The organism is Micromonospora sp. NPDC127501 (genome assembly GCF_040302185.1).
Classification (GTDB): Bacteria; Actinomycetota; Actinomycetes; order Mycobacteriales; family Micromonosporaceae; genus Micromonospora.
Genome location: NZ_JBEORJ010000003.1, coordinates 1 through 113,365 on the forward strand (window position 1 = coordinate 1; position 113,365 = coordinate 113,365).

108 protein-coding genes and 1 riboswitch (1 of these 109 cut by a window edge) are annotated in these 113,365 nt (G+C 72.3%); of the genes, 16 read left to right on the forward strand and 92 right to left on the reverse strand.

Annotated elements, in window-relative coordinates; genetic code table 11:
- Window positions 1-547: 547 nt before the first annotated feature.
- The gene (gene tyrS, locus ABTW72_RS07370) at window positions 548-1,840 is read right to left on the reverse strand and encodes a tyrosine--tRNA ligase (RefSeq protein WP_350856687.1); all 1,293 of its coding nucleotides are present in this window, start codon (window positions 1,838-1,840) and stop codon (window positions 548-550) included.
- 100 nt (window positions 1,841-1,940) lie between these two features.
- Here tyrS and ABTW72_RS07375 point away from each other — a divergent pair, with 100 nt between their 5' ends.
- Entirely contained in the window at window positions 1,941-2,330 is a 390-nt protein-coding gene (locus tag ABTW72_RS07375; RefSeq protein WP_350855489.1) for a PaaI family thioesterase, read from the forward strand.
- Window positions 2,331-2,352: 22 nt separating this feature from the next.
- Here the strand turns inward: ABTW72_RS07375 and ABTW72_RS07380 are convergent, their stop codons facing one another.
- The 5 genes from ABTW72_RS07380 to ABTW72_RS07400 form a co-directional block, all read right to left on the reverse strand.
- Window positions 2,353-3,690, reverse strand: coding sequence for a hemolysin family protein (locus ABTW72_RS07380; protein WP_350855492.1), 1,338 nt, complete (start codon window positions 3,688-3,690; stop codon window positions 2,353-2,355).
- A gap of 228 nt (window positions 3,691-3,918) precedes the next feature.
- The gene (locus tag ABTW72_RS07385) at window positions 3,919-4,560 is read right to left on the reverse strand and encodes a hypothetical protein (protein ID WP_350855495.1); all 642 of its coding nucleotides are present in this window, start codon (window positions 4,558-4,560) and stop codon (window positions 3,919-3,921) included.
- A gap of 9 nt (window positions 4,561-4,569) precedes the next feature.
- Window positions 4,570-5,070 (reverse strand): GNAT family N-acetyltransferase, encoded by a 501-nt coding sequence (locus tag ABTW72_RS07390; RefSeq protein WP_350855498.1) that lies wholly within the window; start codon window positions 5,068-5,070, stop codon window positions 4,570-4,572.
- 46 nt (window positions 5,071-5,116) lie between these two features.
- Window positions 5,117-6,592: a serine hydrolase domain-containing protein gene (locus tag ABTW72_RS07395; protein WP_350855501.1), complete on the reverse strand. Its 1,476-nt coding sequence runs from the start codon at window positions 6,590-6,592 to the stop codon at window positions 5,117-5,119.
- 48 nt (window positions 6,593-6,640) lie between these two features.
- Window positions 6,641-7,144 (reverse strand): ArsR/SmtB family transcription factor, encoded by a 504-nt coding sequence (locus ABTW72_RS07400; RefSeq protein WP_350855504.1) that lies wholly within the window; start codon window positions 7,142-7,144, stop codon window positions 6,641-6,643.
- A 121-nt stretch (window positions 7,145-7,265) separates the two neighbouring features.
- Between ABTW72_RS07400 and ABTW72_RS07405 the strand changes: the two genes are divergently transcribed.
- The gene (locus tag ABTW72_RS07405) at window positions 7,266-8,144 is read left to right on the forward strand and encodes a universal stress protein (protein ID WP_350855507.1); all 879 of its coding nucleotides are present in this window, start codon (window positions 7,266-7,268) and stop codon (window positions 8,142-8,144) included.
- Here ABTW72_RS07405 and ABTW72_RS07410 read toward each other — a convergent pair.
- The 5 genes from ABTW72_RS07410 to ABTW72_RS07430 all read right to left on the reverse strand — a co-directional run bounded on the left by ABTW72_RS07410 (window position 8,137) and on the right by ABTW72_RS07430 (window position 12,167).
- Window positions 8,137-8,772 (reverse strand): FMN reductase, encoded by a 636-nt coding sequence (locus tag ABTW72_RS07410; RefSeq protein ID WP_350855510.1) that lies wholly within the window; start codon window positions 8,770-8,772, stop codon window positions 8,137-8,139. The genes ABTW72_RS07405 and ABTW72_RS07410 overlap by 8 nt on opposite strands.
- A complete protein-coding gene (locus ABTW72_RS07415) occupies window positions 8,769-9,911 on the reverse strand; it encodes an LLM class flavin-dependent oxidoreductase (RefSeq protein ID WP_350855513.1) in 1,143 nt (380 codons plus the stop codon). The genes ABTW72_RS07410 and ABTW72_RS07415 overlap by 4 nt, the downstream gene beginning before the upstream one ends.
- Window positions 9,912-10,073: 162 nt before the next feature.
- Window positions 10,074-10,349: a ubiquitin-like small modifier protein 1 gene (locus ABTW72_RS07420; protein ID WP_350855516.1), complete on the reverse strand. Its 276-nt coding sequence runs from the start codon at window positions 10,347-10,349 to the stop codon at window positions 10,074-10,076.
- A gap of 2 nt (window positions 10,350-10,351) precedes the next feature.
- A complete protein-coding gene (locus ABTW72_RS07425; protein ID WP_350855519.1) occupies window positions 10,352-11,437 on the reverse strand; it encodes a WD40/YVTN/BNR-like repeat-containing protein in 1,086 nt (361 codons plus the stop codon).
- Between the two features lie 88 nt (window positions 11,438-11,525).
- Window positions 11,526-12,167: a DNA-3-methyladenine glycosylase gene (locus ABTW72_RS07430; protein WP_350855521.1), complete on the reverse strand. Its 642-nt coding sequence runs from the start codon at window positions 12,165-12,167 to the stop codon at window positions 11,526-11,528.
- Window positions 12,168-12,268: 101 nt separating this feature from the next.
- Here ABTW72_RS07430 and ABTW72_RS07435 point away from each other — a divergent pair, with 101 nt between their 5' ends.
- Together ABTW72_RS07435 and ABTW72_RS07440 are read left to right on the forward strand one after the other, a co-directional pair.
- Window positions 12,269-12,694, forward strand: a complete 426-nt coding sequence (locus ABTW72_RS07435) for a DNA-binding protein (RefSeq protein WP_091402016.1) — start codon at window positions 12,269-12,271, stop codon at window positions 12,692-12,694.
- Window positions 12,695-12,898: 204 nt separating this feature from the next.
- Window positions 12,899-13,252 (forward strand): MmcQ/YjbR family DNA-binding protein, encoded by a 354-nt coding sequence (locus tag ABTW72_RS07440; RefSeq protein WP_350855524.1) that lies wholly within the window; start codon window positions 12,899-12,901, stop codon window positions 13,250-13,252.
- Window positions 13,253-13,295: 43 nt separating this feature from the next.
- Here the strand turns inward: ABTW72_RS07440 and argH are convergent, their stop codons facing one another.
- The 20 genes from argH to ABTW72_RS07540 all read right to left on the reverse strand — a co-directional run bounded on the left by argH (window position 13,296) and on the right by ABTW72_RS07540 (window position 35,954).
- Window positions 13,296-14,759 (reverse strand): argininosuccinate lyase, encoded by a 1,464-nt coding sequence (argH, locus tag ABTW72_RS07445; RefSeq protein ID WP_350855527.1) that lies wholly within the window; start codon window positions 14,757-14,759, stop codon window positions 13,296-13,298.
- A 76-nt stretch (window positions 14,760-14,835) separates the two neighbouring features.
- The gene (locus ABTW72_RS07450; RefSeq protein ID WP_350855529.1) at window positions 14,836-16,047 is read right to left on the reverse strand and encodes an argininosuccinate synthase; all 1,212 of its coding nucleotides are present in this window, start codon (window positions 16,045-16,047) and stop codon (window positions 14,836-14,838) included.
- A complete protein-coding gene (locus tag ABTW72_RS07455; protein WP_350855532.1) occupies window positions 16,044-16,559 on the reverse strand; it encodes an arginine repressor in 516 nt (171 codons plus the stop codon). Before ABTW72_RS07455 ends, ABTW72_RS07450 begins: the two co-directional genes overlap by 4 nt.
- Window positions 16,556-17,524, reverse strand: coding sequence for an ornithine carbamoyltransferase (argF, locus tag ABTW72_RS07460; protein WP_350855535.1), 969 nt, complete (start codon window positions 17,522-17,524; stop codon window positions 16,556-16,558). Before argF ends, ABTW72_RS07455 begins: the two co-directional genes overlap by 4 nt.
- On the reverse strand, window positions 17,521-18,750 hold the full coding sequence (locus ABTW72_RS07465; protein WP_350855538.1) for an acetylornithine transaminase: 1,230 nt from the start codon (window positions 18,748-18,750) through the stop codon (window positions 17,521-17,523). Before ABTW72_RS07465 ends, argF begins: the two co-directional genes overlap by 4 nt.
- Complete coding sequence (gene argB, locus ABTW72_RS07470) at window positions 18,747-19,652, reverse strand: acetylglutamate kinase (RefSeq protein ID WP_091402003.1); 906 nt, start codon at window positions 19,650-19,652, stop codon at window positions 18,747-18,749. The genes ABTW72_RS07465 and argB overlap by 4 nt, the downstream gene beginning before the upstream one ends.
- The gene (gene argJ / locus ABTW72_RS07475; RefSeq protein ID WP_350855541.1) at window positions 19,649-20,821 is read right to left on the reverse strand and encodes a bifunctional glutamate N-acetyltransferase/amino-acid acetyltransferase ArgJ; all 1,173 of its coding nucleotides are present in this window, start codon (window positions 20,819-20,821) and stop codon (window positions 19,649-19,651) included. Before argJ ends, argB begins: the two co-directional genes overlap by 4 nt.
- On the reverse strand, window positions 20,818-21,819 hold the full coding sequence (gene argC, locus ABTW72_RS07480; RefSeq protein WP_350855544.1) for an N-acetyl-gamma-glutamyl-phosphate reductase: 1,002 nt from the start codon (window positions 21,817-21,819) through the stop codon (window positions 20,818-20,820). Before argC ends, argJ begins: the two co-directional genes overlap by 4 nt.
- A gap of 58 nt (window positions 21,820-21,877) precedes the next feature.
- Window positions 21,878-24,838: a hypothetical protein gene (locus ABTW72_RS07485; RefSeq protein ID WP_350855547.1), complete on the reverse strand. Its 2,961-nt coding sequence runs from the start codon at window positions 24,836-24,838 to the stop codon at window positions 21,878-21,880.
- A complete protein-coding gene (locus tag ABTW72_RS07490) occupies window positions 24,835-26,943 on the reverse strand; it encodes an NB-ARC domain-containing protein (protein ID WP_350855549.1) in 2,109 nt (702 codons plus the stop codon). The genes ABTW72_RS07485 and ABTW72_RS07490 overlap by 4 nt, the downstream gene beginning before the upstream one ends.
- A gap of 16 nt (window positions 26,944-26,959) precedes the next feature.
- Window positions 26,960-27,286, reverse strand: coding sequence for a hypothetical protein (locus ABTW72_RS07495; protein WP_350855552.1), 327 nt, complete (start codon window positions 27,284-27,286; stop codon window positions 26,960-26,962).
- Window positions 27,287-27,624: 338 nt separating this feature from the next.
- Window positions 27,625-30,204 carry a phenylalanine--tRNA ligase subunit beta gene (pheT, locus tag ABTW72_RS07500; RefSeq protein ID WP_350855555.1) on the reverse strand — a complete coding sequence of 860 codons (2,580 nt, stop codon included), beginning with the start codon at window positions 30,202-30,204 and terminating at the stop codon, window positions 27,625-27,627.
- 40 nt (window positions 30,205-30,244) lie between these two features.
- Window positions 30,245-31,312: a phenylalanine--tRNA ligase subunit alpha gene (gene pheS, locus ABTW72_RS07505; protein ID WP_030335722.1), complete on the reverse strand. Its 1,068-nt coding sequence runs from the start codon at window positions 31,310-31,312 to the stop codon at window positions 30,245-30,247.
- 219 nt (window positions 31,313-31,531) lie between these two features.
- The gene (locus ABTW72_RS07510) at window positions 31,532-32,329 is read right to left on the reverse strand and encodes a TrmH family RNA methyltransferase (protein WP_502892170.1); all 798 of its coding nucleotides are present in this window, start codon (window positions 32,327-32,329) and stop codon (window positions 31,532-31,534) included.
- 83 nt (window positions 32,330-32,412) lie between these two features.
- Window positions 32,413-32,805, reverse strand: coding sequence for a 50S ribosomal protein L20 (gene rplT, locus ABTW72_RS07515; RefSeq protein ID WP_030488429.1), 393 nt, complete (start codon window positions 32,803-32,805; stop codon window positions 32,413-32,415).
- Window positions 32,806-32,837: 32 nt separating this feature from the next.
- Window positions 32,838-33,032, reverse strand: a complete 195-nt coding sequence (rpmI, locus tag ABTW72_RS07520; RefSeq protein ID WP_007458415.1) for a 50S ribosomal protein L35 — start codon at window positions 33,030-33,032, stop codon at window positions 32,838-32,840.
- A 20-nt stretch (window positions 33,033-33,052) separates the two neighbouring features.
- Window positions 33,053-33,703 (reverse strand): translation initiation factor IF-3, encoded by a 651-nt coding sequence (infC, locus tag ABTW72_RS07525; protein ID WP_091401946.1) that lies wholly within the window; start codon window positions 33,701-33,703, stop codon window positions 33,053-33,055.
- A gap of 396 nt (window positions 33,704-34,099) precedes the next feature.
- Window positions 34,100-34,573 (reverse strand): PH domain-containing protein, encoded by a 474-nt coding sequence (locus tag ABTW72_RS07530; RefSeq protein ID WP_181539405.1) that lies wholly within the window; start codon window positions 34,571-34,573, stop codon window positions 34,100-34,102.
- A gap of 221 nt (window positions 34,574-34,794) precedes the next feature.
- Window positions 34,795-35,640 (reverse strand): ATP phosphoribosyltransferase, encoded by an 846-nt coding sequence (gene hisG, locus ABTW72_RS07535; protein WP_030488425.1) that lies wholly within the window; start codon window positions 35,638-35,640, stop codon window positions 34,795-34,797.
- Window positions 35,641-35,690: 50 nt separating this feature from the next.
- Window positions 35,691-35,954, reverse strand: coding sequence for a phosphoribosyl-ATP diphosphatase (locus ABTW72_RS07540; protein WP_030335709.1), 264 nt, complete (start codon window positions 35,952-35,954; stop codon window positions 35,691-35,693).
- A gap of 133 nt (window positions 35,955-36,087) precedes the next feature.
- On the opposite strand from ABTW72_RS07540, the gene ABTW72_RS07545 reads away from it, so the two are divergent.
- Genes ABTW72_RS07545 through ABTW72_RS07555 form a run of 3 tightly spaced genes read left to right on the forward strand, consistent with a single transcriptional unit; the run spans window position 36,088 to window position 38,540 of the window.
- Window positions 36,088-36,951, forward strand: coding sequence for an ABC transporter substrate-binding protein (locus tag ABTW72_RS07545; RefSeq protein WP_350855565.1), 864 nt, complete (start codon window positions 36,088-36,090; stop codon window positions 36,949-36,951).
- Window positions 36,948-37,793: an amino acid ABC transporter permease gene (locus tag ABTW72_RS07550; protein ID WP_350855568.1), complete on the forward strand. Its 846-nt coding sequence runs from the start codon at window positions 36,948-36,950 to the stop codon at window positions 37,791-37,793. Before ABTW72_RS07545 ends, ABTW72_RS07550 begins: the two co-directional genes overlap by 4 nt.
- 3 nt (window positions 37,794-37,796) lie before the next feature.
- Window positions 37,797-38,540, forward strand: a complete 744-nt coding sequence (locus ABTW72_RS07555; RefSeq protein ID WP_350855571.1) for an amino acid ABC transporter ATP-binding protein — start codon at window positions 37,797-37,799, stop codon at window positions 38,538-38,540.
- Between the two features lie 19 nt (window positions 38,541-38,559).
- Here ABTW72_RS07555 and ribH read toward each other — a convergent pair whose 3' ends face one another.
- From ribH to rpe, 7 genes are all read right to left on the reverse strand, one after another.
- Entirely contained in the window at window positions 38,560-39,060 is a 501-nt protein-coding gene (gene ribH, locus ABTW72_RS07560; RefSeq protein WP_210785464.1) for a 6,7-dimethyl-8-ribityllumazine synthase, read from the reverse strand.
- A 2-nt stretch (window positions 39,061-39,062) separates the two neighbouring features.
- A complete protein-coding gene (locus tag ABTW72_RS07565; RefSeq protein ID WP_350855574.1) occupies window positions 39,063-40,328 on the reverse strand; it encodes a bifunctional 3,4-dihydroxy-2-butanone-4-phosphate synthase/GTP cyclohydrolase II in 1,266 nt (421 codons plus the stop codon).
- Complete coding sequence (gene pnuC, locus ABTW72_RS07570; RefSeq protein WP_350855577.1) at window positions 40,325-41,014, reverse strand: nicotinamide riboside transporter PnuC; 690 nt, start codon at window positions 41,012-41,014, stop codon at window positions 40,325-40,327. The genes ABTW72_RS07565 and pnuC overlap by 4 nt, the downstream gene beginning before the upstream one ends.
- A complete protein-coding gene (locus ABTW72_RS07575; RefSeq protein WP_112677929.1) occupies window positions 41,014-41,658 on the reverse strand; it encodes a riboflavin synthase in 645 nt (214 codons plus the stop codon). The genes pnuC and ABTW72_RS07575 overlap by 1 nt, the downstream gene beginning before the upstream one ends.
- A gap of 1 nt (window position 41,659) precedes the next feature.
- Window positions 41,660-42,721, reverse strand: coding sequence for a bifunctional diaminohydroxyphosphoribosylaminopyrimidine deaminase/5-amino-6-(5-phosphoribosylamino)uracil reductase RibD (gene ribD, locus ABTW72_RS07580; RefSeq protein ID WP_091401932.1), 1,062 nt, complete (start codon window positions 42,719-42,721; stop codon window positions 41,660-41,662).
- Window positions 42,722-42,885: 164 nt separating this feature from the next.
- Window positions 42,886-43,056: riboswitch (FMN riboswitch) on the reverse strand.
- Window positions 43,057-43,134: 78 nt separating this feature from the next.
- Window positions 43,135-44,091 (reverse strand): response regulator, encoded by a 957-nt coding sequence (locus ABTW72_RS07585; RefSeq protein ID WP_328655048.1) that lies wholly within the window; start codon window positions 44,089-44,091, stop codon window positions 43,135-43,137.
- A gap of 1 nt (window position 44,092) precedes the next feature.
- Window positions 44,093-44,773 (reverse strand): ribulose-phosphate 3-epimerase, encoded by a 681-nt coding sequence (gene rpe / locus ABTW72_RS07590; RefSeq protein WP_350855581.1) that lies wholly within the window; start codon window positions 44,771-44,773, stop codon window positions 44,093-44,095.
- Between the two features lie 254 nt (window positions 44,774-45,027).
- Between rpe and ABTW72_RS07595 the strand changes: the two genes are divergently transcribed.
- Both ABTW72_RS07595 and ABTW72_RS07600 read left to right on the forward strand, forming a co-directional pair.
- Entirely contained in the window at window positions 45,028-45,918 is an 891-nt protein-coding gene (locus ABTW72_RS07595) for a septum formation family protein (RefSeq protein WP_091401926.1), read from the forward strand.
- Window positions 45,919-46,000: 82 nt separating this feature from the next.
- A complete protein-coding gene (locus tag ABTW72_RS07600) occupies window positions 46,001-46,891 on the forward strand; it encodes a septum formation family protein (RefSeq protein WP_350856690.1) in 891 nt (296 codons plus the stop codon).
- Between the two features lie 85 nt (window positions 46,892-46,976).
- Here the strand turns inward: ABTW72_RS07600 and ABTW72_RS07605 are convergent, their stop codons facing one another.
- The 19 genes from ABTW72_RS07605 to pyrR form a co-directional block, all read right to left on the reverse strand.
- Window positions 46,977-48,455 carry an RsmB/NOP family class I SAM-dependent RNA methyltransferase gene (locus ABTW72_RS07605; protein WP_350856693.1) on the reverse strand — a complete coding sequence of 493 codons (1,479 nt, stop codon included), beginning with the start codon at window positions 48,453-48,455 and terminating at the stop codon, window positions 46,977-46,979.
- Window positions 48,410-49,336, reverse strand: a complete 927-nt coding sequence (gene fmt, locus ABTW72_RS07610) for a methionyl-tRNA formyltransferase (protein WP_350855584.1) — start codon at window positions 49,334-49,336, stop codon at window positions 48,410-48,412. Before fmt ends, ABTW72_RS07605 begins: the two co-directional genes overlap by 46 nt.
- A gap of 5 nt (window positions 49,337-49,341) precedes the next feature.
- Window positions 49,342-49,899: a peptide deformylase gene (gene def, locus ABTW72_RS07615; RefSeq protein ID WP_350855587.1), complete on the reverse strand. Its 558-nt coding sequence runs from the start codon at window positions 49,897-49,899 to the stop codon at window positions 49,342-49,344.
- A gap of 45 nt (window positions 49,900-49,944) precedes the next feature.
- Window positions 49,945-51,213, reverse strand: a complete 1,269-nt coding sequence (locus ABTW72_RS07620; RefSeq protein WP_350855590.1) for a cytochrome P450 — start codon at window positions 51,211-51,213, stop codon at window positions 49,945-49,947.
- A 121-nt stretch (window positions 51,214-51,334) separates the two neighbouring features.
- Window positions 51,335-52,318, reverse strand: coding sequence for an AAA family ATPase (locus ABTW72_RS07625; protein WP_350855593.1), 984 nt, complete (start codon window positions 52,316-52,318; stop codon window positions 51,335-51,337).
- Window positions 52,319-52,575: 257 nt separating this feature from the next.
- Window positions 52,576-54,549: a primosomal protein N' gene (locus ABTW72_RS07630; RefSeq protein WP_502892178.1), complete on the reverse strand. Its 1,974-nt coding sequence runs from the start codon at window positions 54,547-54,549 to the stop codon at window positions 52,576-52,578.
- The gene (metK, locus tag ABTW72_RS07635) at window positions 54,546-55,739 is read right to left on the reverse strand and encodes a methionine adenosyltransferase (RefSeq protein WP_091401916.1); all 1,194 of its coding nucleotides are present in this window, start codon (window positions 55,737-55,739) and stop codon (window positions 54,546-54,548) included. The genes ABTW72_RS07630 and metK overlap by 4 nt, the downstream gene beginning before the upstream one ends.
- A gap of 87 nt (window positions 55,740-55,826) precedes the next feature.
- Window positions 55,827-57,035 carry a bifunctional phosphopantothenoylcysteine decarboxylase/phosphopantothenate--cysteine ligase CoaBC gene (gene coaBC / locus ABTW72_RS07640; RefSeq protein WP_350855598.1) on the reverse strand — a complete coding sequence of 403 codons (1,209 nt, stop codon included), beginning with the start codon at window positions 57,033-57,035 and terminating at the stop codon, window positions 55,827-55,829.
- Between the two features lie 14 nt (window positions 57,036-57,049).
- Window positions 57,050-57,313: a DNA-directed RNA polymerase subunit omega gene (gene rpoZ / locus ABTW72_RS07645; protein ID WP_030335666.1), complete on the reverse strand. Its 264-nt coding sequence runs from the start codon at window positions 57,311-57,313 to the stop codon at window positions 57,050-57,052.
- 64 nt (window positions 57,314-57,377) lie between these two features.
- The gene (locus tag ABTW72_RS07650) at window positions 57,378-57,911 is read right to left on the reverse strand and encodes a nucleoside/nucleotide kinase family protein (protein ID WP_350855600.1); all 534 of its coding nucleotides are present in this window, start codon (window positions 57,909-57,911) and stop codon (window positions 57,378-57,380) included.
- A 25-nt stretch (window positions 57,912-57,936) separates the two neighbouring features.
- Complete coding sequence (gene mihF / locus ABTW72_RS07655) at window positions 57,937-58,254, reverse strand: integration host factor, actinobacterial type (protein WP_030335662.1); 318 nt, start codon at window positions 58,252-58,254, stop codon at window positions 57,937-57,939.
- 178 nt (window positions 58,255-58,432) lie between these two features.
- Window positions 58,433-59,269 (reverse strand): orotidine-5'-phosphate decarboxylase, encoded by an 837-nt coding sequence (gene pyrF / locus ABTW72_RS07660; RefSeq protein ID WP_091401910.1) that lies wholly within the window; start codon window positions 59,267-59,269, stop codon window positions 58,433-58,435.
- A 73-nt stretch (window positions 59,270-59,342) separates the two neighbouring features.
- Window positions 59,343-60,617: an adenosylmethionine--8-amino-7-oxononanoate transaminase gene (locus tag ABTW72_RS07665; RefSeq protein ID WP_350855604.1), complete on the reverse strand. Its 1,275-nt coding sequence runs from the start codon at window positions 60,615-60,617 to the stop codon at window positions 59,343-59,345.
- Between the two features lie 256 nt (window positions 60,618-60,873).
- Window positions 60,874-61,920: a quinone-dependent dihydroorotate dehydrogenase gene (locus ABTW72_RS07670; protein ID WP_350855607.1), complete on the reverse strand. Its 1,047-nt coding sequence runs from the start codon at window positions 61,918-61,920 to the stop codon at window positions 60,874-60,876.
- Complete coding sequence (carB, locus tag ABTW72_RS07675) at window positions 61,917-65,264, reverse strand: carbamoyl-phosphate synthase large subunit (protein ID WP_350855610.1); 3,348 nt, start codon at window positions 65,262-65,264, stop codon at window positions 61,917-61,919. Before carB ends, ABTW72_RS07670 begins: the two co-directional genes overlap by 4 nt.
- A complete protein-coding gene (gene carA, locus ABTW72_RS07680) occupies window positions 65,257-66,420 on the reverse strand; it encodes a glutamine-hydrolyzing carbamoyl-phosphate synthase small subunit (protein WP_350855613.1) in 1,164 nt (387 codons plus the stop codon). The genes carB and carA overlap by 8 nt, the downstream gene beginning before the upstream one ends.
- Window positions 66,420-67,697, reverse strand: a complete 1,278-nt coding sequence (locus ABTW72_RS07685) for a dihydroorotase (RefSeq protein WP_350855616.1) — start codon at window positions 67,695-67,697, stop codon at window positions 66,420-66,422. The genes carA and ABTW72_RS07685 overlap by 1 nt, the downstream gene beginning before the upstream one ends.
- Window positions 67,694-68,620, reverse strand: coding sequence for an aspartate carbamoyltransferase catalytic subunit (locus ABTW72_RS07690; protein ID WP_030335650.1), 927 nt, complete (start codon window positions 68,618-68,620; stop codon window positions 67,694-67,696). The genes ABTW72_RS07685 and ABTW72_RS07690 overlap by 4 nt, the downstream gene beginning before the upstream one ends.
- Window positions 68,617-69,201 carry a bifunctional pyr operon transcriptional regulator/uracil phosphoribosyltransferase PyrR gene (pyrR, locus tag ABTW72_RS07695; RefSeq protein ID WP_210785458.1) on the reverse strand — a complete coding sequence of 195 codons (585 nt, stop codon included), beginning with the start codon at window positions 69,199-69,201 and terminating at the stop codon, window positions 68,617-68,619. The genes ABTW72_RS07690 and pyrR overlap by 4 nt, the downstream gene beginning before the upstream one ends.
- A 288-nt stretch (window positions 69,202-69,489) precedes the next feature.
- On the opposite strand from pyrR, the gene bldD reads away from it, so the two are divergent.
- Window positions 69,490-69,978: a transcriptional regulator BldD gene (gene bldD / locus ABTW72_RS07700; RefSeq protein WP_007458348.1), complete on the forward strand. Its 489-nt coding sequence runs from the start codon at window positions 69,490-69,492 to the stop codon at window positions 69,976-69,978.
- Between the two features lie 91 nt (window positions 69,979-70,069).
- On the opposite strand, the gene nusB is transcribed toward bldD, so the two are convergent.
- The 5 genes from nusB to ABTW72_RS07725 form a co-directional block, all read right to left on the reverse strand.
- The gene (gene nusB / locus ABTW72_RS07705) at window positions 70,070-70,480 is read right to left on the reverse strand and encodes a transcription antitermination factor NusB (protein ID WP_184188983.1); all 411 of its coding nucleotides are present in this window, start codon (window positions 70,478-70,480) and stop codon (window positions 70,070-70,072) included.
- 23 nt (window positions 70,481-70,503) lie between these two features.
- Entirely contained in the window at window positions 70,504-71,061 is a 558-nt protein-coding gene (gene efp / locus ABTW72_RS07710; RefSeq protein ID WP_007458344.1) for an elongation factor P, read from the reverse strand.
- A gap of 98 nt (window positions 71,062-71,159) precedes the next feature.
- Window positions 71,160-71,585 carry a type II 3-dehydroquinate dehydratase gene (gene aroQ / locus ABTW72_RS07715; protein ID WP_350855621.1) on the reverse strand — a complete coding sequence of 142 codons (426 nt, stop codon included), beginning with the start codon at window positions 71,583-71,585 and terminating at the stop codon, window positions 71,160-71,162.
- Window positions 71,582-72,661, reverse strand: a complete 1,080-nt coding sequence (aroB, locus tag ABTW72_RS07720) for a 3-dehydroquinate synthase (RefSeq protein ID WP_350855624.1) — start codon at window positions 72,659-72,661, stop codon at window positions 71,582-71,584. The genes aroQ and aroB overlap by 4 nt, the downstream gene beginning before the upstream one ends.
- A 10-nt stretch (window positions 72,662-72,671) precedes the next feature.
- A complete protein-coding gene (locus tag ABTW72_RS07725) occupies window positions 72,672-73,670 on the reverse strand; it encodes a helix-turn-helix transcriptional regulator (protein WP_350855627.1) in 999 nt (332 codons plus the stop codon).
- 79 nt (window positions 73,671-73,749) lie between these two features.
- Here ABTW72_RS07725 and ABTW72_RS07730 point away from each other — a divergent pair, with 79 nt between their 5' ends.
- Window positions 73,750-74,478, forward strand: a complete 729-nt coding sequence (locus ABTW72_RS07730) for an alpha/beta fold hydrolase (protein WP_350855630.1) — start codon at window positions 73,750-73,752, stop codon at window positions 74,476-74,478.
- A gap of 130 nt (window positions 74,479-74,608) precedes the next feature.
- Here the strand turns inward: ABTW72_RS07730 and ABTW72_RS07735 are convergent, their stop codons facing one another.
- From ABTW72_RS07735 to ABTW72_RS07800, 14 genes are all read right to left on the reverse strand, one after another.
- Window positions 74,609-75,112 carry a shikimate kinase gene (locus tag ABTW72_RS07735; protein ID WP_350855632.1) on the reverse strand — a complete coding sequence of 168 codons (504 nt, stop codon included), beginning with the start codon at window positions 75,110-75,112 and terminating at the stop codon, window positions 74,609-74,611.
- Complete coding sequence (gene aroC / locus ABTW72_RS07740; protein WP_091401884.1) at window positions 75,112-76,290, reverse strand: chorismate synthase; 1,179 nt, start codon at window positions 76,288-76,290, stop codon at window positions 75,112-75,114. The genes ABTW72_RS07735 and aroC overlap by 1 nt, the downstream gene beginning before the upstream one ends.
- 94 nt (window positions 76,291-76,384) lie before the next feature.
- Complete coding sequence (locus ABTW72_RS07745; RefSeq protein ID WP_350855635.1) at window positions 76,385-77,308, reverse strand: glycosyltransferase family 2 protein; 924 nt, start codon at window positions 77,306-77,308, stop codon at window positions 76,385-76,387.
- Window positions 77,305-77,979, reverse strand: a complete 675-nt coding sequence (locus tag ABTW72_RS07750; protein ID WP_350855638.1) for a glycosyltransferase — start codon at window positions 77,977-77,979, stop codon at window positions 77,305-77,307. Before ABTW72_RS07750 ends, ABTW72_RS07745 begins: the two co-directional genes overlap by 4 nt.
- Window positions 77,976-78,455, reverse strand: a complete 480-nt coding sequence (locus ABTW72_RS07755) for a glycosyltransferase family 28 protein (RefSeq protein WP_091401878.1) — start codon at window positions 78,453-78,455, stop codon at window positions 77,976-77,978. The genes ABTW72_RS07750 and ABTW72_RS07755 overlap by 4 nt, the downstream gene beginning before the upstream one ends.
- A 214-nt stretch (window positions 78,456-78,669) precedes the next feature.
- Entirely contained in the window at window positions 78,670-79,932 is a 1,263-nt protein-coding gene (locus ABTW72_RS07760) for a hypothetical protein (RefSeq protein ID WP_350855641.1), read from the reverse strand.
- Window positions 79,929-80,831 carry a sulfotransferase domain-containing protein gene (locus tag ABTW72_RS07765; protein WP_350856696.1) on the reverse strand — a complete coding sequence of 301 codons (903 nt, stop codon included), beginning with the start codon at window positions 80,829-80,831 and terminating at the stop codon, window positions 79,929-79,931. The genes ABTW72_RS07760 and ABTW72_RS07765 overlap by 4 nt, the downstream gene beginning before the upstream one ends.
- An 8-nt stretch (window positions 80,832-80,839) precedes the next feature.
- Window positions 80,840-82,477 carry a lipopolysaccharide biosynthesis protein gene (locus ABTW72_RS07770; protein WP_350855644.1) on the reverse strand — a complete coding sequence of 546 codons (1,638 nt, stop codon included), beginning with the start codon at window positions 82,475-82,477 and terminating at the stop codon, window positions 80,840-80,842.
- A complete protein-coding gene (locus tag ABTW72_RS07775) occupies window positions 82,474-83,772 on the reverse strand; it encodes an O-antigen ligase family protein (protein ID WP_350856699.1) in 1,299 nt (432 codons plus the stop codon). The genes ABTW72_RS07770 and ABTW72_RS07775 overlap by 4 nt, the downstream gene beginning before the upstream one ends.
- 62 nt (window positions 83,773-83,834) lie before the next feature.
- Window positions 83,835-85,433, reverse strand: coding sequence for a GumC domain-containing protein (locus tag ABTW72_RS07780; protein ID WP_350855647.1), 1,599 nt, complete (start codon window positions 85,431-85,433; stop codon window positions 83,835-83,837).
- Window positions 85,426-85,944 (reverse strand): acyltransferase, encoded by a 519-nt coding sequence (locus tag ABTW72_RS07785; RefSeq protein ID WP_181518689.1) that lies wholly within the window; start codon window positions 85,942-85,944, stop codon window positions 85,426-85,428. Before ABTW72_RS07785 ends, ABTW72_RS07780 begins: the two co-directional genes overlap by 8 nt.
- Before the next feature lie 128 nt (window positions 85,945-86,072).
- The gene (locus tag ABTW72_RS07790; protein WP_350855650.1) at window positions 86,073-88,010 is read right to left on the reverse strand and encodes a hypothetical protein; all 1,938 of its coding nucleotides are present in this window, start codon (window positions 88,008-88,010) and stop codon (window positions 86,073-86,075) included.
- A 222-nt stretch (window positions 88,011-88,232) separates the two neighbouring features.
- Complete coding sequence (locus ABTW72_RS07795; protein ID WP_350855653.1) at window positions 88,233-89,939, reverse strand: glycoside hydrolase; 1,707 nt, start codon at window positions 89,937-89,939, stop codon at window positions 88,233-88,235.
- Between the two features lie 269 nt (window positions 89,940-90,208).
- Entirely contained in the window at window positions 90,209-91,039 is an 831-nt protein-coding gene (locus tag ABTW72_RS07800) for a shikimate dehydrogenase (protein ID WP_350855655.1), read from the reverse strand.
- A 267-nt stretch (window positions 91,040-91,306) separates the two neighbouring features.
- On the opposite strand from ABTW72_RS07800, the gene ABTW72_RS07805 reads away from it, so the two are divergent.
- The gene (locus tag ABTW72_RS07805; RefSeq protein WP_350855658.1) at window positions 91,307-91,738 is read left to right on the forward strand and encodes a peptidoglycan-binding domain-containing protein; all 432 of its coding nucleotides are present in this window, start codon (window positions 91,307-91,309) and stop codon (window positions 91,736-91,738) included.
- A 111-nt stretch (window positions 91,739-91,849) separates the two neighbouring features.
- On the opposite strand, the gene mltG is transcribed toward ABTW72_RS07805, so the two are convergent.
- From mltG to ABTW72_RS07845, 8 genes are all read right to left on the reverse strand, one after another.
- Window positions 91,850-93,049 carry an endolytic transglycosylase MltG gene (gene mltG / locus ABTW72_RS07810; RefSeq protein ID WP_350855660.1) on the reverse strand — a complete coding sequence of 400 codons (1,200 nt, stop codon included), beginning with the start codon at window positions 93,047-93,049 and terminating at the stop codon, window positions 91,850-91,852.
- Window positions 93,049-93,507, reverse strand: a complete 459-nt coding sequence (gene ruvX, locus ABTW72_RS07815; RefSeq protein ID WP_112677948.1) for a Holliday junction resolvase RuvX — start codon at window positions 93,505-93,507, stop codon at window positions 93,049-93,051. Before ruvX ends, mltG begins: the two co-directional genes overlap by 1 nt.
- Before the next feature lie 72 nt (window positions 93,508-93,579).
- A complete protein-coding gene (gene alaS / locus ABTW72_RS07820) occupies window positions 93,580-96,258 on the reverse strand; it encodes an alanine--tRNA ligase (RefSeq protein WP_350855663.1) in 2,679 nt (892 codons plus the stop codon).
- Window positions 96,255-96,560, reverse strand: coding sequence for a hypothetical protein (locus ABTW72_RS07825; protein WP_091401860.1), 306 nt, complete (start codon window positions 96,558-96,560; stop codon window positions 96,255-96,257). Before ABTW72_RS07825 ends, alaS begins: the two co-directional genes overlap by 4 nt.
- A gap of 30 nt (window positions 96,561-96,590) precedes the next feature.
- Window positions 96,591-97,055, reverse strand: a complete 465-nt coding sequence (locus tag ABTW72_RS07830) for a DUF948 domain-containing protein (protein WP_112677951.1) — start codon at window positions 97,053-97,055, stop codon at window positions 96,591-96,593.
- 149 nt (window positions 97,056-97,204) lie between these two features.
- Window positions 97,205-97,900 carry a hypothetical protein gene (locus tag ABTW72_RS07835; protein ID WP_350856702.1) on the reverse strand — a complete coding sequence of 232 codons (696 nt, stop codon included), beginning with the start codon at window positions 97,898-97,900 and terminating at the stop codon, window positions 97,205-97,207.
- A 2,444-nt stretch (window positions 97,901-100,344) separates the two neighbouring features.
- Complete coding sequence (locus ABTW72_RS07840; protein ID WP_350855667.1) at window positions 100,345-101,883, reverse strand: replication-associated recombination protein A; 1,539 nt, start codon at window positions 101,881-101,883, stop codon at window positions 100,345-100,347.
- 74 nt (window positions 101,884-101,957) lie between these two features.
- Window positions 101,958-102,179 carry a hypothetical protein gene (locus ABTW72_RS07845; protein ID WP_091401854.1) on the reverse strand — a complete coding sequence of 74 codons (222 nt, stop codon included), beginning with the start codon at window positions 102,177-102,179 and terminating at the stop codon, window positions 101,958-101,960.
- Between the two features lie 140 nt (window positions 102,180-102,319).
- On the opposite strand from ABTW72_RS07845, the gene ABTW72_RS07850 reads away from it, so the two are divergent.
- Window positions 102,320-103,060 (forward strand): GNAT family N-acetyltransferase, encoded by a 741-nt coding sequence (locus ABTW72_RS07850; protein ID WP_350855671.1) that lies wholly within the window; start codon window positions 102,320-102,322, stop codon window positions 103,058-103,060.
- A gap of 38 nt (window positions 103,061-103,098) precedes the next feature.
- On the opposite strand, the gene ABTW72_RS07855 is transcribed toward ABTW72_RS07850, so the two are convergent.
- From ABTW72_RS07855 to aspS, 4 genes are all read right to left on the reverse strand, one after another.
- Window positions 103,099-104,385 carry an MFS transporter gene (locus ABTW72_RS07855; protein ID WP_350855674.1) on the reverse strand — a complete coding sequence of 429 codons (1,287 nt, stop codon included), beginning with the start codon at window positions 104,383-104,385 and terminating at the stop codon, window positions 103,099-103,101.
- Window positions 104,382-104,999 (reverse strand): ArsR/SmtB family transcription factor, encoded by a 618-nt coding sequence (locus tag ABTW72_RS07860; protein WP_350855677.1) that lies wholly within the window; start codon window positions 104,997-104,999, stop codon window positions 104,382-104,384. Before ABTW72_RS07860 ends, ABTW72_RS07855 begins: the two co-directional genes overlap by 4 nt.
- 67 nt (window positions 105,000-105,066) lie before the next feature.
- Window positions 105,067-105,879, reverse strand: a complete 813-nt coding sequence (locus ABTW72_RS07865; protein WP_350855680.1) for an SDR family oxidoreductase — start codon at window positions 105,877-105,879, stop codon at window positions 105,067-105,069.
- Window positions 105,880-105,986: 107 nt separating this feature from the next.
- Window positions 105,987-107,792, reverse strand: a complete 1,806-nt coding sequence (aspS, locus tag ABTW72_RS07870; RefSeq protein ID WP_091401845.1) for an aspartate--tRNA ligase — start codon at window positions 107,790-107,792, stop codon at window positions 105,987-105,989.
- Between the two features lie 154 nt (window positions 107,793-107,946).
- Between aspS and ABTW72_RS07875 the strand changes: the two genes are divergently transcribed.
- On the forward strand, window positions 107,947-108,681 hold the full coding sequence (locus tag ABTW72_RS07875; RefSeq protein WP_350855683.1) for a DUF998 domain-containing protein: 735 nt from the start codon (window positions 107,947-107,949) through the stop codon (window positions 108,679-108,681).
- 98 nt (window positions 108,682-108,779) lie between these two features.
- Entirely contained in the window at window positions 108,780-109,427 is a 648-nt protein-coding gene (locus ABTW72_RS07880) for a DUF998 domain-containing protein (protein ID WP_350855686.1), read from the forward strand.
- Window positions 109,428-109,520: 93 nt separating this feature from the next.
- On the opposite strand, the gene ABTW72_RS07885 is transcribed toward ABTW72_RS07880, so the two are convergent.
- Window positions 109,521-110,567: a S1 family peptidase gene (locus tag ABTW72_RS07885; RefSeq protein WP_350855688.1), complete on the reverse strand. Its 1,047-nt coding sequence runs from the start codon at window positions 110,565-110,567 to the stop codon at window positions 109,521-109,523.
- Window positions 110,568-110,881: 314 nt separating this feature from the next.
- Window positions 110,882-111,358, reverse strand: a complete 477-nt coding sequence (locus ABTW72_RS07890; RefSeq protein WP_350855691.1) for a winged helix-turn-helix transcriptional regulator — start codon at window positions 111,356-111,358, stop codon at window positions 110,882-110,884.
- A gap of 55 nt (window positions 111,359-111,413) precedes the next feature.
- On the opposite strand from ABTW72_RS07890, the gene ABTW72_RS07895 reads away from it, so the two are divergent.
- The gene (locus ABTW72_RS07895) at window positions 111,414-111,920 is read left to right on the forward strand and encodes a PaaI family thioesterase (RefSeq protein WP_350855694.1); all 507 of its coding nucleotides are present in this window, start codon (window positions 111,414-111,416) and stop codon (window positions 111,918-111,920) included.
- Between the two features lie 135 nt (window positions 111,921-112,055).
- Here the strand turns inward: ABTW72_RS07895 and ABTW72_RS07900 are convergent, their stop codons facing one another.
- Both ABTW72_RS07900 and hisS read right to left on the reverse strand, forming a co-directional pair.
- Window positions 112,056-112,997, reverse strand: a complete 942-nt coding sequence (locus tag ABTW72_RS07900) for an acyl-ACP desaturase (protein ID WP_181518646.1) — start codon at window positions 112,995-112,997, stop codon at window positions 112,056-112,058.
- 71 nt (window positions 112,998-113,068) lie between these two features.
- On the reverse strand, window positions 113,069-113,365 hold the final stretch of the coding sequence (gene hisS, locus ABTW72_RS07905; protein WP_350855697.1) for a histidine--tRNA ligase. It continues 1,032 nt past the right edge of the window; the window shows 297 of its 1,329 coding nt (coding positions 1,033-1,329); the start codon falls outside the window, past its right edge — the gene reads right to left on this strand; it ends in the stop codon at window positions 113,069-113,071.

Below are 113,365 nucleotides of genomic sequence, written 5' to 3' on the forward strand. Positions count from 1 at the left end.
TGGCACTGGCTTTACAAGCACCCTGTTGAGTTCTCAAAGAACAACCACACACCGACCAGAAGCCCCACACTCAGTGGAACCCCAACCGGGGCTTTCCGTACCGCGTCCCCGGCGCTTTCAGCGCCAGGCACTTTTACTACGTTACCCGCTCGTTTCCGCCGTGTCAAACCGATATTTCGCGGTTCGTCATGCTTCAACCCGATTAACGCGGGCACCATGTCGCAACCGGCTTGCGCCGCTCTCGTCATGGATTCGACAGGCCGGCCGTCGCGATTTCTCGCGACCCGCCCGGTGCCCTGCCGGTTCGTAACCATACCCGGTCGGTTTCGCGGCGCCAAATCCGCCTCGCGGCGTTTCTGGCGGCACCTCCCGGTTGGGGCTCCGGTGGGCGTGCCCACCCGACCCCCTGGCCGTTGGCCGGCGCTCCGGCCGCTCCAGGCTTTCGCCTGTTTCGTCCGTTCCGCGCTGGCAGAGAGAAAGTTACGCGTCCGGCGGGATGATCGTCAAATCCGCCGGACGCGTCCCCCGTCACATCGTCGACAGGTGGCTATTCACCCAGCTCAACGCCCGCGAACGAACGCTTCCCCCGGCGCAGCACCAGGTATCGCCCATGCAGCAGGTCGGCCGGCGACACCCTCGCGTCCACTTCGGTCACCCGGTTGTTGTTGACGTAGGCGCCGCCCTCGGCGATCACCCGCCGAGCCTCCTTGAGGCCGCTCACCAGACCGGAGTCCCGCAGCAGACCCGCCACATCCGGCAATTCGCCGGTGAGGCGTACGAGACCCGCTTCGGTCAGGGCCGCGCGCAAGGTCTCCGGCGCCAGCTCGTCCAACGATCCGCGGCCGAAGAGCGCCTGACTGGCGGCGATCGCCTGTCGGGTCTCGTCGGCACCGTGCACCAGGGTGGTCAGCTCCTCGGCGAGCGCCCGCTGCGCCAACCGGGCCGCCGGTCGTTCGGCGGTCGCCTTGGCCAGCTCCTCCAACTCGTCGCGGGACCGGAAGCTGAAGTACCGCAGGTAGCGGTCGACCTCTTGGTCCTCGACGTTGAGCCAGAACTGGTAGAACGCGTACGGGCTGGTCATCGTGGGGTCGAGCCAGACGGCGCCGCCCTCGGTCTTGCCGAACTTCGTGCCGTCGGACTTGGTGACGAGCGGCGTGGTGAACGCCTGCACCGGTCCCGCGCCCCGTCGGCGTACGTAGTCGACGCCGGCGGTGATGTTGCCCCACTGATCGGAGCCGCCGAACTGGAGCTGACAGCCGTGCCGGCGGTGCAGCTCGAAGAAGTCGTTGGCCTGCAACAGCTGGTAGCTGAACTCGGTGAAGCTGATGCCGGTCTCCAGGCGGGCGCGCACCACCTCCCGCGCGAGCATCTTGTTCACCGGGAAGTGCTTGCCCACGTCGCGCAGGAACTCGACCACCGACATCTCGCCGGTCCACTCCAGGTTGTTGACCAACTGGGCCGCGTTCTCGCCGGAGTACGACACGAACGGCGCCAGCTGGTCACGGATGCGCTCGACCCACCCGGCGATCACGTCGGGCGGGTTGAGGGTCCGCTCGGCGCTCTCCTTCGGGTCACCGATCTGCCCGGTCGCCCCGCCGACCAGCAGCAACGGGCGGTGGCCGGCGAGTTGCAGCCGGCGGGCCATGGTCACCTGCATGAGCGAGCCGACGTGCAGGCTCGCCGCGGTGGGGTCGAAGCCCACGTAGAACGTGGCGGACTTCCCACCGTCGAGCAGCTCGCGCAGCTCGTCGAGGCCGGTCGAGTCCTGTATCAGGCCACGCCAGAGCAGGTCATCGGTCAGGGAGTCCCGCCCGGACGGCGGAGGGCTGCTGTCGGTCACGGTCACCGATTCTCCCCCATCGCCGGCACCAACCCGTACCGGGTTTGACGCAACCCGCCCCGGCTAGGCTTGCGCCTTGTTGATCGAGGAGGGCTTTGCCATGGAGATTCCGGACCTGACGGGCGGTTTCGTCGCCCTGCTCGGCCTCAAGTTCGAGGAGGCCAGCGCCGACCGGGTGGTCATCAGCTGGCAGGTCCGCCCGGAGCTGCACCAGCCGTTCGGCATCCAGCACGGCGGGGTGTACTGCTCGGTCGTGGAGACCGCGGCCAGCGTGGGTGGCTCCCTCTGGCTGGCCGACCGGGGCACTGTGGTCGGCGTGTCGAACCAGACCGACTTCCTGCGGGCCGTCCGGGACGGCGAGCTGAGGGCGGTCGGCACCCCGGTGCACCGGGGCCGCAGCCAGCAGCTCTGGCAGGTGGAGATCACCGACGCCGACGAGCGGCTGGCCGCCCGTGGTCAGGTCCGGCTGCAGAACCTCTCGCCCGCCTGAGCGACGGCACTCGCCGGGCGGGTCAACTGCGGGCCTCGTCCAGCATCGGCTCCGTGGGCTGGTCGGTGTCGGCGTCGCCGTCGGCTTCATCGGGTACGCGGCTGAGCCGTACCTCGGTGATCGCCCGGTGGTCGATGCCGGCCACCACCAGCACCCAACCGTCCAGCGTGACGTCCTCCCCGGCGACGGTGGGGATGTGCCCGAGCCGGGCCAGCACCAGCCCGGCGACGGTGGTGTAGTCACCGGCCGGACGCGACGGCAGCTCCACGCCGATGTCCGGCAGGTCGTGCACCGGGAAGGTGCCGGGCAGCAACAGCGCACCGTCCGGGTCGCGCCGCACCGAGCGCACATCCCGGTCGGTCTCGTCGTAGATCTCCCCGACGATCTCCTCCAGGATGTCCTCCAGCGTCACGATGCCGTCGACGGCGCCGCGCTCGTCCACGACGAGCGCGATGTGCTGACGCTCGGCCTTGAACTGGCGCAGCGCGTCCACCACCGGTAGCGAGTCGGGCAGCAGCATCGGCGGTCGGGCGATCTCGTCGACCGGGCGGTCGTCGGGCACACCCACCAGGTCACGCAGGTGGATCACTCCGGCGGTGTCGTCCAGGCCGCCGTGGCGTACGACCGGAGCCCGGGAGTGCCCGGTGGCGGCCAGCACGAGCCGCGCGGCCTCCGCGGTGGTCCCGCTGTCGAGCGTGAAGACCTGCAACCGCGGTACGAGGACAGCCCGCAACCGCCGATCGGCGATCTCCACGGCACCCGCGATGATGGTGCGCTGTTCCTTGGTGAAGCCGTGGTTGCCGGCGACGATGTCGCGCAGCTCGTCCGGGCCGATCTCCTCCGGCTCGTGTTTGGGGTTGAGCCCGACCAGGCGGACCACCACGTCGCTGGTGGCGCCGAGCGCCCAGACGGCCGGCCGGGTGAGGCTGGCGAGCAGGTCGAGCGGGCGGGCCACCAGCAGCGCCCACCGCTCGGCGGACTGCATGGCGATCCGCTTGGGCGCCAGCTCGCCGAAGACCAGGGTGACGAAGGTCAGCGCGAGGGTGACCACCACGATCGCCGCCGTCTCGGCGGCGCCGCCGAACACCCCGAGCAGCGGCACCAGGGGTTTTGCCAGCGAGACCGCTGCGGCGGCGGAGGCCAGGAAACCGGCGAGGGTGATGCCGATCTGGATGGTGGCCAGGAAGCGGTTCGGGTCCTTGGCGAGCCGGGCCAGCACCCGCCCGGCCCGGCTGGTGCGCTCCAGCCGCTGGATCTGGCTGTCTCGCAGCGACACCAACGCCATCTCGCTGCCCGCGAAGAGCGCGTTGATCACGACCAGGACTCCGACCAGGGCCAGTTGGCTCCCGTAGCTCTGCACGCCCGGTTCGCTCCCTCGTGGTGGTGGCACCGGCCGCTACGCGCGGCACTCGCCGGTCGGCGAGCCCGCCCGGCGTAGGCCTGTCTTTGCCCCGTCCGGCGCCGGCCGAATCCTGCCCCGGCGACGCTACGCCGAATCGGGCGAGGTGTGGCTACGCCGAATCGGACGACGGTGACGCTACGCCGACTGAGGCGTCGGCGACGCTACGCCGGCCGGGGCGACGGTGAGTTACGCCGACTGGGGGGTCGGCGACGACGGCAGGTCGAGGACGTACGAGTCGCCATCCGGGCGGAAGCCGAGCCGGTGGTAGTAGGGGGCCACCATGCGGGGTGGGCTGACCACCCGGTGGAAGCCCCGTTCGGTGAACAGGTGGCTGCGCCGGTAGACGAACTCGCCCGGGGTGAAGTCACGGAACCTCGGGGTCACGTAGTCCAGGTCGATCTGGGCGACGCCGGGCGCCTCGGCGTGCGACAGCACCACGCCGACCACCTCGTCGGCCGTGACCACGAGGAACGCCGAGCGCCCCGACGTGTCCGGGTCCCAGTGGAAGCCGGGGTTGAACCGGGTGATGTCGGCGGCGTGCACCCGCAGCGTGTGCGCGAGGAACTGGTCGCCGACACCGACCTCCACCACCTGGTAGGTCTTCTCGTCGTGCCGGGTGACGAGCATCCCGCGCAGGTACCAGATGTTGATCACCGCGAGCACGACGTTGAGCCCGACGCCGGGCCAGACCTCGATCGCGGCGTTGTAGCCGATCAGCACGAAGCAGCCGACGAGGTTGAGCGCCCGCAACCGCAGGATGCGCGACTGCAGCAGCGACCAGACCAGCACCGCGGAGCCGGCCCAGCCGACGAGATCCAACCAGTTCACGCCGCGAGACTAGTGCCCGCCCAGGTCAGGGCCGTCGGCGGGCAGCTCCAGCAGCCACTCCTCGACGTCTTCGCCGCGGCCGTTGGCGTACCCCGAGTCTTCACCGACCACCACGAACCCGCACTTGCGGAGCACCGCGAGGGAGGCGGCGTTGTCCTTGGCGGCGCGGGCGTGCACCGGCCGGGGCAGCTCACGCAGCAGGGCGGCCAGGGCCGCCGTGGCGTGGCCCCGACCCCAGCGCGCCGGGTCGATCCAGTAGCTGACCTCGGTCTGCCCCTCGACCGGGAAGGCGGTCACGTAGCCGACCACCTCGCCGTCGACCTCGACGGTGCGGACCAGGTTCGCCGGATTGGTGAGCACCCGGGCCCAGTGTGCGGCGAACTCCCGACGGTCGGACGGGTCCTTGGGGCCGAAAGCGGCCATCCGGTTGGCCTCCGGGTCCTGCTGGTGCAGGAAGAACTCGACGAGGTCGTCCTCACGGACCGGGCGCAGCAGCAGATCGGAGGTCATCGGCCGAGGGTACGCAACGGCTGTGACGCGGAGCTGCGGCGCGGAGTCAGCCGGCGACGGCTACGACCGCCAGCACGGCGGCGCCCAGGGAACTCGCCACCGACAGCAGTCGACGCCACGGCACCCGCGCGTCGACCACCGGCAGGGCCCGCCACCGGGCCGCCGCCAGGGCCACCCCCGCCGCCGACAGGCAGGTGCCGAGCGGCCACAGCCAGGCCGGCACCATCGACCAGTCCCCCAACCGGTGCCCCAGCCCCAGATAGGCGAACGCCCAGACCGCCGCCGCCAGCAGCGTCACCTGGTCCAGTTGGCGACGGCGGGCGGTGCCGAGCAGGGAGATGCCGCCGAGGAAGGTGAGGGCCACCGCGAGGCCGGCGCCGATCCACGGCAGCACCGTCGACGTCGCCGAGTCGGCCTCCTTCGGTGGCACACCGAGCAGCCGCAGCCCGATCGGCTCGACGCCCTTGTCGGTGTTGCCGAGCACCACCACCGCCCGGCCGGTCGCCCGTTCGAGGCCGACGTAGGACCGGAACCCCCCGGTAGCGCCGTTGTGCCAGACCACCTCGCGATCGCCGTGCCGGGTGGTGAACCATCCGTACCCGATGCGGGTGTCGTCGTCCTCGCGGTAGCGGGCGGTGGCGGCGTCGGCACCTGGTGCGGTGCCGGCGAGGACCGCGGCGAGCAGCCGGCCGAGGTCCTCCGCCGTGGACCAGGGGCCGGCGCCGGCCGGCGCGTAGCCGGCTCCCGCCCACGGATCGAGCGGCCGGCCGCCGGCCCGGCCGCCCTGGGCGCGATGGGCCGGCAGGTCGTCGTCGCGGGTGGCGACGATGGTGGCCGTCATGCCGAGCGGCCGTAGCAGCCGGTCGTGCAGCAGCTCGGGGTACGCGACGCCGGCCTTCGCGGCGAGCGCGTGGCCGAGCACGGACGGCCCGAGGTTGGAGTAGTGGACCTCGCCGCGCTCGTCGTCGTCGGTGCTGACCCGGTCGGCGGCGCCGCGGATGGCGTCGACGCCCTGCCCGGCGTAGGGGTTTCCGCCGGAGACGTTGGACCAGAGGATGCGTGCCCATCCCAGCGGGGAGCCGGGAGCCAGCCGGGGCAGGCCGGCGCGGTGGCTGGCGAGTTCGGCGAGCGTGACGTCACGGGCGGGGCCGGTGATCTCGGGCCAGGTGCTGTCGAGCCGGTCGTCGGGGCCGACGACACCGGCGGCGACCTGGTCGGCGAGGAGCATGCCGGTGAGCGCCTTGGTGACCGAGCCGATCTCGAACGGGGTGCCTGGCTCCACTGGTCGACCGGCGAGGTCCCGGTCACCCAGTCCGGCGGTGCGGATGCGGCCGTTCTCGACCAGGGCGACGGCGAGCCCGCGGAGCCCTGAAGGGTCGGGTGTGGCCGACCGTGCGGCAGCGGCCAGGTCGCGATCGCCGGTGGACTGCGCGCCGAGTCGGGGCACCCGGGGCATCAACGCCACCCCGACCAGGCCGGCGATCAGCGCGACGACGAGGACGGTGACGGTCGTCCGGCGCATTGTGGTTCCTCCGTGGGGTCGTCGGATGGGCGGTCGAGCCGCGTCTGGTCAGCGGCCGGCGGCGGTGAGGATGGCCAGCAGCGGCACCACGCGTTCGGCGGGGACCGCGTACCGGCCTCGGCCGGTGCTGCGCAGCCAACCGGCGGCGGTGATCTGGCGGAGGTGGTGATGCAGTTGGCCGGTGGTGCCCAACTCCTCGATCTCGGCCAGCTCGCTGGTGCTGTGCCGGCCGCCGATGATCTCCCGCAGCAGCCGCAGCCGCACCGGGTGGGCCAACGCGGAGAGGGTGCTGGGCAGCTCCGTCCAGTCGGCGGCGAGCAGGTCGTCGACGGTGCGGCCGTACTGCCAGTCGTAGTGCTGGCCGGCGATCCGGACGGTGCCGGTGTAGAGCACCGCGCCCGACCCGTCGGTGGGCAGGCGCTGTTTGAGGCCGTCGAGCGCCCAGAAGGTGCCCTCGGGCGCGGGTGGCGTCGGCGGTGCGGCGGCGAGCCGTTCGCTCAACGCGGCGACCTGTGCCTCCAGCGCGGCGAGTCGATCTTCCACGGTATCCACACTTCGATACTACGAACTTACGTAGTTACGTGCAAACGGCGAAGCGACCCGCCTCCGGGTCCGGCGCGTCCGCCCCTCCGGCGCGGCCGAGCGGTCGACAATGACCTGACCGACCCAGGGAGTGCCGATGAACCGACCTGTCGTGGTGGGCGTGGATGGATCGCCGTCCAGCCTCGTCGCCGCCGAACACGCGGCGCGGGCCGCCGTGCTCCGGTCCCGACCACTGCTCCTGGTGCACGGCTACCTGCATCCGTCCGGCTACGGCGTGCCACTCAACCCGTACGACCTGGGGGTGCCGGCGCCCTCTGCGGAGGCGCAGCAGATGTTGGAGCGCACAGCGGCCGAGCTGACCGGCCGGTGGCCCGGCCTCGCCGTCGAGGTGCGTCAGGTCCTCGGGGGCCCGGGGGCCACCATGATCGAGGAGTCCCGCCGGGCGGAGCTGGTCGTGGTGGGCAGCCGTGGCCTGGGCGGGTTCGCCGGGCTACTGCTCGGCTCGGTCGGCACGCAGGTGGCCGCGCACGCGCACTGCCCGGTGCTGGTGGTCCGCCCGGACGAGCAGCCGATCCCGGTGGACGGTCCGGTGCTGGTGGGCGTGGACGGGTCCGAGCCGTCCCGGCTCGCCGTGGGTCTGGGCGCCCACGAGGCGGCGCTGCGGGACGTGCCGCTGGTGCTGGTGCACGTCGGTCCTTCGGACGGGGACCGGGCGGTGCCGGAGGAGATCGAGGAGTCGCAGGCCGCGCACCAGGCCGAGGCGGTGCGACTCCTGGCCGACGCCTCCGCCGTGGTGCGCGCCGAACACCCCGACCTTGTGGTGCGCGAGCATCCGGTCCGGGCGGCCGGCGCGGCCCAGGGGCTCATCGAGGCCAGCGGCACGGCGTCGCTGCTGGTCGTGGGCACCCGGGGCCGGGCCGGGTTCGCCGGTCTGCTGCTCGGATCGGTCAGTCAGGCGGCGATCCAGCACGCGCACTGCCCGGTGCTGGTCGCCCACCCGGTCAGCTGACCGGCTCGCCGTCACCTCGGCCGAGCATCTGCAGGAAGTCGGTGGTGAGGGCGAACGGGTCGGCCGGCCCGGTGGCCGGTGGCCGGCGCTCGATCTGGTCGGCCAACTCCCCGGCGGCGCGCCGGATCCGAGCGCGCAACGCGCCATCGGCGGTGCCGTCGGACCAGTCCTCCGGGGCGGCGAAGACCGCGGTCGGGACGACCACCGACCGAAGGTAGGCGAACATCGGTCGGACGGCGTGTTCCAGTGCCAACGAGTGCCGGGCGGTGCCGCCGGTCGCGCCGATCAGCACCGGCCGGTCGACCAGCGACTCGGAATCCAGCACGTCGAAGAAGGACTTGAACAGCCCGTTGTACGAGGCGCTGAAGATCGGGGTGACGGCGATGAGCCCGTCCGCCCCGGTCACCGTGTCGATGACCTGGCGCAGCGCTGCCGGCGCGAACCCGGTGAGCATGTTGTTCACCACGTCGTGGGCGTACTCGCGCAGGTCGACGACGTGCAGCTCCACGTCGGAGCCGCGCCGGACCAACTCGTCGCGGGTGGCCGCGGCGAGCTGGTCGGCGAGCAGCCGGGTCGACGAGGGCTGACTCAGCCCCGCCGAGACGACGGCCAGGGTGCGGCGGGTCATCGGGTCGCCCCCTCCGGCGCCTTGCCCGTCACGTCGTCGACGGCGTGCACGGTGCTGTCCTTGGCACCGCCCGCGGCGGCGACCAGCGAGGCGTGCGTCGGCGCGGCCGGCACGTGCGCCGGGCGCAGCGCGGCGAACTCCTTGCGCAGCACCGGCACGACCTCCTCGCCGAGCAGGTCGAGCTGCTCCAGCACGGTCTTCAGCGGCAACCCGGCGTGGTCCATCAGGAACAGCTGCCGCTGGTAGTCACCGACGTACTCCCGGAAGCCGAGCGTGCGGTCGATGACCTGCTGCGGGCTGCCCACGGTCAACGGGGTCTCCCGGGTGAACTCCTCCAGCGACGGCCCGTGCCCGTAGACCGGGGCGTTGTCGAAGTAGGGCCGGAACTCCCGGACCGCGTCCTGCGAGTTGCGGCGCATGAACACCTGCCCACCGAGGCCGACGATGGCCTGGTCGGCGGCGCCGTGGCCGTAGTGCGCGTACCGCTGGCGGTAGAGCGCGATCATCCGCTGGGTGTGCTCCTTGGGCCAGAAGATGTGGTTGGCGAAGAAGCCGTCGCCGTAGTACGCGGCCTGCTCGGCGATCTCCGGGCTGCGGATCGAGCCGTGCCACACGAACGGGGGCACGCCGTCGAGCGGGCGCGGCGTCGAGGTGAACGACTGCAACGGGGTGCGGTACTTGCCCTTCCAGTCGACCACGTCCTCGCGCCACAGCCGGTGCAGCAGGTCGTAGTTCTCGATGGCCAGGGGGATGCCGGCACGGATGTCCTTGCCGAACCACGGGTAGACCGGGCCGGTGTTGCCACGGCCCATCATGAGGTCCACCCGGCCGTCGGAGAGGTGCTGGAGCATCGCGTAGTCCTCGGCGATCTTCACCGGGTCGTTGGTGGTGATCAGCGTGGTCGCGGTGGACAGCAGCAGCCGCTCGGTACGCGCCGCGATGTAGCCGAGCATGGTGGTCGGTGACGACGGCACGAACGGCGGGTTGTGGTGCTCGCCGGTGGCGAAGACGTCCAGACCGACCTCCTCGGCCTTCAACGCGATCGCGACCATCGCCTTGATCCGCTCATGCTCGGTCGGCTCCCGACCGGTGGTCGGATCGACCGTGACGTCACCGACGGTGAAGATTCCGAACTGCATGACCAGCTCCTCGCGTGTCAACCGGGTGCCGTCGTGGTACCCGGACGCAGCTCTCAACTTATTTGACGACGCAACTATTCCGTCGGCGGGACGCCTGCCAGTGGCGCCGGTCACCCCCGCAACCGGACGTCACGTCCGAGAATGCCCTCGGTGTCGGCCCGGTCAGCCGCCCGCCACCGAGGGCAGCACCTGCACCTCCGCGCCGTCCTTGACCGGGGTGGCCAGACCCCCGGTGTGCCGGCAGTCCTCCCCGTCGACGAAGACGTTGACGTAGCGGCGCAGCTCGCCACGCTCGTCGCGGATGCGCCGGGCCAGCCGGGGGTGCGCGACGGCCATCTCGTCGAGGACCGCCCGTAGCGTCCCGGCGACGGTGACGTTCAGCCGACTCGCGCCCCCGGCCTCGCCGCGCAGCGGGCCGGGCAGCAGCACGGTGACCATGCTCAGACCTCCGCTGCGCGAACGCAGAGCACGTCGGGCAGGTGCGCCGCGACCGTCGACCAGGAGTCGCCCTCATCGCGGCTGGCGAAGACCGAGCCGGAGCGGGTGCCGAAGTAGACGCCACCCGGGGTGGCGTCATCGGCGCACATCGCGTCCCGCAGCACCGCCGGATAGAACGGACCCTCGGGCAAGCCGACCGACAGCGGCTCCCACTTGCCGCCGGCGTCGGCGGAGCGGAACACCCGGCAGCGGTGGTCGGTCGGGAACCGCTCGCCGTCGGCCACCAGCGGGAAGGTCCACACCACGCCCCCGCGCCCCGGGTGGGCCACCATCGGGAAGCCGAAGTCGCTGGGCAGCCCATCGGCGATCGAGGACCAGGTGCGGCCGTCGTCATCGGAGCGGTAGACGCCGTGGTGGTTCTGCGCGTACAGCCGTTCGGGGTTGCCGGCGTCCCGGGCGACCTTGTGCACGCACTGGCCGAACTCCGGCCACTCGTCGGGCATGAAGTAGGCCCGGATGCCGGTGTTGCCCGGCGCCCAACTCGCCCCGGCGTCCTCCGAGCGGTAGACCCCGCCGGTGGACATGGCGACCAGCAGCCGAGCCGGGTCACGCGGGTGGGGCAGCACGGTGTGCACGGCCTGACCACCGAAGCCGGCCTCCCACTGCGGGCGGTGCGGGTGGTCCCAGAGGGAACGGACCAGCTCGAAGCTGCGGCCACCGTCGGTGGACTTGAACAACGCCGAGGGCTCGGTGCCGGCCCAGATGACGTCCGGCTCGTCGGGGCCGCCCGGCATCAACTGCCAGACCCGGCCGAGGGAGACGCCGGTGTCGGCCGGGAACGCGACCGGCGCCTGATCGGGCTCGTCCCAGGAAGCGCCGAGGTCGTCGCTGGTGGCGACGCTGGGACCGAAGTGTGAGCTGGTCATGCCGGCGAGCAGCCGCGGGGTGGAACGACGGGTGTCGACCGCGACCGCGTAGACACCGGTCATCGGAAAGTGCGGGCCGGTGATCTCCCAACTGCGCCGCTCGTCGGTGCTGGTGGCGAGAAACAATCCCTTGGCTGTGCCGATCGCGAGCAGTGTCGCCATGACGTCCTCCGAACCGTCGGTGAGCAGGTCCGGTGATTATGGCCACACCCCCCGACAGACTCCGGCGCCCACACGCCGGACGGCACGCTCAGCGCCGGACGCGCGGCACGTGCCGGCGGTACGCGCTCACCGTGGGATCGCCGTCGAGCCAGAACCGCCAGGGCAGATCGTGGGCGCCCGTCACCCCGACCCGAGGGCCCGCCACCACCGTCTCCGGCGGCACCGGCCGGGCCGGTGGCCGCAGGCGGACCGGACCGTCGCCGAGCAGGTACGACCCGTACGCCTCGCGGTCGATGCCGAGCGCGGAGCAGAGCCGGGCCGGCCCGCGGGCCAGGTCCAGGTCCCGCCGGATGGCCGGCCGACGCTCCCGTGCCGTGGCCAGCCCGTCGACCACCTCACCGGCGCGCAGCAGCACCGCGGAGGCCTCCCCCTCGACCCCGGTGACCACGTTCATGCACCAGTGCATCCCGTAGGTGAAGTAGACGTAGGCGTACCCGGCGGGGCCGAACATCACGGCGTTGCGCGGGGTGCGGCCCCGATGGGCGTGCGAGGCGGGATCGCCGCCACTTCCCGCGTACGCCTCGACCTCGGTGATCCGGACGGTGACCCCGCCGGCGTGCAGTCGGCAGCCCAGCAGCCCGCGCGCCGCCGGCAGCAGTGGGCCGGCGAGCAGGTCCGCCAGCGCCGCCAGGTCGGTGTCGGTGGTGCGGTCACCGGACGACAGGGCCATGTCCCCGACGGTACCCATCCCGTCGCGTCGACACCCGTCCGGGACGATGGAGACTTGAACAATCTGTTGACAATGTTCCGTTGATAGGGTGTGCTCGGGGTATGACGACCGAGGACACCTTCACCGCGCCGGACCCGGGCCGGGCCCGCGCCCACCGGACGTACGAGGCGTTACAGCGGATCAGCGAGCGGCACGCCGGCACCGACACCCGGCGGGGCCGGTGGGCCCACCCGTACGTGCTCGACCCGTGGGAGGCGGTCGCCCTGGTCACCGCGCTGGCCGCCGGCGGGGCCGAGCGCGAACCCGCGGAGGAGCCGATCGACGCCGCCGACCTGACCGCCGCGCTCACCCTGCTGCCCCACGTCCGCGCCGAGCTGGACGCCTTGGAGGCCGGCCTTCTGACGCTGGCCCGCGACCGGGGGCTGACCTGGCAGGCGATCGCGTACGGGCTGGGGCTGGGCAGCGCGCAGGCGGCCCGGCAGCGCTACGAGCGGGTCGCCGCCCGCTCGGCCGAGCAGACCCCCTGACGACAGCGCTCGCGCGGGCAAGATCGTGCTCGAACATGGACGTGGTGGCCTCGACCTCGGCGGAGACCACTGGATCCTGGATCGAGCGCGATCCTGCCGAGCGGGGTGGGGCCGGCCGAGAGAGCAGGCCGACACCCGGATCGGCACGCCGCGCCTGCGACGGCCGCGGGGCGGGCACACTGTGCGCACGACGAGGAGGCACCCATGGAGCGCGCGGAGATGCTGGCGTACTGCCTGGCCAAGCCGGGAGCGTGGCTGGACCAGCCGTGGGAGGGCGACGAGGTGGTGAAGGTGGGCGGCCGGATCTTCGCGTTCCTCGGCAGCGACAGCGGCAAGCCGACGGTCGGCATCAAGTGCGGGCCGACGCGGGAGGTGGCCGACGAGTGGCTGCACCGACACCCCGGCGACGCCAGCGTGATGCCCTACATCGGCCGGTCCGGGTGGAACACGCTGCGCCTGGACGGCGGGATCGACGACGACGAGCTGACCGAGGCGGTCGACTCGTCGTACGACATGGTGGTGGCCAAGCTCCCCAAGCGGGAGCGCCCGACGGCCTGAACCGCCGCGGCGCCGGCGGCCAGCGCCGACGCCACGGCACAGCTCAGCGCGGAACGACCCGCTCGGAGGCCCACTCCCGCCAGCTGGCCAGCCGGTCCGCCGCGTCGGCGAGCTGGTCGGCGACCGGGCCGGGGCCGGTGGAGCCGGGGGTGGTCCGGGCGGCGAGAGCCGAACGGACCGAGAGCACGTCGCGCACCGACGGGTCGAGGTGCCCGCTGATCGCGGCCAGGTCCTCGTCGGAGACGTCGTTCAGCTCGCACTCCCGAGCCGCGCAGAGCGCCACCAACTGGCCGGTGATCTCGTGCGCGTCGCGGAACGGCACGTTGCGTCGGACCAGCCAGTCGGCGACCTCGGTGGCGAGGGAGAAGCCGACCGGGGCGGCGGCGACGAGGCGGTCCACCCGGACCGTCATCGTGGAGATCATTCCCGCCAGGGCCGGAAGCAGCAGCTCCAGGGTGTCGACCGCGTCGAAGGCGGGCTCCTTGTCCTCCTGCATGTCCCGGTCGTAGGTCATCGGCAGGCCCTTGAGCATGGTGAGCACTGTCATCAGACCGCCGACCAGACGCCCGGACTTGCCCCGGGCCAGCTCGGCGATGTCCGCGTTCTTCTTCTGCGGCATGATCGACGAGCCGGTGGCGAAGGAGTCGTCCAGCTCCACCCAGCCGAACTCGTGCGAGGTCCAGAGCACCACCTCCTCGCCGAGCCGGGAGAGGTGCACCCCGATCAGGGCGGTGGTGAAGAGGAACTCGGCCACGAAGTCCCGGTCGGCGACGGCGTCCATCGAGTTGGCGAACGACGTACGGAAGCCCAGCTCCTTGGCCACCGCCACCGGGTCCAGGGGGAGCCCGGAACCGGCCAGGGCGCCCGCGCCGAGCGGGCTGATCGCCGCCCGGTGGTCCCAGTCGCGCAGCCGCTCCAGGTCGCGCAGCAGCGGCTGCACGTGGGCGAGCAGCCAGTGCCCGAAGGTGACCGGCTGGGCGTGCTGGAGGTGGGTCATCCCCGGCGCGGCGGTGTCGACGTGCCGCTCGGCCTGCTCGACCAGGGCCTCCGCCAGCTCGACCAGGCGGCTGGCCACGCCCCGGGCGTGATCGCGCAGGTAGAGCCGCAGGTCGGTGGCGACCTGGTCGTTGCGGGACCGGCCGGCGCGCAGCTTGCCACCGAGGCTGCCGAGACGTTCCAGCAGACCGCGCTCCAGTGCGGTGTGCACGTCCTCGTCGTCGATGGTGGGGCGGAACGTTCCGGAGGCGCAGGCCGCCTCCAGGTCGTCCAGCGCGGCCAGCATCCGGCCCAGCTCCTCCGGATCGAGCAGGCCGGCGCCGGCGAGGACCCGGGCGTGGGCCCGGGAACCGGCGATGTCGTACGGGGCCAGGCGCCAGTCGAACTGCACGCTCACCGACAGTCGGGCGAGCGCCTCGGCGGGGCCGCCCGCGAACCGGCCACCCCAGAGGCTCGTCCGGTTGGTGGCAGCGCTGTTCTCGGTCAGGCTCTTGTCGTCCACGTCGCCCATCATTGCGTTGGTTGCCTCTCGCTCGCGACTGCGGGGCCCGCTCGCCGCGCCTGCTCGGTCTTCGCGCTCACACGTGTCACTGTCCGCCACCGCCCAACCGGGCGTCCCGAGCGGCGGCCATCCGGCTCGGCAGCCCCCACAGCTGCACGAAGCCCTTGGCCAGGGACTGGTCGAAGGTGTCGCCGGTGTCGTAGGTGGCCATCCCGAAGTCGTAGAGGCTCGCCTCGGAGCGCCGGCCGGTCACCGTGGCCCGGCCGCCGTGCAGGATCATCCGTACCTCGCCGCTGACGTGCCGCTGCGCGTCGTCGATGAACGCGTCCAGCGAGGCCTTCAGCGGCGAGAACCACAGCCCGTCGTAGACGAGTTCGCCCCAGCGCTGGTCGACGCCCTTCTTGAACCGGGCCAGGTCCCGCTCGACGGTCACCGCCTCCAACTCCTGGTGGGCGGTGATCAGCGCGATCGCGCCGGGCGCCTCGTACACCTCTCGGCTCTTGATGCCGACCAGGCGGTCCTCGACCATGTCGAGCCGGCCCACGCCCTGAGCGCCGGCGCGCCGGTTGAGCTCCAGGATCGCCTGGTACGGGGTGACCGTCTCACCGTCGATCGCCACCGGCACTCCGCCGTCGAAGGTGATCACGACCTCGTCGGGGTCGCGCTCCTGGGTCGGGTCGGAGGTGTACGAGTAGAGGTCCTCGACGGGGGCGTTCCAGATGTCCTCCAGGAAGCCGGTCTCCACCGCGCGACCCCACAGGTTCTGGTCGATCGAGTACGGCGACTTGGCCGACACGTCGATCGGCAGCCCCTTCTCCTCGGCGAACGCGATCGCCTTGTCCCGGGTCCAGGCGAAGTCCCGGGCCGGCGCGATGATCTTCAGGTCGGGGGCCAGCGCGTTCAGGCCCACCTCGAACCGGACCTGGTCGTTGCCCTTGCCGGTGCAGCCGTGCGACACGATCGTGCCGCCGTGCTTGCGCGCCGCCGCCACCAGGTGCTTGACGATCAGCGGCCGGGACAGCGCCGACACCAGGGGGTAGCGGTCCATGTAGAGCGCGTTGGCCCGGATCGCCGGCAGGCAGTAGTCGGCGGCGAACTCGTCGCGCGCGTCCACCACCTCGGACTCGGCGGCGCCGCAGTCCAGGGCACGCTGCCGGATGGCGTCGAGATCCTCACCGCCCTGCCCGACGTCGACAGCGACCGCGATCACCTCGGCGCCGGTCTGCTCGGACAGGTACGGAATGGCGACGGAGGTGTCCAAGCCGCCGGAGTACGCGAGCACGACCCGCTCGGTCATGACGTGGTGTTCCCTTCAGCGGTGTCGTCCCGGCGGGCCCAGCCGGCGAGCTTGTCTCCGAGTGCGGCACCGCCGACGGCCTCCCGGGCCACGACGAGGATGGTGTCGTCGCCGGCGATGGTGCCGACGATCTCGGGCAGGCCCGCCCGGTCCAGCGCGCTGGCCAGGTACTGGGCTGCGCCCGGCGGTGTCCGCAGCACGGCGATGTTGCCGCTGGAGTCGACCCCGTTGAGCAGTTCGCGCAGCAGCCGTACCAGCCGGGCCGGCGCGGCCTCGGCGTCGCGCAACGGTCGCTGCCCGTCCTCGGGGATCAGGTAGACGGCCGGACCGTCGCCGCCGCGCACCTTGACCGCGCCCAACTCCTCCAGGTCCCGCGAGAGGGTGGCCTGGGTGACTCCCACACCGTCGGCGGCGAGCAGGTCGGCCAGCTCGGTCTGCGACCGGATCGACCGGTCACGGATCAGCTCCACGATCCGGGCGTGCCGGGCCGCGCGAGTCAGCGGCGCGGTCATCGCGGCCCCCCGGTGGCGGTGTCGCCGGTCGCGGCGCCTCCCGGCGCGCTTCCCAGCAGGAACGTCAGCAGCGCCTTCTGCGCGTGCAGCCGGTTCTCCGCCTGGTCGAAGACCGCGCTCTGCGGGCCGTCGAGCACCTCGTCGGTGATCTCCTCACCACGATGTGCGGGCAGGCAGTGCAGCACCATCGCGTCCGGTGCGGCCTGGCCGAGCAGCTCCTTGTTGACCTGGTACGGCAGGAACGGGGTGATCCGGTCCAACCCGTCGGACTCCTGCCCCATCGACGTCCAGGTGTCGGTGGCCAGCACGTCGGCGTCGCGTACCGCCTGGGCGGGGTCGGTCAGCACCCGCACCGACCCGCCGGTCTCCGCGGCGATCTGGGCGGCCCGTTCCACCACTGCCGCGTCCGGCGCGAACCCGGCCGGGCCGGCGATCCGCACGTGCATTCCGGCGGTCGCCCCGGCCAGCAGGTACGACTGCGCCATGTTGTTCGCGCCGTCGCCCACGTACGCCAGGGTGCGCCCGGCCGTGCCACCGCACCGCTCCCGGATGGTGAGCAGGTCGGCCAGCAACTGGCACGGGTGGAAACCGTCGGTGAGCGCATTGACCACCGGCACGGTGGCGCCCGCCGCCACCTCGGCGATCCGCTCGTCACCGTGGGTCCGCAGCACGATCGCCGCGACGTAGCGGGACAGCACCCGCCCCGCGTCGGCGAGCGACTCACCACGACCGAAGTGGGTGACCTGCGTGTCCACCACCAGGGGGTGCCCGCCCAACTCGGCGATGCCGGCGTCGAACGAGATCCTGGTCCGCAGGCTCTGCTTGTCGAAGAGCACCGCCACCGAGCGGGGGCCGACCAGCGGCCGGTGGCCGAACCGGTCCGCCTTCATCCGCGCCGCCAGGTCGAGGACCGCTGACTGCTCGGCCGGCGAGAGGTCGTCGTCGCGCAGGAAGTGCCGGGTCATCGAGTCGTCCCCGTCGTGGTGGTCAGGCTGGCTGGTGCGGTCTGCGCGCCGGCGGCGGCCGGGGCGGTGGCGTCCAGTGCGGCGGGCAGCGCCGCGAGGAAGGTGTCCGCCTGGGCGGCGGTGAGGATCAGCGGTGGGGCCAGCCGGATCACACCCGGCTGCACCGGGTTGACCAGGAAGCCGGCTTCCCGCAGGGCCTCGGCCAGCACCGACGCCACCGGCGCGGTGAGCGCCACGCCGAGCAGCAGACCGGCGCCGCGTACCTCGGCGATCAGCGGGTGGCCCAGAGCCTCGATGCCGCGACGCAGCCGCTCACCGACCCGCTTGACGTTGTCGAGCAGGCCCTCGTTGGCGATGGTCGCCACCACGGCGAGCGCCGCCGCGCAACTGACCGGGTTACCGCCGAACGTGGTGCCGTGCGAGCCGGGGGTGAGCAGGTCCGCGGCAGGGCCGAAGGCCAGCGTCGCGCCGATCGGCAGCCCGCCACCCAGCCCCTTGGCCAGGGTGACCACGTCCGGCTCCACGCCCTCGGCCTGGTGCGCGAACCAGTGCCCGGTACGCCCGACGCCGGTCTGCACCTCGTCGAGGACCAGCAGCGCGCCGTGCCGGGCGGTGATCCGCCGGGCCGCGGCGAGGTAGCCGGCCGGCGGGACCAGCACACCGTTCTCACCCTGGACGGGTTCGAGGATCACCATGGCGGTGGCCTCGGAGACGGCCGCTTCGAGGGCGGCGACATCGCCGTAGTCGACGTGGGTCACCTCGCCGGGCAGCGGCCGGAACGGGTCCGCCTTGGCCGGTTGGCCGGTCAGCGCGAGGGCCCCCATGGTGCGGCCGTGGAAGCCGCCCCTGGTGGCCACCACGTGGGTGCGGCCGGTGCGGCGGGAGAGCTTGAAGGCCGCCTCGTTCGCCTCCGCGCCCGAGTTGGCGAAGAACACCCGGCCCGGTCGGCCGGCGAGCGCCAACAGCAGCTCGGCGAGGGCGACCGGCGGCTCGGCCACGTAGAGGTTGGAGACGTGGCCAAGGGTCGCGACCTGCTTCGACACCGCCGCCACCACCGCCGGGTGGGCGTGACCGAGGGCGTTGACCGCGATGCCACCCACCAGGTCCAGGTACTCCCGGCCGGCGTCGTCGACCACGACGGCACCGCGACCGGAGACCAACGCCATCGGCGGCGTGCCGTAGTTGTCCATCATGGACTGCTTCCACCGCTGCGCCAACGTGCTCATGTCGCGTCCGTCCCGTCTCCCGGCACCACCATCGTTCCGAACCCTTCCGAGGTGAACACCTCAAGCAACGTCGAGTGCGCCACCCGGCCGTCGACGACGTGCGCGGCGGGGACTCCCCCACGCACCGCCCGCAGGCAGGCCTCCATCTTCGGCACCATGCCCGACTCCAGGCTGGGCAGCAGTTTGGCCAGGTCGTCCGCGGCGATCTCGGAGACCAGGCTGGTGGTGTCCGGCCAGTCCGCGTACAGGCCGGCCACGTCGGTGAGCACGACCAGCTTGCGAGCCCGCAACGCGATGGCCAGCGCCGCGGCGGCGGTGTCCGCGTTGAGGTTGTGCAGCACACCCTCCACGTCCGGCGCCACCGTGGAGATCACCGGAATCCGACCGGCCTCGATCAGGTCGGTCACCGCGGACACGTCGACCGACTCGACGTCCCCGACCTGGCCCACGTCGACCGGCACCCCGTCCACGTACGCCGGGCGCCGCACCGCTGTGAACAGCCGGGCGTCCTCGCCGGAGAGGCCGACGGCGTACGGACCGTGCGAGTTGATCAGACCCACCAGCTCCCGGCCCACCTGACCGACCAGCACCATGCGGACCACGTCCATCGCCTCGGCGGTGGTCACCCGCAAACCACCCCGGAACTCGCTGGCGATGCCGAGGCGACCCAGCATGGCGGAGATCTGCGGACCGCCGCCGTGCACCACCACGGGCTTCAGGCCGGCATAGCGCAGAAAGACCATGTCGGCCGCGAACGCCCGCTGCAACTCCGGATCGGTCATCGCGTTGCCGCCGTACTTGACCACGACCGTCGAGCCGGTGAAGCGTGCCAACCAGGGCAGCGCCTCGATCAACGTCTCCGCCTTGACCTGGGCGCGAGCCAAATCGCTGCTGAGACTCATGTCGAATAGGCCGAGTTCTCGTGCACGTACGCGTGGGACAGGTCGTTGGTCCAGATCGTGGCGGCCGACGTACCCGCGTGCAGGTCGATCCGGATGGTCACGTCCCGCCCGGTCAGGTCGACCTTCGAGCGGTCCTCGGCGGCGGCGCCGCCCCGGCACACCCACACCCCGTTGACCGCCACGTCCACCTCGTCCGGCTCGAACGCGGCGGCGGTGGTGCCGACGGCGGCGAGGATCCGACCCCAGTTGGGGTCGTTGCCGAACAACGCCGTCTTGACCAGGTTGTTGCGGGCCACCGTGCGGCCGACCTCGACCGCCTCGTCCTCGTTCGCCGCGCCGACCACGTCGATGGCGACCTGCTTGGTAGCGCCCTCGGCGTCGGCCACCAACTGCTGGGCCAGGTCGTGACAGGCCGCGGTGACGGCGGCGGCCAGCTCGGCCGGCGTCGGCTCAATGCCGCTCGCGCCGCTGGCCAGCAGCAGCACGGTGTCGTTGGTGGACATGCAGCCGTCGGAGTCGACCCGGTCGAAGGTGACCCGGGTCGCCGCGCGCAACGCCTCGTCCAGCGTCGCCGGCCCGGCCACCGCGTCGGTGGTCAGCACGCACAGCATGGTGGCCATCCCCGGCGCGAGCATCCCGGCGCCCTTGGCCATGCCGCCGACCGTCCAGCCGCTCCCCCGGGCCACAGTGGTCTTCGGCCGGGTGTCCGTGGTCATGATCGCCTCGGCGGCGGCCGGGCCACCGTCGCGGGACAGCGCACGGATCGCCGAGCGGACGCCCGGCAGCAGCTTCGGCATCGGCAGCCGCTCACCGATCAGGCCGGTCGAGCAGACCGCGACCTCACCGGCACCGAGGATCAACCGTGGGCTGACCGAGGTCAACACGGCGGCGGTGTGCTCGGCGGTGGCGTGCGTGTCCTGGAAGCCGGCCGGGCCGGTACAGGCGTTGGCGCCACCGGAGTTGAGCACCACGGCGCGGACCACACCGCCCTGCACGACCTGCTGGCTCCAGAGCACCGGAGCGGCCTTGACCCGGTTGGTGGTGAAGACACCGGCCACGCCGGCGTCCGGGCCGTCGTTGACCACCACTGCGACGTCCGCACCGCCGCTGGTCTTGAGGCCGGCGGCCACACCGGCCGCCCGGAACCCCCGAGGAGTGGTGACGCTCAAGGGGTGACTCCCCACATCGACAGGCCCGTCGTCTCCGGCAGGCCGAGCATCAGGTTGGCGTTCTGTACGGCCTGACCGGCCGCGCCCTTGCCCAGGTTGTCCAGCGCGCTGAGCACGACCAGACGACCCGAGTCGACGTCGACGGTGGCCTGTAGGTGACACGAGTTGGAGCCCAGGGTGGCGGCGGTGTGCGGCCAGCGGCCCTCCGGCAGCACGTGTACGAACGGGGCGTCCGCGTACGCCCGCGCCAGCACCTCCTGCGGGTCCACGCCGCGCGCCGGCACCGCGGTGACGGTGGCCAGGATGCCGCGCGGCATCGGCGCCAGGACCGGGGTGAACGACAGGCCGGTCGCGCCGGTGGCCTGCTTGATCTCCGGGACGTGCTGGTGGGTGCCCACCCGGTACGGCGACAGGTCGCCCATCACCTCGCTGGCCAACAGGTGCGGCTTGGTCGCCCGGCCGGCGCCGGAGGTGCCGGAGGCGGCGACCACCACCACGTCGGCGGGGTTGGCCGCGCCGTCGGCGATCAGCGGCGCGAGCGCCAGGGTGATCGCGGCGGCGTAGCAGCCGGTGTTCGCCACCCGGGTGGAGCCGGCGATCAGCTCCCGCTGGCCGGGCAACTCGGGCAGGCCGTAGGTCCACTGCCCGGCGTGCGTGCCACCGTAGTACTGCGCCCAGGCGTACGGGTCGGCGAGCCGGTGGTCGGCACCCAGGTCGACGATCCGCACCTCGGCTGGAAGCTGGGCCGCGAGAGCCGCCGACTGGCCGTGCGGCAGGGCCAGGAAGACCAGGTCCGCATCGGCCAGGATCGTCGGATCGGTCTCGCCGAGCACCAGGTCGAGCCCGGTGAGCTGCGGGTGCACCACGTCGACGCGGTGCCCGGCCTGGCTGTGTGCGGTGGCGGCGACCAGGTCGAACTCCGGGTGCCCGGCGATCAGGCGCAGCAGTTCACCTCCGGCGTACCCGCTCGCTCCGGCGACCGCGACTCGGATCCCCATACTCACCTCCGCATGACTATGCAGCGAAGGCTAGCAGCAGAACGTGACGACTGCAATTTTATGTGGAGCACTGCATGAAAGTACGACCGGCTCGGGCGCTGGGGTGCCGGTCGAAGAAGTACGGCAGCCAACGCTGACAGAACGCGCCGAACGGCCGGACCGCCGGACAGACCCGCCGGCTGAGGCCGGACAGGGACACCACGTCCCGCCGGTCGGCCTGGTTGAACAGGCCGATGGTGACGTCGAAGACGCCGCGTTGCACGGCGGCCCGGACACCCGCGGCCAGGATGTTCGCGTCCAACTCGTCGACGGCGGCATCCCGACTGAGCAACTCGCCGGCCACGGCCGGCAACAGGTTGTTGCTGATGACCGTGATCAGTTTCGGATTCGGCGTGAGATCGACGACCGACGACGAGTAGCCCGCGACGTTGACGAAGGCCTCGGTGAAGGGCAGCAGGATCTTCGCCGTGCCCCAGTCCTCGACCAGTTCCGACGCCGACCGCGAGACCTCGGAGACCAGGTACAGATGGGTGGCGAGGACGGCGTACCGGACACGCGGATCACCGGCCAGCAGTTGCGCGATCCGGAACTCCTCAGCGCTGAAGCAGAGCCGGGCGAGCATGTACACGCGGGCCAGTTCCCGCGCCTCGGCGGTCGTCAACGACGCCTCGGCAGCCCCCGTACGCGGCGCGGGGACGCCCGGCGACGACCGGCGCGAGCGCCGGCCCTCCTCGCCTGCTGCACCGATCGCATCGTGGAGCGTCGACAGGATGCGATCGGCCGGCGGCGGCGGAGCGTCCGGGCCGCCCCGACACCTCTGGACGAGGTCCGGCCAGTGCGTCGACAAGCGGGTCATGACATCCCGGCACGCCTCGGCGTGGGACTGGCCCCGGAGTGACGCGAGCCGCTCGATACTGCGGAGCAGGTGCTCGGCCGGCGAGCCCGCGGTGGTCTCCTCGCGTAGCCGAGCGACCGCGTCCGGCAGGCTCCGGCCGGCCGTCAGCCCGAAGTAGCCGTCAAGGGTGTCGAGATCGGCCGCGCCGAAGCGCACCGCCACCGGCTTCCCGGTCACGACCCGCTTCCAGTAGTACGCGCTGAGCGCGGCGGGATCCGCCAGCAGCGCGCCGAGATCGCCGGACTCCGGAGAGGGTCGCCCCGGCGGCAGCACACGCCGCAGCAGCGCGCGAACGAAGTCGTCGTTGCGCGCGGTCACCTCGGCGGAAGCGGCCTGAAACCAGACCTCGGACGCGAGCTTGGCGGTCTGCCTCTCCTCGTCCACGGATTCGAGGTAGGTGTCCAGCTTCTCCTTCTCCGGGTGCGCCGGGCATCGTTCGCCCAGCGAGGGGGCTGCCAGCCGGATGTACATGCCGAACAACTCGCCCGTGATCTCGCGGCCCGGAGCGCCCAGGTCGAAAAGGTCCTCGGCCAGCACGGAACCGAGGGCACCGAACACACACCCGGTGGCCAGAGACGCGTCGTCGGCGATGTCAGCGGCCGCGACACACAGATCGACGATGAAGCGCCGCAGCGACAGCGCGGCCGCGCTCCCGTCGGTCGAACCCCAGATCGGGCCGGCGGGCCGGGCCGCGACCGCCGTCGACAGGAGCTGCCGCAGAGCGACCAGCGCGCCGTGCAGTTCCTCGGCGAGTTCGCCGACCGGCCGGCGCGGTGGTGCGGACTCCGCGCGCAGGACCACACCGAGGTCGTGCCGCGTGACGATGTCCCGGATGTGCTCGGGTGTCATCTCCCGGATCACGATCCGCGCCCGCTTCCGCACCTCCTCCCGCAGGTCGGTGTAGAGCGGCATGTTGAGGGCGCCCTGCAGGTCGTACTGCATGCGCAGAACGAGTCGCTGCACGATGGGCGTGTCGTCGTCGACGGCCGTGGCCAGCGTGGCGCGGCGCAGTCGGTCGAGGGAGACGCCCGCGCTCTGCCGCTCGTACCAGGAGCGAAAGCCCTCGTCGCGAAGGAGATGCCGGTCCGGGTCGACGACGAAGCCGGGCCGGGACGCGGCGGCCGCGAGCGCCGCGACGACCCGGGGCATCTCGTCGGCGAGAAGCTCCAGGAAGGGGCGCCCGTCCCCGGTCGCCAACAGGAACCGGTCGAGAGCCGACCCCGGGAGGTCGCTGGCGCCGAGGAAGCCGGTGCCCTCGTCGGTACGGTGGAACGCCGCCATGATCGCGCTGCGTGGCCCGCCGGCGGACGTACGGTACCGGTGATGGACCAGCCGACTCGCGGCGAAGATCGTGTGACACGGCACCGCGATGTCCTGAAGATGGACGACTCGCGGAAGGCCGTCGTCGAAGAAGCGGGCCTGGGCGGCGAGCGCCTCGTCCACCCGGGCCTGCGAGGGGAAGATGCAGCTGTCCTCGTCGCTCCACGCAGTGCCGTCGTCGTTCACGAAGCACTGCCGCAGGAGCCGATTCGTGCGGGGCAGGTAGGTGAGCCCCTGCCCCGAGGGCCCTCGACCGGTGCCCATCGTCCAGGTGACGATCACCTTGAACTCGTCCATGAAGGGGCTGTTGTCGACGTGCAGGGTGTTGTCCCGCGCTACGACGTCGAGTGGCTGCGTGTCCTTCGCCCGCAAGTCGATGATCTTCACGGGCCCGCCGAGGGCGTGCGCGACGAGCGCGACCAGCAGCGGATGAGCGAACGCCTCCCGGAACTCGGGGTGCTCGACCAGGGATCCCGCGTCCGCGACGTTCAGGTAGTTGTGCAGCGAGCCACGGCTGCCCCTGGTGTCGATCGCCGAGTCGTACGCCCGCCGAGCGGGGTCGAAACGCTCGGGTGCGACGAGCCCGGCGAAGCTGAGTGCACCCTCGGACGCAAGGTTCCCGCTCAGCGACGTGAAGGTGGTCCGAAGGAGCGGGCCGCCCGCCTCCGCCCGGCAGGCACTGTCGACGATCGCTTCGATCTCACGCCGGAACCTCGTGGCTTCCCGCTCGCGCCGCAGTTGCCGATACGACGCAGGGCTGGCCAGCTCGTCAGCCGGGACGAGCGGCGCGTACCGAGGGCTCATATCGCCGGACTCCCGACCACCAACGTCGACTGGGTGAGATCCGGATAGTGCTCCAGGCGGGCCAGCGCCCGTCGGACCTCTTCCACGGCGCTGACGTTTCCGCCCTGACCGTACGCCTGCTCAAGCTGGCCCAGGATTGTCCGGACGGAACGGAAGTTGCCGAGGGACTCCTCGACCCGCCAGGCCCGCTCCAACCAGGTGCAGCCCTCCTCGACCTCGCCCGACCGGAGGCCGGTCGCGCCGAGCAGGCGCAGGGCCAGCGCCCGGCCGTAGTCATTGCCGCGCTCCTCGCACATGGCGAGGCTGCGCAGGCCGAGCCCTCGGGCCCAGGAATGGTGGCCCAGTTCGTTCAGGGCTCGGGCCGCGTCGTACAGCCCCCGGGCCTCGCGGACGACGTTGTTGCCGTTCCTGGATTCCCGGGCCGCCCGCAGCCCCCAGCGCAGTGCGTCCCGGTGGTCACCCGACCGGAGGCAGAGCTCGGCCATGGCGTGGTACGACGACGCCCGACCCGAATCGTCGCCGGACGCCGCGTCCAGCGCCATGGAGGCGCGCAACTGCTCCTTCGCCGGCTCAAGCTGCCCGATGTCCGCGTAGGCACGCCCCAGGGCGCGTCGGGACAGCGCCTCCATCGCCGGGTCACCGGCGGCCGCCGCGGCAACAGCCTCCCGCTGGACGGACAGCGTTCTCGTGACGTCCTGACGCCAGTAGAGGAACGTGTTGAGCGCCCGCGCGAACCGGGTGATGAAGGCGAAGTCGTCGTCGGCCCGGGCCTGCTCGATGAGGTAGATCATGGACGCGGTGATCGACTCGAACCAGGAGAGGGCCTGCGCCACTGTGAAGCTGGCCGACCCGGCGACCGCCAGCAGCTCCTGGTCCACCGGCAGGGAGTCCCGGTGTGGATCGATGGCCCGGTCGGCGGCGTAGCTCAACGCCAGGTAGACGGTGCGGATGCGGCGCGCGGTCAGTTCCTGCTCGGCGGGGTCCAGCACCTGCCCGAGCGTCTCCGCGAGATAGGCCTTCATCAGGTCGTGGAAGCGGTAACGGCCGGGGCTGACCTCGTCGATGAGGGATGCCAGGCACAGGGCCTGAAGAGTGCGGTCACACACCCGCCTGGGCTGGTCGAGGACGAGGCACAGCACCGCGACCGAGCATTCGTTGCTGGGCAGCATGGACGCGACGTAGAGGACCTTCGTCGTTGCCGCGTCGAGGTCGTCGAGTGACCAGGAGATGACGCGACCGACCTCGATGCCCAGGCCGGCGTCATCGAGGAAGCGAAGTGGGCTCTGCTCCTCCTCGATTCCCCTCGCGGCGTCGTCGATCGTCCAGGTGGTCTGGATGGCGAGCTTCGCCGAAACGATGGCCAGCGCCAACGGATGCCCCTCCAGAAGCTGCACGATGCGTTGGGCGGCGGCCTGCTCCCGTTCGACGCGGACGAACCCGACACGTTCGGCGATGAGCTCCACCCCCTCGTCCACTGTGAGCAACGGAAGTTTGATGACCCGGGCGTCGTGACGAACGCTCATCTCCGGGATCGCCCGGCGGCTGGTGACCACCAGCACCGACCCGAAGCCCGGCACCAGGTCCCGAACCTGCTCGTAGGAACCCACGTTGTCCACGATGACGAGGCAACGCCGGCCAGCGGTGACGGCGCGGAAGACGCCGCCCCACTCGGCCTCGTTGTCAGGAAGGTCGGACCGGTTGATCCCCAGCGTGGCCAGGAAGCTGCGCAGGGCGTCCCGGGTCTCGATGCGCGGTGTGCCGGAGTACGCGCACATGTCGACGAAGAACTGCCCGTCGGGATATTCGGCGATGCGCGAGCTGGCCCAGGCGACCGCGAGGGTGGTCTTGCCCGAGCCGGCCAGACCCCACAGCATGCAGCAGCGCGAGCCCGGCGTCGTCATCGCCTCGTCCATCTCGTGCAGCAGGTGGTGCCTGCCGACGATCCTCCCGATGCCGCCCGGGAGCATGTGCGGTGGCTCGGGCACGTGCGCCGCCGCTCGCGGCTGTTCGACGTAGATCGCGCCGGAGGAGCCCACCTGGAGGACCTGGTGCGCCAACAGGCCCTCGGCCACGTTGTGCGACGAGCTTCCGGAGGCGGGCTCCATGTGGGTCACCTTCCGGCTACATCGTGATGTCGCCGACGCGTTGGGCCTGCACCAGCTTGCCCACATTGCTGGAGGCCACCACGTTCGTGCTCCCAATCGACGTCGACCCCTGCCGGAGCTCCCGCAGGAACTCCGGATCCTCGGCCGCGAAACGGGCCAGGAGCGCACGGAGTTGCGCCGTGTCGTCCGCCGAGGCGTCGCCTTGCGCGACCCGGTCCAGGGATTCGATCATCCCCGCCGGCTCGTCGCTGCGGACGAATCGCCGCCGGATCATGTCGACGAGCGCCGCCCCGGACCCCTCGGCGATCTTGACGAGCGCCGCGGCGACGATTGCCTCGATCATGCGCTGCTCCTTGACCTCAAGGCCTGCGGCAGGCGTCGGCGCTCACCCCTTCGCCAGGCAAGGCTACCGATTCGTGTCGACCTCGGAAAGGCTCGTGACGTGGTCGGAAACGTCGACGCCGAGCCCCCGGGCGGCCACCCGAAGGCCACCCCACATCGACGTCGACGCATGCCACCGGCGACGGATGCCTGGTGCCCGGCCACCACAACCCGCCAGGGGCGTCATCGCCGACGACGAAGACCGGCGCGGCCTGTCGGAAGCCCGACACGGCCCAGCCGGCGACGAACGACGACGGCCCCGCTACCCGCTGCGGGGTACCGGGGCCGTCGTGGGTCGCGTCAGGCGCCGCGCAGGGTGGCGCCGAGGCGCTCCGCCGCGACGGCGACCGCCGCGTCCCGTGCCGCGACCGCCTCCTCGACGGTGAGCGTCCGGTCCGGTGCCCGGAAGGTGAGCTTGTACGCCAACGAGCGGCGGCCGGCACCGAGCTGCGCGCCGGAGTACACGTCGAACAGCCGCACGTCCTCCAGCAGCTCACCGGCGCCCGCCTCCAGCGCCCGGCGCACCTCCTCCGCCGGCACCGACTCGTCCACCACCAGGGCCACGTCGATCAGCGCCGGCGGGAAGCCGGAGACCGTCGGCGCCGGCGTCACCGGGGTCGGCGGCAGCGTGTCGAGGTTCAGCTCCATCGCGCTGGTGCGGCGGGGCAGCTCCAACGCCGCGACCACCACCGGGTGCAGCTCGCCGGCGTGTCCGACGACCGAGCCGTCGACCCGCAGCTCGGCGCAGCGACCCGGGTGCCACGGGGCGTACTCGGCGGCGCGCACCTCGACCCGCTCGTCGGGGATCCCGGCGGCGGCCAGCACGTCACGGGCCGCCTCGATCGCGTCCGCCCAGCCGGCCGGTCGACCCGCACCCCACCAGCCGGCCGGGTCCAGGTCGCCGGAGAGCACCACAGCGACGTGCACCGGCTGCGCCGGCACCACCGCGTCGGCGGCCGCGAACTCCGCGTCGGTGGGCCGCCGGTCCACGCCCATCGCCGGCGGGCTGCCGGCGCCGAGGCGCGGGTGGAAGACCGCACCGATCTCGTAGAGGGCGAGGTCGCGGTGGCCCCGGCCGAGGTTGCGCTTGAGGATGCCGAGCAGCGGGCCGAGCAGCGTGGTGCGCAGCAGCGGCTCCTCCTCGGACAGTGGGTTGGCCAGCCGCACCGCGGGCCGACGCGGGTCGTCGGCCGGCAGGCCGAGCTGGTCGGCCAGCTCCGGCGACACGAACGGGTGCGCGAGCACCTCCACGTACCCCCGCTCGGCCAGCGACCCGGCGACGGCCCGGCGGCGACGCTGCCGCGGGGTCAGACCGCGCCCCGGAGGCGCGGTCGGCAGCACCGACGGCACCCGGTCGTACCCGTCGAGGCGGACCACCTCCTCGACCAGGTCGGCCGGGTCGGTCAGGTCGGGCCGCCAGGTCGGCGGGGTGACGCTCAGCACCGTCCCGACGCCGCTGGCCACGCCGACCGCGCCCGGGTCCTCGGACAACCGGTCCGCGCCCTGCGCGACAGTGCAGCCGACCCGCTCCAGCAGGGCGACCACCCGCGCCGGCGGGTACTCGACGCCGACCCGGCGGGTCGGCAGATCCGCCGGAAGACTGATCGGGGTACGCGGCCGGACGTGGTCGATGTCCAGGATCTCCGCGCTCGGCGTGCCCCCGCCGTGCTCGGTGAGCAGCCGCACGGCGCGCTCCAGCGCGACCAGCGCCACGGCCGGGTCGACGCCCCGCTCCCAGCGCTTCGCGGCCTCGCTGAACAGCTTGTGCCGGCGGGCGGTGCGCCCGACCATCGCCGGGTCCCAGTGCGCCGCCTCGAAGAGCACAGTGGTGGTGCCGGCGACGACCTCGCTGGTCTCGCCGCCCATCACCGCGGCGAGGGAGATCGGGACGCCGGCGCCCTCGCCTGCGAGGGCGTTGGGCAGCCCAGCGTCGCAGATCACCATGTCGTCGGCGGTGAGCACCCGGTTGACCCCGTCGAGGGTGGTCAGCTTCTCCCCCGCGTCGGCGCGGCGGACCACCAGCGGCCCGGCGATCCGGTCGGCGTCGAAGGCGTGCATCGGCTGGCCCAGCTCCAGCATCACGTAGTTGGTGATGTCGACGGGCAGCGAGATGCTGCGGATGCCGGCGGTGACGAGCCGCTGCTGCATCCAGGAGGGGGTGGGCGCGGTCGGGTCGACCCCGCGGACCAGGCGGGCCGTGAACCGGTCGCAGCCGACCGTGTCGCGGACCTCCACCGGGTACGCCGGCGTCTCGGTGCCGCCCGGGGCCGGCGCCAGGGCCGGGTCGCGCAGCGGCACGTCGAACGCGTGCGACAGCTCCCGGGCCAGGCCGCGCAGGCTCAGCGCGTACCCCCGGTCAGGGGTGATCTCCAGATCGAGGACGACGTCGTCGAGGCCGACCACCGGACGGGCGTCGTCGCCCGGCTTGGCCGTCACGTCCGGCCCCAGCACGATGATGCCGGAGTGGTCGTCGCCCAGGCCCAGTTCCTTGGCCGAGCAGATCATGCCCGCCGAGTTGTGCCCGTACGTCTTGCGGGCACCGATGGCGAAGCCGCCGGGCAGCACGCCGCCGGGCAGGATCACCACGACCCGGTCACCCGGGGCGAAGTTACGGGCACCGCAGACGATCTCCTGCGGCTCGCCGGTGCCGTTGGCGGCACCCACGTCGACCCGGCAGAACCGGATCGGCTTCTTGAAGCCGGTGAGCTCCTCGATCTCGCGGACCTCACCGACGACCAGTTGGCCGGTGACGGTCTCGGCCAGGTCCACCACGGACTCGACCTCGATGCCGAGGTCGACCAGGGCCTGCTCCAGGTCACCGGTGGGCAGGTCGGCGGGAAGGTCGACGTACTCCCGCAGCCAACTGACAGAAACTCGCATGACTTCAGACCACCGTTCCCGTGTCTCGTACCCGCATCGCCTACGCCCCGGTCCCGAGCGCGCGGCTGAACCGCACGTCGCCCTCGAAGAGATGGCGGATGTCGCTGACCCCGTGCCGGACCATCAGGGTCCGGTCGATGCCCATGCCGAAGGCGAATCCGGAGTAGACCTCCGGGTCGACGCCGCAGGCGCGCAGCACCCGGGGGTTGACCATGCCGCAGCCACCCCACTCGACCCACTGCGGGCCGTCACGGTGCTCCGGGAACCACACGTCGAACTCCGCCGACGGCTCGGTGAACGGGAAGTAGTGCGGCCGCCACCGGGTCTTCGCCTCCGGGCCGAACATCGCCCGGGCGAAGTGGTCCAGCGTGCCCCGCAGGTGGGCCATCGTGATGCCCTTGTCGACCACCAGCCCCTCGGCCTGATGGAACACCGGGCTGTGGGTGGCGTCGATCTCGTCGGTGCGGTAGACGCGGCCCGGCACGATCACGTAGATCGGCGGCTTGCGGCTGAGCATCGTGCGGGTCTGCACCGTCGAGGTGTGCGTACGCAGCACCAGGCCGGAGCCCTCCGGTGCGATGTGGAAGGTGTCCATCAACCCGCGGGCCGGGTGGTCGGCGGGGATGTTCAACGCGTCGAAGTTGACCCACTCCAGGTCGACCTCCGGCCCCTCGGCCACCTCGTAGCCCATCCCGACGAAGAGGTCGCTGATCGACTCCATCAGGGTGCTCAACGGGTGCCGGGCGCCGCGCGGACGCCGGTCGTAGGGCAGGGTGACGTCCACCCGCTCCTCGACCAGCACCCGCTCGGCCTGCTCGCGCTCCACCACCTCGGCACGCTCGGCGTACGCGGACTCGATCGCCCGGCGGGCCTCGTTGACCCGCTTGCCGGCGTCGGACTTCGCGGCCGGCGGCAGCGCGCCGATCTCCCGGCGGGCCAGGGAGACCGGTGACCGGTCACCCAGGTGCACCGAGCGCAGCGCGGTCAGCGCGTCCGGGTCGGCGGCGGCCTCGAACGCCTTCGTGGCGTCCGCGACGGCCTCGGCCAGGGCGGCGGGGTCGAGCAGGGCGACCTGCTTCGGGTCGTACGGATCGTTGCGGTAGCTCATGGCGTACGGGCACTCCCTCACGGCGGCGCCAGCCCTCACCGGGGCGGCTAGGCGAGTCTACGGACGCGCGGCTGTGCCGCAGCCCGCCGGTAGGAGTTGCGCAGGGAGCAGGTCAGGCCCGCCGCCCGCCGACACCGGCGGGCTGGCTAAACGAACGCCGTGTCGCGTTCATGGACGGACGCTCTCCCCTGCTGTCAGTCGCGCCGGAGGCAATCACCCTCAGCGCTGCGCTCTCGCTGAAGCGTACAGGCAGACGGCGGCGGCGGCAGCCAGGTTGAGGCTCTCCGCGCGCCCGTACAGCGGCACCCGCACCGTGGTGTCGGCGGCGGAGGTCAACTCCTCGGGCAGGCCGTGCGCCTCGGAACCGAACAACCAGGCGGTGGGCCCGACGAGCCGACCGTAGTCGGTCAGGTCGTCCAGGTCGCTGTCGCCGTAGCCGGTGGTGGCGAAGATCGACAACCCGGCGGCACGCAGTGCGTCGACCACCGCGACCGGGTCGGTGGCGCGCACCACGTCGACGTGGAAAAGGCTGCCGGCCGAGGCCCGCACACACTTGCCGTTGTACGGGTCGACGGCGTCTCCGGCGAAGACCACCGCACCCGCACCGGCCGCGTCGGCGGTGCGCAGCACCGTGCCGGCGTTGCCCGGGTCGCGGATCTCGGCGAGCACCGCCACCAGCCGGGGCGCACCCGCGAGGGCCTGCTCCAGCGGGACGTCCACATGCCGGCAGACGGCCACCAGCCCCTGCGGGGCGACGGTCTCGGCCAGCGCCGCGATGGCCTCGTCGGTCACCTCGGAGACCGGCACGTCGGCGCGGGCCGCCGTGGCGGCCAACTCCGGATACCGGTCGAGCGCGGTGGTCGTACCGAACAACTCGGTGACCACCCCCGGCCGCGCGAGGGCCTCGCGGACCGCCTGCGGGCCCTCGGCCAGGAAACGGCCGGTGGCGTCGCGGTCCCGGCGGCGTTGCAGGCGGCGGGCGGCGACAACCCTGGGGGTACGCGGGGTGAAAGCCATGATGTGCGCTCCTCCGGCACGATTGAGGCGCCCCCCGGACGGCGGTGCCGACACGGGAGACGCCTCGCTCTGGTGCGTGGGGATCAGGCGGCCTGAGCCGCCGCGCCGCCGGTGCCCTCGGCCGTGACCGCGGCCCGAGCCAGCTCGACGATCGCCGCGAAAGAGGCGGCGTCGTTGACAGCCATGTCGGCCAGGATCTTGCGGTCGACCTCGATGCCGGCAAGACGCAGGCCCTGGATCAGACGGTTGTAGGTCATCCCGTTGGCCCGGGCACCCGCGTTGATCCGCTGGATCCACAGCTGCCGGAAGTCGCCCTTGCGGTCGCGACGGTCCCGGTAGGCGTACTGCATCGAGTGCAGCACCTGCTCCTTGGCCTTGCGGTACAGGCGGGAGCGCTGACCGCGGTAACCACTCGCGGACTCCAGCAGGGTACGACGCTTCTTCTGGGCGTTTACAGCCCGCTTGACGCGTGCCATCTCAACTCCTAATTACGTAAAGGTGGCGCGCGTCAGCGGCCGAGCAGCTTCTTGATGCGCTTGACGTCGGCCTTGGCCAGCACGACCGTGCCGGTCAGCCGGCGGGTCTGGGTGGAGGGCTTCTTCTCCAGGTTGTGGCGGAGGCCGGCCTGCTGGGCAACGATCTTGCCCTTGCCGGTCACCTTGACCCGCTTACCCATACCCGTGTGGCTCTTCATCTTCGGCATGTGGAACGTCTTCTCCCCTGTTACTCGCCGCTGGTGTCGGCGGCGAGGCCGGTGTCACCGGCTGCTGCGGTCTCGCTGACCGCCGCGGTCTCATCGGCTTCCGGAGTGGCGGACTCGTCCGCTGCCCGGTCCCGAGGTCCGCCGCGAGACGCCGTAGCGGCGACCGCGGAGGCCTTGACGGCCCGATGCGGGGCGAGAACCATGATCATGTTTCGGCCGTCCTGCTTCGGAGCGGCCTCGACGTATCCCAGTTCCGTGATCTCGGATTCGAGCCGGCGCAGGAGCCGGTAACCCAGCTCCGGGCGGCTCTGCTCGCGACCGCGGAACATGATCGTCACCTTGACCTTGTCGCCCGCCTTGAGGAACCGCACCACGTGACCCTTCTTGGTCTCGTAGTCGTGCGGGTCGATCTTCGGCCGAAGCTTCATTTCCTTGATGACGGTCTGCTGCTGATTACGCCGCGCTTCGCGCGCCTTGAGTGCGCTCTCGTACTTGAACTTGCCGAAGTCCATGAGCTTGCACACCGGCGGGCGCGCCATCGGCGCAACCTCGACCAGGTCCAGATCGACGTCCGCGGCCAGCTGAAGAGCGCGCTCCAGCGGGACGATGCCCACCTGCTCACCCTCTGGGCCGACCAGTCGGACCTCACGTGCCCGGATCTGCTCGTTCACGCGTGGTTCGACGCTGATGGGGCCTCCTCGAGTCGTTTCTGCTCAGTCGCCGACCCCTGCGGCTCCCAGGAGGGAACCGACCCGAAAAGCAGAAGGCCCCGGCGCATGCCAGGGCCCGCTCGACCGGTCAGCACGATCACAAGGATCGCGCATCCGGCACCGGGACATGCCCGGAACCGGTGACCGGACCCGGCCACCGTAGCGGCGACTCGGGTGGGAGCAGGCGCTCCGCTTTCAAGGCTGTCTGCTCGCACGCGGAGACAGCCTGGTCGACTCGATAACACTACACCGGCGCCCCGGCGACCCCCAAACCGGGCACGACCTGCGGCCGCGCCGCGTCGCCGTCGCGCCATCACCGCGTCGCGGCGCGCGCCAAGATCTGCGGGTCGGCCGAGGTCAGCGGCCGACGGCGCGCTCGGCGAGGCGGGCCTGGTGGGCCTCGTGCAGCCGGCGCAGCGCGCGCACCCCGTCGACGGCCAACTCCTTGTCGGCGGCCTGCAACGCGACCATCGGCAGCAGGTCGTCGTCGTGCAGCTCCAGGCTGGCCCACGGCGCGCCCCGGTCGAAGCGGACGCCCCGGACAACCTCCCAGGGCAGCTCGTAGGAGCTGATGACGTTACGGACCCGGATGCCCCGTGCGTCCGCCTCCACCCGGGGACGGGTGAACAGCAGGAAGCCCAGCGCCCCGAAGATGCCCAGGCCGATCATGGCGATCTGGTCGCCGCGCTGGAAGCTGCCGTAACCATCGCCGGTCGGGCCGCTCAGCGACGTGGCGACCAGGCCGAACACCACCACCAGGGCAGCCGCCGCCGACCAGCAGACCACGCGGATTCGGCGGGGCTTCAGGCGGACCAGCTCGGTTTCACTCACCCCACCAGTCTGCCATCCGCACTCGGTCATCGACCGCACCACCCGCCGATCCACCACCGCGGGGCCGCCAGCCACCAGTCACCTCAAGATCGCGCTCGATCCGGGATCCAGTGGCCTCCGTCGAGTTCGAGACCACTACTTCAATGATCGAGCGCGATCTTGCCGGACGGGGACGTGGACGGGTCCGTCCGCAGCGCCCGCGGGCGCTGCGGACGCGACGATCAGAGGCGACAGGCGTGGATGTTGGTGACGAGGATGGCGCGGGCGCCCAGTTCGTACAGCTCGTCCATGATGCGGTGCACGTCGTCGCGGAGCACCATCGCCTGCACCGCCACCCAGCCCTCACGGTGCAGCGGCGACACGGTGGGCGACTCGATGCCCGGGGTGAGCCCGCTGGCCCGGTCCAGCAGACCGGCCGGCACGTCGTAGGCGAGCATCACGTAGCGGCGGGCCACCAGCACACCGTGCAGGCGGCGCAGCAACTGCTCGGCCTGCGGCTGGGCGGGCGCGCCGGCGCGCCGGACCAGCACCGCCGACGAGCGCAGCAGCGGCTCACCGAAGACCACCAGGCCCGCCTGGCGCAGGGTCGCGCCGGTCTCCACCACGTCCGCGATCACGTCGGCGACACCGAGGCGTACGGCGTTCTCCACCGCGCCGTCGAGGCGGATCACGTCGGCCTTGACGCCCACCTCGCCGAGGTGCCGTTCGACCAGCCCCGGGTACGCGGTGGCGATGCGGTGACCGCCCAACTCCTGCACGGAGGCGATGTCGTCGGGGCGGGCGGCGAAGCGGAAGGTGGCCCGGCCGAAGGCGAGGTCGACGACCTCCTCGGCCGGCGCGGCCGAGTCGATCAGCAGATCCCGGCCGGTGATCCCGAGGTCGAGGTCACCGGAGCCGACGTAGGTGGCGATGTCCTTCGGACGCAGGTAGAAGAATTCGACGTCGTTGGCCTCGTCCCGGCAGACGAGGTCCTTGGGGTCGGTGCGCTGGCGGTAGCCCGCCTCGCGCAGCATCTGGGCGGCCGGTTCGGCCAGGGTGCCCTTGTTGGGAATGGCGACACGCAGCATGACGGAGTGCTCCTTGGATCCGGTTGGTGATCAACAGGGGTGGGAGGCACTCACAGATGTCGGTAGACGTCCTTGAGCTCGAGACCGCTGGCGAGCATCAGCACCTGAACCTGGTAGAGCAGCTGGGAGATCTCCTCGGCGGTGCGCTCCGGCCCCTCGTGCTCGGCGGCCATCCACGACTCGGCCGCCTCCTCGACGACCTTCTTGCCGATGAAGTGCACGCCCTTGTCCAGCGCGGCGACGGTGCCCGAGCCCGGGGTGCCGGCGGCGGCCTTGGCCTGCAGCTCGGCGAACAACTCCTCGAACGTCTTCACAGGGAACGATTCTTCCAGCCACCCGGGTGACGCCCCACGTCCGGGTCCGTCAAAATCCAGCAAGCGGACAATTCCCTACCAACATGGTGGGACAATTGTCGATCGATGCCCATGGAGCTCTACGCTGTCCGCCATGGCCAGCCGCTCACGTCTCCTCGCGCTCACCGTCGCCGGTGCCGTCGTCGTAGCCACCGCCGGATGCGCGCCACAGGACGAGAAACCCACCCCCAATGTCACCTCCGCGCCGTCCTGCGCGAAGGACAGCCTGCCCACGCGTACGCCCGGCAAGCTGACCATCGCCACCGACCAGCCCGCGTACGAGCCGTGGTTCGCCAAGGACAAGCCGGACAGCGGCGAGGGCTTCGAATCCGCTGTCGCGTACGCGGTGGCCGGGAAGCTCGGCTACGCCCGCGGCGACGTCACCTGGACCCGGGTCAGGTTCGACACCGCCATCGCGCCGGGGCCGAAGGACTTCGACTTCGACATCAACCAGTTCTCCATCACCGACGAACGCAAGCGGGCGGTCGACTTCTCCGCGCCGTACTACCTGGTGCGGCAGACCGTCATCGCGTTGAAGTCCTCGAAGATCGCCGGCCGGAAGTCGCTGGCCGAGCTGAAGGACGCTCGGCTCGGCGCGCAGGTCGGCACCACCAGCTACCAGGCGATCACCGACGTGATCAAGCCGACCGCCAAGCCGCAGGTCTACAACAGCAACGACGATGCCAAGAAGGCCCTTCAGAACGGGCAGCTGGACGGTCTGGTGGTGGATCTTCCGACCGCCTTCTACATCACCGGCGCGGAGATCACCGACGCGACGATCGTCGGGCAGGTGCCGCAGGTCGGTACGCCCGAGGCGTTCGGGTTGCTGCTGGACAAGAACTCCCCACTGACCTCCTGCGTGAGCGGGGCGGTCGGTCAGCTCACCACGGAAGGCACGCTGAAGGAGCTGGAGCAGAAGTGGCTCGCGCAGGTGGCGGGGGCGGCCGAGCTGCGGTGACGCTTCTGGATCATGTGCCGTCGGAGGCGCAACTGCGGCGGTCGGCGTACCGGCGTCGGCAGACCGTCCACAGCGTGCTCGTCGCGGCGTCCTCGACGGCCGCGCTCGGCACGCTGCTGGTGATCGCGGTGACCGGGGCGCCGGGCTGGGACCGGGTCCGGCGGTCGTTCCTGGATCCGGAGATCGCCCGCGACGCGCTGCCCACGGTGCTGAGCGGGCTCTGGCTCAACGTACGGCTGCTGGTCTGCTGTGCGGTCGGCGCGCTGCTGCTCGGGCTGGTGATCGCCGTGCTGCGGACGCTGCGCGGGCCGGTCTTCTTCCCGGTCCGCGCGCTGGCCGCCGGCTACACCTACACCTTCCGCGGCCTGCCGCTGATCATCGTGCTGTACCTGCTCACCCTCGGCGTGCCGGGGCTGCGGTTGCAGGGCATGCCGCCGGTGCTGGTGCTGGGTGGGATCGCGTTGGTCCTCACCTACGGCGGCTATCTCGCCGAGGTGTTCCGGGCCGGCATCGAGTCGGTGCACTCCAGCCAACTCGCCGCGGCCCGCTCGTTGGGCCTGACCTACCGGCAGACGATGCGGCACGTGGTCCTGCCACAGGCCGTCCGCCGGGTGGCGCCACCGCTGCTCAACGACGTGGTGGCGTTGCAGAAGGACGTCGGGCTGGTCTCGCTGGCCGGGCCGATCGACGCGGTCCGCGCCGCGCAGATCGCCACCGCCCAGACCTTCAACTACACGCCGTACGTCGTGGCGGGGGTGCTCTTCGTGCTGCTCGCGATCCCGCTGATCGCGGTCACCGACTGGGTGACGCTGCGCGCGGCCCGCCGACAGTCGGGAGGCTGACCCATGGCGTTGTTGCGCTGTCGGGGCCTGCGCAAGGAGTTCGGCGGACACGCCGTGCTCGACCAGCTCGACCTGACCGTCTCCGAGCATCAGGTGGTGGCGCTGATCGGCGCGTCCGGGTCCGGCAAGTCGACGCTGCTGCGCTGCGTCAACCTGCTGGAGGAGTTGGACGACGGCACCATCGAGCTGGACGGGGAGGACATCTCCGATCCCCGGGTGGACCCCGATCGGGTCCGGCGGCGGATCGGCATGGTGTTCCAGGCGTACAACCTCTTTCCGCACCTGAGCGTGTTGGACAACATCACCCTCGCGCCGCGCCGCGTACACCGGCGGGGCCGGGCGGAGGCCGAGGCGCAGGCCCGGGAGCTGCTCGACCGGGTGGGGCTCGGCGCCAAGGCGGACGCCTACCCGGACCGGCTCTCCGGCGGGCAGCAGCAGCGGGTGGCGATCGTCCGGGCGCTGGCCAACTCACCTCGACTGATGCTGCTCGACGAGGTCACCTCCGCGCTCGACCCGGAGCTGGTCGGCGAGGTGCTGGCGATGATCCGCGACCTGAAGGCCGACGGCATGACCATGGTGCTGGCCACCCACGAGATGGGCTTCGCCCGGGAGGTCGCCGACGAGGTGTGCTTCCTCGACGCCGGGCGGGTCGTCGAGAGCGGCCCGCCCGAGCAGGTGCTGGGCGAGCCGACCCAGCCTCGTACCCGGCAGTTCCTGCGCCGGATCATCGAGGCCGGTCGGCTCTGAGCGAGGGCCGGCAGAGGCGTCAGCCGCCGAAGCCGACCCGCTGGGCGTTGCCCGCCGCCACGGTCCGCACGGCCAGCGCCGCGTCGAGTGCCGCCACGGTGGCGGACCAGCCCTTGTCCTCCGCCGAGCCGGGCAGACCGGCGCGGTCGCGGGCCTGCTCGATGGTCTCCACTGTCAACACTCCGTGCGCCACCGGCTTGCCCTCGTCCAGCGCCACCCGGGTCAGCCCGTCGGTGACCGAACGGCAGACGTAGTCGAAGTGGGCGGTGGACCCACGGACCACCACGCCGAGGGCTACCACCACGTCGCAGCGGCGGGCGAGGGCCTGCGCGACCACCGGCAGCTCGACCGAGCCGGCGACCCGGGCGACCACGGAACGCGCGCCGCACGCCTCGGCGGCGGCCACCGCACGCTCCAGCATGTGATCGGTCAGCTCGCCGTGCCAGCGGGCGGCAACGACCCCGACGGTCAGCCCCGCGGCGTCGACCGCCTCGACTCCCGGCTCACCGAAACCCGCCATCGTCATGCTCCGATCTCGTCGTTGGCGACCGGACGCCCCAGTGGCGCCTCGGACACCTCGTCCAACTCGTCCAGCAGGTGACCCATCCGGTCCCGCTTGGTGCGCAGGTAGCGCATGTTCTCCGGGTGCGCGCCGACCGGCAGCCCCTCGCGGCCGGTGATGGTCAACCCGTACCCCTCCAGCCCGGCCCGCTTGGCCGGGTTGTTGGTCAGCAGCCGCATCGACCGCACGCCCAGGTCGTAGAGGATCTGCGCGCCGGTGCCGTAGTCACGGGCGTCGGCCGGCAGGCCCAGGTCGAGGTTGGCGTCGACGGTGTCACGGCCCAGGTCCTGCAACTGGTACGCCTGCAGCTTGTGCAGCAGGCCGATGCCGCGCCCCTCGTGCCCACGGACGTAGAGCACCACGCCCCGGCCTTCCTGCCCGACCCGAGCCAGTGCGGCGTCGAGCTGCGGCCCACAGTCGCAGCGCAGCGAGCCGAACACGTCCCCGGTCAGGCACTCGGAGTGCACCCGGACCAGCACGTCCTGGCCGTCACCGAGGTCACCCAGCACCATCGCGACATGTTCGGCCGGGTCGTGCTCGGCGCGGTAGCCGAGCGCCCGGAACACCCCGTGCTTCGTCGGCATCCGGGCGTCGGCGACCAGCTCGACCTGCTTCTCGGTACGCCGCCGGTAGGCGATCAGGTCGGCGATGGTGACGAGCGTGAGGCCGTGCTCGGCGGAGAACTTCTCCAGATCCGGCAGGCGCATCATGGTGCCGTCGTCGTTGACCAGCTCGCAGAGCACGCCGGCCGGACGCAGCCCGGCCAGCCGGGTCAGGTCGATCCCCGCCTCGGTGTGCCCCGGTCGGCGCAGCACCCCGCCCTCGCGGGCGCGCAGCGGCACCACGTGCCCGGGACGGGCCAGGTCGGTCGGGTCGGTCGCCGCGCCGGCGAGCAGCCGACTGGTGTGCGCGCGATCGGCCGCCGAGATGCCGGTGCCAACCCCCTCGCGGGCGTCCACTGTCACCGTGTACGCGGTGCCGCGCCGGTCCTGGTTGGTGTGGTGCATCGGCGGCAGGTCGAGCCGGTCGGCTTCGCTCTCGGTCAGCGCCACGCAGACGTAGCCGGAGGTGTAGCGGACCATGAACGCCATCAGCTCCGGCGTGGCCAGCTCGGCCGCGAAGATCAGGTCGCCCTCGTTCTCCCGGTCCGCGTCGTCGACCACGACGACCGGCCGGCCGGCCGCGATGTCCGCGAGCGCCTGCTCGATATCCCCAAAGCTGGTCATGCGACAGCCTCCGTGTAGATGGGCGTACCGACGGTCGCCGGTCGGGTGGCGCGGGAGGTGCGCCACCAGGCGGCGAAGCCCCAGACGCAGAGGGCGCCGTAGATCAGGTACATGACGGCCGACGGGTAGAACCCGCCGCGCAGCAGCAGCGGCACGCCGACCGCGTCCACCGCGATCCAGAGCAGCCAGAACTCGACCCAGCCGCGGGCCATGCCGTACGTGGCCAGCAGGCTGCCGGTGAGGATCCAGGCGTCGGGCAGCGGGCCCCAGGAGCCCAGGGCCTTGAGCAGCGGGTACGCCGCGGCGGTGCCGATCACGGCGGCCACCAGCAGCATCAGTCGTTCCCGTCCGGTGGCCCAGCGCGGCACGACCGCGGCCTGCCCGGCGTCGGCGCGACGGTTGCGCTGCCAGCGCCACCAGCCGTAGACGCTGACCGCGAAGAAGAAGACCTGCCGGCCGGCCTGCCCGTACAGGTCGTGCTCCTGCGGGGTGGCGAACACCCCGCCGAGGAAGACGGTGAGGAGCAGCGCGTTACCGATCATGCCGACCGGCCACGCCCAGACCAGCCGGCGCAACCCGAGCAGCGCCGAGACCAGCCCGAACGCGTTGCCGACGATCTCCCTGGCCAGCACCGGCGAGCCGGCGACGTGCACCTGGGCGTCCAGCAGCCAGCTGAGCGGGCCCATCAGGCCACCCCGCCCGGGTTGGAGGCCAGCCCGCGTGCGTCGGCGTCGGTGAGCCGGTCGCCGAGCAGCCGCTCCACGTACTTGGCCAGCACGTCGACCTCCAGGTTGACCGGGTCGCCGACGCCCTTCGCGCCGAGCGTGGTCAGCTTGAGCGTGGTCGGGATCAGCCCGACGGCGAACTCGTCCGCGCCGACGGCAGCCACTGTCAACGAGACGCCGTCGATGGTGATCGAGCCCTTCTCCACCACGTACCGGGACAGGGCGGCGGGCAGTCGGAACCGGACGGTCTCCCACTGCTCGGCCGGCTCCCGGGAGATCAGTTCACCGACGCCGTCGACGTGGCCCTGCACCAGGTGTCCGCCGAGTCGGCTACCGAGCGCGGCGGCCCGCTCCAGGTTGACCGGGTCGCCGGGGCGCAGCGCGCCCAGCGCGGAGCGGCGCAGCGTCTCCCCCATCACGTCGGCGGTGAAGACCCCGTCGGCCACGTCCACGACGGTCAGGCAGACGCCGTTGACGGCGATCGAGTCTCCGTGTCGGGCGTCGGACGTGACCAGCGGGCCACGTACGCCCAGCAGCGCCGAATCGCCTGCCGTCGGCACGACCCGGACGATCTCGCCCAATTCCTCGATAATGCCAGTGAACATCTCAGCCCTCCCTTTTGCGGGGCAAAGCGGTGATCCGGAGATCCGGACCGATCTGCGTAACGTCGACGAACTCCAGATCGATGGCCTCGGCGATGGTGGTCACTCCCGCGTCGACCAGAGCGGTCGGGCCGGCGCCGAGCAACCGCGGCGCGACGTAACCGACGATCTTGTCGACCAGGCCGGCCTCCAGGAACGCGCCGGCCAGCCTGGGACCGCCCTCCAGGAGCACCGCGCGGACCCCGCGCTGGTGCAGCGCCGCGAGCAGCGCCGACAGGTCGACCCGGCCGTCCGGGTCGGCGCCGACCTCGTCGGCGGTCGCGATCCACGTCCGCGCGGCGCCGTCGCGGACCCGGGCGTCAGCCGGGGTACGCCCTGAGCTGTCCACCACCACCCGCAGCGGCTGCCGGATGGCCAGGCTGCCGTCGCGCAGGTTGCGGGCGGTCAACCGGGGGTCGTCGGCGAGCACGGTGCCCACCCCGGCGATGACCGCGTCGACAGTGCCGCGCAGCGCGTGCACGTCGATCCGGGCCGCCTCCGAGGTGATCCACATACTGGTGCCGTCCGCCGCGGCGGAGCGCCCGTCGAGCGTGGCGGCGTACTTCCAGATCACGTACGGCCAGCCCCGGCGCATCGAGGTCAACCACGCGACGTTGCCGGCCTCGGCCTCCTCACCGCGTACCCCCAGATCGACCCGGACCCCGGCGGCGCGCAAGGTGGCGGCGCCCCCGGAAGCGACCGGGTTCGGGTCAGGCACGGCGATGACCACCCGACCCACCCCGGCCTGGACGAGCGCGGAACTACAGGGGCCGGTGCGGCCGGTGTGGTCGCAGGGTTCCAGCGTGACCACGGCGGTGCCGCCCTTGGCCCGTCGCCCGGCCTGCGCCAGGGCGACGATCTCGGCGTGCGGCCCCCCGGCGTACGCGTGGAAGCCCTCGCCCACCACCTCGCCGTCGGAGTCGAGGAGCACGCACCCGACCACGGGGTTGGGGCTGGTGGTGCCGAGCCCGCGCGCTGCCAACTCGATCGCACGCCGCATCGCCTCATCAACGGAGACGCTGGCCATCGCCCTGCCCCTGCCCTCTCACTCGCCGGTCCGCGCGCGGGCGGTCAGGGAGGCGGCCATGGGGGCCACGGGCAGGCGGTGGCGGATTCCGGGAACGGCACAGCCGCCCCGGGGGGTCGGCACGGCACGTTGAAGCCAGCGGCCGGCTCGGACCCGTCCGTCCCGCGCGCTGTCTCCCATCCGGACTGTCTGGGCGCGGACGAACCGCCCCCAACCGTCGGCCCCGGATTTTCACCAGGTCCACCGGACGGCAGAGCCGTCCGGGTCGCGGGCTGACCACGGTTGGACCGTGGATCACCGCCGGTTCGGAATTTCACCGAGTCCCGCCAGCGCGTGGTGGGTACACGGGAAGTCTTACACGCCGATCCGGCTCCGCCGCCACCTAGGCGAGCTACTTCACAGCGGTATCACGCTCAGGTGACGCCGCGACGCCGGTCCACCGCCACGTACGAGCCCGGTTGGCTCTTGGCCACCGTCTTCATCTCCGAGGCCACCGCGATCGCTTCGAGCGGGTCGGTGAAGCGCTTGCCGGCGTCGGAGAGGGACACCCCGATGGAGAGCGTGACCAGGGCCGCCCGCCGGATGTTGCCGCGTCGATCCTTCAACTCGACGAAGCCGCGCTCCCGGTCGGTCGGGTCGTAGAGCGTGTCGGCAGCGTTCTCGAAGTCGACGACCGCCCGGGACGTCAGTGGGCGGACCTGGTCCGGTGCGCAGACGATGACGAAGTCGTCACCGCCGACGTGACCGAGGAAGGCCGGCGGCAGCCCGACGCCCACCACCGCCCGGTGCAGGCTGCGGGCGAGCGCGGAGATGAAGTCGTCGCCGCGCACGAAGCCGTACCGGTCGTTGACGCTCTTGAACCGGTCGATGTCGACGTAGCCGACGGCGTAGTCCACGCCGTTTCGGACCCGATCGCTGATCTCCCGACGGATCCGGCTGTTGCCGGGCAGCCCGGTCAGCGGGGAGACCTCCCGGAACTCCTTGTTGCGGCGCAGCGTGGACGAGACCCGGGCCACCAGCTCGGCGGTGTCGAACGGCTTGACCAGGTAGTCGTCCGCGCCGGCGCTGAGCCCGTGCACCTTGTCGACGGTCATCCCCTTGGCCGTCAGCATGATCACCGGAAGGGCGGACGTCATCGGGTCGGCGCGCAACCGGCGGGTCAGCTCCAGCCCGTCGATCCGGGGCATCATGAGGTCGACCACCGCCAGGTCCGGCCGCTGGCGCTCGATGATCTCCAGAGCCTCCTGGCCGTCGCTGGCGTGGATCACCTCGAAGCCGTGCAGCCGCAGGTTGAACTCGACGAACCGGGCGATGTCCTCGTCGTCGTCCACGACGAGAATGATGTCCTTGCGGTCGGCCTCGGGCTCCACCTCAGGCCCCGGGCGCCGCGCGTTCCGCCAGTGCCCGCAGGTGCCGTACCGCCTCCGCCGGATCGGCGGCCCCGTACACGGCGGTGCCCGCCACGAACGCGTCGGCGCCCGCCGCGGCCGCCTGCTCGATGGTGTCGGCGGCGATCCCGCCGTCCACCTCGATGCGCAGCTCCAGGTGCCCGGTCGACACGTGCCGCCGGGCCGTCCGCACCTTCTCCAGCAGCTGCGGAATGAACCGCTGCCCACCGAAGCCCGCCTTGATCGTCATGATCAGCAGGGTGTCGAAGCTGGGCAGCAGGTCCAGGTAGGGCTCGATCGGGGTGTCCCGGTCGATGGCCAGACCCGCTTTGGCACCGGCCGAACGCAGGTCCTTGGCGAGCGCCACCGGGTCGTCGGACGCCTCCGCGTGGAAGGTGACGTTGTACGCCCCGGCGTCGGCGTACCCGGGGGCCCACCGGCGCGGGTCCTCGATCATCAGGTGCACGTCGAAGGGCATCGCCGTGACAGCCCGCAGGCTCTGCACCACGGGCAGCCCAATGGTCAGGTTCGGCACGAAGTGGTTGTCCATCACGTCGACGTGCAACCAGTCCGCGGCGTCCTCGACGGCACGGACCTCTTCGGCGAGGCGGGCGAAATCGGCGGCCAGAATGCTCGGCGCGACGATCGGCGGCGGTACGGTCACGGGGCCAGTGTACGAACGTGGCCATCCGCCACCCGCATCGCGGCACCTTCGGGGACGCGCTGTGATCCAGCAGTGACCATTGGTGCAGAATTGGACGCTCCGGGCTCTCGAATCCGGACGAACAGACATCAGCCACTGGCCGATCGACGGAAACGCGACGACACTCCAACCGGGACGGTGCCGTAGGCTGCACGCCCGCCGGGGTCTCGCCGCGGGGCGCGGCGACCGGCCGCCAGCTCCCGGGAGGGCGGACGATGCGACGGTGGCTTCCAGCGCTGGTGCTGGCCAGCGTCACGACGATGCTGCTGGCCGGCTGCACGCCGGCGCGGGGCGCGGACGGTGATCTCACCGACGACTGGCCGACGCTGCGGGTTCCGAAGCCGTTCACCCCCGCCACCGACACCTGCCTGCCACGGATCGCCACGGTCGTGCAGGCCAGCACGTACGAGACGGTGGACTGCGCGCGCAACCACCTGGCCGAGACCATCCACGTCGGCACCTTCGTCGGGCCCGACGCGCTGACCGAGGCCCGACCGGCACCCGGATCGTCGGCGCTGCGCACTGCTCGCGCCGAGTGCGACCAGCGGGCCCGGGAAGTGCTCGGCGGCGACTGGCACACGGCCCGACTCGCGCTGTCCCTCGCGTTGCCGTCCGCGCCCGCCTGGGCCGGCGGCGCCCGCTGGTTCCGCTGCGACCTCAGCGAGACCGGCAGCATCGACAACACCCGCCCGGTGAACCGCACCGGCAGCCTGCGCGGCGCGTTGATCGGCGACACGCCCCTGACGCACCGCTGCTTCGACCCCAAACTGATCGGCGACAACCTCAACTACATGGCGCCGGTGCTCTGCACCGAGCCGCACCGCGCCGAGTTCGTGGGCGTCTACGAGGAGCGGGACATGAGCTGGGCGGAGTTCGCCAAGTCCGCCGAGCAGGCGCACCAGCGCTGCATGGCGCTGATCGCCGAGTACGCGGCGGTGCCCAACAACAGCGAGCTGCCGTACCGGGCCGGGTCCATCTACTACCCACCGTCGCAGCGGGAGTGGGAGGAGGGCGACCGTGGGGTGCGCTGTTTCCTGTGGAGCGACGACCGCAAACTCACCCGCTCCATGCGCGGCGCCGGTCCGGAGGGACTGCCCGCGATCTGAGCATCGTTGCCGTATGCTGCTGCGCCGTGGCGCTATCGACCGGCTGGGTCCGGTCGGGGGCCAGCAGCGGCGGGAGGTCGGGATGCGACGGTGGCTGGCGGCGTTCGCCGGGGGTGGGGCGCTGGCCCTGGCACTGGCCGGGTGTGGCGCACCCGCCGGAATCGACAGTGACCTCATCGACGACTGGCCAGCGCCCGTCGCGGCGCAGCAGTTCGTCCCCGCCGCCGACGTCTGCCACCAGAGCTCCCAGCAGGTCGGCTTCCTGACCGGCTACAACCCGACGGCGTGCACCGAGGCGCACCGGGTGGAGACCATGCACGTCGGCACCCTCACCGGCCCGGGCGCCGACGGCGGCACGCCCCCGCAGCCCGGCTCGGCCGGTATGCGGGCCGCGCAGACCGGGTGCGACACGGCGGTCAACAAGGCGGTGGGGGCCGACTGGCGTTCCGGGCGGCTCGGCCTGACCGTCGTGCTGCCGTCGCCGCAGGCCTGGTCGGGCGGAGCCCGCTGGTACCGCTGCGACGTCACCGAGATCGCCAGCATCGACGACACAGCGGTCGACCTGCGCACCGGCAGCCTCCGGGGCGCGCTGTCCGGAGCGGCCCCGCTGGCGTACCGCTGCTTCAACCCGAAGCTGGTCAAGGACGACATCGACGAGATGGTCCCGGTCTCCTGCACCGCCAAGCACCACGCCGAGTTCGTCGGCGTCTGGCAGGCACCGGACACCAGCTACGCCGAGTTCACCCGCAGCACCAAGAGGACCCACCGGGCCTGCCAGACGATGATCGCCAGGTACGCCAAGGTCCCGGACAACTCCCAGCTCGACTTCCGCGCCGGCACGATCTACTACCAGCCGTACGAGGAGGAGTGGCGCAACGGGAACCGGGGCGTGCAGTGCTTCCTCTGGATCTCCGACCGGAACCTGACCCGCTCGATGAAGAACGCCGGCACCAAGGGACTCCCGGTCACCTAGGGCGTGTTCCGGGAGTGTCGGTCGCGCACGGCGTGAGCGCACGGCGTCCGGCCGGTCGGCTGACCGGCCGGACGCGTGGAACGGATCAGCCTCGGCGCAGGACGGCGAGGAACATCGCGTCGGTGCCGTGGCGGTGTGGCCAGAGCTGCACTGTCGGCCCGTCACCGAGACCGGGCATGCCGGCCGGCAGCAGCGGGCGGGCGTCCACGAAGTCCACCGCCACCCCGCTGCGGCGGGCCGCCTCGGTCACCGTCACGTGCGTCTCGACGGTGTGCGGCGAACAGGTGACATAGGCGACCAGGCCACCCGGGCGGACCGCCCGCAGCGCCGCGCCGAGCAGTTCCCGTTGCAGCCGGGTCAGCGGCGGCAGGTCGGACGGCTGGCGACGCCAGCGCGACTCCGGCCGACGACGCAGCGACCCCAGCCCGGTGCACGGTGCGTCGACCAGCACCCGGTCGAAGTGCTGCTCCGGCAGTTTCGGGTCGCCGCCGACCTCACGGCCGTCCATGGTCAGCACGGCCACCGGCAGGTCCCGGGTCGCCAGGGAGACCAGCCGGGCGCGGTGCTCGGCCACCTCCACCGCGGTCACCCGGGCACCCCGCTGCGCGGCCAGCGCGCCGAGCAACCCGGCCTTGCCACCCGGGCCGGCGCACAGGTCCAGCCACCGTCCGTCCGGGCCGTCGAGCGGCGCGTCGGCGAGCGCGGTGGCCACCAACTGGGAGCCCTCGTCCTGGACGTGGGCCCGGCCGTCGACCACCGCCGGGATGTCGCCCGGCGACCCGCCGGGAAGATAGACGGCGTACGGCGAGAAGGCACCGGGCGCACCGCCGACCTGGTCGGCGAGCTCGACCGGATCGATCAGGCCGGGTCGGGCACACAAATGCACCGGTGGGCGCTCGTTGTCCTCGATCAGGAGGCGCTCCGTCTCACCCAGATCGCCGCCGAGCGCCTCGGAGAAGGCCCGCACGATCCACTGCGGGTGGCTGTAGGCCAGGGCGAGGTGCCCGACCGGGTCGGTCTCCGTCGGTGGAGCGAGCTTCGCCACCCAGGCGTCCGCGTCGCGGCTGGACACCTCGCGCAGTACCGCGTTGGCGAAACCGGTAGCGCCCGGTGCGACCGAACGGACCAGGTCCACCGTCGACGAGACCGCGGCGTGCGCCGGCACCCGGGTGTGCAGCAGTTGGTACGCCCCGAGCCGCAGCGCGTCGCGTACCGGCGGGTCGATCCGGGCCACGTCCCGGCCGGCCGCGTCGGTCAGGATCGCGTCCAACGTGCCCAGGTGGCGCAGGGTGCCGTAGGTCAGCTCGGTGGCGAAGGCCGCGTCCCGACCGAACAGCCCCTCCTCCCGCAGGATGATGGGCAGCACCAGGTTGGCGAACGCGTCGTCGCGGTGCACCGCCGCCACCGCCTCGTACGCGGCGCGGCGCGGTCGGTCCAGCGGTGGTCGGACCGGGCGGCGATCCCCGCCACGGCCCGTCGACGGGCCGGAGCGCGTCGGTCGGGTTCCCTCCGGTGCCGTCACGCGAAGTCCTCTCCTGTGCCGACCCGGACGCCGCGCGCCCAGTCGGTCGCGTCCATCGCCCGCTTGCCCGCGGCGCGGACCTCACCGAGGCGGACCGGCACGGTCGCCGTGCCAACCAGCACCCGGGACTTCTCCACCAGCAACTCCCCCGGCTTCAGCTCGGGGCCGTCGGGCACCGGGACGACCGGGCCGAGCTTCACCCGCTCGTCGCGGAACGTGGTCCAGCCACCCGGCGCGGGCGTGCAGGCCCGGATCCGCCGGTCCACGGCGAAGGCCGGGTCGCCCCAGCGCACCCGCGCGTCGTCCACTGTCAGCTTCGGCGCCAGCGACACCCCGTCGACCGGCTGCGGCTCGGCACGGGCGGTGCCGTCGGCGATCGCGTCGAGCACCGCCACCAGCAGCCCGGCACCGGAATCAGCGAGCCGCCCCAGCAGGTCGCCGGAGGTGTCGGTGGCGCGGATCTCGTCGGTCAGCGTGCCGTAGACCGGGCCGGTGTCCAGACCCTCCTCCAGCTGGAAGACGCTGGCCCCGGTCAGCTCGTCGCCGTGCAGCACGGCGTGCTGCACGGGCGCGGCGCCACGCCACGCGGGCAGCAGGGAGAAGTGCAGGTTGATCCAGCCGTGCCGGGGGATCTCCAGGGCCGCCGGCGGCACCAACGCGCCGTAGGCGACCACCGGCACGCAGGCCGGCTCCAACTCGCGCAGCCGGTCGAGGAACTCCGGGTCGCGGGGGCGAGCCGGCGTGAGCACCTCGACGCCGTGCTCGTCGGCCCACGCGCCGACCGGCGAGCGGGCCAGGCCCCGCCCACGCCCGGCGGGCGCGTCGGGCCGGGTGACCACGGCCACCAGCTCGTGTCGGGAGGCGGCGACGGCGGCCAGGGCGGGAACGGCGACAGCCGGCGTACCGGCGAAGATCACGCGCATCCGGGTCAGCGCCCCAGACCGAAGGGGTCGCTGATGTGCGGGCTGAGCTTGACCGTGGGCGGAGCCGCGGCGTCGTACCACTCGGCCTGGCGGATCGCCTTCATGGCTTCCTTACGCCCCTCCGGGTCCAGTCGGTCCAGGAAGAGCACCCCGTCGAGGTGGTCGGTCTCGTGCTGCACGCAGCGCGCCATCAGGCCGGTTCCGACGATCTGCATCGGGTCGCCGAACGAGCTGAAGCCCTTGGCGACGACGTTCTGCCGACGCTTGGTGTCGAAGTAGAGCCCGGGGATCGACAGGCAGCCCTCGGGGCCGTCCTGTTCCTCCTCGTCGGGGAACTCCAGCACCGGGTTGACCAGGTGCCCGAGGACGTCGTCGACGTCGAAGGTGAACACCCGCAGGCTCACACCGAGCTGCGGCGCGGCCAGGCCGGCGCCGTTCTGCTCACGCATCGTGTCGGTGAGGTCGGCGACGAGCCGACGTAGCTCGGCGTCGAAGTCGACCACCGGATCGGCCGGCGTGCGCAGCACCGGATCCCCAAACAGACGGATGGGCTGGACGGTCACGCGGGACGGCTCCTTCTTCGGGTGGACGAGCGGTGCCGTACCAGTCTACGGAGTGCCCGTCCGGGCACCGGGCGGCGCACCTCGCTCAACCACCGCGGGTGTGCCCAGCGTCACCGGCAGGCTCTCGTAGCCGCGCAGGGTCAGCCGGGTCCGGTGCCGGGGCGGCTCGGCCAGAGCCAACTCGGGCAGGCGGCGCAGCAGCAACGGAAAGGCCAGCTGCGCCTCCAGCCGGGCCAGGCCGGCGCCGAGACAGTAGTGCGGGCCGGCGCCGAAGGAGAGCGGGTGCGCCTGCGCACGGGTCGGGTCGAAGCGCTGCGGGTCGGGGAACCGGCGCGGGTCCCGGTTTGCCGCGCCGAGCAGCAGCAGCGCCGTGCTGCCGGACGGCAGGTCGAGCCCGCCGCAGCGCACCGGCGCGGTGCTGTTCCGGGTGGTCAGCTGCACCGGGGAGTCGTAGCGCAACAGCTCCTCGACGTACGCCGGGGCAAGGCCCGGATCGGCGCGCAGCGCGGCGGCGGCCTCGGGGTGACCCAGCAGCACGACGAGACCGTTGCCGAGCAGGTTGGTGGTGGTCTCGAAGCCGGCCACCAGCAGCACCACCAGATTCGCCAGCAGTTCGTGGCCGGTGAGCCGGTCGCCGTCGGCGTCGTGCACTTGGACCAGCGCCGTGGTCAGGTCGTCGGCCGGCGCTCGCCGCCGGGCGACGATCAGCTCGACGAAGTAGTCGCGCAGCTCGGTGGCGCCGGCGTCGGCGACGGTCAGCTCCTCGGGGGTGATCTCCGGCTCCAGCACCCCGGTCAGGTCACCGGCCCAGCGGCGGAACAGCGGCCGATCCGCCGCCGGCACGCCGAGCAACGCGCAGATCACGCCCACCGGCAGGGGGTACGCGAAGTCGGCCAGCACGTCGACCGGTGCGCCGTCCTGGGCCTTTGCCACCATCGAGTCGAGCAGTTCCTCGGCCTGGGCGCGCACCACGTCGCGCATCCCGGCGACGCGGCGCGGGCTGAACGCGCCGGAGGCGAGCCGACGCATCCGACTGTGGTCGGGCGGGTTGGTCCGCAGCATCGACCGGGCGATCGACGACACCGCGGGGCTCTCCCGCCAGTTCGGCCAGACCTTGTCACGCAGCGCATCGTCCAGCACCCCGAGGCGGGGATCGCGGAGCAGCTCGTCGACCTCCGGATAACCGGTCACCACGTAGAGGCCCGGCATGGCCTGCACCACCGGTCCGTGCGCGCGCAGCCGCTCGTAGGTCGGGTACGGGTCGACGCGCCCCTGCGGCGACATGAGCAGTGTGAGCGCCTCGGCAGCGTCCATGACCGGCCTCCCCGTCGATGCGTCGGAGACCCCATCATCCCGGTGTCGGCCGCTCCCGGCAGTCCCCGTCGTGGCGGCGTCGGCGCGGGCCGGCCCCGTTCGGGCGCGCCGGACAGACCCGTCAGACGCTGGCGCCCGGGTCCCCCGCGAGCACCGCGTCGCCGCGGAGCAGGGCAGGCTCGGGCAGCGGCAGTTGGATCTTGTGAGCCGCCTCCCAGTCGTAGATCAGGCCGGGGCGCACCTGGTTGGCGAAGTAGTCGATCGCCGTCATCCCACCCACGACCGGCTCGTCGACCTCGGCGACCAGCTGGGCGGGGACCATCGAGAACCCGTTCTGCAGGGCGGCGCTGAGGCGGCGGTGGCCGTCGACGACGAAGAAGTACTCGCCGGTGAACCCGATCTTCAGCGGTTCGAGGGCCTCGTCGCCGGCCTCGGCCACCCCACCGACGAAGTCGGTGTCCCACAGACCGCGCAGGGTGGCGATGTCCTCGGTCGGGTAGACCCGGGCCGGGTCCAGCAGCAGCAGCGGCGGCGCGTCGCGCAGCACCTCGGCGCCGAGCGTGCCCTCGTACGCGGCCACGATGTGCTCGATCACCTCGTCGGCGGACGCCCGGGTGGTGTCACAGATCAGGTCGTAGTTGCGCAGCCGGGCCTTGTCCACGCCGTAACGGATGATGAACCGGCTGCGCTCGCTCGCGCTGCGCTCCCGGAGCTTGGCCTTGGCCTCGTCCAGGGAGGCGTAGCTCTCCGCCGGCCCGGAGGGGCGGGCGAGCACCCGACGGGCCGCCTCGCCCGGCTCGGTGATCATGTGCACCTTGAGCGCGTCGGTGAAGAAGTGCCAGGCCAGCCGGGAGTCCATGATGAGGCGCTCACCGGAGGCGGCGATGTCCCGCTGGAGCTGGTCGACGTAGCCGTCGACGGCCTGGTCGAGCTCGGCGTGCAGATTGAGTTGCAGCGCGGTCATCTGCCGCTGCTGCGCCATCTCCCGGTAGAGGTCCCCCACGCTGACCCGGCGCATGCCGAGCCGCTTGGCGATCTCGACCGACACGGTGCTCTTGCCGCTGCCGAGGTCGCCGTTGAAGACGATCGATTGTCCAACGGTCACGACTGGTCCACCCCTGATCACCGGCTCATTGACATCATCGACCTCGCGCCCGACCGACGCGTTCCCGCCATCGTCGCGCCATCCCGCGACGGCTCCCGCTCGGCGCGGCTGACGCCCCCTCGCGACCTGGAGCCCGTCGTACGCCTTGGCATGACGGGCGATGCTACCACTCGGGCGCCACCGCTTTGCCGGACGCGGTGTGCGAGGGCTCCCGGCAGCGGGCGAGGTCCGCGACCGTCGGCACCGGCCGAAACGCCTCAGAACAGGCTCAGCGGATCGACCTGGAGACGAACCGGATCGGCGGCCTTGCGAGCGGCCCGGACGCCGGCGGCCGAGTGCAACGCCTCGGCGAGCGCGGCGGCCCGGGCCCGGGGCACCCGGACCAACATCCGCTCCCGGCCCTCCTCGGCCGGCACCGGCCCGAGCACCTCGGCGTCGTCCGGCAGCCGGGCCGCGGCCAGCAGGTCCGCCACCGCCTCGGCCGCTCCGGTGACGCTCGCCATCCGCACGGCCGGCGGAAAGCCCAACTCACGGCGCTCGGCCAGCTCCCGACCGGCGAACCAGCCGGCGTCCCAGCGCAGCAGCGCCTGCACGGGGGCGAGCGCACCGTCGGCGACCACCACCACCCGACCCGCCGGCGCCGGGCGGGCCAGCGCCGCCGCCGCCAGCCAGCGGCGCAGCGCCTCCTCGCCGGCGCGCAGGTCGGCTCGGGTGAGCAGGGCCCACGAGTCGAGCAGCAGCACCGCGCCGTAGCCGCCCTCGGCGACCGGCTCGGCGCCCGGGGTGGCCACCACCAGGGCCGCGCCGCCGGGCACGTCGGTCAGCACCTCCTCGCGCCCCGAGGTGCGCACCGGCACGTCGGGGAACGCCCGGCCCAGCTCCTCGGCGGTCCGCCGGGCGCCGGTCACCGCGGCCCGCAGCCGCCGCCCACCGCACTCCGGGCAGGCGTACGCGGCCGCCACCCGGGCGCACCACCGGCAGGCCGGAGTGCCGCCGGCCGAGGGCAGCGCGAGCGGGCCGGCGCAGTGCGCGCAGCGGGCCGGGGTGCGGCACTCGGCGCAGGAGATCGACGGGAGGTAGCCGCGGCGGGGCACCTGCACCAGCACCGGCAGGTCCTGGCGGAGCGCGTCGCGGGCAGCCGTCCAGGCCAGGCTGGGCAGCCGGGCGGTGGCGGCCCCGGGGTCGCGGGCCAGTTGCGGGTCGTCCCCGGTCGGCGCGATGGCCGGGATCCGGGCCCGCACGGTGGCCCGGTCGGCGACCACCTCCGGGGCCCAGCCGGTCTCCACCAGCAGCTGCGCCTCGGCCGTCCGGGCGTACCCGCCGACCAGCGCACCGGCCTCGGCGAGGTGCGCCCGGGTGAGCAGCACGTCACGGGCGTGCGGGTAGGGCGCCCGGGGCTCGGAGTGCAGGTCGTCACCGTCGTCCCAGACGGCGACGAGGCCGAGCCGGGCCACCGGGGCGAACATCGCCGCCCGGGTGCCGATCACCACCGACACCTGGTTACGGCGAGCGGCGAGGAAGGCCCGGTACCGCCGGGCCGGGCCGAGCGCCGCGGAGAGGCTGACGTGCCGTCCCGGGCCGAGCACGCCGGTGAGCGCGGCGTCGAGGCGCTCGAGGTCACGCGCGTCGGGCACCACGACCACCGCGCCGCGCCCACCGGCGACGGTGGCCGCCACCGCGTCGGCGTAACGGGCCGGCCAGTCCTCACCGGGCAGCGCCGACCAGACCGCGCGGGGTGCCCGGCCGTCGGTGAGCGCCCGCAGCAGGGCCGGGCCGGTCGGGTAGTCGCGCCACCCGCGTGGGTCGACCGCCCCGGTGGGGGCCGCCGGGGTGGGCTGCTCGTCGTGGGGCTCCTTCTCCACCCGGGCGTGCCGGGGTGGCACGGCGAGCCGGAGCACGTCGGCGAGGCTGCCCGCGTACCGGTCGGCGACCGCCCGGGCCAGCCGGGCGATCTCGGGGGCCAGCACCGGCTCCGGGGAGACCACCTTCTCCAGGTACGCGAGGCGGCCGGTGTGCCCGGAGTCGTCGGCGCGTGACAGCAACCACCCGTCGACGAGTTGCCCGGCGAAGCGCACCTTCACCCGGGTACCGGGCACCGCCACCTCGTCCAGCTCCGCCGGCACCAGGTAGTCGAACGGCCGGTCCAGGTGCGCCAGTCCGACATCCACGCAGACGCGCGCGACCGGCGACCCGTCCGCGGGTCGCCGGTCGCTGCGCTTGGTGGCGGTCAGGCTCCCGCGGCCGACTTGAGGTCGGCGGCCCGGTCGGTGCTCTCCCAGGTCAGGTCCGGCAGCTCCCGGCCGAAGTGGCCGTACGCGGCGGTCTGCTGGTAGATGGGGCGGAGCAGGTTGAGGTCCCGGATGATCGCGGCCGGGCGCAGGTCGAACACCTCGGTGACGGCCTTCTCGATCGAGGAGACGGGCACGGTCTCGGTGCCGAACGTCTCGATGAACAGGCTCACCGGGTGGGCCTTGCCGATGGCGTAGGCGACCTGCGCCTCGCACCGCTCGGCCAGGCCGGCGGCGACCACGTTCTTGGCCACCCAGCGCATCGCGTACGCGGCCGAGCGGTCCACCTTGGACGGGTCCTTGCCGGAGAACGCGCCGCCACCGTGGCGGGCGTACCCGCCGTAGGTGTCGACGATGATCTTCCGGCCGGTCAGCCCGGCGTCGCCCATCGGGCCGCCGATCTCGAACCGGCCGGTCGGGTTGACCAGCAGCCGGTAACCGTCGGTGTCCAGGCCGAGGCTCTCCAGCTCCGGGGCGATCACGTGGTCGCGCACGTCCGGGGTGAGCAGCGAGTCCAGCGAGATGTCGGCGGCGTGCTGGCTGGACACCACGACGGTGTTCAGCCGGACCGGGCGCAGCCCCTCGTACTCGATGGTGACCTGGGTCTTGCCGTCCGGCCGCAGGTACGGGATCGTGCCGTCCTTGCGCACCGCCGAGAGGCGGCGGGCCAGCCGGTGGGCGAGCGCGATCGGCAGCGGCATCAGCTCGGGCGTCTCCGAGCAGGCGAAGCCGAACATCATGCCCTGGTCGCCGGCACCCTGCGCGTCCAGCGCGCTCTCCGACGCCCCGGTGCGCAGCTCGAAGGCGTTGTCCACACCCTGCGCGATGTCCTCGGACTGTGCGCCGATGGAGACGCTGACCCCGCAGGAGGCGCCGTCGAAGCCCTTCTTCGACGAGTCGTAGCCGATGTCGAGGATGGTCCGGCGGACGATCGTCGGGATGTCGGCGTACGCCTTGGTGGTCACCTCACCGGCGATGTGCACCTGACCGGTGGTGATCATGGTCTCCACGGCCACGCGGCTGTGGGGATCCTCGGTCAGCAGCGCGTCGAGGATGCCATCGCTGATCTGGTCAGCGATCTTGTCCGGGTGGCCTTCCGTGACCGATTCGGACGTGAAGAGACGGCGTGTCACGGCACTCCTAAGCGTATGAGGTCGTTCCGCGGCAGTCTAATCACCACTGCGGCCGGTGTCGGGATCGGTCGAGCCGTGTTCCACCCGTCAGGAGCGGCCGGGCAGCCGCGTCACGACGAGATCCCACACGGCGTCGGCCACGGCTTCCTTGGCCTGCTCGGGCAGCCGGCTGACCGAACCGTCCGCGCCGATGACCGTCACCGTGTTGGTGTCGGCGCCGAAGACCAGGTCCGGACCGACCTCGTTGACCACGATCAGGTCGGCCCGCTTCCGGGCGAGTTTCGCCCGGCCGTTGGCCTCGGCATCGCCGGTCTCGGCGGCGAACACCACCAGCACCTGCCCTGGTCGTTTGCGCTGGCCGAGCTCCGCCGCGATGTCCGGGTTCGTGACGAGCTCGATGGTGGGTGCGACACCGTCGTCCGACTTCTTGATTTTGCCAGTCGCGTACGTCGCGGGCCGGAAATCGGCCGGAGCCGCCGCCATCACCACCGCGTCGGCCTCGACGGCGGCCTTGACGGTCGCCTCCCGCAGCTCGGCGGTGGTGCCCACCCGGATCAGGTCGACCCCGGCCGGATCGGCGAGGCCGACGTTGGCCGAGATCAGTGTGACCCGGGCACCCCGGGCGACCGCCGCGCGGGCGAACGCGTACCCCTGCTTGCCCGACGAGCGGTTGCCGAGGAAACGCACCGGGTCGAGGGGCTCGCGGGTGCCACCGGCCGTGACGACGACCCGGCGACCGGCCAGGTCGGCGGGGGCGGAGTCGCCTCGGGCCAGGAGCCGACCGGCGACGGCGAAGATCTCCGCCGGGTCGGGCAGCCGGCCCTTGCCGGTGTCGGCGCCGGTGAGCCGGCCGACGGCGGGCTCGATGACCCGGACCCCCCGGGAGCGCAACGTGGCCACGTTGGCCACGGTGGCCGGGTGCTCCCACATCTCGGTGTGCATGGCCGGGGCCAGCAGGACCGGGCAGCGGGCGGTCAGCAGGGTGTTGGTCAGCAGGTCGTCGGCGAGGCCGTGGGCGGCCTTGGCGAGCAGGTCGGTGGTGGTCGGCGCGACCACCACGAGGTCCGCCTGCTTACCGAGCCGGACGTGCGGCACCTCGTGGACGTCGGTCCAGACGTCGTCGGCGACCGGTTGACCGGAGAGCGCGGCCCAGGTCGGCGCTCCAACGAAGCGGAGCGCCGACGCGGTCGGCACGACCCGAACCCGGTGACCGGATTCGGTGAAGAGTCGCAGCAGCTCGCACGCCTTGTAGGCGGCGATGCCGCCACCGACCCCGAGGACGATCGAGGCGGACATCGGCCAGCGGGGGCTTACGGCTGGTCGGTCGGCTCGGCGGTGAGCAGGCCCGAGTTGATCTCGCGCATGGCGATGGAGAGGGGCTTCTCCTGCGGGGTGGTCTCGACGAGCGGGCCGACGTACTCCAGCAGACCCTCACCGAGCTGGCTGTAGTAGGCGTTGACCTGGCGCGCGCGCTTGGCGGCGAAGATGACCAGCGCGTACTTCGACGTCGTCTTCTCGAGGAGCTCGTCGATCGGCGGGTTGGTGATGCCTTCGGGGTTGGCGATGGATCCCACGAATTAACCTCTGCGTCTTTCGAGCCGCGCGGACGCGGTGCTGAGTCTCAACGGCGGCCGACCGTCAGCCACGCACGCGCGACCAGGCCGGATCCGGATAAGAAGAACCGAGTAAGCCTACCAGCTCCTCGACCACCCGTTCGGTGTGGTCGTGGGTCAGCGTGTGCTCGACGGTGGCGGCCACCGTGGCGTCGGGCGCGTACCCGGGTGGGCTCAGCAACACCAGTCGGGCATCGGGCACGCGCGCCCGGACCAGTCGGGCGCCGCGCAGGTCGAGCGGGAGCAGCACCGGCTGCCCGGCGTCGAGCCGGGCGCGCAGCGGGGGGTACGGGGTGCCCCGGCGGTGCGAACCGATCCGGGACCACTCCAGCAGCTCGCCGTCGACGAGCCGTCTATCGAACTCGGCGGGGGCGAGGAAGACGCGGTCCACCCCGTCGATCTCCGACTCCCGGCGCGGCCTGGTGGTTGCCGCGACCGGGATCCACACGGACGGAGAACGCGCCCGGACGAGCTCGACGACACTCTCCCTGCCGGAACCCGAAGGTCCAGCCAGGACAGTGAGCCGAGCCGCCGGGCGCGCCTCGTCATCCGTGCTCACTGCTTGTTTCTACACGCTGCCAGGTTCAGTTGGCGGCGAACTCTCCAAGCAGTGCCTTGCGCTGCTGCTCGCCGAGGCCACGCAGGCGACGGCTGTCGGCGATCTTGAGCTTCTCCATGATCTGGGTAGCCCGGATCTTGCCGATGCCCGGCATGGCCTGCAGGACGGCCGACACCTTGAGCTTGCCAACGACGTCGTCGCTCTCGGCCCGCTCGAGGACGGCACCGAGGGTGGTCTTGCCCTGCTTGAGCTGCTCCTTCAGCTGAGCACGGGCCTTGCGGATCTCCGCGGCCTTCTCGAGCGCGGCAGCGCGTTGTTCGGGGGTCAGTGACGGGAGCGGCACCAGTTCTCCTCAGGTCCCTATCGCGGCGGGCGGGGCGCACCGCCGCATCTGTGAAACGTGGTGTCGCTGTGAACCAAGGGGTCCATGGTTCCCAGCGCGGGGAAAACTAGCGGCCAACGGAGCTTTCGGCAACGTGGGGGCCGCATGATCACCGTAGAGTGACCGACCCGTCAGTCAGTCACCGGGCAGGCAGAACGGCCCGGCAGTCGACCAACACGCGGTCCGCGGCGGCCCGCAGCGCGGCCACATCAGGGCCTGCCGAGAGCACTTCCCGGGAGTACGACGGGAGCACCGAGGCGAGGCTCGAACCGAAGACGGTACGCAGATCGGCTGCGCCGGCACCCTGCGCGCCGAGCCCCGGAGCGAGCAGTGGGCCGCCCACACCGGAGAGGTCGTGACCGGTGTCACCGATGGTCGCGCCGACCACCAGACCGAAGCTCCCGAGCGGGGACGCACCCCTGTTGAGCTGGGAAATCTCGTCGATCACGGTTTGCGCCACGGTGCGGCCGTCCGCCGTGACGGCCCGCTGCACGGCCGCGCCCTCGGGGTTGGAGGTGAGGGCCAACACGAACACGCCGCCGCCGTGCTCGGCGGCCAGCTCGAACATCGGCGCCAGCGAACCGACCCCGAGGTAGGGGCTCGCGGTGACCGCGTCGACATACACCGGGCTGGATGGATCAAGGTACGCGGCGGCGTACGCGCTCACCGTCGAGCCGATGTCGCCGCGCTTGACATCGAGCAGAACGAGCGAGCCGGCATCTCGTAACTGTCGGATAGTTGACTCAAGAATCGCCACACCTCGGGACCCGAAACGCTCGAAAAAGGCCGACTGAGGCTTGACTACCGCAACCCGGTCACCGAGCGCTTCCACCACGGTCCGGCTGAACCGGTCGAGCCCCTGGACGTCGTCCGGGAGGCCCCACTGGGCCAGCAGACCGGGATGCGGGTCGATGCCCACACAGAGTGGGCCCCGCTCGGTGATCGCCCGGTGCAGCCGGGTACCGAAGCTCTCCATCGGAGTGTTCCCCTCTTCTCGTCCGGGCGGTCGACCCGCCCGGGTAACCCGTCGACCCGGTGGCCGGGCCGACTCAGCCAGCCGCCACCGCCGCCGCCACCCCGGTCGCGATCCGGGCCAGGTCGGCGTCGTCGGTGACGTACGGCGGCATCGTGTAGATCAGGTCGCGGAACGGACGCAGCCACACCCCCTGGGCGACCGCGGCCGCGGTCGCCGCGCCGAGGTCGACCTCGTGATCGAGCTGCACCACGCCGATCGCGCCGAGGACCCGTACGTCGGCCACGCCCGGCGTGCCGCGCAGGGGCTCCAGACCGGCGCGCAGGCCGGCGCCGACCCTGGCGACCTGGCCGGCCCAGTCTCCGGCCCGCAGCAGCCCGATGGAGGCGTTCGCCACCGCGCAGGCCAGCGGGTTACCCATGAACGTGGGCCCGTGCGCCAGCACGCCGGTCGCCGAGATGCCCCGGGCGACCTCCCCGGTGCACAGGGTCGCCGCGAGGGTCAGGTACCCGCCGGTCAGCGCCTTGCCCACGCAGAGCACGTCCGGCGTCACCCCGGCGTGCTCGGCGGCGAACATCTCGCCGGTACGGCCGAACCCGGTGGCGATCTCGTCGAAGATCAGCAGAATGCCGTGCGCGCGGGTCACCTCGCGCAGCACCCGCAGGTAACCCGGGTGGTGGAAGCGCATCCCGCCGGCACCCTGGACGACGGGCTCGACGATCACGGCGGCCAACTCGTCGGCGTACCGCTCGACCGTCTCCACCAGCGCCGCCACGTACGCGTCGTCGGGCGGGTCGGTGAAGCCGCCCGGCGGCACCGGGGCGAACACCTGCCGGGGCAGCACGTCGCCCCACAGGTGGTGCATCCCGCCCTCCGGGTCGCAGACGCTCATCGGGTGGAAGGTGTCGCCGTGGTAGCCACCCCGCCAGGTCGCCAGCCGGCGCCGCTGCGGCCGCCCGACGGCCCGCTGGTACTGCAGGCACATCTTCACCGCCACCTCGACGCTGACCGAGCCGGAGTCGGCCAGGAACACGTGCTCCAGGCCGTCCGGGGTCAGCTCGACCAGGGTCCGGGCCAGCTGCACCGCCGGCTCGTGGGTGAGCCCGCCGAACATCACGTGGCTCATCCGGCCGAGCTGGTCGGTCACCGCCGCGTCCAGCACCGGGTGCCGGTACCCGTGGATCGCCGCCCACCAGGACGACATCCCGTCCACCAGCTCCCGCCCGTCGGCCAGGGTGAGCCGCACCCCCTCGGCGCCGCGCACCACGTAGGGCGGGTTGGCCGGCGGCAGCGCGGCGTACGGGTGCCAGACGTGCGCCCGGTCAGCGGCCAGGATCTCCTCGGGTGTCACGCGTACTCCTCTGCGCCTCGAACGGTCCGGACGGCGGACGTCCTGCGGCCGGATCGAACCTCGCCGCCGCCTCCCCGGCTTCCATGTCCGCCGCCTCTGCTCGGCACCCGCGGACGCGACACCCGGTGGCCGGGTGTCGCGCTCCGGGTGGTGCACCCGCGGGTGCGGAGCAGAGGGGCAGCAACGGGCGTGGGATCGTCGGCGCGGAGCGGGCTCGGCACCCGTTTACGCCGGGCCAGCACCGGGCCGGGGGCGGTCACCGGCCGGCGACCGCGTCCGGTGCCGCCGTTGCGGCCGTCGCGCGGGCGGCGGCGCGGACCAGGGCCGGTCCTCGGTAGATGAAGCCGGTGTAGAGCTGCACCAGGGCGGCGCCCGCATCGAACATCCGCGCCGCGTCGTCCGGGTCCAGCACCCCGCCGACGCCGACGATCGGCAGCCGGCCGCCGGTCTCGGAGTGGACGAAGGCGACCACGTCGCGGGCCCGCCCGGTGAGCGGCCGACCGGAGAGGCCACCGGCCTGGGCGCCACGCTCGACGTCGACGCCGGCGAGGCCGTCCCGCGACAGCGTGGTGTTGGTGGCGATCACCCCGGCGGCACCCCGGGCCAGGCAGACCTCCAGCAACTCGGCGATCGCCGCCTCGGTCAGGTCTGGTGCGATCTTGACCAGCACCGGCTTCTCCCCCACCAACGCGCCGAGCAGCGCGTCCAGATGGGCCCGGTCCTGCAACGACCGCAGACCCGGGGTGTTCGGTGAGGACACGTTCACCGCGAAGTAGTCGCCGTGCCCGCGCAGCGCCCGGTACGAGGCGAGGTAGTCCTCGACCGCCTCGTCCAGTGGGGTCACCTTGGACTTGCCCAGCGAGATGCCCAGCGGCACCCCGAGCGGGCGCGGCAGCGCCGCCAGCCGGGTGGCCAGCGCGGCGGCCCCGGCGTTGTTGAAGCCCATCCGGTTGACCACCGCCTCGCTGGCCGGCAGCCGGAACAGCCGTGGCCGTGGGTTGCCCGGCTGGGCGTGCGCGGTGACAGTGCCGACCTCCACGAAACCGAAGCCGAGCGCCGGCCAGGCCGGTAGCGCGGCGCCGTCCTTGTCCATGCCGGCGGCCAACCCGACCGGGTTGGGAAACCGCACCCCGAACACGGTGCGCGGCGCGTCGACCGCGTAGCGGGCCCGCAGCGCGGCGAGCGCGGCCGGCCGCCGCGACAGGGCTGCCAAGCGCCGCAGCGTCCACTCGTGCGCCGCCTCGGCGTCACCGCCCCCGAGCCGGAACAACCACGGCCGTACCGCCCGCTCGAACACTGTCACTGGGCCGCCCGCAGGGTTGCGTGCAGGTCCTGCAGGGGGCGGACCTGCATGTCGCCGCGGATCCGCGCCTCGATGCCCATCACCGCAGCGGCGGCGCCGGGAACCGTGGTGATGCACGGGATGTCCGCGGTGACGGCCGCGCTGCGGATCTCGTAGCCGTCGGAGCGGGCGCTGGCACCCGAACCCTGCGGCGTGTTGATCACCAGCGCCACGTGGCCGCCGCCGATCAGCGACACCGCGTCGTCGCCCGCACCGGCCTGGTAGTGCTTACGGATCTGCTCACAGGCGATGCCGTGCCGGCGCAGCACCTCGGCCGTGCCGGCGGTGGCGACGATCTCGAAGCCCAGATCGGCCAGCCGCTTGATCGGGAAGATCATGCCGCGCTTGTCCCGGTTGGCCACCGAGACGAAGATCTTCCCGGCGGTCGGCAGCGACCCGTACGCGGCCGACTGGCTCTTGGCGAAGGCATGCCCGAAGTTGGTGTCGATGCCCATCACCTCGCCGGTCGACTTCATCTCCGGTCCGAGCAGCGAGTCGATCCCCTTGCCCGCACGGGTCCGGAAACGCTTGAACGGCAGCACCGCCTCCTTGACCGCGACCGGCGCGTCGGCGGGCATCGTGCCCCCGTCCCCCGTCGCCGGCAGCAGGCCCTCGGCGCGCAGCTCGGCGATGCTCGCGCCGAGCGCGATCCGGGCCGCCGCCTTGGCCAGCGGCACCGCCGTGGCCTTGGAGACGAACGGGACGGTCCGCGACGCGCGCGGGTTCGCCTCCAGCACGTAGAGCACGTCGTCCTTGAGGGCGTACTGCACGTTGAGCAGGCCACGGACCCCGACGCCACGCGCGATGGCCTCGGTGTAGCGGCGGACCTCGACCAGGTGCGAGCCCGCGAGGGTGATCGGCGGGAGCGCGCAGGACGAGTCGCCGGAGTGGATACCCGCCTCCTCGATGTGCTCCATCACGCCGCCGATGTAGACCTCGCCGTCGGCGTCGCACAGCGCGTCCACGTCGATCTCGATGGCGTCGTCGAGGAACCGGTCCACCAGCACCGGGTGGTCCGGGGAGATGTCGGTGGCCCGGCCGATGTAGTCGCGCAGCGTCGGGTCGTCGTAGACGATCTCCATGCCCCGCCCGCCCAGCACGTACGACGGCCGGACCAGCACCGGGTAGCCGATCTCGTCGGCGATCGTCTTGGCCTCGTCGTACGAGGTGGCCATGCCGTGCGCCGGCGCGCGCAGTCCGGCGCGGGCCAGCACCGCGCCGAAAGCGCCACGCTCCTCGGCCAGGTGGATCGACTCCGGGGAGGTGCCGACGATCGGCACACCGGCGTTCTTGAGCCGCTGCGCCAACCCCAGCGGGGTCTGCCCGCCGAGTTGGACGACCACCCCGACCACACCCGGCCCGCCGGCCGCCCGGCCGGACGAGTCCTCGGCGTGCCAGACCTCCAGGACGTCCTCGAAGGTCAACGGCTCGAAGTAGAGCCGGTCGGCGGTGTCGTAGTCGGTGGAGACCGTCTCCGGGTTGCAGTTGACCATGACGGTCTCGTAACCGGCCGACCGCAACGCCTGGACGGCGTGCACGCACGAGTAGTCGAACTCGATGCCCTGCCCGATCCGGTTCGGGCCGGAGCCCAGGATCAGCACCTTCGGCCGGTCCGACGGCACGACCTCGGTCTCCAGGTCGTACGTGGAGTAGTGGTACGGCGTGGTCGCCTCGAACTCGGCCGCGCAGGTGTCCACCGTCTTGTAGACCGGGCGCACATCGAGGCGGTGGCGCAGGGTCCGTACGCCGTCCTCGGCGGCCAGCTCCGGGCGCAGCGCGGCGAGCTGCCGGTCGGACAGACCGGCCCGCTTGGCGCGGCGCAGCAGGTCGGCGTCGAGCACCGGCGCGTCGACGATCTCGGCGCGCAGCTCGATCAGCGCGGAGATCTGGTCCAGGAACCACGGGTCGATCCCGCCGGACGCCTCGGCGACCTCGGCGATCGACGCGCCGAGCCGCAGCGCCCGCTCCACCGTGTACAGCCGGCCGTCGTGCGGGATCCGCAGGGCGGCGAGGGTGTCCGCGAGGGTGACGCCCGCCGGGTCCGGCACACTCCAGAAACCGGCTGACTTGGTTTCCATCGAGCGCATCGCCTTGTTCAGCGCCTCGGTGAAGTTGCGCCCGAGGCTCATCGCCTCGCCCACCGACTTCATCGTGGTGGTCAGCTCCGGGTCGGCGCCGGGGAACTTCTCGAACGCGAACCGGGGGATCTTCACCACCACGTAGTCGAGGGTCGGCTCGAACGCCGCCGGTGTCTTCAGGGTGATGTCGTTGGGGATCTCGTCGAGGGTGTAGCCGATGGCCAGCTTCGCGGCGATCTTCGCGATCGGGAAGCCGGTCGCCTTGGAGGCCAGCGCCGAGGACCGCGACACCCGGGGGTTCATCTCGATCACGACGATCCGGCCGTCGACCGGGTTGACCGCGAACTGGATGTTGCAGCCGCCGGTGTCCACCCCGACCTCGCGCAGCACGGCGATGCCCAGGTCACGCAGGCGCTGGTACTCCCGGTCGGTGAGCGTCATGGCCGGGGCCACTGTGACGCTGTCGCCGGTGTGCACGCCCATCGGGTCGATGTTCTCGATCGAGCAGACCACCACCACGTTGTCGTGCCGGTCGCGCATCAGCTCGAGCTCGTACTCCTTCCAGCCGAGCACGCTCTCCTCGATGAGCACCTCGTGCACCGGGCTGGCGGACAGGCCGTCGCCGGCGATACGGGCCAGGTCCTCCGGGGTGTGCGCCATGCCGGAGCCCAGGCCACCCATGGTGAACGACGGCCGGATCACCACCGGCAGGCCCAGCTCGGCGACGGTCGCCTCGACCTCGTCCATCGAGTGGCAGACCCGCGAGCGGGGAACCAGCGCGGTCGGGTCGTCGACGCCCAGCCGTACGCCGGCCTTCGCCACGATCTCCTTGAACAGCTGCCGGTCCTCGCCCCGGTTGATGGCGTCGATGTTCGCGCCGATCAGCTCCACGCCGTACTTCTCCAGGACGCCGGCCTCGTGCAGGGCGACGGCCGTGTTCAGCGCGGTCTGCCCGCCGAGGGTCGCGAGGATCGCGTCCGGGCGTTCCTTGGCGATGACCAGCTCCACGAACTCCGGGGTGATCGGCTCGACGTAGGTCGCGTCGGCGAACTCCGGGTCCGTCATGATCGTCGCCGGGTTGGAGTTGACCAGGCTGACCCGGATCCCCTCACTGCGCAGGACCCGGCACGCCTGGGTGCCGGAGTAGTCGAACTCGCAGGCCTGCCCGATGACGATCGGCCCGGAGCCGATCACGAGGATGTGCTTGAGATCGGTCCGCTTAGGCATTGCTGCGCCCCTTGCTGTGGGTCCGGCCTTCGATCAGTTCGGCGAATCGGTCGAAGAGGTAGTCCGCGTCGTGCGGGCCGGCCGCCGCCTCCGGGTGGTACTGGACGGTGAACGCGGGCAGGTCCACGGCCCGCAGCCCCTCGACCACGTTGTCATTGAGGCAGACGTGCGACACCCGTACGCCGCCGAAGTCGGTGTCGATCACCTGGTCGGGGACGACCGCGCCGTTGCCCGAGCCGGGCACCTGCACGGCGAAGCCGTGGTTGTGGCTGGTCACCTCGACCTTGCCGGTGACCCGGTCGAGCACCGGCTGGTTGATCCCGCGGTGGCCGTAGCCCAGCTTGTAGGTGCCGAAGCCGAGCGCCCGACCGAGGATCTGGCTGCCGAAGCAGATGCCGAACAGCGGCACCTCCCGCCGCAGCGCCTCCCGGGCCAGCGCCACCGGGGCGTCGGCGGTGGCCGGGTCGCCCGGGCCGGGCGACAGGAAGATCGCGTCGGCGCCGGTGGCGAGCATCTGGTCGATGCTCGACGACGCCGGCAGCACGTGGGTGGTCACCCCACGGGTGGCCAGCCGACGCGGCACGTTGCGCTTGATGCCCAGGTCCAGGGCGGCCACTGTGAACCGGTGCTCGCCCAGGGCCTCGACGACGTACGGCTCGGCGGTGCTCACCTCGGCGGACAGGTCGGCGCCGACCATCTGCGGCGCCTGGCGGACCCGGGCCAGCAGGCTCTGCGGATCGTTGTCGATGCTGGAGATGCCCACCCGCATGGCGCCCCGCTCGCGCAGGTGCCGGGTCAGCGCCCGGGTGTCCACCCCGCTGATGCCCACCACACCCTCGGTGGCGAGGCGGTCCTCGAGACCACCGGTGGCCCGCCAGTTCGAGCCGATCCGGGCCGGGTCGCGCACGACGTAGCCGGCCACCCAGATCCGACCGGACTCGTCGTCCTCGCCGTTGACGCCGGTGTTGCCGATGTGCGGCGCGGTCTGCACCACCACCTGACGGTGGTAGGACGGGTCGGTCAGGGTCTCCTGGTAACCGGTCATGCCGGTGTTGAAGACCGCCTCGCCGAAGGTCTCCCCGACGCTGCCGTACGCCTCGCCGGGGAACGTACGCCCGTCCTCCAGCACCAGGATTGCGGGTCTGCGCTTGACCATTACTTGACAGCCTTTCCGTCCAGGACCGTCGGCTCGCCACGCAGGAAGGTCGCCACGATGCGACCTGGCAGCGTCATGCGGGCGTACGGGGTGTTACGACTGCGACTGGCCAGCTCCGTCGGCTCGATGGTGCGGCGGACGGCCGGGTCGATCAGGGTCAGGTTGGCCGGCACACCCGGCGCGGGGTCGACCCCGTGCCCGGTGAGGCCGGCGATCCGTGCGGGGGTGCGCGACATCCGCTCGGCGATCAGGTCCCACTCGGGGCCGAGCACGTCCAGCGCGATGGAGAGGGCCGTCTCCAGACCGAGCATCCCCGGTCGGGCGTACGCCCACTCGCACTCCTTGTCCTCCACCGCGTGCGGGGCGTGGTCGGTGGCGATCACGTCGATCACCCCGTCGGCGAGGGCGGCACGCAGCGCGGCGATGTCCGCGGCGGTGCGCAGCGGCGGGTTCACCTTGTAGACGGGGTCGTAGGTTTCCGCCCGCTCGTCGGTGAGCAGCAGGTGGTGCGGGGTCACCTCGGCGGTCACGCGTACCCCGCGCGCCTTTGCCTGGCGCAGCACCTCGACGCTGCCGGCGGTGGAGACGTGGCAGACGTGCAGTCGGCTGCCCACGTGCTCGGCGAGCAGCACGTCCCGGGCGATGATCGCCTCCTCGGCGACCGCCGGCCAGCCGATCAGGCCGAGCCGGGTGGAGACCTCGCCCTCGTGCATCTGGGCGCCCTCGGTGAGCCGGGGCTCCTCGGCGTGCTGGGCGATGATCCCGTCGAACGCCTTGACGTACTCCAGGGCTCGGCGCATCAACTTCGGGTCGGCGACGCAGTGCCCGTCGTCGGAGAAGATCCGCACCCGGGCCGCCGAGTCGGCCATCGCGCCCAGCTCGGCCAGCCGCTCGCCGGCCAGCCCGACGGTGACCGCGCCGATCGGCTGCACGTCGACCAGGGCTGCCTCGCGGCCGAGCCGCCAGACCTGCTCGACCACGCCGGCGGTGTCCGCCACCGGGGAGGTGTTGGCCATCGCGCAGACCGCCGTGTAGCCGCCCAGCGCTGCCGCCCGGGAACCGGACTCGACGGTTTCGGCGTCCTCCCGACCGGGCTCGCGCAGGTGGGTGTGCAGATCGACGAGGCCGGGCAGGGCGACCAGGCCGGTGCCGTCGACGACTGTGGCGTCCGGCGCGGTCAGGCCGGGACCGACAGCGGCGATCACGCCGTCGCGGATCAGCAGGTCGGTCGGCGCGGCGCCGACGACACTCACGCTGGTGATCAGGTACGCGGTCACCGGTTGTTCCCTCCGAGCAGCAGGTAAAGGACAGCCATCCGCACGGAGACCCCGTTGGTGACCTGTTCGACGATGGTGGAGCGGGGTGAGTCGGCGACCTCGGGGGTGATCTCCATCCCCCGGTTCATCGGGCCGGGGTGCATGACGATCGCGTGCTCGGGCAGCCGGCGCATCCGCGGGCCGTCCAGCCCGTAGCGGCGGGCGTACTCGCGCGCGGAGGGGAAGTAGGAGTCGTTCATCCGCTCCCGCTGCACGCGCAGCATCATCACCACGTCCACGTTCGGCAGGACGGAGTCGAGGTCGTAGGAGACGTCGGTGCCGGGCGCGAGGGCGCCCGCGATGTCGACCGGGATGAGGGTCGGCGGGCCGACCAGGGTGACCTTGGCGCCGAGGGTGGAGAGCAGCAGCACGTTGGAGCGGGCCACCCGGGAGTGCAGCACGTCCCCGACCACCGCTACCGACAGGCCGGCGAGCCGGCCCAGCCGGGCCCGCATGGTGTACGCGTCCAGCAGCGCCTGGGTGGGGTGCTCGTGGGTGCCGTCGCCGGCGTTGACCACCGACCCGTCCACCCAGTTGGCCAGGCGGTGCGGCGCGCCGGAGGCGGGGTGTCGGACGACCACGGCGTCCGCGCCCATGGCCTGAAGGGTCAACGCGGTGTCCTTCAGGCTCTCACCCTTGGTGACGCTGGACCCCTTCGCGGAAAAGTTGATCACGTCGGCGCTGAGCCGCTTCGCCGCCGCCTCGAAGGAGATCCGGGTACGCGTGGAGTCCTCGTAGAAGAGGTTCACCACGGTCCGTCCGCGCAGCGCGGGAAGCTTCTTGATCTCCCGGCCGGCGACGGTGGCCATCTCGGCGGCGGTGTCCAGGATCTCGGTGGCGGTGTCGGCGTCCAGGTCCCCGCCGGAGAGCAGATGCTTGATCATGAGGCAGTTCCCCCGTAGAGCTTGACCTCGTCCGTCCCGTCGATCTCGGCGAGCGTCACCTTGACGCTCTCGGCGAGCGAGGTCGGGATGTTCTTGCCGACGTAGTCGGCGCGGATCGGCAACTCACGGTGGCCCCGGTCGACCAGGACGGCGAGCTGCACCGAGGCCGGGCGGCCCACGTCGTTGAGCGCGTCGAGCGCGGCCCGGACGGTGCGGCCGGAGAAGAGCACGTCGTCGACGAGGATGACCCGTTTGCCGTCGATCCCGCCGGGAGGCAGCTCGGTCGGACCCACCGCGCGGGTGGCGTGCCGACGGAGGTCGTCGCGGTACAGGGTGATGTCGAGCACACCGACCGGAACGGCGACGTCCTCGAAGGTGCTGATCCGGTCGGCGAGCCGCCGGGCGAGGGGGGTGCCCCGGGTGGGAATCCCCAGCAGCACCGTGTTGGCGGCGCCCTGGGTCTTCTCCAGGATCTGGTGGGCGATGCGGTCGACCACGCGTTGCACGTCGGCGCTGGCGAGGATCACCTTCACCGAGGGTTGTTGCGGTGGTGACGAGCGGGCAGCCGGTGGGTATGCCACGGCGGACCTCCTTCCCCGCCTCACGGGACGGGTCGTTAAAGGATGTCGGGCACCTCCGGCCGGTCCGCTCAGCAGACCTGGGCCGGGGCTTCCGCCACGTTACCAGTGGTCACCGGGGTGATGGACGGCGGCCGCTGACCACCGGGTCAGGCACCGGAAAAGGAGAAAACTCCCCGGACGCTCCGCAACGGTAGGGGCACGACCACTTGACCACGTGTCGCATTCCCCGTACCGTCACGCTCCGTAGCGATCGACGGGAGAACCCCGAGCAGCACTGGGAGTGTCCGAATGCCCTCTGAATACGCCAAGTCTCTGGGCGCCCGCCTGCGCTCCATCCGCCAGCAGCAGGGTCTCTCCCTGCAGGGTGTGGAGGAGAAGTCGAACGGGCGGTGGAAGGCCGTGGTGGTCGGCTCGTACGAGCGTGGCGACCGGGCCGTGACGGTGTCCCGTCTGGCCGAGTTGGCCGAGTTCTACCGCGTACCCGTCTCGGAGCTGCTGCCTGACGGCAGTGGCGTCCGTCACGAGCCCACCAGCAAGATTGTCCTGGACCTGGAGCGGCTCTACGACGAGGCCTCCGAGGACCTGGCCTACGTCGCCCGCTACGCCCGCGCCATCCAGCAGCAGCGCGGCGACTACAACGGCCGGGTGCTCTCCATCCGCGCCGACGACCTGCGGGCGCTCGCGATCGTCTACGACGCCTCACCGTCGGGCCTGATCGAGCGGCTCACCGAGCACGGCGTGCTGGTGGCCGACCCCCGGGCGTTCTTCGCCTCCTGATCTGCCGCTCCACCTGATCTGCCGCTTCACCGAAAGGGCCCGTGCCGGTTGGCACGGGCCCTTTCGGATCTGCGGTGTTCGGTGCGGACGCTCAGCGGGTGGCGTACTCGGCGATCCGGCCGAGCACCCCGTTGAGGAAGCGCGGCGAATCGTCGGTCGACATCTGTCGAGCCAGCTCCACGGCCTCGCTGATCGCCACCGCGTCGTCGATCTCGTCGACGTAGAGCAACTCGTAGACGGCGATCCGGGCCAGATTACGGTCGACGACCGGCATCCGCTCCAACGTCCAACCCTCGGCGTAGCTGGCGATCAGCTCGTCGATCCGGTTGAGGTGCTCGGCAACCCCCTCGACCAGGCCCACCGCGTAGCCGAGATGCTCCGGTCGGGGCTGCTCGATCCGCTGCACGTAGCCGGCGAGCACCTCCACCGGAGGCTTGTCCCGCAGGTCGGCCTCGTAAAGGACATCCAGCGCCCGCTTGCGCGCCTTCCGGCGCGCCGGCATCTGCTGCTTGGAACCCTCAGCCATCAGGCGCGGCCGAGGTAACGGCCGTCGCGGGTGTCGACCTTGATCTTCTCGCCGGTGGTGATGAACAGCGGAACCGGCACGGTGGCGCCGGTCTCCACGGTCGCCGGCTTGGTGCCGCCGGTCGAACGGTCGCCCTGCAGGCCCGGCTCGGTGTAGGTGACCTCCAGCACGACGCTGGTGGGCAGCTCGATGTAGAGCGGCACACCCTCGTGCTGGGCGACGGTCGCCTCCGCCTCGGGCAGCAGGTAGTTGGCTGCCTCACCGACGGTGCCACCGGGCACGGTGATCTGGTCGAAGGTCTCCAGATCCATGAAGACGAAGTCCTCACCGTCGGCGTACAGGTACTGCATCGTGCGCTTGTCAACGGTCGCGGTTTCGACCTTGGTGCCCGCGTTGAAGGTCTTGTCGACCACCTTCCCGGACAGCACGTTCTTCAGCGTGGTGCGCACGAAGGCACCACCCTTACCGGGCTTGACGTGCTGGAACTCGACGACGGCCCAGAGCTCGCCGTCCAGGTTGAGTACCAGGCCGTTTTTGAGGTCGTTGGTGGAGGCCATTTCCTGCCTTGATCATCAATTGGCGGACAGACCTGGCAAGTCTACAAGCTGCGTCGAATCGGACGGCCCCCCGTTCGGAGCGCCCCGTCGGTGGGCCCTCAGCGGGTGGCCAGATGGTGCAGAGCGAGACGATAGCCGTCGATGCCGAGACCGCAGATCACCCCGGTCGCCACCGCCGAGACCACCGAGTGGTGCCGGAACTCCTCACGGGTATGGATGTTGGAGATGTGCACCTCCACCAGCGGCCCCCGCAGCATGGCGCAGGCGTCGCGCACCGCGTACGAGTAGTGCGACCAGGCGGCCGGGTTGAGCACGACCGCGGCACCCTCGTCGGCCGCCGTGTGCAGCCAGCCGAGCATCTCGTGCTCCGCGTCGGTCTGCCGGACCGTCACCGCCAGCCCCAGCTCCCGACCGGTGCTCTCACAGAGCGCCACCAGGTCCGCATAGCTGGTCGCGCCGTACACGTCGGGCTCGCGGGTGCCCAGCCGGCCCAGGTTCGGCCCGTTCAGGACGTAGACCTTCACCGGGTTGCCACCTCCCGGTAGGCGGCCTCCAGCAACGCGTCGTCGGGGCCCTCCAACATCGCCGGGCGGGCCAGCCCGTCGAGCACCACGAAGCGCAGCCGGTTGCCCCGGGTCTTCTTGTCCACCCGCATCGCGGCCAACAGCTGCGGCCAGGCGTCGGCCGGGTAGCTCACCGGCAGACCGAGCGCGCTCAGCGTGACGCGGTGTCGGTCGGCGGTCGGCGCGTCCAGCCGCCCGGCGAGCCGGGCCAGCGTGGCCGCGTACACCAGACCGACGGCGACGGCGTGACCGTGCCGCCAGCGGTAGCCCTCGTTCTGCTCGATGGCGTGGGCCAGGGTGTGACCGTAGTTGAGCACCTCCCGCAGGCCCGACTCGCGCAGGTCGCCGGCGACCACGTCGGCCTTGACCCGGATGGCCCGCTCGATCAGCTCCCGGCTCACCGGGCCACGGGGGTCGGTGGCGGCCTCCGGGTCGTTCTCGATGAGATCCAGGATCGTCGGGTCGGCGATGAACCCGCACTTGACGACCTCGGCCAACCCGGCCGCCAGGTCGACCGCTGGCAGGCTGTCCAGAGTGGCCAGGTCGGCCAACACCCCGACCGGCGGGTGGAACGCGCCCACCAGGTTCTTGCCGGCGGCCGTGTTGATGCCCGTCTTGCCGCCCACTGCCGCATCCACCATGCCCAGCAGCGAGGTCGCCACCGGCACCCAGCGCACACCCCGCAACCAGCAGGCCGCGACGAAGCCGGCCAGGTCGGTCACCGCGCCGCCGCCCACCCCGACCACCGCGTCGGTACGGGTGAAGCCGGCCGCACCGAGCCGGTCCCAGCAGGAGGCGGCCACCTCGATGTGCTTCCCCGACTCGGCGTCGGGCACCTCGATCGGCAGTGGCTCGACGCCGGCCGCGCGCAGGCGTTCGCCGAGCGCGTCCGCGAGGGCCTTGAGCGGAGGCGCGTGCAGCACCGCCACCCGGGTCGCGCCGGGCAGCAGGCCAGGCAGCGCACCCAGCAGGTCGCGTCCCACCAAGACGTCGTACGGCCGCTCGCCGCCGACCGGAATTCGGGTCACCTCGTCCATCGCCGGCAGCCTAGTCCAGCGGGCGGCGCGGGGAGGGCGGCTGTCCACCTGCTGGCCGAGCGGCCCAGTCCGCCAACCGGCGGGCGTGTTCGGCCACCGCGGCGCGCAGCGCGTCCGGATGCCGCACGGTGAACGGACAGCCCAGCCCGGCGAGCAGCGCCGCCATCCCGGGCAGGCTCTCCGCTCGGGCCCGCAGCAGCACCCCGTCGGTGGTGGCGGTCAACTCGGCCACGCTGGGCGGGATGCGGCGGCGGGCGGCGACCAGGTCGGTCTCCAGCACGACCTCCACCTCGTGCGTGTACGGCACGCCGGCCAGCGACCGGGTCACCCAGGCCACCGCCTCGAAGCCGTCCGGCACGGTGAACGTCGCCACGCCGGGCGTCACCGCGCCGATCCGGTCCAGTCGGAAGGTGCGGATCTCCCCGTGCCGGTGGTCGTGGCCGGTGACGTACCAACGGCCGGCGTGGAAGACCAGCCCGTACGGGTCGAGCTCGCGGTGCGACTGCTCGCCCCGCCAGGAGCGGTAGTCCAGCGCCACGCGCTGCCGGTGCCGGGTGGCCGAGGCCAGCGCGAGCAGGGTGCCGGACGCCGGTCCGCGCTCCAGTTCCGGACGACGCAGGGTGAAGCCCAGGTGCTCCTGGACGGCGGCGAGCCGGTCGGAGAGCGCCGCCGGCAGCACCCGGCGGATCTTCGCCAGCGCGGTGGCGGTGGCGGGCTGCTCGGTGGCGAGCCCGACCCGTTCGGCGACGACGAGGCCGAGCAGCACGGCCACCGCCTCGTCGTCGGTGAGCATCAGCGGCGGCAGCTTGTAACCGGAGTGCAGCCGGTAGCCGCCGTAGCGGCCCCGGTCGGCGGTGACGGGAATGCCCAGCTCAACAAGCGTGGTCGCGTACCGGCGCACGGTCCGCTCGTCCACCCCGAGGTGATTGGCGAGTTCGGTGGCCGTCGACCGGTGCCGGGTCTGCAGCAGTTCGAGCAGAGCCAGCACCCGCCCTGCGGGATGTGACACGGGCCACTCCTCCAAACCGGGCGGATCCTGTCCGGAATAGATCGTACGGTCTGTCGGTAGCCGAGAGAAGGAGCCACAGATGGCGACATTCGTGCTGGTGCCGGGATTCTGGTTGGGTGCCTGGGCGTGGCGGGACGTGACCGTCGCGCTGCGGTCGCAGGGGCACGAGGTCCACCCGATGACGCTGACCGGGGTGGCCGAACGCGACCACCTCGCCGGGCCGGAGGTCAGCCTGGACACGCACACCACCGACATCGTCCGACTGATCGAGGTCGAGGACCTGCGCGACGTACTGCTGGTCGGGCACTCCGGCGGAGGGATGCCGGCCGCCCAGGCGGTGGACCGCATCCCGGACCGGATCGCCCGGGTCGTCTACGTGGAGAGCGGGCCGTTGCCGGACGGCACGGCGCAGTTCGACACGCTGCCGCCGGAGGAGCAGCAGCGGCTGCGGGCCGCGATCGGCGCCGGGCACCTGCTGCCGCCGCCGGCCTGGGATCCGGCCGCCGACCCGACCAACCTGGCCGGCCTGGACGAGCCGACGCTCGCGCTGCTGCGCACCCGGGCCACCCCGCAGCCGCTGCGGGCCGCCACCGACCCGGTCCGACGCACCGGCGGGCGCCCGGTGCCGACCGCGCTGGTCGCCAGCACCTTCCCGCTCAGCGTGGTGCAGCAGATGATCCAACAGGAGCATCCGTTCTTCACCGGCCTCGCCGACGGCCAGCTGCACGAGCTGCCCACCGGGCACTGGCCGATGCTCAGCGAGCCGAAGGCTCTGGCCGACGTCCTCGACCTGATCGCCCGAACCTGACCCCACCCCTCCTGCGCCGATCTTGCACTTCCTGTTGCCGAAATGCGGTGAATGCCGCTTAAGTCAGAGCAGCAAGTGCAAGATCGGCGCAAGGGGGCGGCGCGGGGGCGACGGCGGCCGGGGCCTGACGTCAGCGCGGGAGCAGGGCGGCGATCTCGGCGACGACCTGCGCCGGGGCCCGGCCGTCGGTGACCACCGTCTCGGTGGCGACCTCGGCGTAGAGCGGCCGGCGCTGGTCCAGCAGGTGCTTGAGGGTGGCCCGCGGGTTGATCGCCAGCAGCGGCCGGCCGGCGCCGAGCCCGACCCGCCGCACCGCGTCGGGCAGCTCGACCGAGAGGTGCACCACCCGGTGCCCGATCAGGGCCGCTCGGGTCTCCTCGGCCAGCACCGCGCCGCCGCCGAGGGCGAGCACGCCCGTGCCGCCGGCCAGCGCCGCGGCCACGGCGGCCCGTTCCAGGGTACGGAAGTGCTCCTCACCCTCGTCGATGAAGATCTCCGGGATCGGCTTCCCGGCCATCTGCTCGATGTCGGTGTCGGTGTCGCGGAACTCCACGCCGAGGGTGGCGGCGAGCGCCCGCCCGACGGTGGTCTTGCCGCAGCCGGGCGCGCCGACCAGCACGACGACCGGTGCCATCAGCGGATGACCAGCGCGTCGAGGTATCCGGCAAGGTTGCGGCGGATCTCGGCGATCGAGTCTCCGCCGAACTTCTCGGTGGCCGCCTCGGCCAGCACCAGCGCCACCATCGCCTCGGCGACCACCGCCGCGGCGGGCACCGCGCAGACGTCGGAGCGCTGGTTGATCGCGGTGGCCGGCTCGCCGGTGGTGACGTCCACGGTGGCCAGCGCCCGGTTCAGCGAGGAGATCGGCTTCATCGCGGCGCGGACCCGCAGCGGCTCGCCAGTGGTGATGCCACCCTCCAGCCCGCCGGCCCGGTCGGTGACCCGGCGGACGCCGGTGGCCGACGGGATGATCTCGTCGTGCGCCTCCGAGCCGCGGGAGCGGGCCTGCTGCCAGCCGTCGCCGATCTCCACGCCCTTGATCGCCTGAATGGACATCAGCGCGGTGGCCAGCCGGGCGTCGAGCTTGCGGTCCCACTGCACGTGGCTGCCCAGCCCCGGTGGCACCCCGTACGCCAGCACCTCGACCACGCCGCCGAGGGTGTCGGCGGCCTTCTTCGCGGCATCGACCTCGGCGACCATCAGGGCGCTGGCCTCCGGGTCGAGGCAGCGCAGCGGGTCGGCGTCGATCCGGGCCGTGTCGGACGGCGTGGGCCGCAGCCCGGGCTTCGCGGCCACCGGGCCCAGCTCGACGACGTGCGAGACGATCTCGATGCCGAGCGCCTGACGGATCAGCGCCTTGGCGACAGTGCCGACGGCCACCCGGGCGGCGGTCTCCCGTGCGCTCGCGCGCTCCAGGATCGGCCGGGCGTCGGTGTGGCCGTACTTCTGCATGCCGGCCAGGTCCGCGTGGCCCGGGCGCGGGCGGGTCAGCGGGGCGTTACGGGCCTGCCGGGCCAGCTCATCGGGGTCGACCGGGTCGGCGGCCATCACGGTCTGCCACTTCGGCCACTCGGAGTTGCCGACCCGGATCGCCACCGGGCTGCCCAGGGTCACGCCGTGCCGCAGGCCGCCGAGCAGCTCGACCTCGTCCCGCTCGAACGACATCCGGGCACCCCGCCCGTAGCCCAGCCGCCGACGGGCCAGCTCGTCGGCGATCTCGGTGGTGGTCACCTCGATGCCGGCCGGCACCCCCTCCAACATCGCGACGAGGGCGGGACCGTGCGATTCACCTGCAGTCAGCCAGCGCAACACAGCGGTCAGTCTGTCACGGCGGGCCACCGACGCGGCGCGCTCCCCGTCGCGTCCCGCCCAGCGGACGCCGCCGCCCGCTCACGCGGACGGCGGCTCAGATCCCCCGACCGCGCTTGTGCAGGGTGCGCAGCACCGCGTCGGCCCGGACCACCCGACCGGCGACGGCGAGGGCCAGGTAGGCGCGCGGCTCGCGGGGGTTGCTCCGCAGGGTGCGCCGGGCCCAGCGCAGCGCGCCCCGGCGGTCGCCGGAGGCGGCCTGGGCGAAGGCGATCTGCCCGGACACCCGGGCCTCGCCGGCCGGTTGACTGGCGAACTCCGGGTAGCGCCGCAGCAACCACTGCAACGCCTCCGAGATGGTGTCCCAGCGCTGCGCGAAGTACGAGCGCTTGTGCCAGCGAACCAGCACCGACGGCGTCCGCAGGTTGATCAGAGGCGCGCTGCGCGCGGCCCGCAGCAGGAACTCGTAGTCCTCCGCGTAGCTGCCCGGGATCTCCTCGTCGACCAGCCCGAACCCGTCGCGCAACGCGGTGGCGCGGATCAGGAACGTCGACGGGTGCAGCTCCGTCATCCGGTCGCGCAGCAGGTCGTCCAGGGTGATCCGGTCCTTGTCGAGCACCCGGTCGACGGTGTGCCCGTCGTAGTTGACCCGGATGCCGCAGCAGACGAACTCGGCGGCCGGATCGGCGGCCAGCGCGTCGACCTGGGCCGCCAGCTTGCCGGGCAGCCACTCGTCGTCGTCGTCGCAGAACGCGACCAGCTCGCCCTCGGCCGCGAGAGTGCCGCTGTTGCGCGCACCGGCCAACCCGGGCGTACGGGCGTTGCGGATCACCCGCACCACACGGGCCGGACCGCTCCCCAGCTCGGTCAGCGACTCGTCCGGCGCGGACTGGTCGAACACCACGACGACCTCGATCAGGCCCGGGTGGTCCTGTGCCAGGATCGCGCGCACCGCGGCCCGCAGCAGCTCGGGGCGGTCCCGGGTGGGCACCACGACGCTGACGCTCGGCTGCTGGGTCATCGAATCTCCTTCGTACCCGGGCGCGGCCGGGACCAGGCCCGCCACCGGGGTGGGCGCGGGGTCGAACGGGCCACCAGGTCGTCGACGATCTGCCCGACCCGGGCCACCGCCGCCCGTCGTGCCTCGTGTGCCTCCGGGTCGGCGGTCACCGCGTACCGGGACGGGTCGGCCACCCCGGCGGCCAACGCGTCGTGCAGGGCCTCCCGGGTCTCGCAGAGCGCCACCAGCCCGGCGGCGCCGAGCCGGCGGGCGAAGAGGAGCTGGTGGTTGTCGACGTGCTCACCGCGAGCCGGATCGCGGGGCACCACGATGGGCAGGTGGCCGTGCCGGCGGGCCTCCAGGATGGTCGCCGGGCCGCCATGGCAGACCACCAGGTCCGCATCGATCATCGCCTGCTGCAAGGCGTCGTGGCCGAGGAACGGCACCGCGCCGCTCAGCTGGGGCGCGTTGGTGTGCCCGTGCTGCATGGTCAGCCCGATCGGGCCGGCGGCCTGCGCGTGCCACTGCGCCAACCAGTCGACGAGCCGGTCGAAGGGGTGCTTGTCGGTGCCCACCGCGACCAGCAGTCGGAGCTGGGCGACCGCCGAGCTGTCGCGCTGGCGGGGCAGGCGGGCCGCCTCGGTGGCCGGCCGGGGTTGCGGACGCCGGGCCGTGCCCGTCTCCCCGGTCACAGCAGCGTCCCGACGACGGTCGCCTCGGGGTACTGCCGGCGCTGCTCGTCCCACTGCACGAGCATCGCGGACAGGAACGGCCGGCAGAGCCGAGCGGTCAACGTCGGGGTGTCGATCCGGTCGTACACCTCGATGTAGACGGTCGGGATGCGCCGCAGCCGGGCCAGCACCACGAACGGCACCGCCACCCCGGCGCCGGTGGTGACCACGGCGGCGACCCGCCGGGCCCGCAGCACCTGCCAGGCCAGCAGCGCGTTGCGCAGCAGGTTCGGCACGTTGCGGGTGGTCGGGTGGTGCGCCGGCACCAGGTCCTCGCCGGCCAGCAGCGACACCGCCTCCGGGGTGTCGAAGGTGACCCAGCAGCGCCGCCACTGTTCGTACCAGGGCCGCAGGGCCAGTAGTTGGGCCAGATGGCCGCCGCTGGAGCCGACCAGCAGCAGCACCGGCGCCCCACTGTCGTCGTTGTTCGTGTCCACGCGACTCCCCACAAGTTCGCTTGGAATTTCAGTTCACGCCAGGCAGAAGCAGATCACACGATCCCCGGTCGTTGAATAGCGCGACCGGCCGAGATGACGATCTCCACGGTGGCCGGTGCGGTGCACCGAACGTCCGAGGTCCATCGATCGCCATCACCACCTGCGATTATGTCGTCACTCTGCGGCGCACCGCCGTCGCCGCGATTCCTCCAGATCAGCCGCTATGTCTTTTCTCGATGACGTCCAGGAGTGCGGGATGCAGGGCGGCGTTCCAGCCCGCGCCCGCGTCGGCCAGCCGCCACGTCCGCAACCACATCTCCATCAGGTACGCGTCGGCGACGAGCCGGCGCTGCGCGGCGTCGAGGCCGAGCCGCTCGCCGTGTCGGCTCAGATGTCCGTCCACGGCCGCCGCGGCGGCGTCGGCCGGCTCCCCGCGCAGCACGAGCGCCCGCTGGAACGCGTCGTGCGCCAGGTCGAAGCCGACCGGCACGTCCGGCCCGCTGTGCTCCCAGTCCCAGGCGACCAACCGGCCGGCGTGCCAGCCCAGGTTCCACGGCACCCAGTCACCATGCCAGTGACCGAACTCGACGCTGGTGTCGCCATGCCGGCGGGCCAACGCCGAGACCGCGGCGACCGCCCGCGCACCCGCCGGCTCGGTCGCGGCGGCCCGGCCGGCCTGATCGGCCAGCCGGCGCAGGAAGGTCGAGTCAACCAGCGGTCGAGGTGTGCCCGCCGGGCCGCCCCGCCGGGCGACCGCGAGCAGCGCCGCGATCCGGGGCGGGTCGTCCACCGGCACACCGCGTACCGCCGGGGGCAACGGCTCGATCACCGCGACCACCTGGCCCGCCCACGACGCCTCGGTGAGCAGCCGCGGCGGCGTCGGATGGTCGGCGACGCCGACCACCTCGCGCAACGCCCGCAGCGCCTCCGCCTCCGCGCTGACCAGCGCGCGGGTCGCGTCGTTCCAACCGATCTTCGCGTAGCCACGCGGACGCCCGTCGGCACTGAAGAGTTGCAGGGTGGGCTTGCCGTTCGGGTCGGGTGGGCGGACCCCGAACGCGGCCAGCAGCGGCGAGTCACCCAGGTCGGCGGAGAGCCGCTCGCTCAGCAGCAACTCCGCGGCCGGCACCCCGGCCGGCACCGAGACGGTCAACGTCGGAAAGGGCGCGAGCCCCACCCGACCGAGCCGGGCCAGCCCACCGAGCACCGCCCGCAGCGCGCGCACCTTCGGTGGCCGCAGGGCGTTGTACGCCAACAGGGACGCCGCCCCGGCCCGGGGCGCGCCCAACGGCACCAGGAACCGGGCCCGGGCGATCGACGGCACCACCGCGTACCGGGCCACCGCCCGGTGACCGGCCGGCGGGGCGCCGGCCACGGTCAGGCCGACCCGGTCGTCCGGGAAGACCGCGCGGCTCACCCAACCCAGGCCGTCCACCCGCGAACGCGGGTCGGTGGCCGGGCCCACCCCTGTCGTCACGCCGCCCGGTCCGCCCAGTCGAGGTCCAGCCCGAGCCGTTGACGCAACGCGTCGTTGTACGGCCGGTAGTAGTCGGTCAGCTCGGCCCGCACGGTCGGCTCCAGGGGTGCCGAGCGCCGATCGTTGTAGACCTTGAAGTTGGGCAGGTCGTACGCCGGCAGACCGAGGAAGTCCAGGGTCCGTCGGTAGGTCGCCCGCGAGTCGCGGTACAGGTCCTCGCTGGGCAGGAAGAGGATCTGCTCCCGGGCGAAGCGCTCCAGCCACGGCTCCAGGTGCTCCAGGTAACGCCCCCGGGCCCGGTACGTGTACCAGTCGTACGGCTCGCTGAACGACTCCGGCTCGGCGATCAACCGCTCCCGCTCCCCCTCCGTGCGTTCCGGCTCGGCCGCCAGCGCGGCGGCGAAGTCCAGTGGTTCGATGCCGTGGGTGCGGCGTTCCTTCCAGTGCGAGTACGCCCGCTCCACCGGGTCCCGCAGAAGCACGATGAGCTTCACCGACGGCATCAGCGCGGCGACCCGCTGCGCGGCGAGCGGGTGGAACATGTACAGCGGGGCGGCCTCACCGACCCGGACCGGCCCACCGTGCCGCTTGGCCAGGGCCTCGCGCTGCCGCTCGGTCGGGAAGTGCGAGCGGTACCACGCTTCGCCGCGACCCCAGTGCTCCTCGAAGTAGTGCGCCGACTTGGTGTTCCACGCGGGAAAGAGCCGGGGCACCAACGGGTGCTGGATGAGGTAGTTCCACAGGGACGTGGTGCCACCCCGTTTGGTCCCGATGATCAGGAAGTCCGGTAGCGGCCGGCGGTCGCTGGTGCGAACGCCGTAGTCGACGAGCGACTCCTTCACCCGGGTGGTCACCTGGGTCGGAACCAACTGCTTGACCCGGTCACGGATGGACACCACGACGAACCTCACCTGCCTCTCGTCGATGCCGAGGTGGGCTCGGCGGCCGTGGCCGCGTTGTCCCCTCCACGGATCTGCCTCATGGTCCCCCGGATGCCGGCGCGCACCCGGGGCAACGTCAACATGCCGACGCAGCCGGTCAGCAGCACCGCCAACGCCACCGCGAGGCCGGGCAGGCCGCGACCGCCCACCAGCACGCCGGCCCCGGCGGCCAGGCCCACACCGGCGGTGGTGGCCGCCGCGGCACGCACCATCGCGGCGTCGAACAGCGGCTCCCGAACCACCGACCGGGCGAACCCAGCGGCGGTGAGGTTCTCGGTGGCGATGCCGGCCGCCCAGGCCACCGCCGCGCCCGTCGCGCCGTGGTGCGGGATCAGCCAGAGACCCAGCGAGACGGTCACCGTCAACCCGGCCACGGTGGCGACCAGGTGCAGCCCACTGCGCCCGCCCATCAGAAGCAGGCTCTGCACGTTGCCCACTCCGGTGTTGACCAGCATCGCCAGCGCGAGCACCGTCATCGCCGGCACACCGGCGGTGAACTCCGGCCCGAACAGCTGGAGGAAGGCCAGCGCGAAGACCGCCAGCAGCAGGTACACCGGCCAGGACAGCACCAGCCCCCAGGTGGTCAACTGCCGGTGCACGGCCGCCGCCGCGGCGCGCTCGCCCCGCCCGAGCAGCCGGGACAGCTGCGGCGACACCGCCACCCGCAGCCCCTGCATGGCCAGCTGACCGGCCAGCACGTACCGGCCGACGGCGCCGAACACACCGGCGTCCGCCGGCCCGGCCAGCACCGAGGTGAGCAGCACACCCACCCACATGCTGCCGGCGTCGATGGCCGCCGAGGCGGCCCGGGGCAGCGCGAAGCGCCAGAACGTGGACCAGTCGGCGCGGTGCGGACGCAGCGCCGCTCCCCGGCCCAGCCCGAGCGGGCCGGCCACGAGGGTGAGACAGGCCAGCAACGCCAACGCCGCCGGCACCAACCAGCCGGTCATGCCGGCGAGCAGGCCACCACCCGCCAACGCGGCCGCGCCGACCAGCACCGGGCGGGCCACCGGCAGGAGCAGGAACTGCACCCCGACGTACGCCCGGATGGGCCGCACGCAGCGCAGCGTGGCCAGCAGCAGGGTCATCGCGACCACCACCGGCACCGCGGCGAACGTGACGGTGAGCAGCGCGTCGCCGCTCGCGCCGGAGCCGCCGAGCAGCCGCGGCGCGAGGGCGTCGGCGGCCAGCACGCCCGCACCGGCGACCAGCAGCCCGGTCAGCAGCGGCGGGATCAGCGCCACCGGGAGCACCCGGGCGGCGTCACCGCGCACGCCGGCCTTGCGGCGGGGCAGCGCCCACATCAGACCGGTCTCCGCGCCGAGCGTGCAGATCGCGGTGGCCACGGTGACGACCCCGATCGCGGCGAAGAACGCGCCCGCGCCGGCCGGGCCGTAACCCCGGGTGATCACGACCGCCAGCACGAACCCGAACAGGCCACTGGTGGCCGCGCCGAGCAGTCCGGCCACGCCGCTACGCGCGCTGCGGCGGGTCTCGGCCGAGCCGGTGTCGCCGGCCGCCGACGGCGCGGCCTGATCCTCGACGGGAGCGGGCGTGGGCCGGCCCTCGTCGGCACCAGCCGACGGTCGGGTCGCGGCGGTCACGCGGGCACCGGCGCGGTCCGTGCGGGCGTCGGCGACGACCCGGCCAGCCGGGTCAGCCGTTCGCGTTCGGTAAGCGCCATCGCGAAGGCCACCGCGAAGAACGCGACCGCCAGGTTCTGGTTCGCCATGCCGTAGAACGGGACCTGCACGAGGCAGACCACCGGCACCACCGCCAGCCACTGCCCGGCAGCCGACGTCGCCCGCGCGCAGATCACCGCTGCGGCGACGAACCACGCCAGGAAACAGATGAGCGCGGGTACGCCGTGGCTGAACAGCACCATCCACAGCTGCCCCTGGGTGCCGATCGGCGCGGCCGCCGACACGGTGTCCACGTTCACCGGGGCGCCGTAGCCCAACCAGGGCGACTCCTGCACCCGGCGGATCACCTCGGTGTAGAGCGAGAGCCGGTCGGTGTTGGTGTCGCTGGAGTCGACCCGTCTGCTGATCAGCTCGGTGATCGGGATGAACAGCGTGGCCAACCCGCCGATCACCACGACCCCGACGATGGACGCGGCCACCCGGACGTTGCCGCGCAGGCTGGCCCGCACCCCGAGCACCGCCAGCCCGGCACCGAGGCTGAGGAACATCGCCCGGTTGAGGGTGAGGAACGCCGGCGCCAGCGACAGCGGCAGCGACGCCAGCAGCGCCCAGCGCAGCAGCCCCTGCCGGCGCAGCATCGTGAAGGCCACCACGCAGGGCAGGGTCATCGCGTACGCGCTGCCGTAGTTGTTGGTGTACGCGAACGGCGCGGCCGGCCGATAGATCGGGTTGAGCGAACGGGCACTGTACTCAGCGGTGGTGAGGTGCACCATGTCCTGGATGAACGGGGTGCCGGCCACCCCGCCGGGCAGCAGCACCTCCATCGGGGTCGTCATGGCCAGCCGGGGCACCAGCACCCCGAGCCAGCCCAGCGCTACCAGCCCGAACCAGAACGCGCAGAGCGGGGTGAGCACCGCCACCAGGCTGGCGCGTTCCCGGGCCGCCGCGTAGACGTAGACGCCGACCACCAGCGCGGTCAGGTAGAAGGCCAGCCGCAGGGCGAACGTGAGCAACGAGGCGGGCGACGACAACTGGGTGGCACTGACCACCACGATGGCGAGGAAGAGCAACCAGATGCCGACCGCCGGCGGCAGCGGCACGCGCCCCCGGGTGAGCAGCAACGCGAACAGCAGCGCACCCAGCAGCGGCCAGCCGAGGTAGAACGCACCCAACAACCACCAGAGCGGCACCAGACCGAACATCATCGACAGCGGCCAGAGCGGCAGTTGCGGCGGCGCGGACGGCGGCACCGGCACGGCCTCCTGCGGAGCGCCTCCGGGTGGTGGTTCGGTCGCCGGGGCGCGGGTCACCGACACGCTCAGGCCCGGCCGTTTCGGGTGAGCACGAAGCCCAGCGGGGTGACCCCGGCGGCGCGCAGCCGCTCCACCAGGCGTCGCAGGTCACTCTGCCGGGTGCGGTCGCGCTCCACGACCACCACCGCGCTGCCCTGCCGGGCCACGGCCACGCCACGCTCGTCGGACTCGGCCGGCGGGGCGTTGAACAGGACAAGGCCGTGGTCCGCGCCCTGCCGCCAGGTGCCGAACCGGACGCTGCCCACACCCACGACAACCTCGTCGGGGGTGACGACGCGACTGTTCTCCGGGCGGGCGGACGACACCCTCGGCAGCGTCAGGGTGGCATCGGGGTCGGTGGACGGGCGGGCACCGGGCGGGTGCGGGGAGGGCCGACGGGCGGGCGTGCTCTCCGTGGCGGCACCGGCGGCCGGTGTGCTGCCGGCCGGCCGGGGCTTGGGCACCAGCGGCCGGGACGGGTCGATGGGCAGCCGCCCCCGGTCGGCGAGAACGGTGGCCCGTAGCCGCTCGATCCGCCCGCTGTCGTCGGCGACGAAGACCTCCCGGCCGTCCACGGCGAGCGCCACGGCGAGCCCGGCGGTGAGCACTGTGGCGTCCTCCCGGGCGGTTACCAGCGCCACCCGGGCCGGCTGCCGGACCCGCTCGGCGACCGCCATCGCCACGTACCGGACGTCGGCGTCGACCGCCCGGGGGCTGCCCCGGAACGCCGGCCGGCGTACGGTGCCGAGCAGGGGAAGGCCGGAGGCCTCCCGGCCGTCGGCGACCGAGCGGACCCGCCGGTCGGTCGACTCCCACAGGTACGCCAGCACGATGCCGATCAGCGCGCCACCGAGCAGGCCGGCGACCAGGTAGAGCGGCCGGTGCCCGGCGGAGGTGACCAGCGCCTTCTCGGCGGTCTGGGTGACCCAGCCGGGGTTGACGTCGACCGCCGCGATCTCGGTACGGGCGGCGTTGAGCTGGGTGAGCTGGTTGTTGATCCCGGCCAGCTCGGCCACCAGCGCGTCACCGGCTGCGGTGTCCTTGGCGGTGTTCGCCCGCTTCTGCAACGCGGTCTGCTGGGCGGCGACCTTGGTGATGCTGGCGTCGTAGGAGCGCAGCATCTCGGCGCGCTGCTGCTCGTACATGGTCCGGCGCACGCTCAGGTAGGCCTCGGCGGCCATGTTGGCGTTCTGCACGGCCTGGTGCGCCTCGCGCGCCTGGTAGGTGAAGCGCAGGATCTGCCCACCGGTGGGCACCTCGACCTCGAGCGCGTCGCGGATGTCCCGCGGGTCGCCGCCGGCCGAGTCGGCGAGCCGCTGCACCACCTCGGTGCCGGTGGCGATGCCGCTCTCCACGTTCATGTTGACCGCGCGGTCGGCGCCCGCGCCGCTGGGGGTGAAGGCGTCGGTCACCACCGGCCGGACCGCGACCACGGCGCTCGCCGAGAGCGCTGCCGGCACCAGCAGCACGTAGCCGAGGGCGGCGAGCAGACCGACCATGGCGACCGCCGCCACCAACCGCAACCGGTGCATCGGCACCCGCAGCAGGTCGGTCAGTGTCACGGCACGGGAGGTGCCGGAGGACGGGCCGTCCGTGGGCCAGGGGGCGGGTGCTGCATCAGTCATGGAACTTCTTCACCGTCTGTTGAGGATTACCGACGACCACGACGCCGGGTGGTACGTCGGTGCGGACCACCGTCGCCGCGCCGACGACGCTGTCCCGACCGACCCGCACGCCCTTCAGGACCAGGGCGTGCGCACCGACCCAGACGTTGTCCTCGAGAACGATCGGGGCACGGGTGAGCGGGCCGGGCGGTGCGTGCCGCTGCTCGGGGGGCAGGTTGTGGAAGTCGTTGTCGAGCAGCTCGCAGTCCGACAGGAGGCACCGGTCCCCCACGGTGACCGACGTCCAGGTGCCGATCCAGGTGGCGTTGAGCAGACAGTCCGCGCCGACGCGTACCTCGCCGGGGCCGGCGAAGCGGACGAGTTTGTTCAACCGGGTGCGGTCACCAATGGTCACCCGCACACCGCGCCGCAACCGGATCCGGCCACGGATCTCCACGTCCCGACCGAGCGTCAACCGTCGGTAACGGAGCTGATACCAGCCGCGTTTGACCGCGAAGACCAGACGCACCACACGTCTCGTTCGGATGCCAGCGGCGCCGAGCAACGACCCTCCCCCACCGTCGCGGGCCGGCGGCGGTGGGTACCGCCACCGGCCCAACGTGAACAATCTACCGATGCTCCGTTACGAACGGTTGACCCTTACTGTACGGAGAAGAACGTCGATGGGGTAGACCAGGACAACTCGGGCGTCGCGCTGCTGATGACGGTCGCCGTGGTGCCGTCGACCACCGCGCTCGGCGCCGCCGTCGGGTCGAACGGCACGCTCCGCAGCGCGCCGTCGGTGGAGCCGTAGACGATCCGGCCGCCCACCCAGGCCATGCCTCGCACCGCGGACCAGGTCACGCCCGTGCTCGGCAGCGCGAACTCGGTGGCGCCCAGGTAGTTGCCGTCGATCTCGAAGTAGCGGTAGTAGAGGCCGTTCGCCCCGGTACGGGTGTAGTAGAGCCGGCCGTCGAGGAAGAACGCGCCGGTCAACGACGCCGGGTTGAACCAGTCGTTGTAGCCGGACGCCTCCCACGGCGAGCCGATCGCGCCTCCGTTGAAGAGCGAGATGTCGATCCGACTGCCGGTGGGCGTGCCGGCCACCGTGTGCGACCAGTAGATCCGGTCGTCCACCCGCCAGGTCGCGCCGGCTCCCGTGTACGCGGGCTGGCTGACGCTGGTCGCGGTGCCCAGCGCGGTGCCGTTGAACGGCACCTTCGCCACGGTGCCCGAGGCGGTGCCGAGGTAGAGGTTGCCGGTGGTGGCCGACGGCGGGTTCTTCGGGGTGAAGGTACGCCCGCCAGCGAGCGGGAACATGCCGAGCCGGCCGTGGTACTCCTCGCCCATGCCATCGGAGTTGTGCCCGAAGTAGAGGCCGTCCGAGCCGCGCCAGAGCACCGGCACCGACGAACCCCAGTTGCTGGTGCCCGACGGCATCGAGGCACTGCCGCTACGGCGCGGGTTCCAGTTCACCGGCATGCCGGTCGCCGGAGTGACGGCGGCGATGCCGAGCCGGTCGACCGCGCCCGGGCCGGCGGCGTCGATGGCGTTCGGGTTGTTGACCCAGCGGAAGTGCCCGCCCAGGTAGATGACGTTGTCGGCCACCTCGACCGAGGTGATGGTGTCGTTACCGGTGTAGTCGGCCCAGGTGGCGAGCAGGCCAGAGCCCCGCGCGGCGGTCTCGAAGCGGACCAGGGCGTCGCAGTACGCGGCCGGCCAGCCGGCGCCGCCGTTGGTGCCGACCACGAACCAGCTGCCGTCACCACCGAACTTCACGTCCTGCACGTAGTGCACGAACGTCGCCGGCGCCGCGCACGGCGGAACGAACTTGTCGGTGCTCCAGTCGAGCAACGTGGGAGTCCCGGAGACGTCCACCAACGCCATCTGGTTGCGCGGCAGGTCGTTGACGAGCGTGAAGTTGCCGCCGACGACCAGGGTGTCGCCGTCCGGCGCGACGTCGATGGTCCAGACGTACGACGTGGTGCCGTGCCGTCCCACGGTGGCGTCGATGCTGAAGCTCGGGTCGATCGCGCCGGTGGTCGCGTTGAGCCGGCCCAGACCGGCGTGCGCGGTGCCGTTGAGCCAGTTGAACGCACCGGCCACGTACAGCCAGTTGCCGTGCAGCGCCAGGTCACGGACCGTGCCGCCGTCGGAGCGCCCGACCCAGCTGTCGATGATCGCGCCGGTCGACGGGTTGAGCGCCACCAGGTTCTTCCGGGAGACGCCGTTGACGGTCTTGAAGGCGCCGCCGACGATCAGCGTGCCGCCGGGGCCGGCGAGGAGCGTGTTGACCGCGCCGTCGAGCACCGGCAGGAAGGTGGTCGACATGGTGCCGGTGGTCCGGTCGTACGCGAAGAGGTAGCGCTGCGTGACCCACGCGGAACTGGCGGTCTGCCGGAGCTGGGTGAAGCTGCCGCCGACGAAGACCGTGTTGCCCACCTGCGCGAAGGCACGGGTCTCACCGTCTCGGGCGTGCGGGGTCGCGTCGGCGGGGTTCGCCGACACCAGGGTCGCCGTGGTCGGGACCGGTACCACCGCGGCCGACGCGGTCGTGGGCACGCCCAGAGCTGCGGCGATGATCGCCAACGCGACCATCCCCGCCCGAGTACGACGTCGTCCTGCAAAACGCCACAAGTGCGAGAGTTTGGGCACGCTGCGCCTCCAGATTGGATGAGAACCCGAGGTAGCGTGCCTCGTCCAGCCTGGTTAACAAAATCCGCCGATTGGGCGGTGCATGAATCCGCAAGCCGACAGAACGCCGGAGGATCGGATGTCCGACCCCCCGGCGAACGCCGTCCGGTCAGCCCGTTTCGAACGTCAGCGGTTACCTCCGGTGGGTTGCCGCAGGTAGGGGTCCTGTCCGGCCCGCGCGAAGCCGGCCACCGCGGAGGCGTCGTGATTCATCGTCATGTCGCAGGTCGACGTGCGGCTGGTCATGCCGGCCGAGTTGAAGTAGATCGCCGCCTTGATCTTCGGGTGCGCCTTCAGCGCCGCCGGGAACTCCTCGAACCAGCGCTGCTTGGCGCCCCTGTCGGCGGAGTTGAAGTTGGTGCCGAACTCGGCGAGCATCCGGGGCTTGCCCGCGCCGATGCCGTTGTCGTCCAGCCACCGGTAGAAGCCACCGACCGTCGTGCTCGGGCTCTTCCACACCGTGCTGCCGTTGCAGACGTGGAAGTTGTACGGGTCGTAGGCCACCCAGTCGACGTACCGGTCACCGGGGTACAGGCCGGCGTACCGGGAGTAGTGCCCGGACCAACCCATCATCGTCCAGACCCAGACCGCGTTGGTCGCGCCGGCGTTGGCGAACCGCTCGTGGACGTAGCGCCAGGCCCGGACGAAGTCGGCGTCGCTGCCCTTGGCCGGCTCGTCCTCCGGCTCGTGGTCGAAGCCGATGAAGACCGGGACGCCGGCAGCGCGGATCCGGCCCGCGACCGCGTCGATGGTGTCGTCCTGCTTGCCGCCGTAGACGTCCGACCACTTGAGGGTGGTGCCGGCGGAGAAGTCACGGGACTCCCAGGCGAAGAACATCAACCGGCCTTCGCGCATCTGCTGCGACTCGTACACGTCCGGGAAGGCACCGTTGCTGCCGGCGTTGGAGAAGTCGTGGTAGCGGTGCACGATGTCGAACTTGCGCCCGACCTGCGTCTCCACGTCGGTGACGGCCTTGCCGTGGTCCCAGCCGCCGGCCGCCCCGGCGGGCGAGTACATGCCCCACCAGGCGCCACAGGACGGGACGAGCTTGTCCGAGACGGAACCACACTTGCCGGACGGGAGGGTGCCGCTGGCGCTCGGGGTCGCCGTCCGGCTCGGGGCGATGGTCGGCGACGGCTTCGGCGCGGCGGTGGTCGGCGACGCGCTCGGCGACGGCGGCGGTGCCGGTCGGGTGGTCGTCACCGGCGACGGCCGGGCCCCGAGGTCGTAGCTGATCAGCAGGCCGGGTCGCAGGTCCGTGTTGCGGTTCTCGACCGACGCCCAGTAGATCCGGCTCTCCAGGCCGCTCTGCGCCAACGAGATCGTCCAGGTGCCGTTGCCGGTGACCAGTTTGGAGACGTCCCACTCGTTGAAGCCCTTGGACACGCTGGTCACGCTGTCCAGCGCGGCACCGGCCGGCGTCAGCGGCGGCCGCGACTCGCGGGCGCTCAGCGGTGAGGCGTGCGCCGTCACCGTTGCGGCGAACTGCTGCCAGGCGTGCACCCGCAGCGTCGCCCGGATGTTGACCGCGTTAGCCGGCACCGTGGTCACCGCGAACTCGATGACCGCCTCACGGCCACCGCGCGGGTTGCCGTCGCAGCGCGTCGCGCAGGTGGCCAGCGTCGACTTGGCCGCGTTGTCACCGTCCTGCGACACCGCGGTGGCAGTGGTGTCGGCCGCCGCCCGGATCGACAGGTCGTCGCTGGCCAGCAGCGGCATCATGGTCGCCACGATGCCGGCCACCACCGAGCCGCCGACCACGCCGATGGCAATCGCCTTACGCCGGGGTCCGGAGCGGAACCGGGTGATGCGGTGCAGTCCGTGCCTGGTCAAGGAAACTCCCTGTGTCTGCGTCCGTAACGGTGAGCAGCGTATCGATGACCAGGACATGTGGCAGGTAGGACAGTTTTCCGTAAGCGCGTCTTAACCGTCAGCTAAGAAACCGCCTCAGGGAAATCAGGGCCCCTGGCCGCGGACGCGACCGAAGCCCCGCCACACACCTTGCCCGGGGAGCACGCGCGGAGTCAACGGGACGCGTTGCAAGCGCTTCCGCAAGGCGTCGCGACCGTCGGCGACCGCGCCCGGACCGTCTGTTCGGTCCGTCAGCCGGCGCGGGCGGCAGTCAGTGCGGCGGCCATCGCCGCCCTCGGTGCGGTGACGCCGGTGAACTGCTCGAACTGCCCGACGGCCTGGGCCAGCAGCAGGTCCAGGCCGGAGACGATCCGGCAGCCGGCCGCGTCGGCGGCCGTCGCCAGCGGTGTCGGCCACGGGTCGTAGAGCGCGTCGAAGAACACCGCGTCCGGCCGCCAGGCCACCGCGCCGGCCAGCGGATCGGCGACCCCCTTCGGCACCGTGGAGACGACCACGTCCGCGGTGGAGAGTTGCCGGGTCGCATCGGCCCATGGGGCGGGCGTCAGCGCGACGCCCACCGCGCCGGCCACCGGGCGCAGCTCGTCGACCGCCTCGGGTCGGCGGGCCACCACCGTCACCGACGAGCACGCGAGCTGGGCGGCGGCGGCGAGCGCGGCGCGGGCCGTCCCCCCGGCGCCGAGCACCGTCACGGTCGCACCGGCTGTCACGCCGGCGTCGGTGAGCACCCGCACCATGCCGGCGACGTCGGTGTTGTCCGCGTACCAGGAGCCGTCCGGACGGCGTACCAACGTGTTGGCCGCGCCGACGGCGGCGGCGACCGGCGACGCGGCGTCGGCCACGGCGAGCGCCGCCTCCTTGCCCGGCATGGTCACCGACAACCCGGCCCACTCCGGGCCCAGACCGGCGACCAGATCCGGCAGCTCCGCCGCCGCGCACTCGATCCGGGTGTACGACCACCCGGTCAGCCCGGCGGCGACGTAACCCGCGGTGTGGATCACCGGGGAGAGGGAGTGCGCGATCGGCTTGCCCAGCACCGCTGCCCTACGGGTGGACACGGTCACCGCCGGTCGCGGCCGGTGGCCCGATCACTGTCGACATCAATTCCCCGCTCTCCCGCGCACGTCGGGGTCGACCCTACCCAGCACCCCGGCCGGGGCACCAGGGAACGGCTCTGCCGCCACCCTGGGCGACCGCGTCATCGCTTGACCGACATCGACGTTGGTGAAAGCATTCCAGGGACGGAAGCGCCGATCGAAAAAGGGGAAACCTTGAACAAAAGCATTCTCCGTGCCCTTATCGCGATTGCTGCGGTTTTCAGCCTTTCGCTGATGACCGCCGCTCCCGCGCGGGCGGACGCCGCTGCGGGCAGCTGGTCCGACAACCACCAGCTGTGCCAGTCCAGCTCCTGCGTCCGTAGCGGCAACATCGTGCGGCTCTGGCAGGCCATCGTCTGGGCCGACGACCTGAGCGGCACCGTCGGCACCAGCTTCATCGACGGGGAGTTCGGCTCCAACACCGCCGCCAAGACCAGGACCTGGCAGGACGTGATGAACGTCGGCATCGACGGATCGGTCGGGCCGCAGACCTGGGGTAAGGCGTACGGCGCGGTCAACCGCAACACCGGGTTCGACACGAGCACCCAGACCGGGTACTTCTACTACGGCTACAACCGCACGTTCGGTCTGCGCAAGCAGAACAGCAACGGCGTGTGGACGTTCCTCAACCCGCGCACCGGCACGTGGACCGGCACGAGCCACTGACAATGACGCAGTAATTGCGCGTCAGGGCTGAACCGTAAAGGCTCCCTTCCCGACAGCGACCATAATTGCGGTCGCAATGGGAAGGGAGCCTTTACGGCGTGACCCGGCCGGTCAGATGATGCCGGCCTCTCGAGCCTTGTTCTCGTTGCGCTTGTGCTGCTCGTACGTCTCGGCGAACTCCGAGTGGCCCTCCTTGTCGATGGCCACGAAGTAGAGCCACTTGCCGGTCGGCGTGTCCATCGCCCCTTCCAGGGCCTGCTTGCCGGGGTTGTTGATCGGGGTGGGGATCATTCCCGGCAGCTTGCGGTTGTACGGGTTCTTCGGGTCATCCAGCTCGGCCGCCGTCATCTGCTTGGACGACTTGGTCGGCTTGCCGATCGACTCCAGGTAGTAGTTGACAGTGACGTCCATCTCCAGGCAGTTGCACGGGAACTCGCCGTACGCGCGGTTGTAGGCCACCCGGGCGACCTTGCCCAGGTCGTCCTTGTTGCCCGCCTCGGCCTGGGCCAGCGACGCCACGATCAGCGCCTCGTACGGGCTGACCTTGCGTTCCTCCTGCACCCGGTCGGCGAACTTCATCTCCACTGTCACCGAGAGGAAGCGGTTCACCATCAGCTTGAGGATGCTCTGGGCCGTGGACTTCGGCGGGATCTCGTACGTGTCCGGGAAGAGGAAACCCTCAATGGACTTGACGCTCTTCTTGCCGTCGCCGCGCGTGAACCACCAGTCCGGGACACCGAGCGCCTCCGGGTCCTTCGCGGCGGCCTGGAAGTCCTTGACCGGGATCTTGGTCTTCTCCGAGAGCAGCTTGTAGATGTTGAAGCTCGTGCGGCCCTCGGGGATGGTCAACCCGTTGACGATCTTGTTCTTCAGGTCGAGCATCGCGGTCACGGCGCTCGCGCCGCTCATCTGCTTGCGCAGCTTGTACGTGCCCGGCTGAATGTTCTTGCTGCGCGAGTTGGCCTCGGCCGCCTCGATGAAAGCCTTCTGGCTCTTCACCACGTCGGCCGCGACGAGGGCGTCGGCCATGTCGGCGAGCAACGCGCCGTTCTTGATCTCGACGGTGATCTCACCGGTCCCGCTGCCGTCGTAGTCGGGGGTGACGAAGTAGTTCTGGATGCGGTCGAAGCCGTAGAACGCACCGCCGCCGATGCCGCCCAACAGGAGCAGGGCCATCAGCAGGGCCAGGAATGTCTTGCCCCGGCCGCCGCCACCGCCGGACCCGCCCTTGCGCTTGCGGAAGCTGCGCCGGTGCCGACCCTTCTCCCCCCGCTCCGGCTCGTCAAACCCAAGATCCAGATCGTCGATCATTACGTCCGCCTCCGCTGCGCGTCCAGCCAGCTCTGCAGGATCTCCACCGCGGCCGCCTGATCGACAACCGCACGTTGACGTTTACCTCGGACGCCACGTTCGGCAAGCCTACGAGAAGCGACCACGGTCGACATCCTCTCGTCAGTGAGCGTTACCGGGACAGGCGCTATCACATCGACCAGTCGGTCAGCGTACGCCTTCACATGGACGGCCGCAGGGCCATGCTTGCCGGCGAGGTTGACCGGAAGACCGACGACGACCCCGACGGCCTCGTGCTCGGCCACCAACGCGGCCAGCTCGGCGAGGTCGCTCGGCACCGCGTCCGGCGCCGCCGTGAGATCGCGGGCCAGGGTGACCAGCGGTGTTGCCAGGATCCCGTCCGGATCCGAGCGGGAGACGCCCACCCGCACCTGACCGACATCCACGCCGATCCGCACACCGCGCGTCAGCTCAGCCACCGACTGTCACCACCGACCGGGAACGAACCAGGGCGGACCAATCGGCCCGCCCTGACCCACAGTGATGACCTATCACGCCTCAGTGATCGCCTTCTCGACGGTGAGCAGCAGGTTCGGCGCCTCGGCCGCCGGCAGACCGCCGCCCTGGGCCAGGTCGGGGCTGCCTCCTCCGCGCCCGGAGAACGCCGCCTTCACCAGATCCGACGCGGCCAGACCACGGCTGCGCGCCGCCGCGTTGACCGCGACCACCAGGGACGCCTTGCCGTTCGACCGCGCCGCCACCGCAACGACCGCCGGCCGCGCCGGGTCGATCTTGCCGCGGATCTCCTGGGCCAGGGTGCGCACGTCGTTGCCGGCCGCGCCCTCCGGCGCCTCGGTGCCCACGTACGCGACCCCGCGCACGTCCTTGGCCTGCGCCGCGAGCGCCGCCGCGCCACCCAGCACCAGCTGGGCGCGCAGCTTCTCCAGCTCCTTCTCGGCGTCCCGAAGCTGGGTGACGGTCTGCTCCACCCGGTCGGCGACCTGGTCGTTGGGCACCCGGTACAGCTCGGCCAGCCGGGAGACCAGCAGGTGTTCCTTGGCCAGGAAGCCGAAGGCGTCCATGCCGACCAGCGCCTCGACCCGGCGGACACCGGAGCCGATCGACGACTCGGAGAGGATCTTCACGAGGCCGAGCTGGGCCGAACGGGCCACGTGCGTGCCGCCGCACAGCTCGCGGGCGTAGTCACCCACCTCGACGACCCGCACCTCCTCGCCGTACTTCTCGCCGAAGAGAGCCATCGCGCCGATGCGCCGCGCCTCCTCCAACGAGGTGATGAAGGCGTGCACCTCGAGGTCGGCCAGGAGCACCTCGTTGACCTGCTGCTCCACGTCGCGCAGGACACTCGGCGACACCCCGGTCGGGGTGTTGAAGTCGAACCGGAGCCGACCGGGCGCGTTCAGCGACCCGGCCTGCGTGGCCGACTCTCCGAGGAAGTTGCGCATGGTCTGGTGCACCAGGTGCGTGGCGGTGTGCGACCGGGAGATCGCCCGACGCCGCGTCGTGTCGATCTCGGCGAAGCCGGCCTCACCGGCGCGTACCTCGCCCCGGATCACCCGGGCGCGGTGCACGATCAGACCGGGCACCGGCTGCTGCACGTCGAGCACCTCGACCTGCCCGCCACCAACCGTGATCATGCCCTGGTCGGGTTGCTGACCACCGCCCTCGGCGTAGAACGGGGTGGTGTCCAGCACCAGCTCGATGGTGTCACCCTCGGTCGCCGCCTGACGCGGGCCGTCGGCGCCGAGCAACGCCCGCACCGTCGACTCGCGGGACACCTCGCTGTACCCGGTGAACGTCACCGGACCACCCGCGTCGAGCACCGACCGGTACGCCGACAGGTCGACGTGCCCCGTCTTGCGGGCCTGCGCGTCCGCCTTCGCCCGGGTCCGCTGGTCGGCCATCAGCCGCCGGAACCCCTCGTCGTCGACGGTGAGGCCCTGCTCCGCGGCGATCTCCAGGGTCAGATCGATCGGGAAGCCGTAGGTGTCGTGCAGCTGGAACGCCTTCGCCCCGGACAGCGACGAGCCGCCCGCCGTACGGGTCTCCGCGATCGCGGTGTCGAGGATCGTGGTGCCCGCCCGCAGGGTGGACAGGAACGCCTCCTCCTCCGCGTACGCGTAATCCGCGATCCGGTCGAAGTCGGTCGCCAGCTCCGGGTACGACGGCGCCATGCAGTCCCGGGCCACCGGCAGCAGCTCGGGCAGCGCCCGGTCCTGCCAGCCCAGCAGCCGGATCGACCGGATCGCCCGGCGCATGATCCGGCGCAGCACGTACCCGCGACCCTCGTTGGACGGCGTCACGCCGTCGCCGATCAGCATCAGCGCGGTACGCACGTGATCCGCGATCACCCGCAGCCGGACGTCGTCCGGGTGCGACTCGCTGGCCACATGCCCGGAGTGCGCGCCGTACCGCTTACCGGTCAGCTCGGCCGCCCGGGCCAGGATCGGCCGGACCTCGTCGATCTCGTACAGGTTGTCGACACCCTGCAGGATCGAGGCCATCCGCTCCAGGCCCATGCCGGTGTCGATGTTCTTCGCCGGCAGGTCACCCAGGATCGGGTAGTCCTCCTTGGTGGTGCCCGGACCCCGCTCGAACTGCATGAAGACGAGGTTCCAGTACTCCATGTACCGGTCCTCGTCGACCGCCGGGCCGCCCTCCCGGCCGTACTCCGGGCCTCGGTCGTAGAACAGCTCCGACGACGGACCGCACGGCCCGGGAATGCCCATCGACCAGAAGTTGTCCGCCTTGCCTCGGCGGACGATCCGCTCGGCCGGCACGCCAACCGACCGCCAGATCTCGTACGCCTCGTCGTCGTCGAGGTAGATCGTCGGCCAGATCCGCTCCGGATCCAGCCCGTAACCACCCTCGGCGATCGGCTTCGTGGACAACTCCCAGGCCAGCGGAATCGCGCCGGCCTTGAAGTAGTCACCGAAGGAGAAGTTGCCGTTCATCTGGAAGAACGTGCCGTGCCGGCTGGTCTTGCCGACCTCGTCGATGTCCGGGGTGCGGATGCACTTCTGCACGCTGACCGCCCGCTGGTAAGCGGGCGTCTGCTGACCCAGGAAGTACGGGACGAACTGCACCATGCCGGCGTTGACGAACAGCAGGTTCGGGTCGCTGATGGCGGGCAGCGGAGCGGACGGCACCACGGCGTGGCCATTCGCCTCGAAGTGCGCGAGGTACCGCCGCTTGATCTCCGCCGTCTTCATCGCTGGTGTTCCTCCGGAAAGATCTCTCGATCGCCGATTCGCGGGTCTTCCCGCAGGTCGGCGAACTTGTCGTCGAACGCCTCGCCCTGGGCGAACGCGTGGTGGATCTCCTGCTCGCGTTCGGCCATCCCGACCCGGACGTCCTCCACGAAACTACGCAGCGACTCGACGAGCCCGCCAGCGGATTCCGTCAGCGAGCTGGCGATGCCCGCCGGCGTGTACGCCTGGGCGGTCCGGGTCGCCTTGCGGACCACGATCACACCGACCGCCACCCCGATGCCGAGCCAGAACAAGCGCCTCATGTCCCGCTACCTCCTGGTGCGCCGGGCCGGTCAGCTGTTGCCGCGTCGCGCGGCCCGTCGCTGCTGCTTGATGGTGTCGCGTACCTCGCGCTCGGTCTCGGCGTGCCGGCGGCCGGCGGCGGCCTTACGCACGCCGTAGCCGAACGCGGCCACCTTGACCAGCGGGTTGGCGGCCGCGGCGGAGACGACGGTGGCCAGGTTGGCGACGTTGGCGGTGACGTTCTGCGCGTGGCTGGTCATGGTGTCGACCTTCGCCAGCTGGAGGTTCACACCGTCGAGCGAGGTCTGCACCTGCTCCAGCGCGGTGTTGACGTTCTTCACAGTGGTGTTCACGTCACCGAGCAGCGGCGCGGTCCGATCGTTCAGGTCGTTGATCATGCGGGTGGTGGCGTCAACCGTGTGCCGCAGCCGCAGGATGGGCAGCGTCAGGATGAGCACCAGCACCGCGAACGCGGATGCCGCGATCAGCGCCGCGATCGCTCCAATGTCGCCCACGCCTGTCCTCCTCAAGCAGAGTTCCGCAGGACCCGACGTCCCCGGAACGCACAACCATGCCACCCGTACCGGCCGCCGAGCCGTCGGCGGTCACCGGTAGCGGGCGTGCCCGCCAGCCCCAGACCCTACCGTCCGTGATGGAGACCGGCTCAGGACGGTGAGGGTGTCAGCTCGCCCAGCGGATCCGCACTGACCGTCGGGAACGGATCCTCACCGGTCAGTGACGGGTCGGTGGTCGGCTGCGGCCTGGTCCGCTCGTCGTCGATCGCATTGCGCACCTTCACCGACACCAACGAGCCGGTGCACTCGGTCGCAGCGGCCGACGGGTCGCCGGACGGCACCACCGCCGGCTCGCCGTCCACCGGCGGCGGCACACACGTCGGCTCGCGTACCCACAGGTCGAGGGTCAACTCGTCGCGCCGCCAGCAGGTGTAGCTGCCCTTCGTCTGCTGCTCCGGGCAGCGGCTCACCTTCCACGGCTGCCACCCGTCGCGGCGCAGCGCGTCCTCGTAGACCTGCGCCGTCTCCTTGGGCGACTTCTCCGAGGTCACGGTGCGCTCACGCAGCCGGCAGTCGAGCAGGCACCAGCGGCTGCCGCTGACGTCGTCGACCGTCTTCGCGGCCGCCCAGGCGGGCACGCCCAACTGGTCCAGGTTGTCGAAGACCGGGTCACGGCTCAGCGTCCGGATGCCGAAGAAGAGCGGCACCGCGCCGAGCAGCACGACGCTGACCAGCACCAACACCGCCGCGCGCAGGCGACGTCGTTCGCGGGTCTGCCGGCGTTCCTCGGAACGGGCACCCGGTGCGGCGTCCTCGTCCGGCGCATCCTGACCGGCCGAGCGCAGCGCCGGCTTGTCGGAGGGCTCCGGTGCCGGCCGGTCCACCGGGCCGGACACGGCGGGCACCACGGCGGCGGCACGGGCCACGCCGACGGGCTCGCCGGCGCGCCCGGGCGGTGGCACGGGCGCGACACCGCTCGGCTCGGCACGGCCGGGCTCCCGATTCGGAGGCAGGGCGCGTCCGGCGGCACGGTCGGCCGACGCGGGTCGCCCGGCCGGCGCAGCACCACGGGCCGGCCCGGGCTCACCGGTCGTCCGGTCGTCGGTGGGCGGCTGCCCGCCGGGTGGGCGGACGGCGGCACGAGCCGGACCGTCCGGACGCGACCGCGGCGGACCATCCACACCCGGCGGCACCGCCGCGCGAGCCGGTCCGTCCGGGCGGGTCGCGTCCCGGGGTGCCGCCTCGCCACCCGGGCCGGGACGCAGTGGGCCGTCAGCGCCACGGCGTCCGGTGCCGGGTGCCGGCGCGTCGCCCGGGACGGGACGGGCCCGGCCGGGTTGGACGGAGCGGGCAGCGCCCCGAGCAGCGGAACCGGTGCCGGGTCGACCACCGGGGTACGGGTCGGCGCCCTGGTCGCTCGCGGGCCCCGGTCGACCGGGGACAGTCGTACCGTCGGGGCCGGGCTCGGCCGGTGGACGACGTCGCCGGCCGGTCGGATCCGGGGCGGGCGGTGCGTCCGGGCCGGGTCCCGCCACGGCACGGCCACGCTGACCGGCGGGGTCCGGAGTGGGCACCGTCGCGGCGCCCCGCCCCCGGGCGGGCCGGTCGCCGGGCGGCGGTGGGTAGGTCAGGGCGTGCTCGCCGGTGGATCCCGGCGCGTCGGGCCGGACGGCGCGACGACCGGTCGGTGCGTCCGCGCCCGGGTCGACCGGCGGGCCGGCGGGCCGACGGGCGGCGGTGCGTTCCGCGGCCGGGTCGGGCACGGCGAGCCGACCGGACGCCTGGTCGGTGAGGTCTCCCGTCCCGGTGGGCGACGCCGGACGGCGACCCCCGGCCGGTGGACTGCCGTCTCGGCGGTTGACCACCGGCAGGCCGGGGTCGGTGTGTGGCAGGCGGCCGGCCTGGCGGAGCCAGTCCGCGGGCCGTTCCGGGCGGTCCGGCCGGTCCAGGCGGGGTTCGCCGCCGGGCGGCGTTCGGCGTTCCGGTTCACCGGAGACGACCCGGCGGCGACCGGTGCCGTCGGCGGGGCCGGTGGTGGGCATCGCGCCGCTGTGCGCGCCGGTCGCCTCGGGCACCGACGACGCGTTCCCCGAGCGGGGCACGGGTGGCGCGTTGCCCGAGCGGGGCACCACCGGCTCGTCGGGTTCCGCGGCGCGGCGACGCCCGCCGGCTGTCGGACGGGGACCTTCGGAAGCGCGCCCGGCGGGCTCGGGCGCACCGGGGTCGGCCGGGCCCGGACGACGCCGGGCGGTACGCGGGTCACGGTCGATGGCGGGGTCGGGCCGCAGGCCCTCCGCGCTCGGCGGCACGACGCCGGCCGGCGCGCGGTCGAAGCGCGCCGGCCCGGGGGCGGCGGGTGCTCCGGCGGCCCGCGCCGGGTCGGGTGCCGAGCCGGCGGCGCGGCGGCCGGCAGTCGTGCCGTCGGCGGGCGGACGGGCACGGCCGGGTTCGGCCGGTTGCTCCGGGCCGGGTCGGCGGACGGGCGGACCGGCATCCGGACGGCGCAGCGGCGGCATGGCGTCGGGATGACCGCCGGGTGCGGCGGGGTCCTGATGACGGCCCGGCGGAACAGCGGCGTCCGGACGACGGGCCGGCGAGGCGGGGGCGTCCGGGCGACGACCGGCCGGGGAGCCTGAGGTCGGTGGGCCCACGGGTGGGCCGGGAGGGGCTGCCGCACCGCGCGAACGGGTCGGGCCGCCGGGCGCGTCGGGTGCCGGACGAGGCCCCTGCGGGCCGGCCGGGTCACTCCCGGCGGGGCGAGCGGCGGGTGGCGGCGGTGGTACGGCAGCGCGGGCGCCGGGTACCGGCTGCACGCCGCGGCGCGGCGGCTGGCCCGGTGCGGGGCCGGCGGCGGGTGGCCGGTTGTCCGGGCGACGACCCGCTGGCGGCGTCTCCCCGGGCCAGGGGCCGTCGACCGGTCGGCGGGCGGCGGCACCGCCCGGTTCGCTCTGGCGCGGGGCCGGCGGCGCCGAGGACTCCGGCGCACTGCCGCGCGCACCGGCCGGCTCTCCCGGCGTACGCGGGGTGGGTTGTGCCGGCGGTCCGGCCGGGTCTGCCGGCGGCATGCCACCACGGGGCCGGTTCGGCTCCGCCGGTGCGCCGTCCGGACCCAGCTCGGTGCGTTGCTGCTTGGCCGAGCGCAGGTCGTCGATCCAGCCGAACTCCTCACCGGCTACCGGCTCCTCCGGCTCGGGCTCAGCCGGCCGGCCGCGACCCCAACGGCGGGTCTTGGCGCGGGGATCGCGCCGCTCGTCCGGGCCCTCGTCCGGGCGGTCCCCACCACGCGATCTCACTGTTGACCCTCTCCTGCGGCGTCGGTGCCGCTGTCCTGCATCGTGCCGGGGGCACCCGTGCCCGTCGTCGGACGGGCAGTCCCCGGGGATAGCGCTGGCGCGGTCTGCGCCGTTACGGACGGCTCGGCTGTCGGCGTCTGCGGGCGCGCGGCCGGAGCCGGCAGGCCACGCACGATCCGGCGCAGCAGCGGCAACCGGCTGGCCACCGACCGCTCCGCGCCGTGCGGGCTGGGCTGGTAGTAGTCGGTGCCCACGAGGTCGTCCGGGACGTACTGCTGGGTGACCACGCCGCGCTGGTCGTCGTGCGGGTAGCGGTAGCCGGTCCCGTGGCCCAACCCTCGGGCGCCGGCGTAGTGCGCGTCGCGCAGCCCTCGCGGCACCGGGCCACCGCGACCGGCCCGGACGTCGGCGACGGCGGCGCCGATGGCGGTGGTGGCCGAGTTCGACTTGGGCGCGGTGGCCAGGTGGATCACGGCCTGGGCGAGGTTGAGCTGCGCTTCGGGCAACCCGACGTACTCGACCGCGTGCGCGGCGGCGGTTGCCACGCTCAGCGCACTGGGATCGGCCATGCCGACGTCCTCGCTGGCGAAGATGACCAGACGACGGGCGATGAACCGGGCGTCCTCACCGGCGACAAGCATGCGGGCCAGCCAGTGCACCGCCGCGTCCACGTCCGAGCCGCGCATGCTCTTGATGAAGGCGCTGACCACGTCGTAGTGGGCGTCGCCGTCGCGGTCGTAGCGCACCGCCGCCACGTCGACCGCCTGCTCGGCGGTGGCGAGGTCGATCCGCCCGCCGCCGAGGGCCGTGGCGGAGGCCGCCGCCGCCTCCAGCGCGGTGAGTGCCTTGCGGACGTCACCGGCAGCCAGCCGGACCAGGTGGTCCTCGGCCTCGGTGGTCAGGGTCAGTGCGCCGTCCAGGCCACGCTTGTCGACGACCGCGCGGCGCAGCAGGCCCCGCACCGCCTCGTCGTCCAACGGTTGCAGGGTGAGCAGCACGCACCGCGACAACAGCGGCGAGATGACCGAGAAGTACGGGTTCTCGGTGGTGGCCGCCAGCAGGGTGACAGTGCGGTCCTCGACGGCGGCGAGCAGCGAATCCTGTTGGGTCTTGCTGAACCGGTGCACCTCGTCGATGAAGAGCACGGTCTGCGGGCCGCCGGAACGGCGCTGGCGGCGCGCCGCCTCGATCACCGCCCGGACGTCCTTCACGCCGGCGGAGAGCGCCGACATGGCCACGAAGCGGCGATCGGTGGCCCCGGCCACCAGGTGCGCGATGGTGGTCTTGCCGCTGCCCGGCGGGCCCCAGAGGATCACCGACATCGGCGCCCCGCCGGAGACCAGTTGCCGCAGGGGCGCGCCGGGAGCGAGCAGGTGCTCCTGCCCGACCAACTCGTCGAGGGTCACCGGGCGCATCCGGACGGGCAGGGGCGAATCGTCGGCCACCGCGGTGAAGCCGTCGACACCGGCGGGACCGTCGGGCGCGCTGCGCGACCCGGCGGGTTCACCGAGGGAGAAGAGGGCGTCGGACTCCATCACGAAGACAGTACCGGGCCGGGCCCACGACGCCGGAATCGCGCCGCAGGCCCGTCACCGGTGATCGGTTCCGGTCAGCCACGCCCGGGGCGACGGCCCCGGTACCAACGGCCACCGCCACCGCCGCCGCCGCCACGCGGGCCGCTGCCCACGCCGGCCAGGTAGAGCGAGAGCAGGAGAAGTCCGATGAGCACGAGGGTGTTCCAGTTGAACAGGTCGGGTGCGCCGAAGTTGGTGTTGAGCAGATCGATGAGCAGGGCGAAGCCGAAGACAATCGCGGCCAGGATGGCGAGCATGTCAGTCCTCCGGTGGGGGTTCCCAGTAGGTCGGCGCGTGATGTACCCAATCGGTCGACTCGCCAATCTCCACGGTGGAGACGGCCACGCCACGAGGGCCCGGCGGCGGCAATCGATCCCCGGCTCCTAGGCTGGACCGCATGATCATCGACGACCGGGTGCTCCAGGACCGGAGCGCCGTCCTGGCCGCCGTCGGCCATCACCCGTTCGCCCGGCACGCGCTCGGGCGGGCCGTGCCGGCCCGCGCGTACCAGCGTGGTGGCGCCGTGCTGTGGTTGGTGCCGTCGGAGTACGGACCGGCTGGCTGCGCGATCGGCCCGGCCGAACCGGCGCTGGAGATCTGTGTCGCGCTCGCCGCCGACGGAATGCTCCAGCCAGGACAGCGGCTGCACCTGCCTCGACACGATCGCGGTCGGCTGGTCGACCGGCTGGCGGTGGCCGAGCACAGCGACTGGGACTTCCACTGGACCGACACGATGCCGCCGGCGCAGCCGGACGAGCAGCCGGTGGCACGCCTCACCGACGCCGACCAGCCGGCGCTGGCGGCTCTGGTGGAGGAGTCGTTCCCCACCAGCACCTCCCGACCGGGCGACCCACGGGTGGTCGACTGGTACGGCATCCGGGCCGGCGACCGGTTGGTGGCGTGCGGCGCGGACCGCAGCCAGGGTGACATCGGTTTCCTCGCCGGCCTGACCGTCGCCCCCGACCAACGAGGTCGAGGGCTGGGCGCGTCCCTGACCGCGGGGATGACCCGGGCGCTGCTGGCGCGCCACGACATGGTTGGGCTCGGCGTCTACACGCACAATGTCGCCGCGGGGCGGCTCTACCGCCGGCTCGGCTACACCAACACCCTCCCGCTCAGCTCGATCCGCCTCGCCTGACCGCAGAGGGGGCCCCTTGCGGACAAGGGGCCCCCTCCTCAACGGTCCGCGGCGGGAACCGGAACCGCGGTCGGCTCCACGGCCGGGGCGGCCCGACGCCCGGCCAGCCAGGCGGGCAGGTAGAGCGGTGCGGCGACGGCCAGCACCACAGCACCGACGACCATCGCGGTGCTGACGCTGGCGGCGGCGGCGATAGCGGTCAGGACCACCCCGCCGAGGGCGGCGGCCGGCTGCGCCATCATCGAGTTCAGCGAGAGCACGCTGGTCCGGTACGGGCCGTCGACCTGCCGGTGCAGCAGCCCACTGTGCAACGGGTTGGACGCGCCGTGCACGGCGTAGCAGGCCAGGTAGGCCACCAGCACGCCGACCGGTCCGGCGAACAACCCCATCCCGACCACCGTCACGCCCTGGAGGATGCGCAGCAGGGCCGCACCCGGCGCGGCGCCGAACCAGCGCAGCAGCAGTGGAGTCAGTGCCGCACCGGCGGCCGAGGCGAGCCAGGCGGCCGAGTTCGCCGGCCCGAGCAGCGCCGCGGCGCGTTCCGGGTCGCCGATCACCTCGGCGAGCCGGACCGGCAGCAGTGACTCGAAGGTGACCATGCCGAAGCCCCAGAACAGCTCGACGGCCACCAACGCCAGCAGCACCCGGGAACGACGCAGCAGGCCGACGGCCTGGCCGATCATCCGGGGCGCCTGGACCACCGAGGCCCGCAGCGCCGCGAACCCCGTGGCCGGACGCTCTTCGACCAGCAGCACGACCAGCGCGACGAGCGCCGCCACCTGCGCGACGATGGCGGCCAACACGGGCACCGTCAGCGCGCTGACCGGCCCGATCGGGCCGAGCGCGATGAGACCACCGCTGAGCAGCGCGCCACCGGCGATGGCCCCACCGATGACGGTGCCGGCGTAGCCGAGACCGCGCTCGTACTCGGCCTCCGGGTCGGCCGCCAGGGTGGCGTCGACGTACCAGGACTCCAACGGGCCGCTGTCCAACGCCCGGTAGATGCCCTGCAGAGCCCAGACCACGAAGAACAGCACGAACGAGTCGGCCACCGCGAACAGCGCCAGCGAGGCGAGGTTCAGCACCCCCGCGGCGAGCAGCACCGGTCGACGGCCGAGGGCGTCGGCGAGCCCGCCGGTGGGCAACTCCAGCGCCAGCACCAGCAGCCCCTGCGCCGTGGAGACCAGGCCGATCTGCGGCAGCGACAGGCCGCGCTCCTGCATCAGCAGGATCATCACCGGGATCATCAGACCCGTGGGCAGCCAGCGCAGACCGTAGAGCGTGAGGTAACGACGCCGAACCTGGCGTACGGTCAGCGCGCTCACCGGAGGCCCTCCAGCAACGGGTATGCCGCCAGGAAGACCTGCACGGGGCGGGCCTCCGGGTCGGCCGGGCCAGCGGCGCCTGCGGTTTCGGCCTCGCGGTGGTAACGCTCCAGCACCTGCCACACCTCCGCCTTGAGCTCCTCGAGCCGAGCCGGCGGGATGGTCATGAAGATGTCGCCCATGCCGAACCCGTCCCGCCAGGCGGCCGACCACTCGTGCTGGGTGGCGAACCAGCGGTCGGCGGTCTCGGCGAGGAGACGCACCTGGTCACCCTGGATCCACTCGATCGCGGCCCGGGCGTCAGGGTCGTCGTCGAAGTCGGACGGCTCCCAGTTGGTGACGTCGTGGGCGGCCTGCCACCAGCGCTGCCGCCCGCTGCCCCGGTCGGGATCCTCGATGACCAGCCCGACCTCGGCGAGCTGTCGCAGGTGGTAGCTGGTCGCACCGGTGTTGGTGCCGAGCAGCTCGGCGAGGGTGGTCGCGGTAGCGGGCCCCTTCACGCGTAGCGCTCCGACCAGCCTCATTCGCAGCGGGTGCGCCAGCACCCGGACCTGCCGTTTGTCGATCCGCACTTCACGCAGCGCAGGCCGCGAGACGCCTTCGTCATTCCCCATGACTACACACTATCTCTGCACACTTCCTGTGCACAAGAGTTATGCACAGGAAGTGTGCATGTTCCGCTCAGTGGGCGAGGAGTTCGCGTACGCCGCGCAGCCGGGTGCGCAGCAGGCCTGCGGCACGGGCGGAGTCGAGGCGTACGTCCAGAGGGCGCACCAGACCGGTGGCCGCGCTGGTGGTGGTCCTCAAACCGGCCGCGTCCAGGCCGTACCGCCCGGCGACCAACAGGCCCAGCTCGGCCCGGCTGACCGCGTCCGGGCCGGCCACGTTGAGCACACCGGCGTACGTCGAGGCGACCAGCTCCAGCACGGCGTCGGCCAGGTCGGTGACGTCGATCGGGCAGCGCAGCTCGTCGGTGAACAGGGTGGCCCGGCCGGCGAGCGCGTCCCGGCAGAGCTGGATCTGCTTGCTGCCCTCCCCCACGATCAGGGAGGTCCGCACCAGCGCCGCGTCCGGGTCGATCGCCCGTACGGCGGTCTCGGCCGCCGCCTTCGCGGCACCGTACGCGTGCACCGGCGTGGGTGGTTCGTCGTCGGCGTACGGCACGGGTCGTCCGGCGTGCAGCGCGTCGCTGGACACGTGCACCAGCCGGGCACCCACCTCGGCGGCGGCGAGCGCCACGTGCGCTGCCCCGTCGGCGGTGACCGCCCAGTCGCCGTACCGATAGGGGGTTCCGACCACGGCGTCCGGCCGCACCTCGGCGACCAGCGCGCGCACGGCGGACCGGTCGGTCACGTCCAGTCGTCGTGCCGCGACTCCCGGCACGTCGATCAAACCGGAGTGGAACGTCCCGACAACCGACCACCCGGCCCCGAGGCCCCGCCGACAAATCGACCGCCCGAGTAACCCACTACCCCCGACAACAAGCACCCGCATCCCAGCCCACTCCCCCACCTAGGTTGATCATGAGGTTAACGAGCGACACGCCGATGCGTGGGCCCGCCAACCCCATGATCAACGAGGCGGGAGGGAGGAGATGCGGGTCAGACCGGGTCTGCTACCGGGGCCGCGGGGCCGGCGGTGCCGGTGTGGGCCGTTGCGGCGGGCTTGGGCTTGGCGTCGATGCCGGCCTCGGTGCGCTGCTGGGCGGTGATCGGGGTGGGTGCACTGGTCAGCGGGTCGAAGCCACCCCGGGTCTTCGGGAAGGCGATGACCTCACGGATGGAGTCGGCACCCGCGAGCAGCATGCAGACCCGGTCCCAGCCGAAGGCGATACCGCCGTGCGGCGGGGCGCCGTACTTGAACGCCTCCAGCAGGAAGCCGAACTTGTCCTGCGCCTCCTCGGGAGTGATGCCGAGCAGGTCGAAGACCCGCTTCTGCACGTCACCCCGGTGGATACGGATCGACCCGCCGCCGATCTCGTTGCCGTTGCAGACGATGTCGTACGCGTACGCCAGGGCCCGGTCCGGAGCCTCCTCGAACCGGTCGACCCACTCCGCGTTCGGCGAGGTGAACGGGTGGTGCACGGCCGTCCAACCGCCCTCGTCCGTGCGCTCGAACATCGGCGCGTCGACCACCCAGCAGAACGCCCAGGCGCTCTCGTCGATCAGGCCGGACCGCTTGGCGATCTCGACGCGGGCCGCCCCGAGCAGCTCCTGCGCCTCCCGGGTGGTGGCGCTCGCGGCGAAGAAGACCGCGTCACCCGGCTTGGCGCCGACCGCGTCGGCGAGTCCGCCCAGGTGCTCGGCGGAGAGGTTCTTCGCCACCGGGCCGCGCGCCTCGCCGGTCTCCGCGTCCAGCACCACGTACGCCAGGCCGCGCGCGCCGCGCGCCTTCGCCCAGTCCTGCCAGCCGTCCAACTCCTTGCGGCTCTGGGCCGCGCCGCCCGGCATCACCACCGCGCCGACGTAGCCGCCCGCGTCGATCGCCCCGGCGAAGACCCGGAACTCGGTGCCGCGCAGGTACTCGGTCAGCTCGGTCAGCTCGACGCCGTAGCGCAGGTCCGGCTTGTCCGAACCGTACCGGGCCATCGCGTCGTGCCAGGTGATCCGCGGGATCGGTCGGGTGATCTCGTGCCCGGCCAGGTCCTTCCACAGCGTCGAGACGATCGCCTCGCCGAGGTCGATCACGTCGTCCTCGGTGACGAACGACATCTCGATGTCGAGCTGGGTGAACTCCGGCTGCCGGTCGGCGCGGAAGTCCTCGTCGCGGTAGCAGCGGGCGATCTGGTAGTACCGCTCCATGCCACCGACCATCAGCAGCTGCTTGAACAGCTGCGGCGACTGCGGCAGCGCGTACCAGCTGCCGGGCTGAAGCCGCACCGGCACCAGGAAGTCGCGGGCGCCCTCCGGCGTCGAGCGGGTCAGCGTCGGCGTCTCGATCTCCAGGAAGTCCCGCTCGTGCAGCACACCCCGGGCGAGCTGGCTGGCGCGCGAGCGCAGCCGCAGCGCGTTCGCCGGACCGCTGCGGCGCAGGTCCAGGTAGCGGTACCGGAGTCGGATGTCGTCGCCGGCCTCGATCTGGTCGTCCACCGGCAGCGGCAGCGGCGCCGCCTCGGAGAGCACCTCCAGCTCGACGACGGTCACCTCGACCTCGCCGGTGGGCAGCTCCGGGTTCTCGTTGCCGGCCGGGCGACGGGTCACCTCGCCGACGACCTTCACGCAGAACTCGTTGCGCAGCGCGTGCGCATCTTCCTCGCGGAACACCACCTGGACAACACCGGAACCGTCGCGCAGGTCGACGAAGATGACCCCGCCGTGGTCGCGGCGGCGGGCCACCCAGCCGGCGAGCGTCACCGTCGAGCCGGCGTCCGCGGCGCGCAGGCTTCCGGCATTGTGGGTACGGATCACGGCTGGCAACTCCTCATCGTGGAACAGTCCTCACAGGCATTCTGTCAGGGGTGACAGCCCCGCCTCCGGGCACCCGGCAGGCCGGCACGATTCGCTGGTGGGGTGGACCGGCGAACCCGGCTCCCCCGGCAGCCGCGCCGGTTAACGTGGCGAAATGCGGCCCGTACCGAACTGGGCCGTCGCCACGGCGGCGGCGGCGCCCGTGCTGCTGGTGGCCGGTTGGACGGTGGCGCAGGCCCGACAGCCCGTCGGGTACGACCCGGTCCGGGACACCATCAGCGAACTGGCAGGACAGGACGCCACCGACGCCTGGATCATGGTGGTGGCCCTGGTGCTGCTCGGCTGCTGTTACCTGTCGGTCGCCGCCGTCCTGCACGCGGCCGGGCTGCCCAGCCGTTTTCTGCTCGCGATCGGCGGCGTGGCCACCATCGCGCTGGTCGCCTTTCCCCGGCCGCCGGTCGGCGGTTCGCTCAGCCACGGCGTCGCGGCGACGGTTGCCGTCCTCGCCCTGGTGCTCTGGCCGGCCGGCTCGGCACTGCGGCTGCCGCGCGGCCACGACACCGAGCACCCCACCCGACCGGAGCCGCCCTGGGCGTTCCGCCGGGCGGTGGGGTTGAGCACCACGCTCGTGCTGCTCGCGCTCTTCGGTTGGTGCGCGTTCGAGGTGACCAGTGGGTCCCGCACCGGGCTGGCCGAGCGGGTGACGGCGGTGGCCGTCTCCCTCTGGCCGCTGCTGGCGGTCATCTCCGCCCGGCGGGCGCACCTCGCCTGGGCCGCCGAGGGCACCACCACCGTCGGCCCGGCCCTGCCGACCCTCGGCGTCGTGCCCCCGGATCCACTCGGACCCACTCCCGGGTCGACTCCTCGACCGCCCGATCCGCTGCCGTGAGCCGTCGTTCGAGGTAGCCCGACGGTCGGGGCGGCGGTACACCAGGCCGCGCGACGCCGACCCCGGCGCTCCCGCGTCGCCACCGCTACGATCGCCGGATGTCCGCCGTTCCCCGCTGGGCCCTGCTGTCGGCCGGTGGCGCGCCACTGTTCCTCATCGGCGGCTGGACGCTGGCGCAGGCCGCCCAACCCGACGGGTTCGACCCGGTACGGCAGACCATCAGCGCGCTCGCCGCCACGGGCGCGGACGATCGGTGGATCATGACGCTCGGGCTTGCCGGACTGGGGCTCTGTCACCTGCTCACCGCGCTCGGCCTGGTCACCGCCGCGCCGGTGGGCCGGGGGCTGCTCGCACTGGGCGGGCTGGCCACGCTGGTACTTGTCGCCTTCCCCCAACGCCCGGGCGGTTCGACGACGCACGTCGTCGCCGCCGCCGTGGCGTTCGGGGCGTTGGCCTGCTGGCCGGCCCTGGCCGTGCCCGGTCGAGCGGGGCGCTCCTCCGGCCCGCTCCAGCGGGAGTCGCCGACCGGGTCCACCCCGGGCTTGACCGCACGGCGGGCAGCGCTCGCGGTGTCGGCGGTCCTGCTCGGGCTGCTCGGCTGGTTCGCCGTCGAGTTCTTCTCCGACGGGGCCCGGATCGGGCTGACCGAACGGCTGTTGGCGGCAGCCGAGGCCGTCGTACCGCTGCTCGCCGTGCTCGCCGCGCTGGGCTCCCGGCGGCGCTCGGGACCGACCGCGCCCCGCTGACCGTCGTCGCCGACGCCGCGCGGCCGCTCAGCAGTCGGGCAGGCACACGGACGGGCCGCCGGAGATCCCGGCGGCCCGTACGCGGTGACTGGATCAGAAGACGCTGACGCCGTAGCGGCTGAGCGCCTCGGTGACCGGCTGGAAGAAGGTCGTGCCACCGGTGCGGCAGTTGCCGCTACCACCGGAGGTCAGGCCCAGGGCGGTGGTGTTGGCGAACAGCGAACCGCCGCTGTCGCCCGGCTCGGCGCAGACGTTGGTGCGGATCAGGCCGGAGACCGAACCCTCGGCGTAGTTCACCGTGGCGTTGGTCGCGGTCACCGAGCCGCTGCGCAGGCCGGTGGTGCTGCCGGAGCGCTGCACCGACTGGCCGACCGACGCGTTGCCGGCGCCGGTGATGTCGCGGAAGCTGCCGTTGTAGAGCGAGACGTTGCCGGCGGCGTTGGCCGAGTTGTTGTGCCGCACGATGCCGTAGTCGTTGCCCGGGAAGCTGGTGCCGGTACGGCTGCCGAGCAGCGAGGTCTGGGCGGAGTTCGAGTACCAGCTGGCCGAGATGTTCGTGCAGTGCCCGGCCGTCAGGAAGGAGTAGGTGCTGCCACTGCGCACGTTGAAGCCGAGCGAGCAGCGCCCGCCCCCGCCGGCGTAGATGGCCTGGCCGCCGGAGATCCGGGTGCTCAGCACGCCCGCCTCGGCCTCGACCCGGACCGCGCCGTTGGCCCGCGCGGCGGCGGCCTTGACCCGCTCCAGCTTGGCCCCGGTGACGGTGCTGTCGACGGAGACGACGACCTGGTTGGTGACCGGGTCACTCCACCAGGCGGTGCCCGGGATCTTGGCGGAGCGCTCCAGCTCGGCGGTGGCCCGGTTGAGCTCGGCGGCGCCGCGGGTGACGTAGCGGACGACGGCGCCGGCCTTGCTCGCCTTGCTGGCGGCTGCCGCGTCGGTCACCGTGACGACGGATTTGCCGCTGGCGTCGATGTACGAGCCGGCGGAGCGGTCGCCGAGTTCCGCGGAGATCGCGGCGGCGGCGTCGGGGGACGCGGCAGGAGCGGCCTGGGCGGGCGCGCCGATGAGCGAGCCGACGACCAGGGTTCCGGAAACGGCGACTGTGGCCGCAACGCGGAATGAGGACCTCGTGGGTCGCATGTAACAAACCTCCTGGGCGGGGGAGCGGGTCTGCCGGGGGCGGCTGACCCGAGGGCAACGCGGCCGATCTGGGGAAACCGGCCGGCTGAGACTGAAGTATTCACATACTTAAGATCATTAACAAGGCTTGAATTCGCCCGGATTCGCCGATCTCGGTTGGCCACACGGCCGCAACACCCTTGACACGCTGGTGAACAGCCACCGTCACACCCAACCGACGTCCGGTCCACACTCGGCGCGCACGGTCGTCGATGTCTTCCATGGGCGACGGGGCGTCAGGGGCAACGGGGCGTCAGGGGCGCGGCGGGATCGGGTCAGGGGGTACGGCGACGGGCGCCGGGGCCCGGACTGGGCAGCACGTCGCGGGGCCGACCCACGTCGTGCCCGTCGGCGCAGCGCAGTTCGACGCGCACCTCGGCGCCACAGTCGCGGTGCGTGACACGGAGCGGCGGGCCCTCAGCGTCGGCGAGGTACCGGTCGCCCCAACCGAGGACGGCGACAAGCACCGGCCACAGATCCAGGCCCTTCTCCGTGAGCCGGTACTCGTGGCGCAGCCGACTGCCGGGCTCCCGGTACGGCTCGCGACTCAGCACGCCCTGCTCCACCAGGCTGGCGAGCCGGTTGGTCAGCACCTGGCGCGGAATGCCGGTGCGTACCCGCATGTCGTCGAAGCGGCGTACGCCGGTGAACACCTCGCGGAGCACCACCAGGGTCCACCGCTCACCGAGGACCTCCATCGCGCGGGCGATGGTGCAGTTCTCCACTGACCAGTCCAGAGCCGCGGGTCGCATCCGACCAGGCTAGATCTCGTTGACAGACTCAGCAACCTGCTGCCAGGCTGCGTCCATGACGCAGACGCAGGAACCAGTGCGCAGCCGTACCTTCACCTGGGCGGACCCGTCGGCCAACGCCGCGCAGGTCGGTCGACGCAGCGGCCTGGACATGCTCCGGGCGATGATCGCCGGCGACCTGGCCGCGCCGCCGGTGATGCACCTTCTCGACATGACCCGGATGGAAGCCGACGAGGGCCGGGTCGTCGTCGAGCTGACTCCACAGGAGTTCCACTACAACCCGCTCGGCAGCGTCCACGGTGGCGTGCTCTCGACCCTGCTGGACACCGCCGCGGGATGCGCCGTGCACACCACCCTGCCCGCCGGCGTCGGCTACACCTCGCTGGATCTCAACGTGAAGTTCCTCCGCCCGGTCACCGTTGACAGCGGCACCCTGCGTTGCGAGGGGACGGTGCTGCAACGCGGCCGCCGTACGGCCCTGGCCGAGGCCCGCATCACCGACGCCACCGACCGCCTGATAGCCCACGCCACCAGCACCTGCCTCCTCCTCCCCCTCCCCTAACCCACCCCCGCTCCCCCCGCCCCTCACTCACTGCGTTGATCATGGGCTTGGCGGGCGATTCGAAGATCGATCGACCCGCCAACCTCATGATCACCAGGGCTGGAGGGGGTGGGAGGGGTGGAGTGGGAGGGGGGTTTAGCGGAGGGCTAGGCGGGCGGCTCGGGCGTCGCGCTTCTCCTCGAAGCGGCTCGCGGCGCGGTCCAGGTTCTCCAGCTGGGCGGCGAGCTGCTCGCGGGCGGCCTCGCCGTCGGCGTTGAGGCCGGTCACGTTGAAGACGTCCCACTGACGCAGGACCGGCTGCAGCACCTCGTCGCGGTGCTGACGCAGGTCGTAGATGCCGGCCAGGGCGATCGCCACCGACTTGCGGGCGAACCCGTCGATGCCGCTGCCCGGCATCTGGAAGTCGGCCACCACGTCGGCGACGGCCCGCATGGCCTGGCTCGGAGCCAGCTCGAACGCGGCCGCGAGCAGGTTGCGGTAGAAGACCATGTGCAGGTTCTCGTCGGCGGCCACCCGGGCCAGAAGCGCCTCGCAGGTGGGGTCGCCGGTGGCCTTGCCGGTGTTGCGGTGCGAGATCCGGGTGGCCAGCTCCTGGAACGAGACGTACGCCAGCGAGTGCAGCACCTCGTCGCCGTGGGCGTTGGTGTAGCCCTCCGACATGTGCGTCATCCGGGCCCGCTCCAACGCCACCGGGTCGACCGCCCGGCTGACAGTCAGGTAGTCGCGGATCGCGACGCCGTGGCGACCCTCCTCGGCGGTCCACCGGTGCACCCAGGTGCCCCACGCGCCGTCGCGACCGAACAGGGTGGCGATCTCGTGGTGGTACGAGGGCAGGTTGTCCTCGGTCAGCAGGTTCACGATCAGCGCGGTGCGGGCCACGTCCGGGATGGTGGAGTCGGTCGGTGACCACGCCTCGCCGCCGAGCGGCCCGTCGAAGGTCCGCCCCTCGCTCCACGGCACGTACTCGTGCGGGAACCACTCCTTGGCGAGCGAGAGGTGGCGGTCCAGGTTGCGTGCGACAACCGGCTCCAACTCGACGAGCAGCGCGGTCTGGCTCACTGTGGTGCTGACGGTCACGAGAAACTCCCTACGGTGGCGTAACTTACGCTACCGTAGGTCCCCGCGGCCGTCAGCGCCAGTGGGGAGACTCAACCGACAGTGGGCTTGAGGTCCCCCAGGGGTGGCATCCACTCCCCCGCATCTGCCGTGACCTGCTCACCGGAGCGGATGTCCTTCACCTCGTCCGGCGCTGCACCGGCACCGGGGAACCAGACGTACGGGATGCCCCGCCGCTCGGCGTAGCGGATCTGCTTGCCGAACTTCGCCGCGCTCGGCGACACCTCGGTCGGCACCCCGCGCCGCCGCAGCGCCTCGGCCACCCGGTTGCTGGCCGTACGTTGCTCCTCGCTGGTCACCGCGACGAGCACGGCGGTCGGCACCTCCCG

Excerpts from the sequence above, each read along its gene's own strand:
- ABTW72_RS07430 (WP_350855521.1), bottom strand. The coding sequence starts at position 12,167 with ATGGCCCTGTCGTCCGGTGACCGCACCACCGACACCGACCTGGCGGCG.
- ABTW72_RS07425 (WP_350855519.1), bottom strand. The coding sequence starts at position 11,437 with ATGGCGACACTGCTCGCGATCGGCACAGCCAAGGGATTGTTTCTCGCC.
- mltG (WP_350855660.1), bottom strand. The coding sequence starts at position 93,049 with ATGATCGACGATCTGGATCTTGGGTTTGACGAGCCGGAGCGGGGGGAG.
- ABTW72_RS07455 (WP_350855532.1), bottom strand. The coding sequence starts at position 16,559 with ATGACCGCGCCGCTGACTCGCGCGGCCCGGCACGCCCGGATCGTGGAG.
- ABTW72_RS07485 (WP_350855547.1), bottom strand. The coding sequence starts at position 24,838 with ATGAGCCCTCGGTACGCGCCGCTCGTCCCGGCTGACGAGCTGGCCAGC.
- ABTW72_RS07415 (WP_350855513.1), bottom strand. The coding sequence starts at position 9,911 with ATGCAGTTCGGAATCTTCACCGTCGGTGACGTCACGGTCGATCCGACC.
- ABTW72_RS07890 (WP_350855691.1), bottom strand. The coding sequence starts at position 111,358 with ATGCGACCCGCGGCTCTGGACTGGTCAGTGGAGAACTGCACCATCGCC.
- fmt (WP_350855584.1), bottom strand. The coding sequence starts at position 49,336 with ATGCGCGTGATCTTCGCCGGTACGCCGGCTGTCGCCGTTCCCGCCCTG.
- ABTW72_RS07375 (WP_350855489.1), top strand. The coding sequence starts at position 1,941 with ATGGAGATTCCGGACCTGACGGGCGGTTTCGTCGCCCTGCTCGGCCTC.
- argB (WP_091402003.1), bottom strand. The coding sequence starts at position 19,652 with ATGAGTCTCAGCAGCGATTTGGCTCGCGCCCAGGTCAAGGCGGAGACG.
- ABTW72_RS07575 (WP_112677929.1), bottom strand. The coding sequence starts at position 41,658 with ATGTTCACTGGCATTATCGAGGAATTGGGCGAGATCGTCCGGGTCGTG.
- efp (WP_007458344.1), bottom strand. The coding sequence starts at position 71,061 with ATGGCCTCCACCAACGACCTCAAAAACGGCCTGGTACTCAACCTGGAC.
- ABTW72_RS07875 (WP_350855683.1), top strand. The coding sequence starts at position 107,947 with ATGCGGCCCGTACCGAACTGGGCCGTCGCCACGGCGGCGGCGGCGCCC.
- ABTW72_RS07895 (WP_350855694.1), top strand. The coding sequence starts at position 111,414 with ATGACGCAGACGCAGGAACCAGTGCGCAGCCGTACCTTCACCTGGGCG.
- ABTW72_RS07435 (WP_091402016.1), top strand. The coding sequence starts at position 12,269 with ATGACGACCGAGGACACCTTCACCGCGCCGGACCCGGGCCGGGCCCGC.
- ABTW72_RS07730 (WP_350855630.1), top strand. The coding sequence starts at position 73,750 with ATGGCGACATTCGTGCTGGTGCCGGGATTCTGGTTGGGTGCCTGGGCG.
- ABTW72_RS07735 (WP_350855632.1), bottom strand. The coding sequence starts at position 75,112 with ATGGCACCGGTCGTCGTGCTGGTCGGCGCGCCCGGCTGCGGCAAGACC.
- ABTW72_RS07440 (WP_350855524.1), top strand. The coding sequence starts at position 12,899 with ATGGAGCGCGCGGAGATGCTGGCGTACTGCCTGGCCAAGCCGGGAGCG.
- pyrF (WP_091401910.1), bottom strand. The coding sequence starts at position 59,269 with ATGGAGAGCTTCGGTACCCGGCTGCACCGGGCGATCACCGAGCGGGGC.
- argC (WP_350855544.1), bottom strand. The coding sequence starts at position 21,819 with ATGGGGATCCGAGTCGCGGTCGCCGGAGCGAGCGGGTACGCCGGAGGT.
- bldD (WP_007458348.1), top strand. The coding sequence starts at position 69,490 with ATGCCCTCTGAATACGCCAAGTCTCTGGGCGCCCGCCTGCGCTCCATC.
- ABTW72_RS07620 (WP_350855590.1), bottom strand. The coding sequence starts at position 51,213 with ATGGACGCTGCCGAGGCGCTCACACTGCTCATGTCGCCGCAGGGGCGC.
- ABTW72_RS07465 (WP_350855538.1), bottom strand. The coding sequence starts at position 18,750 with ATGAGCACGTTGGCGCAGCGGTGGAAGCAGTCCATGATGGACAACTAC.
- pnuC (WP_350855577.1), bottom strand. The coding sequence starts at position 41,014 with ATGGGCCCGCTCAGCTGGCTGCTGGACGCCCAGGTGCACGTCGCCGGC.
- ABTW72_RS07390 (WP_350855498.1), bottom strand. The coding sequence starts at position 5,070 with ATGACCTCCGATCTGCTGCTGCGCCCGGTCCGTGAGGACGACCTCGTC.
- ABTW72_RS07805 (WP_350855658.1), top strand. The coding sequence starts at position 91,307 with ATGACCGCCGCTCCCGCGCGGGCGGACGCCGCTGCGGGCAGCTGGTCC.
- ABTW72_RS07395 (WP_350855501.1), bottom strand. The coding sequence starts at position 6,592 with ATGCGCCGGACGACCGTCACCGTCCTCGTCGTCGCGCTGATCGCCGGC.
- ABTW72_RS07410 (WP_350855510.1), bottom strand. The coding sequence starts at position 8,772 with ATGACCCGCCGCACCCTGGCCGTCGTCTCGGCGGGGCTGAGTCAGCCC.
- ABTW72_RS07555 (WP_350855571.1), top strand. The coding sequence starts at position 37,797 with ATGGCGTTGTTGCGCTGTCGGGGCCTGCGCAAGGAGTTCGGCGGACAC.
- ABTW72_RS07860 (WP_350855677.1), bottom strand. The coding sequence starts at position 104,999 with ATGGGGAATGACGAAGGCGTCTCGCGGCCTGCGCTGCGTGAAGTGCGG.
- ABTW72_RS07690 (WP_030335650.1), bottom strand. The coding sequence starts at position 68,620 with ATGATCAAGCATCTGCTCTCCGGCGGGGACCTGGACGCCGACACCGCC.
- carB (WP_350855610.1), bottom strand. The coding sequence starts at position 65,264 with ATGCCTAAGCGGACCGATCTCAAGCACATCCTCGTGATCGGCTCCGGG.
- ABTW72_RS07490 (WP_350855549.1), bottom strand. The coding sequence starts at position 26,943 with ATGGAGCCCGCCTCCGGAAGCTCGTCGCACAACGTGGCCGAGGGCCTG.
- ABTW72_RS07840 (WP_350855667.1), bottom strand. The coding sequence starts at position 101,883 with ATGGAGTCCGACGCCCTCTTCTCCCTCGGTGAACCCGCCGGGTCGCGC.
- ABTW72_RS07600 (WP_350856690.1), top strand. The coding sequence starts at position 46,001 with ATGCGACGGTGGCTGGCGGCGTTCGCCGGGGGTGGGGCGCTGGCCCTG.
- aroB (WP_350855624.1), bottom strand. The coding sequence starts at position 72,661 with ATGGACGAGGTGACCCGAATTCCGGTCGGCGGCGAGCGGCCGTACGAC.
- ABTW72_RS07780 (WP_350855647.1), bottom strand. The coding sequence starts at position 85,433 with ATGACTGATGCAGCACCCGCCCCCTGGCCCACGGACGGCCCGTCCTCC.
- rpmI (WP_007458415.1), bottom strand. The coding sequence starts at position 33,032 with ATGCCGAAGATGAAGAGCCACACGGGTATGGGTAAGCGGGTCAAGGTG.
- ABTW72_RS07790 (WP_350855650.1), bottom strand. The coding sequence starts at position 88,010 with ATGGTCGCGTTGGCGATCATCGCCGCAGCTCTGGGCGTGCCCACGACC.
- hisG (WP_030488425.1), bottom strand. The coding sequence starts at position 35,640 with ATGCTGCGTGTCGCCATTCCCAACAAGGGCACCCTGGCCGAACCGGCC.
- argH (WP_350855527.1), bottom strand. The coding sequence starts at position 14,759 with ATGGGCGACGTGGACGACAAGAGCCTGACCGAGAACAGCGCTGCCACC.
- ABTW72_RS07845 (WP_091401854.1), bottom strand. The coding sequence starts at position 102,179 with ATGCTCGCCATCCTGGCCGCGATTGTCTTCGGCTTCGCCCTGCTCATC.
- ABTW72_RS07565 (WP_350855574.1), bottom strand. The coding sequence starts at position 40,328 with ATGACCAGCTTTGGGGATATCGAGCAGGCGCTCGCGGACATCGCGGCC.
- ABTW72_RS07880 (WP_350855686.1), top strand. The coding sequence starts at position 108,780 with ATGTCCGCCGTTCCCCGCTGGGCCCTGCTGTCGGCCGGTGGCGCGCCA.
- ABTW72_RS07850 (WP_350855671.1), top strand. The coding sequence starts at position 102,320 with ATGATCATCGACGACCGGGTGCTCCAGGACCGGAGCGCCGTCCTGGCC.
- ABTW72_RS07510 (WP_502892170.1), bottom strand. The coding sequence starts at position 32,329 with ATGGCTTTCACCCCGCGTACCCCCAGGGTTGTCGCCGCCCGCCGCCTG.
- ABTW72_RS07865 (WP_350855680.1), bottom strand. The coding sequence starts at position 105,879 with ATGCGGGTGCTTGTTGTCGGGGGTAGTGGGTTACTCGGGCGGTCGATT.
- pheS (WP_030335722.1), bottom strand. The coding sequence starts at position 31,312 with ATGAGCTACCGCAACGATCCGTACGACCCGAAGCAGGTCGCCCTGCTC.
- ribH (WP_210785464.1), bottom strand. The coding sequence starts at position 39,060 with ATGGCGGGTTTCGGTGAGCCGGGAGTCGAGGCGGTCGACGCCGCGGGG.
- ABTW72_RS07825 (WP_091401860.1), bottom strand. The coding sequence starts at position 96,560 with ATGAGGCGCTTGTTCTGGCTCGGCATCGGGGTGGCGGTCGGTGTGATC.
- ABTW72_RS07450 (WP_350855529.1), bottom strand. The coding sequence starts at position 16,047 with ATGACCGAGCGGGTCGTGCTCGCGTACTCCGGCGGCTTGGACACCTCC.
- carA (WP_350855613.1), bottom strand. The coding sequence starts at position 66,420 with ATGGTCAAGCGCAGACCCGCAATCCTGGTGCTGGAGGACGGGCGTACG.
- argF (WP_350855535.1), bottom strand. The coding sequence starts at position 17,524 with ATGACCCGGCACTTCCTGCGCGACGACGACCTCTCGCCGGCCGAGCAG.
- alaS (WP_350855663.1), bottom strand. The coding sequence starts at position 96,258 with ATGAAGACGGCGGAGATCAAGCGGCGGTACCTCGCGCACTTCGAGGCG.
- rplT (WP_030488429.1), bottom strand. The coding sequence starts at position 32,805 with ATGGCACGCGTCAAGCGGGCTGTAAACGCCCAGAAGAAGCGTCGTACC.
- ABTW72_RS07495 (WP_350855552.1), bottom strand. The coding sequence starts at position 27,286 with ATGATCGAGGCAATCGTCGCCGCGGCGCTCGTCAAGATCGCCGAGGGG.
- ABTW72_RS07595 (WP_091401926.1), top strand. The coding sequence starts at position 45,028 with ATGCGACGGTGGCTTCCAGCGCTGGTGCTGGCCAGCGTCACGACGATG.
- ABTW72_RS07745 (WP_350855635.1), bottom strand. The coding sequence starts at position 77,308 with ATGACCCAGCAGCCGAGCGTCAGCGTCGTGGTGCCCACCCGGGACCGC.
- ABTW72_RS07420 (WP_350855516.1), bottom strand. The coding sequence starts at position 10,349 with ATGGTCACCGTGCTGCTGCCCGGCCCGCTGCGCGGCGAGGCCGGGGGC.
- ABTW72_RS07545 (WP_350855565.1), top strand. The coding sequence starts at position 36,088 with ATGGCCAGCCGCTCACGTCTCCTCGCGCTCACCGTCGCCGGTGCCGTC.
- pheT (WP_350855555.1), bottom strand. The coding sequence starts at position 30,204 with ATGCGAGTTTCTGTCAGTTGGCTGCGGGAGTACGTCGACCTTCCCGCC.
- ABTW72_RS07885 (WP_350855688.1), bottom strand. The coding sequence starts at position 110,567 with ATGCGACCCACGAGGTCCTCATTCCGCGTTGCGGCCACAGTCGCCGTT.
- nusB (WP_184188983.1), bottom strand. The coding sequence starts at position 70,480 with ATGCCGGCGCGCCGGAAGGCGCGCAAGCGGGCGCTGGATGTCCTTTAC.
- coaBC (WP_350855598.1), bottom strand. The coding sequence starts at position 57,035 with ATGTCCGCCTCGATCGTCCTCGGGGTCGGTGGCGGCATCGCCGCCTAC.
- ribD (WP_091401932.1), bottom strand. The coding sequence starts at position 42,721 with ATGGCCAGCGTCTCCGTTGATGAGGCGATGCGGCGTGCGATCGAGTTG.